This window comes from Afipia sp. GW821-FHT04G03, assembly GCF_059419985.1.
Map to the genome: position 1 here is coordinate 655,467 of NZ_JBWKSV010000003.1, position 112,346 is coordinate 767,812.

The following is a 112,346-nucleotide window of genomic DNA, read 5'->3' on the forward strand; positions in this document are numbered from 1 at the left end:
GCTGGGCTGTGCTGCGGCGGGCTTGATCGAGCCGGTGGTTTCCGGCGCCGGAGTTGCCGCCGCCACCGGTGCGGGTGCGCGCAGCTTTTCTACAGCGTCGCTCAGCTTCGCCAGTTTCGCGGCAGGCTCGGCCTGAGCCTTTTCGACACGATCGATGCGTTCCGCGAGTTTCGCGGATTGCGCGGCGTTGCCCGTCTTGAGCGCGGCGATATCGGCGTTGATCTTCGCGATGGCGCTGTCGACCGTCCGCGCGTGTTCGGCGGCGGCGGTGGAAGCCGAGGCCGCGACAGCCGCCGTCTGATCATTCTTCAAGTAGTGTCCCGCGCCAACCGTCGCGAGCGAGCCGCCAATCGCGCCGACCGCAGCGGCGATGGCGACGATGGCCGCCATCGACAGGCGGCGGCTTGCGACAGGTTCGGACGCGGCGGCGTTGGCTGCCTGCTCATGCGTGGCTTCATCGCGGAAGGCATAGTCTTCCCACGAGGTGTGCGGCGTCAGGCGCTGCAGGGTGATTTCCTTGGACGGCTGCTTCGCGACCGCGGTGCGAGCGCCGTCTTCAGGTGCTTTCACTTCATGAACCACGTTGCCGGATTCAGGCACCACCGACGCTTCATCGTGATGGCCCGAAGCCTTGTCACCGGTGTCTTTGATCTCGCCGTCGGCGTTGTGGTCGGTCATGAGCGCGAACTCCGAATGGGTTTACTATTTGGTAACCACGAATTGGTTGAAAATTCGTTACCAGGACGGAGCGCCAATCCAACTGAGAGATCGCATCGATTGAACTCACGTCGGCTCGCGCAGCCGTCCGTGAGTTTTGTATCGACTACAAAATGAACCCAGTATTTATGAAGTTCGACTTGTGGTCGCGCACGATGTCGTCGAGCAGCCGCTTGGAGTCTTCGGTCTGCTTCGCCGCGATCATCGAGCGGATCGAGAACGAGCGCAGCGCATCGGTGACCGACAGCGTGCCCTCCGCCGAATCCTTCCGGCCGGTGAAAGGGAAAACGTCCGGCCCGCGCTGGCACTGGCAATTGATGTTCACCCGGCAGACCTGATTGACCAACGGGTCGACCAGCCGTCCGATGGTTTCCGGATCCTGACTGAAGATCGAGACCTGCTGGCCATGTTCTGACGTGATGACGTAGTCGAGCGCGGTGTCGACATCGTCGAACGCCATCACCGGCACGATCGGCCCGAACTGCTCTTCCCGATACAGCAACATGCCTTCCTTCACCGGGTAAACCACGGCCGGATAGAACAGCGTGCCCTCGCTGACGCCGCCGCCTTCGTTGATGACCTTGGCGCCCTTGTCTTTTGCATCCGCGACCAGCCGCGTCATGTGCTCGACCTTGCCGAGTTCGGGCAACGGCGTCAGCGTAACGCCCTTCTCCCATGGCATCCCCGCTTTCAGCTTGCCAAACTCCTCGGTGAACCGCGCCAGAAATTTATCAACGATCGAGCGATGCACGATCAGCATCTTGAGCGCCGTGCAGCGCTGGCCGTTGAAGGACAATGAGCCGAGCAGGCATTCCTTCACCGCGAGTTCGACGTCGGCGTCCGGCAGCACGATGGCGGCATTCTTGGCGTCGAGCCCGAGAATGGCGCGCAGCCGGTTGACCTTCGGATGCATCTTCTTGAGATGGTCGGCAACCCGGCTGGAGCCGATCAGCGTCAGCACATTAACCTTGCCGGATTCCAGCAGCATCGGCACCACCTCGGAGCCCTTGCCGTAGACCGTGTTGATGACGCCCTTCGGAAACGCGCTGCGGAACGCTTCGAGCAGCGGCTGAAACAGCAGCACGCCGAACTTCGGCGGCTTGAACACCATGGTGTTGCCCATGATGAGCGCCGGGATCAGCGTCGCGAAGGTTTCATTGAGCGGGTAGTTGTACGGCCCCATGCACAGCACCACGCCGAGCGGCGTGCGGCGGATTTGCCCGATGGTGCCTTCCACGACCGTGAAGCGGGAGTTGTCGTTGTCGAGGCGCTTCAGCGCTTCGATGGTCGCCTTGATGTATTCGACGGTGCGGTCGAATTCCTTCTGCGAGTCCGGCAGCGTCTTGCCGATCTCCCACATGATGAGATTTACGATCTGCTCGCGTCGCGCCACCATCTGCCGGGTGAAATCCTGCATGCAGTCGATGCGTTGCGCGACCGTCATGGTCGGCCATTCGCCGCGCCCGTTGTCGTAGGCCGCGACCGCGGCATCGAGCGCGATCTTCGCGTCCGGTATGCCGCCGACGGGATGGCTGCCAAGCTCCACCTGCTGCAGCGAGCCATCGGACTTGCGCACGCAGATCGCCGAACGCACCGTCTCCACCGGCCCGGTCCACTTCTCCAGCACGCCGTTCACCAGCGTGTCGCGCTGATGAATCGGCGGCGGCAAACCGCATTCCTTGAGCTGGCTCTCTTCTGGGAAAAGACTTTTCAACTGCTGCGACGTGAGCATCATGTCCTCATCGATTGCGCGTGTCCGCAGGGTCGTGCCCGGGGAAAATTGCGGACATGGACAGGGCGGAGGGACCGGCGGGAGTAACGGGCCAGTCCTTGTGGGGCCAGTCTAGTTTGACTGCCGATTGAGTCGAAATGATATTGTGCAGTCATATTTTTTATGACGTGCCGCGCAAATGGGCGTCATCGTGAGGAGCGCAAGCGATGCTCACGGAATTTTTCCCGCGCGCGGCAATTTGATCGCCGCGCGCGGGAACCGTCAGCTTCTCATCAAGCTCGGTAGATCCGCTTGAACTGCCGTTCCGCTCCGGCCATCGCGCCCTTGATGTCCTCACGGCCGGTGCAGTAGTTCGCGAACATATCGACCACGACGAAATCCGAGATGGCGGCCGCGGCGCTCTCGTTCAACGTGCCGATGCCCGCGGGCGTCGACGCCAGCTTGGCGACATCGCGATACGGCGTGTTCTTCGGATCGGCGGTCCAGATCGGATTCTTGTCGTAAGCCAGCAGGAAGTGCGACAGGTATCCGCCCGCTGCCTCGATCCACGGGTTGAATTGCGGTCCTTCCATCAGGAAGGCCGTGAACGCCTTGCAGGCCTGCGGATATTTGGTGAACTTGAAAATCAGGATCGGGAAGCCGAGATGCTGCTCCCGGAGCTGGCCGCTGATCCCGACCGGCAGATGCGCGTGATCCATGTCCGCTGCGATGGCGGGATTTTCCTTTTTCGCGGCGACATAAATCGAGATGCCATTGGTCGTGAGATGAAGCTGGTTGGCCAGAAACGCCTTGTTGTTGGAACTGTCGTTCCATGATGCCGTGCCGGGAATGAAATTCACGTACAGCGACTTGACGTATTCCAGCGCCTTCGCCGTCTCCGGCGAGTTGATGATGACCTTGTTGTTCTTGTCGACGGTGTAGGCGTTGTGCGCCCACAGCGACCATGCGAGCCATCCGTTGGCATCGCCCGTCGCGTGCCCGAGCGCCATGCCCGCAGGCGTGCCGTTCTTGTTCAGGCCCGCGATGAGATCGCGGAAGCCGCCAAGGTCCTTCGGGAATTCCTTGTGGCCGGCTTTCTGCATGGCGCCGATACGATAGTTCACAAGGCCGCCGCTCGCGGCCACCGGAATGCCGAGCCACTTGTTGCCGCGCTTGCCGTAAGCCTCGCCCGAAGCCGCCCAGCCGCCGTATTTCTTGCCGAGATATTCGGCGACGTCGGTGACGTCGGTGCACTTCTCGGGGAACAGATGCGGCAGCGAATACAGACCCCACACCATGTCGAGGCCCTGCCCGGTATTGGCGGCGACCGATGCTTTCGGCTGAATGTCGTCGAACGATTCATTGGAGATGTTGACCTTAACGCCGGTGGCCTTCTGGAAGGCGTCGACGATCTTCATGAAGGCGACGTCCTCGGCCTCCACAAAGCGTTTCCATCGCAGCATGTTGATGGTGGCGCCGGGCTCCGGCTTCCATTGGGCGGTCTGCGCCCAGGCCTTGGCGTAGCCGAGCATCTGGTCGGCCGACATGGTCGCAGCCGCAGCCAGCGTGGCGGCGCTTCCTTTGAGCAGAGATCGGCGATCCGGTGTGAAATCGGTCATAAGCGTCTCCTCCCTATGGATCGGCCGTTGATCGGCCAATCATTTTCAGATGATCGTTTGCGTGATTGAGCTTCCTTCTTGAATGGGCCTGACATGCCGTGCCCCAGCGCGGCGATGTAATCATCTGGCTGCGAGGCGATCAATGCACGCTGCGTGAGAGTGCAGAGCAATAATCGGGTTGATATTGTGAAGAGACACAAAAGCGCCCGTGTAACGATCTTTGGGCGTTATGATGCTCGACCGATAACTTTCTTCATTCTTAAATCCTGGAAAATTGCTGAGGCTGTTTGCGATGCGTTTGCTCCGTTGCCCACAAAGAGCTTGCCGCCGGCGCTAACCTGCCCCGATCCAACCCAAAGATTGCGAGCAGTAGTAACCTCGATCAGCCGCGCATTGAACGTCGTCTGCCGGCTATGCCTGATGATCGGTGTGGCCGTGCCCGTCATCGTCCCGGACGAATTTCCCGAGAGCGACGCGTTCGCAATGTTTCCACTTCGTGTAATCGTGCCGCTTGCGTCAGACGTCCCAGAGTACTGGCCCTGAAAAAAAGTACCGGCATATTCTTTCAACACGCCAGTGTCCCCGACGTTAACAATCAGAACAGCGTCGATTCCGCTCTCGTTGAGAATTTTTCGGATGTCCGCGTCGTTGTAAGTGCGGGTCGGCGGCAACAGCGAATAAGCGTCCTCGGATGAAACACCGTTTTTGCCGGCTTCCTCCGCGATACTGGTTTGCAGACTTGGTGCCAACGCGATGGGCGCAACCACATAAGTAACGATGCGCTGTACGGGTCGAGCGGGTAAATCGCGATCCGCATATCCCTGCATCGATGTGGTGATACAGCCAGACAAAATAAGCCCAGCCAGGCCGAGTAACGCAAGCCCACTCTTATTCATTACCGCCCCCAAGCAACGGGATTGTAGGTCGCGGAACCGTGGCGTCAAACGTTAAACGACGGTTTCGGGCGGTGGATGAGCTAGCTTACTTCAGAAAGAATCTCAGAAAAAGCTGCCTCAGCGAGAGCAATAAAAACCGCTATTCGGCCCGAGCTAAATCCGCCGGCTTGATAAGCATTGAGAACCAGCTTCAGCCGACGCTGCACCAATACATTTGCGCCGTCGGCTGCGAACGACGCAGTGCCCTCGCAGTAAGCGCGATGACGGCCGATCGTGGCATTTCGACCAACCAATCTAAAGTGGTGGAGTTTGGAGAAAGCCTGATTGGTGAAGCCGAGCGCTTCGAGCTTGTCGAGTAATTCGATCGTCTCGCTCGGGTCCATTTTTGTGCCAGATCAGTTCGCGAGAGCTGAAAAATAGCTGTTGGAGAATAGTGTAAAGACGCGATAGCGCTTCAATTCAGAATAGCATGCAAGTCTTTGAAATCACTGGCGCTCCCTAGGGGAATCGAACCCCTGTTTCAGCCTTGAGAGGGCCGCGTCCTAACCGCTAGACGAAGGGAGCAAGCGCGGGGAAGGGAATAACCTCGAAACGGCGCACCTGCAAGGCTTGAGAGCCTGCGAAATCCAACTATGCGCTCGCTTCGCGGCGCGATCCGCCACCGACGCGCGAGCGAATGGAACGCCGGCCAGCGCGCGCGTCGCGAACGCTTAAGGCTCGTTGGCGAATTTGAGCCGCCCCACCGGCTTCAGGGTCTTGGCGTCAAAGGTGCGGATTTCGGTCGCGCCGCCGATCTCGACGGTCACCGCGAGCCGGTCGCCCAAGGCCGCCGTGGAGACAATCCGCGCGCCTTTCGGCAGGGTGGCCGTCACATCGGTCACCTGAACGCTTCCCTCTGCGCGGAAAAGGCGGTAGCCGATGGCCACCAGCAAGGCTCCCACGCCAATCGCCGTGGTCAGGCCTGCGATCAACATCATCCTGCGCACCCGCGCGATCAGCGCGGCCTGCTCGGGTGTCGGATCGGGCACAACAGTTTCAGGCGTAACAGTTTCAGACATGCAAGACTCTTCCGATCAGGACGAAAACGAACGCGACGAGACTTCCGGTCTCCACACCGTCACGGTCGAGGGCGATGAAGGATCGCAACGGCTGGACCGCGTGCTGGCCGTGCGCAGTCCCGGCCTGTCGCGTTCGCGCCTGAAGGCGTTGATCCTCGCGGGCCAGGTCAGCATTGGCCAAGACAACCCTCGCCCGGTTCACGACCCCGCTTATCATGTCAAAGCGGGCGATACGATCACAATCGACGTGCCGCCGGCCATCGCGGCCGAGCCCGAAGGCGAGGACATTCCGCTCAATATCGTGTTCGAGGACGACGACATCATCGTCATCGACAAGCCGAAGAACCTCGTGGTGCATCCGGCGGCGGGGCATGAGACCGGCACGCTGGTCAACGCGCTGATCGCTCACTGCGGCGCAAGCCTTTCCGGCATCGGCGGCGTGCGCCGCCCCGGCATCGTTCACCGGCTCGACAAGGACACCACCGGCCTGATGGTGGTCGCCAAGAACGACCGCGCCCATCAGTCGCTTTCGGCGCAGTTCGCCGACCACGGCCGCACCGGCGAAATGCGCCGCGGCTATATGGCGTTCGCGTGGGGCGCGCCGAACCGCAAAAGCGGCACCATCAACGAGCCGATCGACCGCCACCCCCACGCCCGCGAGAAAATGGCGGTCCGGCAAGGCGGCCGCGAAGCCATCACCCACTGGGAAACGGTCGAGACGTTTCTCGGCCGCGATACCAAGCCGGTGGCCTCCCTGCTGGCCTGCCAGCTCGAGACGGGACGCACCCATCAGATCCGCGTCCATCTCGCTCATCTCGGCCATCCCCTGATGGGCGACGATGTTTACGGCGCCGGTTTCAAGACCAAGGCCCGTCAGCTCGGCCCGAAAAGCCAGGCCGCCCTGACTGCCCTTGGCAGACAGGCCCTCCATGCATATTTGCTGGTGTTAGAGCACCCTTCGAGCGGAGAAATTCTCCACTGGGAATCGGCCCTGCCGGAGGATTTAGTTCTGCTTGAGGCGGCCTTGCGTAGCACAGACTAAAGATGGTGCGCTAAAAAGACGCATGGTTACAGACATTTAACCCGGGTCACGCCTTCGTGACCACGTTTTGTTCTTCCCTCCCCCTCGGGTTTTGGAGTATGTTGCACCTGCGCTGGGATCGTCCCCGCGCGGAACATTGCAGCGCTGCCGGCTTTGACACAGCGGCTTGCCTGCCTCGCCCGCCGCTATCGGGGGCGTGAAAACTGGAGGGCGCAACATGGCCCGTGCAGCTACACTTCCGGTTCTCAACGGAGAATCCGGCCTTTCTCACTACCTGACCGAAATCCGCAAGTTCCCCATGCTGGAGCCGCAGCAGGAGTACATGCTGGCCAAGCGCTGGCGCGAGCATGACGACCGCGACGCGGCGCATCAGCTGGTGACAAGCCATCTGCGGCTCGTGGCCAAGATCGCCATGGGTTATCGCGGCTACGGCCTGCCGATTTCGGAAGTCGTCTCTGAAGGCAACGTCGGCCTGATGCAGGCGGTGAAACGTTTCGAGCCCGAAAAGGGCTTCCGCCTGGCCACCTACGCGATGTGGTGGATCAAGGCGTCGATCCAGGAATACATCCTGCGTTCGTGGTCGCTCGTGAAAATGGGCACCACCGCGAACCAGAAGAAGCTGTTCTTCAACCTGCGCAAGGCGAAGAGCAAGATCTCCGCACTTGAAGAGGGCGATCTTCGCCCCGAACAGGTGAAGCAGATCGCGACGAGCCTCGGCGTCACCGAGCAGGACGTTGTCGACATGAACCGCCGTCTCGGCGGCGATGCGTCGCTCAACGCACCGATCCGTGACGACGGCGAACCCGGCGAATGGCAGGACTGGCTGGTCGATACCTCGCCCAACCAGGAAGCCATCATGGCGGAGCACGAGGAGTTCGATCACCGCCGCAGCGCGCTGAACGGCGCGATGGGCGTGCTCAACGACCGCGAGCGCCGCATTTTCGAGGCACGGCGTCTGGCCGAAGAGCCGATGACGCTGGAAGACCTCGCCGCCGAATTCGGCGTGTCGCGCGAGCGCGTGCGGCAGATCGAGGTCCGCGCGTTCGAGAAGGTGCAGGCGGCGGTGAAGACCACCATCGCCCGCGCCGAACACGCGGCGATGGAAGCGGCGTACTAACGCATGATCCCCAAAAGTGGGAACCGGTTTTCGGATCGGATCATGCGTCGGTAAAGACGTCCCGCGCATCACGAATTAAAAAGCCGACCTTCGGGCCGGCTTTTTTGTTGCCGAAAGCGACCCGCATTTGTCCCCTCTGCGGAATAATTCTTGCAATGCCCCCGGCAGGCCGGTGCAGAATGCACGGCGCAAAGATGCAACGAGGGCAACCCATGCGAACGACCCTGCAACGGCTGACGATTTTCGCGTGCCTGCTCATATCCGCATCAGCCGCCGCACAGACATGGCCGTCGAAACTGATCAAGGCCACCATCCCCTTCGGCGCAGGGAGCGCGACGGACGTGGTGCCGCGCATGTTGTTCGATCGTCTCACCACCGAACTGGGGCAGCCGATCGTCGTTGAAAACCGCGCCGGCGCCGGAGGCACGGTCGGAACCGCCTCTGTCGTCCGCTCGGATCCGGACGGCTATGCGATCCTGGCGCATTCCTCCGCGATCACCATCGCCCCGGCGATTTTCACGGATCTCACCTACGACGCCACCAGGGACCTGTCGTCGGTGCTGATGATCGGCTACAGCGCGAACGTCATGATCACGTCGCCGTCGAAGCCGTGGAAGACGGCGCAGGAATTCATCGAGGCCGCGAAGAAGGCAGACGCGTCCATCAATTTCGGTTCGGTCGGCATCGGCAGCGCAACTCACATCAGCGCCGAAAAATTCCGCCTCGCCGCCGGACTCAATGCGACCCACATTCCCTACCGCGGCGGCGCGGAGGCGATCACCGACATTCTCGGCGGCCGCATCGATTTCTATTTCTGCCCGCTGGCGACGGCGCTGCCGCTGATCCAGAGCGGCCAGGTGCGCGCGCTGCTTGTTTCGACACCGAAGCGCGTCGCCGATCTGCCCGACGTGCCTTCGCCGCCGGACATCGGCCTCAAGGACGCCGACAGCGCGATCTGGTTCGGCGTGTTCGTGCCGTCGAAAACGCCGAAGGAGGTCGTCGACAAGCTCCATGCAACGGGCACCAGGGTGCTGGCGACGCCTGACATGCAGGCCGGCCTCAAGAAACTCGGCGTCGAACCATGGCCGATGACGCCCGCCGAGATGGACGCGCTGGTCGCGCGCGAAACCATTGCGAGCGCAGCGCTCGTCAAGGCGGCGGGGATCAAGTGATCCGGCGAAGAACCTGCGGGCTTTTCGCACGCGACGCTCAGTTAGGACGTCCGCGAATGACGACGCATCCCCCACAATGTCGTCCGCGAAAGCGGGGACCGGTCTTCAAGACTGCGGCTTCATGGCTTGAGCAAAGAATGGATCCCCGCTTTCGCGGGATGACCGGAGAATGACGCAATATTTGCGTTAAGCGCGTCCGTCATTGCGAGGAGCGTAGCGACGAAGCAATCCAGTTCTTGCTTTTCAAGCTGGATTGCTTCGCTGCGCTCGCAATGACGTCGAGCGCCTCAGGTTCTCGATGTGAAGCGGCTCGGCCTCGAAACCTAATCCACCCTCGCCCCGGCGAACTTCACCACCTTCTCCCACTTGTCGGTTTCGGAGACGATGATCTTGCCGAAGTCTTCCGGCGTGCCGACCAGCGTGACGCCGCCCATTTCCGCGATCTTCTTCTTCATCTCGGGCTCCGCAAGGACCGCGTTGATCTCCTTGTTGAGCTTGGCGATGATGTCCTTCGGCGTCTTGGCGGGCGCTCCCATACCGAACCACGCGCTGGCCTCGTAGCCCTTCACGGTGTCGCCCACGGTGGGAACGTCGGGCAATTCAGCCGAACGCGAGGTCGTCGTCACCGCAAGCGCGCGCAGCGTTCCCGCCCTGATGTGCGAGATCGCCGAAGGCATGTTGTCGAACATCACCTGCACGCGGCCCGAGAGCATGTCCGTGATCGCGGGCGCGGAGCCGCGATAGGGAATGTGCTGCATCTCGACGCCGGTCATGGCCTTGAACAATTCGCCGGACAGATGAATCGATGTGCCGTTGCCGCTTGAGGCCATGTTGACCTTGCCGGGATTGGCCTTCGCATAGGCAATGAATTCGGCCACCGTCTTCGCAGGGAAATCCGGCGGTACGATCATGACGTTCGGCACCCGCGCAAGGCCCGCGACCGGCGCGATGTCGCGGATGAAATTGAAACTCAGTTTCGCATAGAGCGACGCGTTGATCCCGTTGGCGGGATTGACGAGCAGGACCGTGTAGCCATCCGGATCGGCGTTCACCACCGCTTCGGTGCCGACATTGTTGCCCGCACCCGGCTTGTTCTCGATGACGAACTGCTGTCCCAGACGTTCGGACAGCCGTTGGCCAACCAGGCGAGCGAGAATATCCGTCGCGCCGCCGGGCGGATAACCAACCACCCAGCGCACAGGGCGCGTGGGGTAATCCTGCGCCGCAGCGCCGACAATCGATAAACATGCAGCAAAGCTCATCGCGATCAAACCGATCGCGGCGCGTCGTGACGTCATCTCGTTACCTCCCGGCTGCCGCGACTTGGCGCGCGGTCAGCATGTGTTGATGGACAACACCGGAAACGTAACAAACAAAATCCTGAGGTCACAAGTGCACAATCGGCGCAGCCATTGTGTGGCGACGCACAAGAATGCGCAGCCATAGCGTTTTCAAGCGAAGTGGGCACCGGTTCGCGTGAAGAAAACGCGTCAAAGCATAACGCCGGAAGGCTCTAGAGATAATCCCTGAAATAGTCGGACATGGTGTCGTCGTTGTCGAGCACGCCGAAATAAGCGGGCTCGTCCATCAGCAGCGCGCTGGCTTGCGTCTTGTAATCCGGCGAGACGTCGGCGACGCCGGGGATCGGCTGGCGAAGAATCTCGAGATAGGATTTGTAGTTGTCGCGCGTGCCGCTGAAAATACAATTGCACACGCCCGGATCGGCGTAGACGTAACGCGGCACGCCGCCCGCTTTGGTGTGAATCACGAAGCGATGCGGCGGCAGCGCCTTCAGCGCGCGCTGGCTCGCGGGATCGTTGGCCAGGCGAATGCTGAATCCCGCCGAACGCAGATCAAATCCGTTCTTCTCAAGGAACGGCTTGCTCGGCACGACATATTCCGCGGCCAGCGGCCCCAAGACTGCTGTAAAAGCCAGTATGGCAAAAGCCAGCAGCGCAAAGGCCGTTCGGGAGAAGGTTTTCGGGAACATCGCCGGTCACTTTCCACATGAAAAATCTGTCATGAAATCCTGACGCAACGGGCTGTCGTAAAATTTGCGTGCGTTTGCGTTTACTCTTATGTCGACGGTGTGAAATCATGCCTCTCGGCGCGCGGATTGTCCATCGATGGACACAAGATGTGGTGCGATTCTCGCTCGCTCCGATCAAATTGCGCCGCGGCAGCGCTGCATTCTTGAAAGAAATGTGACTGGAGCTTTTCCAATTTCACATCGCCGTATGCAGGGTGCAATTCGTCCCGCTGACTCACATCTGCCCCATTGCGGCGGCATGTTCCGCCCGCTCACCAAGCGCGCAATCGCGGCGACATCCCACGCTTCGCAATCGCGCGATGAAATACCGAAAGAGGAAAAGTACATGGTCATCCATCCGCAGAAAAACCTCCAAGGAAACGCCCGGGAAAATCTCGCAGAAAAATTCGATCCGGATTACGTCGCCACGCTCAGGCGCATTCTCGACATCGCGGTGGAAAACATCGCGGTGGAAAATCGCACGCCGGCGACGAAAGCGAAGATGGCGCAGACCATCGTGCGCGAGGCTGCCGGCGGTGTGACCGACGCGACCGATCTGGTGTCGCGCGCCGTGCGGGTCGGCGAGACGCGGGCGGCGTGATCCTTGGCTACGATTGCAAGGATGTTTATTGAATCCGCAATGCCAACAAATGTCATCACCGGGCTTGCCCCCCGGTGATCCACGACTTCCTTGAAAAGAGCATTTTGCGAAGACGATGGATTGCCGGGTCAAGCCCGGCAATGACGCCTGAGAGAAACTGCCAGTTCGGCAGTCGTCGATACAAAAGATCCAGATAATATCTACGACGCTGCGCTCTTCGCCGCGGCGTGCGGCTTTTCCACATCAAGCCGTTTTTCAACATCAAGCCTTGGCGCGTTGGTGGCGAACTGCTCATCCTGCGGCATCGACGGCAGGTTGCCGCTGGTCTTGGCCTGATCGATCACCTGCGCGAGCAGCCGCAAGCCGAGCGGCGCCAGCGCCCGCTCCCATAATTCCCGCGCGGTCTCGTTCTTCTTCACGAACACCCAGTCCTGCGCAGCGATGGCGCCCGCGTCGAGCCGTTCGGAGAGATGATAGATCGTGCCGCCCGCGATCGGGTCGCCTTCCTTGATGGTCCATTCGATCGCGGCGATGCCGCGATGACGCGGCAGCAGCGAGGGATGATACCCGATGCCGCCGTGCTTCGAGGCCTTCAGCGCCTCCTGGCTGACAAGCGCGTGGCTATGCGCGGTCACGATCAGATCGGTGTCGGGCGCGATTTCAGATGCGACGATCAGTTTCGGCTTCGCCTGCACCACGACCTCGATGCCCGCCGCGCGGGCCGCGGCTGCGAGCCGGTCCTCTCCGTCCGCCACCACGACGCGGATCACCTCGATGCCATGACCGCGCATCATGTTCAGCGTCTCCACACCGAAATGGCGCGAGCCGGCGAGTGTTATCTTCATGAAGTTACTGCCCCCAGGCCGTGAACGCTTCGTTGAACGCGCGTTCGCCCGGCGCGCCCTTCTCGATGGCGATGATGGAGCGGCGCTGATTGGCATAGACCAGCGGAATATCGAACCATGACCGCTCTTTCAAAAGCTGCAGGTTGCGCGACTTGTCGGCGTCGACATTCGACAGCCCAACCAAAAAGAACCCGTCTGTGACCTTGACCGCCAGACCCGCCAGCGGCGTGCCGCGCGCCTGCTCGTTGGACTTCATCAGCACGCCGGGCACGTTGGCGACGGTGGTGCCGTAGTCCGGCGGCAGCACGAATGTCAGTTCGGCGGTATGGCTCGCGGGCAGCGAAGCGTCGGTGTTGCGCCGGATCGAGAGCGACATCTTGAACTTCCGCTCGGGGATGTCGATGTCGGCGCGCACGCCGATGTCGGGCGGCTGGCCGGCGGGCACCTTGACCGCTTCGGTGCGCCAGATCACCGAGCCGACATACTGCTTGCCCTGCGGCGCAGACGGATCTTCGTCATAGAGCACGACGCGCTGCGCCACCGGCGCGATCTGCGTTGCGCCCGGCTGTCCCACCCGGTCGGTGATCTTCGGCCGTGTGCCGGAGGCATCCTTCGGCGCCGTGTCCGTGACCTGCGGCGCGGGCTTGGTCAGCGACCGGAACAGCGACAGGGCTTTCGGTCCGCCCCAGACAGCGCCGCCGATGGCGATAACGGCAATGCAGACCGCGATGGCGGTCTTGAGCGGAAAGCCGCCTCTTTTTTTCTCGGGCTCATCGCGCGTGTTGATGCGCGCGCGCGGACGGTCGGTCGGCTGATACCGCCCCGCCTCGTCGGCATCGTCGATGTAGGCCGAAGGTCCACGGCCGTCGGCTTCATGCTGGGCATAGCTCCGCCGCGCCGAACGGGTGGCGCTGCCAAGATCGTTGGCATCCGCGACCACGTCGCGCAGTCCCGATCCCTGAGGTGGGCGGCGTCCCGCACGCGCGTCCCGCGTGAAGTCATCCAGCATCCGGGTGTCGTCGGAGCGCTGATCGCGCGCCCGCACGTCGCGCATCGATGACGGCAGACCCGGCGGAACCGGAGGCTGCGCCCGTGTCAGTGGCGGCGGCTGATCGCCGCGCAGATTACGTGGCGGGCGGGGCTCAGGCCCTGCGGATGCACCGGCCGGACCGCCGTTGAGCCCGGGCGGCCGGTCGCGGCCGGGGGCCGGCGAAGTGTTGGCGGTTCGCGCGTTGCGCGCGCTTTCGCGCAGCGCATCGCCGGGACGCGGACCATCCCGGCGGCCAGCCGGGACAGGCGCTCTGGATTGAGACGATGATGGTGGACCGGCTGGCGACCGGTCCGCTGCGGCCTGGTCGCGCTGCGCATCCTGCGATGCGGCCTGATGGGCGGCGGCGCGCCGGGCGGCATCGGCCTCCACCCTGCGAACCGCATCCTCAAGCGCAAGACGCTCGCGCGTGATCTCGGCTTCGCTCAGCGCGGGCTGCACGCTGCGCAACTGGGAGATCAGCGCCGTCCGTGCACGCTCATAGAGCGCACGGCGCTGCTCGCCGGGAGCACTGGGGTCCAGTCCGGATATGGCGCGGGCTATGAGCGGGTAGTAATCAGCCATCCTGGTCCAGTTTGCAGGATTCTCAGCGAACCCTGTAATTAAAAAACGTCAATTAACAGAACACAGTCCACACATGACAGGCCATGTTTTGTTCAAGCCTCGAATGGGTTTTGCACGAGGATAGTATCCTCGCGTTCAGGGCTGGTGGAAAGCAGCGCGATTGGGCAGCCGACAAGTTCCTCGACCCGCCGAACGTACTTGATCGCCTGCGCCGGCAAATCCGCCCACGAGCGGGCATTGGCGGTCGGCTCTTTCCAGCCCTCAATGGTCTCGTAGATCGGCACGACGCGCGCCTGCGCGCCCTCGCCGGCGGGAAGGTGATCGATCTCCTTGCCGTCGAGCGTGTAGCCGACACAGACCTGGATCTCGTCGAAGCCGTCGAGGATGTCGAGCTTGGTGAGCGCGAGACCATGGATGCCACAGGTCCGGGCGGTCTGCCGCACCAGCACGGCATCGAACCAGCCGCAGCGGCGCTTGCGCCCGGTGTTGACGCCGAACTCCTTGCCGCGCTGGCCGATCAGTTCGCCGATCTCGTTGGTGAGTTCGGTGGGGAACGGCCCTTGCCCGACACGCGTCGTATAGGCCTTGCAGATGCCGAGCACATAACCGACCGAGCTGGGTCCCATGCCGGTGCCGGTCGCGGCCTGCGCCGCCACGGTGTTGGATGAGGTCACGTAGGGATAGGTGCCGTGATCGACATCAAGCAGCGCGCCCTGCGCACCCTCGAACAGGATGCGCTTGCCTTCACGGCGCTTGTGGTCGAGCAGATTCCAGACCGAATCCGCGAACGGCAGCACCTGCGGCGCAATCGCCATCAGGTCTTTCAGGACTTCCGCGCCATCGATCTCCGGCAGCGAGAGGCCGCGGCGCAGCGCGTTGTGATGCGCGAGCAGACGATCGATCTTGTGCGGCAATGTCTGCGGATCGGCGAGGTCCATCAGCCGGATCGCGCGGCGGCCGACCTTGTCCTCATAAGCAGGGCCGATGCCGCGCTGGGTGGTGCCGATGGCAGTCGCCTTGCTGGCGTTCTCGCGCACCGAATCCAGTTCGCGATGCAGCGGCAAAATCAGCGTGACGTTCTCGGCGACGCGCAGATTGTCGCGCGTGATCGAGACGTCCTGCGCACGCAGCTTGTCGAGTTCGGCGAGAAAGGCCTGCGGGTCGAACACCACGCCATTGCCGATCACCGACAGCTTCGACGGCCGCAGCACGCCCGAGGGCAGCAGCGCGAGCTTGTAGGTCTTGCCGTTGATGACGAGCGTATGGCCGGCATTGTGGCCGCCCTGAAAGCGAACGACGATGTCCGCCTGCTCCGACAACCAGTCGACGATCTTGCCCTTCCCTTCGTCGCCCCACTGGGCGCCGACGACGACAACATTGGCCATTTCCAGACAATCTCCCGCAACCCGCAAATCCGCCGGAATTCCAGCGCCTTGCAGCAGGGTGCGCGCTTGCGAGGCATGTCACCGGATAACGGATGCGCGCATGGGACGCAAGCGCCAACGGGCGTTGACGGGGGCGCTGAATGGGGTGCAAATCATTGATATCCCCAAATAATTCCGGCCCGCCCCCGCCTTCCTTGCAAAGCCCATAATCCGCCATCGACATGAACGCTCCCGCCCCGCCATCCGCCACATCATGGCTCATGAACAGGCCATACCTGCTGCTGACCCTGACGCCGCTGTTCTGGGCGAGCAACGCCGTGCTCGGCCGCGCCGTCGCGGGCCAATTTCTGCCGGTCACATTGTCCATCCTGCGCTGGACGCTCGCCTTCCTGATCGTGCTGCCGTTCGCATGGCCGCATCTCGTCCGCGACTGGCCCACGATTCGCGAACGCCTCGGCACGATGGTGCTGCTCGCGGTGAGCGGCATCAGCATCTTCACCGTCATGCAATACTGGGCGCTGGAATATACCGAGGCGCTGAATGCCCTGCTGATGCAATCGTCAGGGCCGCTGTTCGTGGCGATCTGGTCGCTGCTGCTGCTCGGCGTCCGGCTGACCGCGGCGCAGGCAATCGGCATCGTGATCTCGCTGTGCGGCGTGCTGGTGATCCTGCTGCGGGGCGATCTCGAAGCGTTGTCGCGGATCAGCCTGAACAAGGGCGACCTGATCTATCTCGTGGCGCTGGCGATCTTCGGATTCTACTCCGCGCTGTCGGTGAAGCGGCCCCCGATCCACAACCTGTCGTTTCTCATATTCACTTTTGGCTGCGGCACGCTGGGCCTGATTCCGATGTTCATATGGGAACTGGCGACCCGGCCGATGGTGCAGTTCACGCCGCACAATCTCGCGGTGCTGGCCTATGTCGCGATCTTCCCCTCGATCGTCGCGTATCTCTGCTTCAACCGCGGCGTCGAATTGATCGGCGCCAACCGCGCAGCACCGTTCTTTCATCTGATTCCGGTGTTCGGATCGGCCATGGCCATCGCCTTCCTCGGCGAACGTCTGCAGCTGTTTCATCTTGCGGGTTACGCACTGGTGCTGGTGGGCGTCTTCATCGCCGCGCGGCGGGCTTCAGCGCAGCCGGCCGCGCCTACGCCCGCTGACATGCGATAGCTGCGGGCGCTGCCGCAGTTCGGACGTCACTGACGGAACGCAGCAAAAAGCGTCCAGCAACTCATAAAGATGAGAATCAGCGAGCCGATGGTCCAAAGCGTTGCGCGCGTGTCGTGAGTTCTTGCCGTGAAGTAGGCAGCAAAATGCAGCAGCCGCGAAACGACGTAGCCGTACAGCAGCCATTGGGCGAGCGTTATCGATGGCTCGGTCAGGATGAAGAGAAATCCGGCAACCAGGAAGAACGGCAGATTTTCGAGATCGTTCAACTGGATTCGGCGGATGCGATCCACGTATTCATTGGGCGCCAGTTGTTCGGCGCTTGGATTGGGATTGAGAGTCGTCTTCCTGATGTCCTCCGGCGAGCGAAACCCGCCGCTGACCTGCATCATCCGAACCACCGTCAGCCACGACATCATGACGGCTTTCAGGATCATGATGCAGGCCGCGATCGCATAGGCATTGAAAAGCGGATTGTGGAAGCTGAGCTTGTCCATGGCGCTTGCCTTTGCGTTCAGGCGATCCCGATTATTCAAACACACGAAAGTGCACGTCGGCTAGGGCTGAACGGCCGAACTGGTTGCCAGCGACAGTCCGCATGTCCGCGCCGGACGCGATCTGATCCCTCTTTCGCCCGCAGAAAGCGATGAAAACACCGCGCGATGCCCGCGCAGCGCAAGGTAGCAATCCGGGATTGGCGGTTGTGAAGGCCGTGGATATCGGCACAACTTGGCATGTCCTCTTTCCCAAAGACCCATGACCATTGCCGATCCGCCCTTGCGCAAGCCGTCGCTCGTTTCCTGGCTGGTCAATCAGCCCTATCTGATGCTCAGTCTGATGGCGCTGTTCTGGGCAGCGAACATCGTGCTTGGGCGATACGTGGCGGGTCACGTCCCGCCGTTTGCGCTGACGTTCCTGCGCTGGGCCGGAACATTCCTGGTTGTCGCGCCTTTCGCCTGGCCTCACATGCAACGCGACTGGCCGACCATGCGCCGGCACCTTCCGCTGCTGCTGATGCTGGCTCTCACCGGCTTCGCCTTCAACAATGCGCTGTCCTATTGGGGCCTCCAGCACACGCAGGCGCTGAACGCGCTGCTGATCCAGTCGTCGGGCCCGCTGTTTGTGGCGCTGTGGTCGCTGATGCTGTTCGGCGTGCGGCTGTCATGGATGCAGGCTGGCGGCATCCTCGTCTCGTTGCTCGGCGTGCTCGTCATCATCCTGCGCGGGGATCTCGCCGCGCTGGCGGCGATCCAGGTCAATTCAGGTGACATCAGTTTCGCCGGCGCGCTGTTCGTTTTCGGGCTGTATTCCGCCCTGATGCCGAAACGTCCGAAGATCAATCCGCTGTCGCTGATCGCTTTCACCACCGGCACCGGCGCCGTGATGCTCATTCCTCTGGTGGGGTGGGAGATTTCCAGCGGCGACCTCTTGAAATTCGACACTCTCACCGTGTCCACACTGGTCTTCGTCGTGATCTTTCCCTCGACGCTGGCCTATATTTTCTTCAATCGCGGCATCGAACTGATCGGCCCCAACCGCGCCGCGCCCTTCTTCCATCTGGTGCCGGTGTTCGGCTCGGCGATGGCGATCCTCCTGCTAGGCGAAAAGCTGGAGCTGTTCCATCTGGCCGGTTACGCGCTGGTGCTGGTGGGTATTTTCACCGCGTCCCGCAAAGGCTCGGCACGGACGCCGGTTTCCAGACCCTGATTTGATGCGCCGCAACGTGGCGCGCACCCCTCGCATTTCCTCCCGACTTCGCGCAGTCTGACGCGGCGGCGCCGCAGGCCGTTTGCCTGACGGTCCACGCGTCAAAAAAAACGAACAGGGCGGAGACGACGGAATGGCCACATCGAAAAGGACGGCGGTATCGATCGCCGCCGCGCTTGCACTCGCGGGCACACTGACAGGCGGCGCCTCGCTGGCGCAGAACGCCGGTTACCCGAACAAGAACATCACGCTGGTGCTGCCGTTCGCGGCCGGCAGCGGCACCGACAGCATGACGCGCATCATTTCCAAGGAGATCGGCACCGCACTCGGCGTCGGCATCGTGATCGACAACAAGCCCGGCGCCAACGGATCGATCGCAGCGAGCTACGTCGCACGCTCCGCGCCGGACGGCTACACGCTGTTCGTGACGACCAACACGTCGCACTCGGCCAATCCGTATCTCTTGAAGAACATGACTTACGATCCGATCAAGGATTTCACGCCGATCGCGCGCACCGGCGATCTGCCGTTCATGCTCGTCATCAATCCGGACATTCCGGCCAACTCCGTCGCCGAACTGATCGCGCTGGCGAAGAAGGATCCCGGCAAATACTCCTATGCCAGCGGCAGCTCATCGGCGATCGTTTCAGGCGCTACGTTTGCGACCCTGGTCGGGATCGACCTTCTTCACGTTCCCTACAAGAGTTCACCGCCGGCGCTGACCGACGTGATCGCGGGCCGCGTCTCCATGATGTTCGTCGATGTTCCGACCGGCCTGCCGCATGTCAACGGCAAGGTGCTGAAGGCGCTGGCGGTCACGACCGTGAAGCGTTCCGCGCTGCTGCCCGATCTGCCGACGATGGATCAAACGGTGAAGGGCTTCGACATCACGTCGTGGCAGGGCTATCTCGGCCCAGCCGGCATGCCGAAGGACATCGTCACGAAGCTGAACGCGGAAATCCGCAAGGTCGTGGAGCGGCCCGACATCAAGAAGGAACTCGCCGAGCGCGGCATGGAAGCCTTCTCGGGCACGCCGGAAAGCTTCGATGCGTTCCTGAAAGAACAGCTCGTGGTGTGGGAGAAGCTGATCAGGGAAGCCAAGATCGAGAAGCAGTGAGCTGAACATCCACAGTGTCGTCCCCGCGAAAGCGGGGACCCATTGCTCAAAAGAAAGTTCGGGCGATTGAATGAGTGTGACGTATCACGTTTACATTCTTGCGAGCCGGCCGAACGGCACACTCTATATCGGCATCACGAACAATCTTGCTCTGCGGCTTTCTCAACATAAGAGCGGCCGCGGATCAGAATTCGCGCAACGCTACGCCGTTGACCGTCTTGTGTACGTTGAAGGCTACGACACGCCTTCGGATGCAATCCGCCGGGAGAAACAGCTCAAGAAATAGAAGAGGACCTGGAAAATCGAGCTAATCGAAAAGGACAATCCGGAATGGCTCGATCTGTCTGACCTTGCCATCTCCGGAATTTCTTAGGAAGCGTGGGTCCCCGCTTTCGCGGCGACGACACCTTGATGTAGCGATATACACGCTGAGTCTTAAGCCGCCCGCACCTTGCCCAGGAACTCATCCACTGCCGAGCGCAGCATGCCCGACTGCTGGTCGAGATCGCGCGCGCTGGACAGCACATCCGACGCCGCCGTGCCGGTCGCGGCCGCAGCCGCGCTGACGCCGCCGATGTGATCGCTGATCTCGTTCGATCCCGCCGCTACCGACTGGATGTTGCGCGCGATCTCGCGCGTCGCCGCGCCCTGCTCCTCGACCGCGCTGGAGATGTTCATGGTGATCTCGCTCATCCGCGCGATCGTCTCGGTGATGCCGCCGATGGACACCACCGCGTCATTCGTCGTGGCCTGCATGGCCGCGACCTGAGCGGAGATTTCCTCGGTGGCCTTGGCGGTCTGGTTGGCCAGCGCCTTGACCTCGGAGGCGACCACTGCAAAGCCGCGTCCCGCCTCGCCCGCGCGCGCGGCCTCGATGGTCGCGTTTAGCGCAAGCAGGTTGGTCTGCGCTGCGATGGAGTGAATGAGTTGCACCACTTCGCCGATCTTCTCGGCGCCGCTGGACAGAACCCGGACCGTCGCGTTGGTGCGCTCGGCGTCACCGACGGCCTTGCTGGCGATCTCGTTGGACTGGTTGACCTGACGCGCAATTTCCGCGACCGAACTTGACAGTTCTTCCGCAGCAGCCGCAACAGTACCGACGTTGTCCGACGCCCGCTCCGACGCCGAGCCGACCGTGGCCGCGCGGGCGCTTGCGTCGCTGGCGGATGCCGTCATGGATTCCGCGGTGACCTGCATGCCCGCCGCCGACGCCGCCACCGACCGCACGATGCCGTTGACGCTATTCTCGAAATCGCTGGCGATGCTGTTCATGGCCGCCCGCCGCTCCGCAGCGGTGCGCTTTCCGGCTTCGGCTTCCATCTGCTCGAGGCCGCGAATCCGCAGCGCATTGTCCTTGAAGACTTGCACGGTCGACGCCATCGCGCCGATTTCGTCGCGGCGGCCGCTGCCCGGAATCTCGTCATCGAGTTGGCCATCGGCCAGTGTCTGCATCCGGGCGCCAAGCAGGCCGAGCGGACGGGTGATGCTGCGGCCGATGATCCAGGCCACGGCTCCGGAAAACACACCGATCCCCAGAATGGCTGCACCGAGCGCCATGATGATGGGCATCAGTTTGGCGTCAAGATCGTCGAGATAAACGCCGGTGCCGACGAACATGTTCCAGCCCGGAATCGCCACCGCATAGGAGAGCTTGCGGATCGGCTTTTCCTCGCCGGGCTTGTAATATTCATAGCGGAGGGTGACGTCGCCCTTGGCCGCGACGCCGTCGCGCAATTCGCGCGCCAGCTTGCGGCCGTTGGTTTCGATGTCGAGGCGAATGGTGCCGATCTGCTTGGGATCCGGCGTCGCGATGGTCATGCCGTCCATGCCGTAGACGAACATGTAGCCGTCGCCCTTGTCGTAGGTCATGGTGCGGGCAAAGCGGGCAAACTCCGCGATGGCCGCGTCCTTGGTCATTTTTCCGGCTTCGACCTGCTTCTGTAGCCCGATCGCAGCGTTGCGCGCGGTTTCCACCAGCGCGTGGGTCTGCGCCTCACGCGCGCTCATCATTTCCCGTTGCATCATGTAGGCGGAATACAGACCGGCGGCACTGAGGCCAAGCAGGGTCACACCGACAAGAATTGCGAGCTTGGCGGTGATCGGCAAATTGTTCAGCAGCTTCACGATGGGCTCCGGGGCAAGCCGCGCTTCTGCGCGGATTCGTCCCATCAATTATCGAAACTTCCTTTCGGGTTGGTTACCCATGCACTCTCGCGGTCGTTCGCCGAAAAACAAAGCGGGCCGGAGATGCTCCGGCCCGCTTGATGCGAAGATCGATCTTTGAGTCGTCCCGGCGAACGCCGGGACGACGATGGATGCGTCTGAAACGTCGCCCTTAGAACTTCAAAGCTTTAGAACTTCAGTGCCTTGGCCTGCTTGACCTGCGGCAACGCCGACACCTTGGCGAGGACATCGGCCGGCACCGCGCCATCGACCTCGACCAGCGCGATGGCGTCGCCGCCCTGTTCGTTGCGGCCGAGATGGAACGTCGCGATGTTGATCTTGGCATCGCCGAGCAGCGAGGCGAACTTGCCGATGAAGCCCGGCTTGTCCTCGTTGGTGATGTAGATCATCGACTTGCCGAACTCGGCATCGACGCGGATACCCTTGATGTCGACCAGACGCGGCTTGCCGTCGTGATAGACCGTGCCGGACACCGACCGCTCCTGCCGTTCGGTCGCGACGGTGACCGTGATCAGGCTTTCATAGTCGCTCCGCGCGGCACGGGTCACCTCGTCCACGACCATGCCGCGCTCCTTTGCCACCACCGGCGCGGATACCACGTTGACGTCGCCCAGCATCGGACGCAACAGCCCGGTCAGCGCCGCTGAGGTCAACGCCTTGATCTTCATGTCCGCGACCACGCCTTCATAGGTGATCGTAACCTTGGCGATGCCGCTCTCGGTCAGTTGGCCCGCGAACGAGCCGAGCTTTTCCGCCAGTTCAATGAACGGCTTCAGCTTCGGCGCTTCTTCCGCCGTGATCGATGGGAAGTTGACGGCGTTGGAGATCGCGCCGGTCAGCAGGTAATCGGACATCTGTTCGGCGACCTGCAGCGCGACGTTTTCCTGCGCTTCCGTGGTGGAGGCGCCGAGATGCGGCGTACAGATGACATTGGGATGACCGAACAGCACGTTGGACTTGGCCGGCTCCTCGACGAACACGTCGAAGGCTGCGCCAGCGACCTGTTTGGAATTCAGCGCATCGACCAGCGCCGCCTCGTCCACCAGACCACCGCGCGCGCAGTTGATGATGCGTACGCCCTTCTTCATCTTGGCGAGCGAGACCGCATCAATGATGTTTTTGGTCTTGTCGGTCAGCGGCGTGTGCAGCGTGATGAAGTCGGCGCGCTTGAACAGATCCTCAAGCTCGACCTTCTCGACGCCGATGTCCTTGGCGCGCTCCGGCGACAGGAACGGATCGAACGCGATGACCTTCATGCGCAGGCCGAGCGCGCGGTCGGCGACGATCGAACCGATGTTGCCGGCGCCGATGACGCCCAGCGTCTTGCCGGTGATCTCGACGCCCATGAAGCGGTTCTTCTCCCACTTGCCGGCCTGGGTCGAGGCGTCGGCGGCCGGGATTTCGCGGGCCAGCGCCAGCATGAGCGTAATCGCGTGCTCGGCGGTGGTGATCGAATTTCCGAACGGCGTGTTCATCACGATGATGCCCTTGGCTGTGGCCGCGGGAATCTCGACATTGTCGACGCCGATGCCGGCGCGGCCGATCACCTTCAGGCGGGTCGCCTTCTCGAGAATCTTCGCGGTCGCCTTGGTGGCGGAGCGGATGGCGAGGCCGTCATAGTTGCCGATGATTTCGGCGAGCTTGTCCTTGTCCTTGCCGAGATCCGGCTGGAAATCGACGTCGATGCCGCGATCCTTGAAGATCTGCACGGCGGCGGGAGACAGCGCGTCGGAAATGAGAACTTTGGGTTTGGACATTGATGTGATCCTGAATGGAGCAGAACGCTCTGAATGAGAATTTGTGGCTGACGCTGCTCCCTCTCCCCGCCTGCGGGGAGAGGGTCGGGGTGAGGGGCATTTCAAACTGATGAAGAAGCCCCTCACCCGACCGCTTTGCGGTCGACCTCTCCCCGTAAACGGGGAGAGGTGAAAGAGAGCTACGCCGCCTTTGCGAGCGAGGCTTTGGTCTCGGCGAAGGCCCAGTCGATCCACTGGGTGAGGATCTCGACATCCTTTGCCTCGACCGTTGCGCCGCACCAGATGCGAAGACCCGCGGGGGCATCGCGATAATGCGCGAAATCGTAACCCGCGCCTTCCTTCTCGACGGCTGCGACCAGCTTCTTCGCGAAGTCGGCCTGCGCGTCGGCGGAGAGCGACGTGATCGCCGGGTCGATCACCTTCATGCACACTGAGGTGTTGGAGCGGATCGCCGCATCCCTGGCGAGAAAATCCACCCACGGCGTCTTCGCCTTCCAGTCGGCGAGCACCTTGGTGTTGGCGTCGGCGCGCGCGATCAGGCCCTTGAGGCCGCCGGCGGACTTCGCCCAGTTCAACGCGTCGAGATAATCCTCGACGCACAGCATCGACGGCGTGTTGATGGTTTCGCCCTCGAAGATGCCGGCGTTGAGCTTGCCGCCCTTAGTCATGCGGAAGATCTTCGGCAGCGGCCACGGCGGCGTGTAGTTCTCGAGGCGCGCGACGGCGCGCGGCGAGAGAATGAGCATGCCGTGCGCGGCCTCGCCGCCGAGCGCCTTCTGCCAGGAGAAGGTCACGACATCGAGCTTCGGCCAATCGAGCGGCTGCGCGAATGCGGCGGAGGTCGCGTCGCAGATGGTCAGGCCTTCGCGATCGGCCGCGATCCAGTCGGCGTTCGGAACCCGCACGCCGGAGGTGGTGCCGTTCCAGGTGAACACGATGTCCGAGTTCTTGTCGGCCTTCGACAGGTCCGGGATCTCGCCATAGCCCGCATGGAGCTTGACGACGTCCTTGAGCTTCAATTCCTTGACGATGTCGCTGACCCAGCCTTCGCCGAAGGATTCCCACGCGATGGTGGTGACCGGGCGCGGCCCGAGCAGCGACCACAGCGCCATCTCGACGGCGCCGGTGTCGGACGCTGGCACAATGCCGATCTTGTAGTCGGCGGGCACCTCAAGCACTTCGCGCGTCAGATCGATCGCGAGCTTGAGCTTGGCCTTGCCGACCTTCGCGCGATGCGAACGGCCGAGGGCTGCGTCCTTGAGATTTTGGGGGTTCCAGCCGGGGCGCTTGGCGCAGGGGCCAGAGGAGAAATGCGGCACGTTCGGCTTTGAGCCGGGCTTCGCTACAGTCATTCTCTATCCTTCCAGATAGCTAGCCTCCCGTTGGGGGGAGGTGTCCCGCCGCCGTCAATATGGAAGGTTGGGGTTTTCGTCAAGGAACTTCGCCGGGCGAAAATCACAAAGCTGGGATGCGGACGGGGACCGCCGCGACTAGGCGGCTCCCTCTCCCGGGTTTTACGGGGAGAAGGAACGGCTTAGAGCCCCAGCGCCTTTTCGGACTCCACGATCCAGCGCTTGACCGCATCATAGCCGTCGAGATGAAAGCCACCCTCGTGGGCGATGCGGGTGTAGGCCAGCAGCGACACGTCCGCGAGCGACAGCGCCTCGCCGACAAAGAAACGCCGCTGCTTCAGCTCATGCTCCATCAGCGCCAATGCGCTGTATCCCCGCTTGACCTTTTCCGGATCGAGATCACCCAGCGACTTGCCGAGATAGACCATCTGGAAACGACACACGGCGATGTACGGCTCATGGTTGTACTGTTCCCAGAACAGCCACTCGTCCATTTTCGCGGCCAGAAAGGCCTCCGCCGGGATGAGATCGGTTCCCCGCGCCAGATAGCGGATGATGGCGTTGGATTGCGCGAGCGTGCGCCCGTCGTCGAGTTCGAGCACCGGCACCTGTCCCGCGCCGTTGAGTTTCAGGAACTCCGGCGTGCGGCTCTCGCTCTTCATGGTGTCGATCTCAACCCAGGTGTAGCGCCGCGAGAGCTTGTCGCAGACCCACTTCACCTTCAGGCAATTGCCGGATTTCAGGTCGCCATAGATTTTCATGTGCGCCGCCTTTCCCTGCGCCGCCAGCCCAACAGGCAAAACGGCCCGTGTCAACGACAAGAGCCGCAAGAATGAATTTCAGATGACGGCCGGATCAGAACCGGTAGCCGACGCCGCCGCGCACGGTGTTGATGCTGACGTCGCCCCCGGCGTTGACGAAACGAATATACTCCCACTCCGCTCGCGCAAATAGACCGCCGAACAGCATCGCTTCGGTACCAAGACCCGCTGTATAGCCGTAAAGCATCTTGCCGCTGATTCCATCGGCTGCCGTATAAGTTATAAGAGGACCGCTTGAAGCGGTGAGAAACGTCGCGCCCGACCTGTCAGTCACCACCACATTGTTTGTGATGTTTGCGTTTCCTAGCGCGAGGCCACCGAAAACATACGGAAGGAAATTACCGATCGCGTAACCGGCACGACCCCGAATGGTGCCCATGTCCGTAATGGAAATGGATCGCGATGAATTCAGCCCGATGGTATGATAAAGGCCATCAGAGAATGGCGTGACATAAGTCAGCGGAACAGGCGCAACCGTTGACGCTCCTGTGAACTTGCCATGCATGTAGTTGGCTTCGACACCGAGAACGACATCATCCCACTGACCGTTGTAGCCGACAAAGCCGCCGACCGCCGTTTGATGCAGGTTGACCTTGCTCTGCGCTTCCGAGACCGACAACACGGTATCCAGAAGGATGTTATTCGGACCGAGCGCTTTACCAATCAGCGCGTTGTTGGACCCCGCAAAATTCATGTCGGCTGAGCCATACCCAACCTGCCCACCGACATAGAAGCCCTGCCATCGCGTGGTGCGCGGACTATCGCGCAGCATGCCGCGCAGGATCGGAAGATCGGGAAAGTCGGCAGCCTGCGCGCCTTGCACGCTTGCGGCAATCATCATCGCCAACACAATCCGACGCATCACAGAAACTCCGTCATAAACGCTTAACTGTGTTCGATCATGCCGCGTTAACCTTAATCATTCGTTGTCGCCGCGCTTTCCGCGAAAAAGAAAACGGCGCGGAAAAATCCGCGCCGTGAAATTCGTCTGGAGAGACGTCGAGGTCGTCTGGAGTCGGATCAGCCCTTGCGGATCAGCGGCGGCAGCATCGGAGGTAGATAAGCCGGCGCCGGATCGATCGCCCAGCGCACGCCGAGTTTCAGATCGTGCGACGTGATGTGCTTGAACGTCATCGGATTGTAGATGTTGTTGGTGCCGTCATACGCCCGGATGTCTCCGGTGATGCCGTCGCCCATATCGAGGTAACGGTAAGCCAGTTCCATCGTCATGCTCGGCGTGATCTGGTAGGCGAGACCGGCGTGGACGGCCCAGGCGAAATTCCAGCGCGATGCTGTATCTGCATAAGCCGAACTCGGTCCGGGTGTCGTTCCACCAACCGTCAAACCCTGATCGGTGAAATTCGCGATCTGCACGCGTGCGGTACCGATACCGACACCGACGAACGGCGTGATGCACCACCATGTGCCGAGATCGGCGTAGGCGTTGCCCATGAACAGCCACTCGGACTTGATGGCGCGATAGTTATCGGCGCCATTGGCGAGAAGTCCCCCGTCGGAGAAGGTGTTCAGGTCGAGACCCGAGAAGGTCGCACCGGCGCGATACTCACCCGTGACGTCCATGCGGAACCAGTTGTTGAAGCGATAACCGGCGCCGAGGCCGAAGATGCCGGCGCTGTCGAACCCGAGACGCTGGGTCTGGCTGAGCAGTGTCGCATCGAGCGCATTGTTGAGGCGCTTGACCTTCTGATTGCTGATGCCGATGTCGCCGCGCAGATACCAGCCGCCGAAATCCTCGACCGGTGGCGGAACATACATCGGCGGAGGCGGCGGGAGATCTGCAGCGAGAGCTGCCGTCGACATCAAAGTCGCCGCGCCAACGGCGATCAGATTCTTCAGGGTACGCATTGGTCCAGTCCTCGTGTCCAATGAGGCGAACGGCCTCACTTACAAAACTCGTAGCGGACGATGGCACCAAATGTTTAAGCCGCACTTAACCCTAATTTTTAACCGTGAAATTTAATCGGCGTTAAGCGAGGCAGTAAACGTTTTCCTAACGCGCGCGGCGCCGCGCGCCGCAAACCCGCCGCAAATCCTAACGATGCATTGATGGAAATCAGGTCAGGAATCCTGACGCAAGCGGCCACGGCGCGGACGGCCGTTCGTCATTGCAAGGAGAGTTTGCAACGAAGCAATCCATTCCTTGATGTGGGAAACTGGATGCTTCGCTTCGCTCGCAATGACGAAAAACGTCAGAGCTTGCTGCGCTTGATCTGCGGCAGGAAGATCGCGAGCAACCCGATCGCCGGGAGGAATGCGCAGATCTGATAGACGAAGTCGATGCCCTTCCAGTCCGCGATCTGGCCCAGCACCGCGGCGCCGACGCCGCCGAACCCGAACGCCATGCCGTAGAACAACCCGGAGATCATGCCGAGACGATGCGGCATCAGTTCCTGGGCATAGACGATGATCGCGGGCGTCGCCGACGAGATGATGAATCCGATCAGGATGCTCAGCACCGCGCTGGAGAACAGGCCGACATAGGGCAGCGCGAGCGTGAACGGCAGCGCCCCGATGATCGAGAACCAGATGACGTATTTGCGGCCGAAGCGATCGCCCAGCGGGCCGCCGAAGAACACGCCGACCGCGCTCGCGCCGAGGAACAGGAACAGATAGATCTGCGACGCCTGCGTGGTGATGCCGAATTTCTGGATCAGGAAAAACGTGTAATAGCTGCCGATGCTCGCGGTGTAGAACGCCTTGGAGAACAGCAGCACCATCAACACCGTCAGCGCGACAAGGGTGCGCGCCGACGAGCGTTCCTCTCCCGCGACTGCATACGCGCTCTTGCGCTGCGCGACGCGCGGCTTGTACCAGCGGCCGATCTGCCAGAGAATGACGATGGCGAGCGCGGCCACCAGCGAGAACCATGCGATGCTACCCTGCCCGAACGGCACGACGATCAGCGCCGCCAGCACCGGACCGATGGCGCTGCCAAAATTGCCGCCGACCTGAAACACCGATTGCGCCATTCCGACCCGGCCGCCCGACGCCATCCGCGCGATGCGCGAGGATTCCGGATGGAACACCGCCGAGCCGGTGCCGACCAATGCGGCCGCGAGCAGGATAACCCAGTAGTGATGCGCGACGCTGAGCAGGATCAGACCCGCGAAGGTGAAGCCCATGCCGAGCGCCAGCGAGAACGGCTTCGGATGCTTGTCGGTGTACGCGCCGATCACCGGCTGAAGCAGCGACGACGTGAACATGAAAGCCAGCGTAATGAACCCGATCTGGCTGAAGTCGAGCGCGTAGTTGTCCTTGAGGATCGGATAGACCGACGGGATCAGCGACTGCATCAGATCGTTCAGCAGATGCGAGACGCTGATGGCACCGATGACGGCGAAAGCGGGCGCAGCCGCGACAGCTTTCGGCGGCTCGTCCACAACGATCGGCGCGGCAAGGGTGTCTTCAGACAGGATAACGGGCTTGTTCACGGCAGTTTCCCGGCAAACTTCAAAACGAATGCGCCTGAAATACAAATTCGGCGGCGAGGTCGCCAGACACGATTACCCATGGCTGATGTGCCGGATTGGCCAGACTGCGAGTTTCTTGGCCGTCCGGCGCAGGCCGAGACGACCGGAAATCCGACGTCGCTGCGGATGCACTCCCTCTCCCCGTGAACGGGGAGAGGTGAAAAAGGGATCAGGCCGCAGCCGACGCCGTTCCGAGCGCCGACACGATCATGTCCACCGCTTCCTCGACGAGATCGCGGTTGTCGCCCTCACCCATCACGCGAATGACCGGCTCGGTGCCGCTGGGCCGGATCAGCAGGCGGCCGCTTCCGTTCAGGCGCTTCTCGGCATCGACGATCGCGGATTTGACCTGCGGATTGTCGAGCGGCTTGCCAGTGCGGTAGCGCACGTTCTTGAGAATTTGCGGCATCGGCTCGAAGCGATGGCAGACCTCCGACACCGGCCGGCCGAGCTTTTTCACAACAGCGAGAACCTGCAACGCTGCGACAAAGCCGTCGCCGGTGGTGGCGAAGTCCGACATGATGATATGGCCCGACGGCTCGCCGCCGAGATTGTAGCCGCCCTTCAACATCTGCTCGAGCACGTAGCGATCGCCGACCGGCGTGCGCAGCAGCTCGATGCCGATATCCTTGAGGTAACGCTCGAGCCCGAGATTAGACATGACCGTGGCGACGATGCCCGGCTTTGCGAGACGCCCGTCGTCCTTCCAGCTTTGCGCGATGACGGCCAGCAACTGGTCGCCATCTACCACATGACCGCGCTCGTCGATGATGATGACGCGGTCGGCGTCACCGTCGAGCGCAATGCCGATGTCGGCGCGCATCTCGCGCACCTTGCGCGACAGCGCTTCCGGCGAGGTCGAACCGCAATCCTTGTTGATGTTGAAGCCATCCGGCTCGACGCCGATGGAAATGACGTCCGCGCCCAATTCCCACAGCGCTTCCGGCACCACCTTGTAGGCCGCGCCATTGGCGCAATCGACCACGACGCGCAGCCCGTCGAGGCTGAGATCACGCGGCAGCGTGCGCTTGGCGAATTCGATGTAACGGTCGTGGACGCCGTCGATGCGGCGCGCGCGTCCGAGACTGGCGCTCTCCGCAAGCCGCTTGTCGAGATTGTCGTCCATCAGCAGTTCGATCTGCGCCTCGACGTCGTCAGACAGCTTGAATCCGGCGGGCCCAAACAGCTTGATGCCGTTGTCGTCGAACAGGTTGTGCGAGGCGGAAATCATCACGCCGAGATCGGCGCGCATGGACTTGGTCAGCATCGCGACGGCCGGCGTCGGCATCGGGCCGAGCAGCAGCACGTCCATGCCGACCGAGGTGAAACCTGCCACCATCGCGTTCTCGATCATGTAGCCGGACAACCGCGTGTCCTTGCCGATCACCACGCGATGACGATGCTCGCCGCGCTGGAAAACCAGCCCTGCCGCCTGACCGACCTTGAGGGCCAGTTCGGGCGTAATGAGACTGTTGGCGCGGCCGCGGATGCCGTCGGTGCCGAAGTACTTGCGAGCCATGAATTCCCCTGCTTCGCCGAGTCTCCGGGCAGGCGCCGATAAGGACCTGCGTGGCTCTGGCGAGCGCCCCAATGTAGCGCGAAGCTGATTATAAAGCCTCTGCGGCCTGCAATCCTTCAAAAAATATGATGAATCATTACCGCAGCCCGGAACGGGCGACGGCATCTATCTTGTTGAACAAGAAGGTATTTTTCAGAAATCCACGCGAAACACTGCGTGTTTCAGCTTTTCCGCTTGATGTCTTCATCGTGCTTGGACGGCGGGGGCTGGGTCACACTCACCGGGTCCGACCCGGGAAACGATTCTTCGAGGCCCTTATTCAGGGCATCGTCGAGTTTGTCCTTGTGGGCCTTGGAGCCCTTCTCGTCCTTACCCTGATCCCCGATTTTATGGTCCCGCGCCTTGGTGCCTGTATCGGCCATTTGTCTCTCCTGTCTGGTTCACAGGGACAACGTCCGGAAAGAGCCCATGTTCCGGGGCGCGAGGGCCTTCAATCCCCAGACTCCTTGGGATCGGGCTCGACGTGCGGATCGGGCTGGGTCAGCTTGACCGGGTCGGAGGCAGGAAAGGTGTCGCGCAGGGCTTCGTCCAATTCATCATCCAGCTTGCGCTTCTCGGCTTCCGCCTCCTTGGCTGCTTTAGCTGATTTGGGACTGGAGGTTTTATTGCTCATGAGCCTCTCCACGGTGCAGCGGCTATTTGCACGCGCCTCAACCATGATAGATGATCGCTGAAATCAAGAATGCAATGACCCGAGGACGCGTCCAATGAAGAACATTACCTGCATCGAAGACCTGCGGCAGATCCACAAGCGTCGCGTGCCGAGGGCTTTCTTCGACTACGTGGACCGCGGCTCCTATTCGGAAGACACGCTGCGCGCCAATGTCAGCGACCTGGAGAAGATCAAGTTTCGCCAGCGCATTCTGGTGGACGTCTCCAAGCGTGAGTTGAACACCACCATTCTCGGCGAACCTGCCGCGATGCCCCTGATTCTCGCGCCTGTCGGCTCGACCGGCATGCAGTATGGCGACGGCGAGATTTACGCCTGCCGCGCAGCGCAGGCGCTCGGCATTCCCTACACGCTTTCGACCATGTCGATCTGCTCAATTGAAGATGTCGCGGCGAATGTCGACAAGCCGTTCTGGTTTCAGTTGTACGTCATGAAGGACCGCGGCTTCGCGAAGTCACTCATCGAACGCGCCATCGCCGCGAAGTGCAGCGCGCTGGTGCTGACCGTCGATCTTCAGGTGCTGGGGCAGCGCCACGCGGACATCAAGAACGGCCTGTCGGTGCCGCCGCGGTTGCTGACGTTGAAGAACATCGTCGACTTCGCCACCAAGCCGGGCTGGGTGTCCGGCATCCTGAAAGGCAAGAGCCGGAATTTCGGCAACATCGCCGGCCACGTCTCGGGGACGCACGATCTCGGCTCGGTGTCGGAATGGGTCGCCTCGCAGTTCGACACCACGCTGAACTGGAAAGACGTCGAGTGGATCCGCAGCATCTGGCCAGGCAAGCTCATCATCAAGGGCATCCTCGATGTCGCCGACGCGCGCCTCGCCGCGAAGACCGGCGCGGAAGCGATCGTGGTCTCCAACCACGGCGGCCGGCAGCTCGACGGTGCGCCGTCGTCGATCTCGGTGCTGCCGGAGATCGTGCAGGATGTCGGCTCGCAGACCGAGATCATGTTCGACGGCGGAATTCGTTCGGGACAGGATGTGATGCGCGCGCTCGCGCTCGGCGCGAAGTCCTGCATGATCGGCCGCGCCTATATCTACGGCCTCGGCGCCGGAGGACAGGCCGGCGTCGCCACGGCGCTTGACGTGATCGGCAAGGAGCTGAGCACGACGATGGGGCTGTGCGGCATCAACCGCATCGACGAGATCGACCGCCGCGTGCTGACGGACTACATGCAAACCAACGCGGTGAGCAGCCCGAAGAACTAACGTCGTTGCCAGCGCCGCGAAGCAATCCAGAAAACAAGAACTGGATTGCTTCGCCGCCGTGCTCCTCGCAATGACGGCTTATGTCCCGATCACATCGGCGGCGAAACGCCGTCGCGGCCGACGCTGAGGCGCGCGACATCGAGCGTGCCGTCCGGCTTTTTGGTCGCGATCGCGAACACCGGCGTACCCACCTTGATGTCGGAACGCGCGGCGGGAACATAGGTCACGACCTGCGTCTCCGGCGTCACCAGAACCTTGCGCTCGCCGCCCTTGTATTTCACCGTCAGCGTGTGGCCGTCATTTCCGGCGACGGTGCGCTCATCGACCGCGCCGTTGGTCATGCTGCTGTTCGGCTTCAAATCCCACGGCCGCGTGCCGTCGCCGGTGCCCCGCATGGCTTTCGGGAACACATGGACCTCGACGGCCTTCTGGCTGCCGTCGGAATCCGGCACCGACGTGACACCGATGTAAGAGCCGACCTTGACGTCGGCGAGCGACATTTTCGCAACGCCCGCCACGCCGGCGCTCATCGGCAAGTGAAGCGTCACATCCGCGCCTTCGCGCGATTTGACATGCAGTGTTTCGCCTTCAAGGCTTTCAACGGTTCCGCGCACGCGCGTCGTGGAACTGGTCGGGGATTGTTGCGCGAAAGCATAGGACGACGACAGAAGCAGCGCGGATATGGCAGCGACGCGCAGCGAAGCAAGGCGATTGACGGTCATGTTGGTCTCTCCGGAGGGCCCCAACATGATCTACGCTCGCGCAGCCGGAATATTTCGTCCGTCACGCAGGTGTTACTGACAACTCCACGATGTGGTGACCTTGTCCTCGGCCATGGTCGCGGTGCAATTCTTCTGCTGAATTTCGTCCGAGCCCGGCGCTTTCAGTTTCACGGAGCCCGCAAGTTCCCGCGGGCCCCGCCGAAGCATGGTAATCTCCGTCACGGTGATATTCTTCGCGGCGAAGTCGGCCTGCATCCGTTTCTTCACATCATCGATCGAGGCCGGATTGAAGCCCTGCGCGCCTTGATAGACGGTGTAGGCGCTGAAGATCACCAGCGCGAGCGCCGCAAGCACGATGAATTTTCCGGTTCTGTTCACGACTGTTTCATCCTCACTTCGTCAAATCCGCCTCGACCAACGCTCGCAGTTCCGGCGTCACGGCAGGACGTTTGCCGAACCACAGTTCAAAGCCGCGCACGGCCTGATGCAGCAGCATCCCGAGGCCGTCGGCGGTTTTAAGGCCACGCGCTTTTGCAGCTTTCAGCAAATCCGTTTCAAGCGGCACATAAACCAGATCGGCGACGGTGGCAGAAGACGGAAGCAGCGTCACGTCGACGGCGAGCGGCGGCTGGCCCTTCATGCCGAGCGAGGTGGTGTTCACCAGCAATCCCGCGCGCGGCAACACGGTGTCGATCGCGTCCCATGCCAGCGGCTGCACTTGCGCACCGAACTGATCGGCCAGCAACTGCGTGCGCGACGCCGTCCTGTTCGCGAGATGCACGCGCTTGATGCCGCGCTCGATCAATCCGAAGATCACCGCGCGAGACGATCCACCTGCACCCAGGACCAGCACGTCTTCCGCGCTGTCCCAGCCCGGCGCACTGGCATCCAGATTGTTGATGAAGCCTTCGACATCGGTATTGGTCGAACGTAATTCCTCGCCGTGAAAATAGAGCGTGTTGGCAGCACCAACCGCGCGCGCCCGCGCATCGGGCGACGACAGGGCCAGCGCCTGCTCCTTGTGCGGGATCGTGACATTGGCACCGCGATAACCGCGCGCCTTGAGACCGCCGATGAAGTCCGCGAATGCCGCAGGCTCCACTGCCTCGATGCGATAATCGCCGTCGATCTCGAAGACTTTCAGCCAGAATTTGTGAATCAGCGGCGAACGCGAATGCGCCGCAGGCCAGCCGATCAGACACGCGGCGGGAGAATTGCTCATGAAGGCTCCGGTTCGACCTGATCGGCATACACCAAACGGTGTAAGCTGTCGGGTCAAATCACGCGACGCCCGGCGCTGTCAATCGCTTGATCCAGCCGCTTGATCTCCGCGACGGCGCTCGCGATGTCGGACCGGTATTTTGCCTGCGGCGGCCGCGCGCCATAGGACAGCAGCGTTCGCCGCACGTCCGGCGACGCGCCGGTGATGAACACTCGCACACCCTGACGCCGCGCCTTGAGCGCAATCTGGGCGATGGCGTTGGCGGCGGTGGAATCCAGCAGCGGCACGTCCTTGAAGTCGATCACCAGCGCCTTGTAGCCGGAAATGCGATCGAGCACCGACGCCACGGCTGCAACCGCGCCGAAGAAGAACGCGCCGGTAATGCGATAGACCATGATGTCGGGATCGGACGCGAGCGCCGGATCGTAGCGTTTGCGGTCGCCGTTTGCCGTATCCGCCTTGTCGTCCACGGCGAGCGGCGCATAGCTGTCGATGCCGGTGACCAGCGACATGCGATGAATGAACAACAGCGCGCCCAGCGCGAAGCCGACCACGATTCCCTCGGTAAGATCGCGGAACACCGTGAGCAGGAATGTCGCGAGCAGCACCACCGCGTCGCCCCATGATGTCCGGAGCAGCGTGGCGAACTCGTGCTTCTCCGCCATGTTCCACGCCACAACGGCGAGCACCCCGGCGAGTGTCGCCAGCGGAATGTAACTCGCCAGGGGTGCCGCCAGCAGCATGAACGCCAGCAGGAACAGCGAATGCAGCATTCCCGCGATCGGGCCCCGCGCGCCGGCGCGAACATTAGTCGCGGTGCGCGCAATGGTGCCGGTCACGCAGATGCCGCCGAACAGCGCCGAACTCATATTGGCGAAGCCCTGCGCCACCAGTTCGCTGTTGGAGCGATGACGGCGGCCCGTCATGCCGTCGGCGACGACGGCGGACAACAGCGACTCGATGGCGCCGAGCAGCGCGAAAGCCATCGCATCGGGCAGCACGGCCTGGACTTTCGCCAGCGTGACGGCGGGAAACGACGGCATCGGAAACGATTGCGGAATGCCGCCGAACCGCGTGCCGATGGTTTCCACCGGCAGCGACAGCAGCGCCGCGACCACGCCGGTGACGATGACGGCGATCAGCATCCCCGGCCATGTCGGCCGCAGTTTCCGCAAGCCCGCGATGATGGCGATGGTCACGACCGAAACCGCAACCGCCGCAGCATTCGTGGTGCCGATGGCGCCTGCCAGTGCCGCAAGCTTCGGAATCAGTTCGCCCGGCTCCTTGCCCGCGAGCGTGACGCCAAGCAGATCGTGGATCTGACTTGCGAAGATGATGACCGCGATGCCGGCGGTGAATCCCACCGTCACGGGATAGGGAATGAACTTGATGTAGGTGCCGAGCCGCAGGAAACCGGCGACGACGAGAATCAATCCTGCGATCATTGTCGCCAGCAGCACACCGTCGATGCCGTGGCGCGCGACCGACGCCGCAACGAGCACGATGAATGCGCCGGCGGGGCCGCCTATCTGGAAGCGGCTGCCGCCCAGCAGCGAAACGATAAAGCCGCCGAAGATGGCGGCATAGAGCCCCCGGTCAGGTGTTGTGCCGGAGGCGATCGCGATCGCCATCGACAGCGGCAGCGCGACGATGGCAACGGTCAGGCCCGCGACCACGTCGGCGCGGAAAGCATCGAGCCCATAACCCTCGCGCCAGACCGTGACGAACTTCGGCGTGAACAGTTCGGCGAATGTCGGCTGCGGCTTCGACTGCGCGCTCGATGCGTCCAAATGCTTGGCGTCCAAGTGCCTGGCGTCCATGTGTCCTGCGCCTGCGTCTCACGCGGCATCGCCGCGTTGTGTTCGCCGGCGCATCGCCGGCCTCTAATCCCGTTCCACGCGCCCCGGAGGCGGCTCTCTCAGACGCACGCCGCGTCCGCCGCCCTCGCTTCGCGCGCCGTCACCGATCAGGTCGACGCCCGCACGATTCAGCGCATCGACCACCTTGGTCAGCGAGTCCACGATGCCCCGCACATTGCCGCCGCTGGCTTCCATCCGCTGGATGGTCGGAAGCGACACACCGGCCATGTCGGCAAGCGTCTTTTGGTCGAGACCCAGAAGTGCGCGAGCCGCCCGCATCTGTGATGATGTGATCAATGCCAAAATTCCATCTTGAACGACCAGAATGCAAGTAAAAAACGGTCTCAGTGATGTATAATACATCACCAGAGACCGCTTTGCACTCACATTAGAAGCGAATCTTCGAGGTCAGCCTATGCCGCCGCGCGGTGCGCGGCGATGATCTGGTCGGCGGCCCGGCCAGTCACTTCGGACATATGGTCGAACTGCCGGGTGAAGCCCCCGGCGCCGGCCGTCGCCGAGCGCACCTCGACGATCAGATCGCCGATTTCGGCCTCCGGCATCATCGCGCGCACCAGATCCCAACCGCTCCAGCCGACGCGCGTGTCGAAGCCGAGAATCTGTCCACGCCGCCCGGACAGGATCGAGTTGATCTTCGCGGTCGCATCGGTCGGACAGACGATTTCCACCACATGGATCGGCTCGAGCAGCACGGGAGCACATTGCGGCAGCGCCTCGGTGACGCCGATGCGCGCAGCCGTGCGGAACGCCTGATCCGACGAATCGACGCTGTGGTAGGAGCCATCGGTCAGCGTCACCTCGACATCGATCACCGGGAAGCCGAGCGGCCCGCGCGCGAGGCCGTCGCCCGCGCCCTCTTCAACCGCGCCGATGTAATTCTTCGGCACCGCGCCGCCGACGATCTTCTCGGTGAAAACGTAACCGCTGCCGCGCGGCAACGGCTTGATGACGAGCACCACATCGCCGAACTGGCCGTGGCCGCCGGATTGCTTCTTGTGACGCCCGCGCTGCGTAATCGTCTTGCGGATGGTTTCCTGATAGCCGACCGGCGGCGCATGCTGTTTGACGCTGACGCCGAAGCGGTCCTTCAGGCCCTCCACCGCGACCCGCAGATGCATCTCGCCCTGCCCCCACAACACCATTTCATGGGTGAGCGGGTTGTGCACGACGCTGAGCGACGGATCTTCCTCGACGAGGCGTGCCAGCGCCTGACCGAGCTTGACGTCGTCCTTGCGATCCGTCGCCGCGAGCGCGGTCGCCAGCACCGGCGCAGCCGTCGCAACCTCCACCAGCGCGGCGGGCGCGGTCTTGCCGTTACCCAGTGTCTCGCCGGTCCTGACCGAATCCAGCTTGCCGAGCGAAACCGTATCGCCCGCCGTTGCCGACGCGCGCTTGGCATCGCTCCCGCCATTCGGCGCGACGATCCCGGAGACCCGTCCCGTTCCGCCGCCGGACGACAGCATCGTGTCGCCGTCGGCGATCTGTCCGAGCAGCACACGCGCGAGCGAGAGCTTGCCGCCGTGCTGGAGATGCGTGGTCTTCATTACGTAAGCCAGCGCGCTCTTTTCGTCGGACACACCAAGACGTTTTGCCGTCGCGGTCACATTGGGCGCTTCATGGCGCAGCGCCTTCATCAGCCGCAGCACGCCGTTCTCGCGCGTGGCGCAGCCGAGCAGTACGGGACAAATCTGGCCCTGGCGCAACTCGCTGGCGAGATCGTCGAACACCGCATCGCGCGGCGGCGGAATGTCTTCGAGCAACTGTTCGAGCAGGCGGTCGTCGTGATCGGCCAGCTTCTCCAGCATGGAGAGCCGTGCTTCCTTCTCGCGGTCGAGATCGCCGGGCTCGAGATCGATCACCTCGGACGGCATGTGCTCGCGATAAACAAACGCGCGCTCCAGCGCGAGATCGACGAAGCCTGCGATGAGATCGCCCTTCCAGATCGGAATCTGGCGAAGCACCAGCGGCGTGCGCGACGCCGGCTGCAGGGTCGCGAGCGTTTCGCGGATGCGCTTGTTGGCCTTGTCGATCTTGTTGAGAAACAGGAAGCGCGGAATGCCCAGATCTTCCAGTTCTCGCATGATGAGTTGCAACTGCGGCAGCTTGCGCTCGTCAGCCTCGCACACGATGACCGCGGCATCGACCGCCGGCAGCGCCGCGCGCATGTCATGCGCGAATTCGACGGAGCCGGGACAATCAATAAACGTATAGGTGTCACCCATGAACGTCGTGGTCGCGGCCGTCAGACCCACGCTCATGCGATGGTGGCGCGCCGGCGGAGACTGGTCCCCGACGGTGTTGCACGCCTCGATGGTGCCTGCTTTGGGAATGGCCCCGGTCCGGGCCAGGATCGCTTCGAGTAATGTGGTCTTGCCACTCTGAAAAGGGCCCACCAGCGCAATGCACCGGGGACCGCGGGGACTTCTCAGGTTGTCTTGCCCTGTCGCGTCTTGTCCCATTGCCGTCTCCTCATGGAGCACGGCCCGCTTCAAGCTGTCCCGGCGAAGTGCAAATCCGGTCGCCGCCGGAACGCTCTCACTTCAATGCTGCGCGCAGTCCGCTCGCTCCGTTTCACTTCTGCGGAATGCGCTCATGCGGGTCGGCGCCATGATCGTCTCAAGGAGCGGCGCGGTTGGCAAGCGGGAACCATGCCGCTGCGCAGCATCGTGAACACCTATAAAAAAGCCCGCCGTTTCCAGCGGGCTTCGATGCACTTGAGTTTATTTGCGATCAGAACCGGCCCGGCCGAAGCTCCAGGCTCTGCACGCCGCCGGCGACGCTCAGTCCGGTCTGGCCCTGAACGCTCAGCGGCTGCAAGGCGAAGGAATTCTGCGAACCGCCGATCAGGGCGTTGCCGCCGACACCGGCAACAACCGCGGCGCTGGCGCCGACGCCGCCATAATTGCCCGACAGATCGCCGGGACCGAACTGCACGGTCGGCGCGAACACCGCCCAGGACAGCGCGGTCTCGGTGGTGATGCCGAGATCAACGCCGACCTTGGTGATCCGCGCGGTGTAGAGATCGTCCGGACGGCCCTGCGAACGGAAGACGCAGCCGAGATTGGTGACCGATCCGACGATCATGCCGATGTTCGGCCCGCCACGGCATTCCAGCACACCGACCTGGGTGCTTCCCGACTGCGCGTGGGCGAGAATGGATGCTGCAACGAGTCCGGCTGCGGCAACGGACAGCAAAGTCGAAAGGCGGCGCATAGGGGTCTCTCCGGCTGAATGTCGCGAAATGAACCGACGATTTGAAATAAGGCACGAAAGATCAGCGCATCTAGTCATACCAGTGTAGTGGTTCGCAAGTCCGCAGCGTTTCAGCGGCACATTCTTTTTCAAAGGCTTAACGCAAAGAAAAAGGCCCGCCGGGGCGGGCCTTTCCATCTCATTCGCCAGCTTAGCGATGGCGGCGATGATGACGCTTCTTCTTGTACTGGCGCTGATAGCCGACCGGTTCAAGATCGAGGCCGACGACGCCGCCGGTCACGTTGACGCCGGTCTGGCCCTGCAGGCTGAGCGGCTGAAGCGCGAAGGAGTTCTGCGAGCCGCCCCACAGGAGGTTGCCGCCGCCGCCGAGGCCGAACGAGACGTTGCCGCCGACGCCGCCGTAGCTGCCGGCGAGATCGCCGCGGCCGATCCGCTGGGTCGGGGCATGCACCGCCCACGCGAGGCTGGTGTTCTCGGTGACGCCGAGGTCGACGCCAAAGCGCGAGACATGGGCCAGATAGGGCTCCGGCCGGCGGCCTTCGCCGCGGTAAACGCACTGCAACGTGGTGTTGGACGCAACGACCATGCCGACGTTCTGACCGCCGCGGCATTCAAGCACGCCGACGCGCACGCCCTGCTGCTGGGCGTTGGCCGTGGCGAAAGAAGCGACGAGGGCCGCGAAAGCGACACCGAGAAGTGATGGAAGACGCATGGATTTGAACTCCGGCTATTGGCTTGTGATTTGGCCGCCGGACAAAAGGGAAGCGCCGTGGCGAAAACAAGGCGCTTCCCTTATTTGCTTTCAAAATGCCGTCATCATGGATGACGTTTTGTTAGCTTGTTAGCGCAGGTTTCCACAGAAACGCTGGATGCGCTTGCAGGCTTCCTCGAGATCCGAGGTTTTCGTGGCGTAGGAAATGCGGAATGCCGGGCCGAGCCCGAACGCCGATCCCTGCACCACCGCGACGCCTTCCGTTTCCAGAAGCTCGGTCACGAAATCTTCATCGGTCGCGAGCTTTTTGCCCGACGGCGCGGTCTTGCCGATGGTCCCGGCACAGGACGGATAAACATAGAACGCGCCTTCCGGCCGCGGGCACGAAATGCCCGTCGCCTGATTCAGCATCGCCACCACAAGGTCGCGGCGCTCCTTGAACACGGCGTTGTTCGCGGGGATGAAATCCTGCGTCCCGTTCAGCGCCTCGACAGCGGCCCACTGCGCGATCGACGACGGGTTCGACGTCGATTGCGACTGGATGGTCGCCATCGCGGAGATCAGCTGCTGCGGGCCGCCCGCATAGCCGATGCGCCAGCCGGTCATGCAGTAAGCTTTCGAGACGCCGTTCACCGTCAGCGTGCGGTCGAACAGTTTCGGCTCGACCTGCGCCGGGGTGGTGAACTCGAAGTCGTCGTAGACAAGGTGCTCGTACATGTCGTCGGTCATCACCCAGACATGCGGATGCTTCATCAGCACGTCGGTGATCGCCTTCAGTTCGGCGCGCTTGTAGGCAGCCCCCGTCGGGTTCGACGGCGAGCACAGGATGATCCACTTGGTCTTCGGCGTGATCGCGGCTTCGAGCGCTGCCGGCTGCAGCTTGAAACCGAACTCCGCGGTGCAGACCACAGGCACCGAGGTGCCGCCGGCCAGCGCCACCATCTCCGGGTAGCTCACCCAGTACGGCGCAGGAATGATGACCTCGTCGCCCGGGTTGAGCGTCGCCATCAGCGCGTTGTACAGCACCTGCTTGCCGCCGGTGCCGACCGTGATCTGGTTCGGCTTGTAGGTCAGGCCGTTCTCGCGCTGAAACTTGGCGATGATCGCCTCTTTCAGTTCGGGAATGCCGTCCACCGCGGTGTACTTGGTCTTGCCGGCCTCGATGGCGTGGATCGCCGCCAGCTTGATGTTGGCGGGCGTGTCGAAATCCGGCTCGCCTGCGCCAAGGCCGATGACGTTGCGGCCCGCGGCTTTGAGCTGACGTGCTTTATCCGTGACCGCGATGGTCGCGGACGGCTTCACACGGTCAAGCGCAGCGGACAGAAACGGCATCATGTTCTCCTGTGGGATTCTGATGGGTCGCGAAGGCCCGGATTCGCGATTTGAGCGGGCCGCGCACCCTAAAACGGGCTGCGCTGCATCGCAAGAAACTTTGCCGAAAACCGGCGAAATAGGCCACATCGGCACAGAAAGTTGACCGCGCGCACCGTCCGGCCAGCGCGCGACGAGTCCGCTGCAACATTCGTAAATCCTGCCCCGCAATTGAATCATTTTTGGCAACGCTGGCGGCCGGCGTCCGAAGCGCAGCGCCCTCACAATCTTGACGCAAGTGCGAACAAATTGGGCGATCACGACCGCACGCGTTTGCGCGCCTTTCCCTCACGCCGACGTGCATCGAATTGACGCGCCGGGGCGTGCTCCACAGAATAAAATCGCCTGCAACCGCCCGATCCTGATGGATTTGACTTTTTCTAACCCCGAGGCCTTGCAGCACGTAGCGCAGGACCTCATTGTTACATCGCCTTGGGGTCGGGTCCGGCTTCGAATTTTGCTTCGCGCCGGTCATCGCCGGATGGCTTCACGAAAGTCGGCCCGGAGGCGTCACGAAAGTCCGCATGTACAAACTCTACTCGATGCAGCGCTCCGGAAACAGCTACAAGGTCCGCCTTGCGCTGGCGCTGTTGAACGCGCCGTACAAAGCCATCGAGGTCGACATTCTGCGCGGCGAAAGCCGCACGCCGGAATTTCTCGCGCGCAATCCAAGCGGTCAGGTGCCGCTGCTGGAAGTCGCGGAGGACCGCTATCTCGCCGAATCCAATGCGATCCTCTGGTACGTCGCGGTCGGCACCTCGCTCGCGCCGGAAGACCGCATCGCGCGCGCGCAGGCGTTGCAATGGATGTTCTTCGAGCAGCATGCGCTGGAGCCCAGCGTCGGCGCCGCTTATTTCTGGCTGGTGCTGGTGCGCGGCGGGCGCGACCTGCAAACCCATTCGCTGGAAGACTGGATGGAGCGGGGCTACGCCGCGCTGCGCGTGATGGAAAATCACCTCAAGACCAACGACTATTTCGCTGCGGGACATCTCACGGTCGCGGACATCGCGATGTACGGCTATACCCACGTCGCCAACCAGTGCGATTTCGACCTTTCGGGGTATCCGTCGGTGAGGGCCTGGCTCAAGCGAGTGGAACAGGAGCCGCGATTCGTCACGATGGCCTGGAAGCCAGCCGAGGTCGCAGCGCCCGAAACCGCCCCCGGCACCGAGACCGGCCTCACCGCCGAAGCCTAGTTTCCCGGACCTGAAAGCCGGCGCAGGCTGCGCGGGCCCGATCATGCTCAAACCCGTGTGGGATTACGGGGATAGCGGGCATAACCGTTTTATTTTGTTGATGTTACCCCGGTTTTGCCACGTTTGGCGCTTCCGCGCCGCAAATTTGACAGCGATTCCTGTGATTTTCCCGACAGCGGTGATTCGCCGCCTTATGAGGACTCACGACCATGATTCGGTCGACCGTTTCAGGAATTGGTTTTGAACTGAAGTCTGTGCGCGTTGCGTCGTCCAGATTGACGAATGCCGTTGTCGCCTCGCTGGCCATGGCGGCGCTGTCGCTGTGCGTGATCGTCACCCTCACGGCATTGTCGATCAGGGCCGTGGCCGCCACGCCGATCGTCGGCTAAGGCCCGACCCGTTTCCCCTGCGCGCCTGTGATGTCCCGCGACCGCACGATGATGCGCGCGGGTGGAGATGCACGGATGAAAACGCCGGTTGTTGTGGTTTCAGCGTCGCTTACGCTCGCGATCATCCTCGTTGCAGGATTTCTGATCGCGACGCAGGCGCGCGGCCATGATTCCGGCGATCACGACCACTTGTGGAAGATGAAAAACGCGCCGGCGGCGATGAAGGCAAAACCGATCGCGTGATTCCAGCCGAGCGGCTCCCTCAGATACAGCACCGAAAATCCGGCGAACACGACCAGCGTGATGACTTCCTGCATCGTCTTGAGCTGCGCCGCCGAATAGACCGCGCTGCCCCAGCGATTGGCCGGCACCGCAAGCCAGTACTCAAAGAACGCGATACCCCAGCTCACCATGATGACCAGCGGCAGCGAGGATTCCTTGAACTTCAGGTGACCGTACCAGGCGAAGGTCATGAAGACGTTGGAAGCCAACAGCATCAGGATCGGCAGCAGATAGGGCGACATCGTCGTGGGCATGGATAACCTTTCGGGCTGAACGATTTCACAGACTCTGAACCGGAGCGTTGCACGCAACAAGCCCACGATGCCGGCCCCGCAAAGACGGGCATTCAAAGGATCAAATATAACGCCCTGTGGACAACCTGCCCTGTCACAGCCCTGTAACCATGCCTGCCTAGCCTCCGGATGCGCTCGATCCGTCCCCCGTCACAGATCGCGCGTTCAGGCGGTCCCCGGTCGCGTAAATCCCCTCTGCGCTGTATCCGGCCGGGGCCGCATCTTTTTTGTAAAACAGAATAGAGACGGGTCTGTCGTGGTCATGCGGCGAGATAGCGGCAAGCAAACCATCCCGTTAGCGCGATGGATGTCACCCATATGCCGACAATCACACAGGCTGCGGCACGGCTGACCGGACGATCCAAAGCCAATGCCGCCGCATCGCGATGCTCCGCCATGATCTCCTGCGGATCAACTTGAGAACAAGCATGATGCCGAGCGGGACAATGATGAGGTCATCCAGATAACCCAGCACCGGAATAAAATCGGGAATGAGGTCGATGGGCGAAAAGGCATACCCCGCGACCGCCACGGCCAGCGCCTTCGCGTGCCACGGAACGCGCGGGTCGCGGCTCGCGAGGTAAATGGCATCCACGTCCCGCTTGATGGCACGCGCCCAGCTTTTCAATCGCTCGATCATCCGGGAACTCTACCGCTTTTGCGGACCGCTCATCACCCGTTATAATCTGACATCTTCCGCGTATGAACCGAGCCACGCCTTTGCAAGACCCGTCCTCATGATCCGCGCCCTTCCCGTCATCCTCATTCTTGTTGGTGTCGCCTTGCTGCTGCTGCCGTTTCAGCTGGCCGGCATCCTGCTCAACAACCGGCTGCAACGCATCGTGCCGAACCTGTTTCATCGCGCAGCCTGCGCGATCATCGGCATCCGGATCACGCAGGTCGGCGCACGCACGCAGGAAAACCCGGTGCTGATCCTGTCGAACCATGCGTCATGGCTCGACATCATCGTGCTGAGTGCGATCGCGCCGGTAGTGTTCGTCGCAAAGTCGGAAGTCGCGAACTGGCCGCTGTTCGGCTGGCTGGCGAAATTGCAGCGCACGATTTTCGTGGAACGCGAGCGGCGTCACAAGACCGGCGACGCGGCGCGCGCGATGGGCGACCGCCTGCAAGGCGGCGATGCCGTCGTGCTGTTTCCCGAAGGCACGTCCAGCGACGGCATCCGCATCCTGCCGTTCCGCTCGGCGCTGATCGGCGCCGTCCATCACACCATCGGCGACTCCACGCATCACGATCGCGTCACGGTGCAGCCGGTGTCGATCGCCTACGTGCGCTACGGCGGCGTGCCGGTCGGGCGCGCGCTGCGCGACAAGGTGGCATGGTATGGCGAAGCCGAACTGGTGCCGCACCTGCTCGGCGTGCTGTCGTCGGGCGCGGTCGACGTCACGGTAAGTTGGGGCGATGCCGTGGGCTACGGCATGACCGCGGACCGCAAGCAGATCGCACGCGACGCGGAAGCCGCGGTGCGGCGGATGACGGCGCGCGCTTTACGCTCGCCAGCGGCGCAGCCGTCAGGTACGGAAGAAGCGGCGGCGACCGCCGTTCCGGCGCTCGAACAAACCTGACGGGAAAGATCATGGACATCAGAAATCTCGGCGGCTCCGGCCTGCGCGTGTCCGCTGTCGGCCTCGGCTGCAACAACTTCGGCCAGCGCACCGACCTCGAAACCTCTCGCAAGGTGATCCACAAGGCGATCGATCTCGGCATTACGCTGTTCGATACCGCCGACATCTATGCCGGGCGTGGTGGCTCGGAAACCGTACTCGGGCAAGTGCTGGGCGACCGCCGCAAGGACATCGTACTGGCGACAAAATTTTCCAAGGCGATGAGCGACGACGGCACCAAGCAGGGCGCGTCGCGGCGCTACATCATGAACGCGGTGGAAGACAGCCTGCGCCGGCTGAAGACCGATTACATCGATCTCTACCAGCAGCACGACTTCGATCCTCTGACGCCGATCGAGGAAACGCTGCGCGCGCTGGACGACCTGATCCGTCAGGGCAAGGTGCGCTACATCGGCTGCTCGAATTTTCCGGCATGGCGCATCGCCGAGGCGCAACTCACTGCGCGTGGCATCAACACCCATGCCTTCGTGTCGTGCCAGGACGAATACAGCCTGATCGTCCGCGACAATGAGAAGGATCTGTTTCCGGCCGCGGAGGCCTACAATCTCGGCGTGCTGCCGTTCTTCCCGCTGGCGAGCGGTCTGCTGACCGGAAAATACAAGCGCGGCGAGGCTGCTCCCGCCGATACGCGCTTCGCCAAGGCGCCCGCTTTGCTCAATCGCTACATGTCCGAAAAAAATCTCGACATCGTGCAGAAGCTGCAGGAGTTCGCGACCGCGCACGGCAGGACCATGCTCGAACTGGCGTTCTCATGGCTGGCAGCGCGGCCACAGGTGTCGAGCGTGATCGCCGGCGCCACCCGCGTCGAACAGATCGAGCAGAACGTCAAGGCGATCGACTGGAAGCTGACGGCGGAAGAGATGGCGCAGATCGACGGGATTACCAAGGGCTGATCAAACCACCAGCCCCTGCATCGCCTTCACCGCACCGCTATCGGGAAACACAGCTTCGGCCAGCACCCGCTCGCCGAGGCCGAGGTGATCGCGCAGCACGCCCTTGATGACACCGCGCAGATCGGTGGTCGGCTTCAGGTCGCGATTCTCGTAAAGATTCGCAAGCTTCAATCCCGGCCAGTCGGAAATCACCCGGCCGCCGTTGACCGCGCCGCCCGCAAGCAACGCGATAGTGCCCGTGCCATGATCGGTGCCGTCGGTGCCGTTGATACGCGCGGTGCGGCCGAACTCGGTGGCGACCACAATCACGGTATCGCGCCAGCGCTCGCCGAGTCCGCTCTCGAATTCCGCCAGCGCGCCGTCGAGACCCGACAGCAACTGCGCCAGCCGCCCGACCGGCCCGCCTTCGTTGGCGTGGGTATCCCAGCCGTCGAACGCCAACGCCGCAATGCGCGGGCCATCGTCCGCCGCCATCAGGCGCGCGGCACCCTTGGCCGCGAGCTTCATCGCACCAACGCCGTTCATGCCGGGCTTCGGCTTCATGCCGTCATCGTTGGCGGCGATCTTGTCGATCTGCAAACCTTGCGACAGCGCCGCAGCCAGCGCCGGATCGCGATGGTTGTAGAGATTCACAAGGCGCATCGCAGTGTCATCGGCGGCCTGTGGAATGTAGGGCGGCACCCACCCCACCGTCGGCGCGGCGCCGCGCAACACCAGCGGCGTGGTCGGGCCCACTGCAAGACCGCTCATGACCCGCTCCCCGCGCGGCAGCGCTTCCAGCGCGCGGTTGAGCCAGCCGCTCTGCACGCGGCCGGGGCCGGCCAGTCCGCTTTCCAGCACGTCCTGCCCGTCGAAATGCGAACGCTCGCGATAGGAGGTCGCCACCGCATGAACCACGGCGGCTTTCTTCTCCTTGTACATCCGCGCAAAAGCCGGCATCGCGGGATGCAGCGCAAAGAATGAGTCCAGCTCGGTCGCGGCGTGCGGGCCGTCGCGCGTCAGCGCAATCGAGCCATGCAGACCGGCGTAATCGGGATCGCCGACCGGCGCCACGGTGGCAAGGCCGTCCAGCGCGCCGCGCAGGATGATGGTGACGAAGCGCGGATCGCGGCCGTCTTTCGCCCGCGCGAATTTCGGCAAATAAGCCCATGCGGCGAACGTCGCGCCGCCCATCAGCAGCGCGCGCCGGGTCAGTCCGCGCGGGGTGTGGCTTTCGCAGCAATCCATCAGGACGTTCGACATGCTCATCTCCTCTGGAATTCCGGCGACATCAGCAACAGCGCGAACGCCTGCTGCTTCGATTCCGCGCGCTCGATGGTCTGCCGTGTTTCGGTCGAGGCCGCCTCGCCCGCCACGACATCGAGCAACGCCCGCGGATCGACAGTATCAGCGATGCGCGACGAAATCTGCGACGCGATGTCGAGTCTCAGCTTGAGCCCTTCCGGCGCGGCCCATGCCGCATTGGTATCGGCAAATCCGTTCGGACCGGCGGGCGTCCACAGCGGCTGGCCCAGCACGTTCAGCCCGCCGAGATAGCGCTGCGGGTCTTCAGGAATGCGCCCCATCATCCGACCGGCAGCGACCAGATACTCATACGGCATCCGGATCTTGGTCATCGGCGCCTGCCACGCCTCGTCGGCATCGACCAGCGCCAGTGTCATCGCGCGCAGGTCGCCATCGGTCTTACGGAACGTGCGTTCGAGTATCGCCACCAGCGCGGGCTTCGGGTCGTCATCAACAAAATGCCGCGCAAATTTCGTCGCGATGAATTTCGCGGTCGCCGGATGCCGCGCGATGTCGGCCAGCGCGGCCTCGCCCTGCCCGACGCCGGTGTCGTCATAGACCTTGCCGAGCAGCTTTTGCGGCCCCGGCTCATGTGCGTTGGCGTTGAAGATGAATGTGCCGGGCGCTCCGATCTTTCCCTCCCTGCCCGCGAAGGTCCAGCCGGTGATGATCCGCGCCAGCGAGGTGACGTCGGCCTGGGTATAGCCGCCGTTCACGCCGAGCGTATGCAGCTCCATGATCTCGCGCGCAAGATTTTCGTTCAGGCCCTTCTTGCGATTTTTCCCTGCGCGCGAGTCCGGTCCGATCGACTGCTGGTTGTCGAGAAAGAAGATCATCGCCGGATGCTGCTCGACAGCGCGCAGCATATCGCCGAACCGTCCCAGCACGTGCGGGCGGATCGCTTCGCGCTCGAACGCGCCGGCCCATATCCGCGCCAGTTCGCCCTTGTTCGCGGAAATGCAGAAATGGTTCGACCAGAACGCCACGAGGCGCTCGACGAATCCGCTCTCGGTCATGGTGGCCCGCTGAATCCGTGCCAGCGCCTCGGCGCGGAAGGTTTTCTGAATGATGTTGAGCGGCTTCGGCGGCTCCTTGGGCTTTGCTGCATTCGGCTGCATCGCATCGGGCGACATCATCGTGCTGGCCGCCGGATCTGTTTTCGCCGTGGCCTGCGCCTCCATCGCGCCGTCGCCCGGCATTTTCGCCTGCGCCGTTTTCGCCGCGGCCTCGCGCTGCTGCTTCACGTCTTTCTGATAGTCAAACACCGCCTGCGCCAGCTCCGGGGTCCCTTGCAAACCCGGGGAATCGAGCAGCGCCGCGTTGGGCCGGCCCAACTCCGCCTTCACGAAGCCGCGAGGATCGGATGCCGCGCTGGTGAAATCACTGGCCGCGCCCCCGCGCGCGCCAAGGCCAAACCGGTTCAGTGCGATGAGAGCGCCTTGCGGGTCGCGCGCCATGCGGAAATCTCGCGGTTGTACTCGCCGACGCAAAGGCCAATACTGCGCCGGTGGTCAAGACTATGATCGCTTCCGGCCTGAACGTCACATGAAGGATTCGACAAAATCGTGAATGGCATCGTGACAAAGCCGACAGGAAAGGCTGCAGCGCAGCGGGCGTTGAATTGCCCGCGCTGCGGAACCGCGTTCACCTGCGACCTCTCCGGGCATTGCTGGTGCATGGACGAAACCGCCAAGCTGCCGATGCCTGCCGAAGGCGAAGACTGCCTGTGCCGGACCTGCCTGCGCGCGGCGGCGGAAATACAGGAATCTCTACCCGTCATTCCGGGGCACGAGTGAAACGAGCGAACCCGGAATCTATCTTTTATGTCGTTCTGAATTCCGGATCAGCCCGCTTCGCGGACCGTCCGGAATGACATTTAATTTTACACCGTATAACCCGGCGAATTCCGCGCCATGCCGCCGAACGCGTCGAGCAGCCGTTCGCGCCATGCATAGATCGGATCGTCTTCCTTCAGGAGCTTGAACGCGCTGGTCGCGCGCGCCCATTGAAACGGGCCGAACACGATGTAATCGGCGTAGTTCGGCGCGTCACCGCCGAGATAGGCCTGCGTCTTCAGCGTGAGGCGCATCGGCATGAGGCTTTTGCGGAATTCCTCGACGGCCATATCCCGGGCGGCCGCCGCCTGCTCCAGCGTCTTGCCGAGACGCGCTTCGCGGGTCTTGCGGAAATAGACCTGATCGGCCGGCCGCAGATGGTCATGAATGTCGGCAGCGATCATCGGGAAAATGCCGCCGACCACGGCAATATCGCCCCACCAGTTCAGCATCTGGCCCATGGCGCGGCCACCCGCGCCGCCAAACAGCGATGGCCGGTCGGGATAGGTGTCTTCGAGATAGTTCGCGATGGCCCAGGAATCCGCGACGGATGTATCGCCGTCGAGAAACACCGGCACCTTGTCCGACCGGTGCGGCGCGATCGCATCCTTCTCGGTGAAGCGCCACGGAATCGTTTCCGCGTTCAGATCCTTGTGCGCCAGCGCCATGCGGATGCGCCAGCAATAGGGACTGAACACCCGCTCCGGATCGGTGCCGCACAGTTCGAAAAGCTTTCGCGCCGCGGTCATCGTCTCAACCTTTCACGACGGAAGCGGTCTGTCCGAACAGCACCTTCTTCTGTTCGTCGGTAAACGTCTTGCCGATGCTGGGGTTGACCTTCGGTCCCTGTTCATAGGCGCGCACCGTCGCGGGCCGGGCGCGAATGGCCTCGAACCAGCGCTTGAGATGCGGAAAGTCCTCCAGCTTCTGGCCCTGCCGCTCATACGGCACGATCCACGGATAGGCCGCCATGTCGGCGATGGAATACTCGCCCGCGACATAGTCACGATCCGCGAGGCGCTTGTTGAGCACGCCGTAGAGCCGGTTGGTCTCGTTGACATAGCGATCGATCGCGTAGGGAATTTTCTCCGGCGCATAGTTGCTGAAATGATGGTTCTGTCCGGCCATCGGGCCGAGGCCGCCCATCTGCCACATCAGCCACTGGATCACGTCAAAACGCTTGCGCAGGTCCGCGGGAAGAAACTGGCCGGTCTTCTCCGCGAGATAGATCAGAATCGCACCAGATTCGAAGATCGCCACAGGTTTGCCGCCGTCCGCAGGGGCCGGATCGATCATCGCCGGCATGCGGTTGTTCGGCGAAAACGCCAGAAACTCCGGCTTGAACTGATCGCCCGTGCCGATGTTGACCGGGTGAATCGTGTAGGGAACGCCGGTTTCTTCGAGGAACATCGTGATCTTGTGACCGTTCGGCGTTGGCCAGTAATAGAGATCGATCATCTCGTTATCCTTGGATTGGAAACATCGGGCAGGTGCCGCAAAGTCAATGCGATTGCATGAAACTTGCGCTTCGCGCCTGCGAAGTCAATGCCGCCCGGCACATATCAAATATATTTCATTCGTTCTAAGCTTGTGATCGTGGAAGATTTTCGTCGCTCCGATCAAAACTAAGAACAGTCCCTCTCGCGTCCCGCAGATAGAGTTCCGGCAAATCCGAACTTTAGTCAGAAAATTTTGGGGTCAGGAAAGGTCGACAATGACACAACAATTCGCACGGCGTGATTTTCTAAAGCTTTCGACGGCGATGGGGCTGGCCGCGACCGGCGGTTTCTCCTGCATGGGAGTCGCCAATGCTGCGCCGATCCAGGTGCCGACCATCGACAAGCTGTCGATCCGCGTGCTGGTCGATCAGCAGCACGACCAGTTCCTGAAAGGCAGCACCGTGAACGGTGTCGTTCACGAAGGACCGGGCGGCGGGCGCAGCGCCGACGCGCGCAACGTCCTTCACAACGAATGGGGCCTGTCGCTGTTTCTGGAATCGCAGCGTGAACAAGATATCCGCAACATCCTGCTAGACTTCGGCTACACCTCGCCCGCCATCATCAACAATATCGGCCTGCTCAAGGTCGATCCGGCGAAGATCAACGCGCTGATCGTCAGCCACGGCCATATCGATCACTACGGCGGCCTGATCGGCTTTCTCGAAAAATATCGCAGCGTGCTTCCGCCCGACGTGAAGCTTTATGCCGGCGGCGAGGATAATTTCTGCCATCGCGTCAGCCGCGCTTCCACTGGCCAGTTCGGCGAAGGCGGCGTGCTCGATCGCAAGCAGATCACGGCGCAGAAGGTGCAGACAATCCTGTGCGAGACGCCCACGGTGATCGAAGGCCACGCCTTCACCACTGGCAAGATCAAGCGCAACAGCGTCGAAAAAATCCTGCCGAACACGTTCGTCGACTACAAGCCGGAAAGCGCGGGCTGCGACTACGGCCACTACACCGCCGCCGAACTGCAAGGCAATTTCGTTCCGGACGAGCATGTCCACGAGCACGCGACATGCTTCAACATCCGTGGCAAGGGCCTTGTGGTGATTTCCTCCTGCGGCCATGTCGGCATCGTAAATTCGGTGCGGCAGGCGCAGGAAATCTCTGGCGTCCAGAAGGTTCACGCCGTGGTCGGCGGATTCCATCTCGGACCGGCGCCAGCTGACTATCTCAAGCAGATCGTCGGCGAGATCAAGGCGCTCCAGCCCGATGTCGTCATTCCGATGCATTGCAGCGGACTGAACTTCCTGCTCGAAGCGCGCGCACAGATGCCGGACAACGTGATCAACGTCTCGACCGGCAGCCGCCTGCTCTTCAGCGCGTGAGCACGAGTGGTCTCCTTGCGAGGTTAATCGCGAAACGCGGCGCGGCGGTGATCGCCGCGCTGCTGTTCGGCTTCTGGATTGCCGCGCCCGCGTCGGCGCAAAGTTCATCCCGCTCCGCAGCCGAACTGATGGACGCGGTGATGTGGAATCGCGAGCCAGTCGGCGGCGCGTTTGCGCTCAAGGATCAAACCGGAAAGGTCCGCACCGACGCCGACTTCCGGGGCCAGCTCATGCTGGTCTACTTCGGCTTCACCTATTGTCCCGACATCTGCCCGACAGATCTGCAAGCCATCGCGCTCGCCATGGATCAGCTCGGCGCGGACGCCGCAAGCGTCCAGCCGCTGTTCGTCACGCTCGACCCCGAGCGCGACACCGTCGAACATCTCGCGCAATACGTGACGCTGTTTCATCCGCGGCTGATCGGACTGACCGGCAGCATCAAGGACGTGTCACAGGCCGCCGACGCCTACCGGGTCTATTACAAGCGCGTCTCAACGGGACCGAAGCCGGACGACTACACCGTCGACCATTCGGCGTTCATCTATCTGATCGACCGTGACGGAAAATATCTCGGCTTCTTTCCGCCGGGCACCGACGCCGCGAAAATGGCCGGGATGATCCGCCCGCATCTGGCCGGAAAGCCCGAACGATAGCGCGGTTCCGGGAAGCCCATCTCTCCCTTCAAACAGGAACAACTGGCTTTCTCGAAGGTTCAATGCCGGGGACACATACCAACCGGAGGAACCATCATGAGGAAATTTGTTGTTTTGTTTGGTGCTGTAGCGATGCTGGCCAGCGCAACCTACGCGCAGGCGGCGGAATTCTATGTCGTTCAGGACACGTCCACAAAGAAGTGCACCATTGTGGACAAGAAGCCGACAACGACAACGACGGTCGTCGTTGGCGATAGCAAGGTGTTCACGACCCGCACCGAGGCAGAGGCGGGCATGAAGACCATCAAGGTCTGCACGAACTGATCTTTTTCCGGAAGGGGACATGTGTCCCCTTCCTTTTTTTCCTCGAGCGAACGCGCGCCAGGACCGCAGGTGGCGCCGCTGAGGCGTGACGTCCTATTCCACCGCCGCCTTTTTCGGCTCCACGATCTCAAACCCCGGCGAGAATTCATCGAGCATCCCGAACAGTTCGCGCAGCTTCAGCGGATTGCCGCCGACCGACACATCGCCGGTCAGCACGCTACCGAGAAACGTCCGTTGCTTGAGCGTGATGGCGTCGAGCGCGGCGCGGGTCAGCGTGACGCTGGCGTCGGCCTTGTCCGAGAGCTTGCCGGACGTGTGCGTCAGCGCGGAGTTCTCAAGGTTCATCACATAGGTTTCGTTGAGGTCGGTGAAGATCCAATTGATGACGATGGTCTTGCCTTCGGCTTTCGCGGCGTTGAGCCGCACGCCGAGGACATCGAAGGCGAGATCGATCGACACGCCCTTCAGCAGATCGGCATTGGCCGTTGACGGCGCCTGCTGGCCGACGCCGTTGCGCAGTTCCAGCGCGCCGAACAGATAGGCGTTGCGCCAGGTCGCCGCCTCGCTCTGGTAGCCGAGTTGCTCGAGCGCATCGGCGCCGAGATCGCGCGCCTCCTTGTTGGCAGGATCGGCGAACACCACCTTGCTCATCACGCTGGCGACCCAGCGATATTGTCCCGCCTTGAAGTCGTCGCGCGCACGCTTGATCGTGGCCTCCGCGCCGCCCATGTACTCGACCTGCTTCTTCGCCTCCTCCGCGCGGGGCAGCGGATTGAGATCGGCGGGATTGGCATTGTACCAGCCGAGATAGAATTGATAGACCGCCTTGGCGTTGTGGCTCAGCGTGCCGTAATAGCCACGCGACGCCCAGTCGTTCGCCAGCGACGGCGGCAGCTTCAGCCGCTCCGCGATCTCCGTCGATGTCAGACCGTGATTGAGCAGCCGCACGGTCTGATCGTGGATGAATTTGTAGAGATCGCGCTGTTTCTTCAGGAACGCCACGATGCGCTCGTTGCCCCACATCGGCCAGTGGTGCTGCGCAATCACGATGTCAGTCTTGTCGCCGTAGCGTTCGATTGCCTCGCTGATGTAGCGCGACCACAACCGGCCATCGCGAATCTCCGCGCCGCGGATGGTGTAGAGATTGTGCATGTTGTGGGTGGCGTCTTCCGCCATGTTCAACAGCTTGAACTGCGGGAAATACATGATCATCTCGGACGGCGCTTCGGAGCCCGGCACCAGATGAAATTCGATCTCGACGCCGTCGATCGTGCGCGTCTCATAGGATTGCCTGATGAGGTCGTTCGGTGGAATCAGCGAAATGGTGCCCCTGGCAAGCGCTTTGCCCAGACCGGTATCAATCTGCGCCTTGTCGCCAACCGGCAGCGCGCTGCCGAACTGATACTGCGCGCGACGCGCCATCGCGTTGCCGGCGATGACATTCTCCGCGACTGCATGCTCCATGAACTTGTCCGGCGCGATCACCTTGACCTTGCCGGACTTCGCATCGTCCTCGCTGATGACGCCTTTCGCCCCACCGAAATGATCGGCGTGGCTGTGGGTGTAGATCACGGCAGCGACGGGCCTGGCCGGGCGGTTCTTCAGGTAGAGATCGAGCGCGGCCTTCGCGGTCTCATTAGACAGCAGCGGGTCGATCAGGATCAGGCCGCTGTCGCCCTCGATGATGGTGAGATTGGCGATGTCGAGACCGCGCACCTGATAGACGCGCTCGGTGACCTTGAAGAGGCCGTTGATGGCATTGAGCTGGGCCAGCCGCCACAGGCTGGGATTGACCGTCGGCGGGACCTGATCGTTCTTCAGGAAATCGTATTGCTTGGTGTTGAAGGCCGGCCTGTCGCCGGGGCCGGGAATGATGCCGTCCGGCAGCGTCGCGATGAAGCCGCGCTTGGCATCCTCGAAATCGGCGCGGTCGCTGAAGGGCAGCGCCTTGAGGAAAGTGTCGTTGACCGCGCGGCTGGCGGGCTCGGCGTCTTTGGACTGGGCGAAAGCGGATGAAAGGGGCGCGATGGCCAACAGGGTGGCGGCCAGCAGGCTGGCGATGCGCGACGATGGCATAAGAAGCTCCCGGACTGTCGCGTGGTCCTCGGCACGTGCCACGCGCTAGTTCCAGCCTATCAGGGCAACCGCGTCAATTTCATCGCAAACTTCATCGAGGCCGACGAAGGAATTGCCCTTTTCTGGTCCCGCTTCGCATCCCATATTCCGCCCATGGCGAAGAAACCCGATTCCCCGAAGAAGTCCTCCAAAACCCCAAAATCGAAAGCACATCGTCCCGATGTGCAGCCGATCGGGCCTGCGCTGGCGGAATTGCTGAACCCGGCGATCAATCGCGGCGAGAGCGGAATGGGATCGGGTACCGGCTTGCAGCCGCCGCCGGACAATTCCAAGGATCGGCGCTCCGGCGGCGAAGCCGCGATCCACCGCGCCCGCGCCTCGACGCCAAAGACCGTCGGCGACGACACCGGTCCAAGGCAGGGGTTTGAGGAAGCGCCACAGGCCAATTACGGCACCAGCGCGCCGATCCCGACGCTCGATCCCGAACTGGCGAAGCAACTCGGTTACACCACCGAGGAAGAAGACGCAGCCGCGATGGCCCGTCCGCCGCGCAACAAGATGGAAGCGCTGGGCGTGCAGGCCACCGCCGATGCGCTGGAAGCTTTGGTGCGCGACGGCCGCCCGGAATTCCGCGGCGAGAATGGCGAAGTCAAAATCTGGGCGCCGCATCGCCCGCCCCGTCCGGAGAAGTCCGAAGGCGGCGTGCGTTTCGAGATCAAATCCGAGTATGAGCCGAAGGGCGACCAGCCGACCGCGATCAAGGAACTGGTCGAGGGCATCAAGCGCAACGACCGCACGCAGGTGCTGCTCGGCGTCACCGGCTCCGGCAAGACCTACACCATGGCGCAGGTGATCGAGGCCACGCAACGGCCCGCGATTATTCTCGCGCCGAACAAGACGCTCGCCGCGCAGCTTTACGGCGAGTTCAAGAACTTCTTCCCCGACAACGCGGTGGAGTATTTCGTTTCGTATTACGATTACTACCAGCCCGAAGCGTATGTGCCGCGCACCGACACCTACATCGAGAAGGATTCCTCGATCAACGAGCAGATCGACCGGATGCGCCATTCCGCGACGCGCGCGCTGCTGGAGCGCGACGACGTCATCATCGTGGCGTCTGTGTCGTGCATCTACGGTATCGGCTCGGTGGAAACCTACACCGCGATGACCTTCGCGATGAAAAATGGCGAGCGCATCGACCAGCGCCAGCTCATCGCCGATCTGGTGGCGCTGCAATACAAGCGCACCCAGGCTGACTTCACGCGCGGCACCTTCCGCGTGCGCGGCGACACCATCGACATCTTCCCGGCGCACTATGAAGACCGCGCTTGGCGCGTGAACATGTTCGGCGACACCATCGAGACCATCGAGGAGTTCGATCCGCTCACCGGCCACAAGCAGGACGAACTGGAATTCATCAAGGTCTACGCCAACTCCCATTATGTGACGCCCCGCCCGACGCTGATTCAGGCCATGAAGAGCATCAAGGCCGAGTTGAAATGGCGGCTGGAGCAGTTGCACGATCAAGGCCGTCTGCTCGAAGCGCAGCGGCTCGAGCAGCGCACCACCTTCGATCTCGAAATGATGGAAGCGACCGGAAGCTGCGCAGGCATCGAGAACTATTCGCGCTATCTCACCGGCCGCAAGCCGGGCGAGCCGCCGCCGACGCTGTTCGAATATGTGCCCGACAACGCGCTGGTGTTCGCGGACGAGAGCCACGTCACGGTGCCGCAGATCGGCGGCATGTTCAAAGGCGACTTCCGCCGCAAGGCGACGCTGGCCGAATACGGCTTCCGCCTGCCCTCCTGCATGGACAACCGCCCGCTGCGGTTTGAAGAGTGGGACATGATGCGCCCGCAATCAGTCGCGGTGTCGGCGACGCCGGGAAGCTGGGAATTGAACGAAAGCGGTGGCGTGTTTGTCGAGCAGGTCATTCGTCCGACCGGCCTGATCGATCCGCCGGTGAACATCCGCCCCGCCCGCACGCAGGTCGACGACCTCGTCGGCGAAGTGCGCGCCACGGCGCAGGCGGGCTATCGCTCGCTCATCACCGTGCTCACCAAGCGCATGGCGGAAGATCTCACCGAATACCTGCACGAACAGGGCATTCGCGTGCGCTATATGCACAGCGATATCGACACTATCGAGCGCATCGAAATTATCCGCGACTTGCGGCTTGGCGCGTTCGACGCGCTGGTCGGCATCAACCTGTTGCGCGAAGGCCTCGACATTCCGGAATGCGCGCTGGTCGCCATTCTCGACGCCGACAAGGAAGGCTTTCTGCGCAGCGAGACATCATTGATCCAGACCATCGGCCGCGCCGCGCGCAACGTTGACGGCAAGGTCATTCTCTACGCCGACCAGATTACCGGATCGATGGAGCGCGCCATCGCCGAAACCGATCGCCGCCGCGAGAAGCAGGTCGAATACAACACACTGCACGGCATCACGCCTGAAAGCATCAAACGCGACATCGGCGACATTCTCGGCAGCGTCTATGAGCGCGACCATGTGCTGGTGGACATCGGCGGCGGCGGTATCGCGGACGACGTCATGAGCATCGGCCACAATTTCGAGGCGGTGCTTGCCGATCTCGAAACGCGGATGCGGGAAGCGGCCGCCGATCTGAACTTCGAGGAAGCCGCACGGCTACGCGATGAAGTGAAGCGACTGCGCGCGACAGAACTCGCCGTGGTGGACGACCCCACCATCAAGCAGCGTGGTGTCGCGGCAAAGGCCGGCGCCTATGCCGGCAAGAAAAAGTACGGCGACGCGGCGAACTTGCCGGCGCAACTGGACAAGGCGGCGCGCAACAAATCCCGCGTCCACAAGCCGGACCTTGACGAGATGGGCATCGCCTCATGGCATGAAGTGAAGCCGGACCGGAAAAGTGTTGCGCGGCCCCGCAAGCCGACACTGGACGAGATGGGACCCGGCACCGAGAGCAAGGTTTTCCAGCCAACCAACTCGCGTCAGTCCGGGCCGGAGTTTTCAGGCCGCTCTAGCGGCCCCTCTCCGCGCTCCACGGGCGGCACGCCGGGCAAGCGCGGCGGATGGAAGAAGCGGTAGGCACGTGTTTGCAAAGCCCCCTATGCGCCTGCTAGGTCATTCCCAGATGTCTGTATGTCACCTGGGGATTGATTAAATGGCCGACGCCGATCTCGATGCGCTCATCCGTCAGCTTGCAAAGCAACAGAACAAGGCCCTGACGGCTGCCGTGAAAAAACGGCGAGACCGCACTATCGCCCTTGCAGCCAAGGCCAAGGACGCTGGGAGCAAGCTACATTACCGGCAGCTTGCGAAAGACATTCTTGAAATCGGCACGGCCACCGTGAAGCGGCTTCAGATGTCCGCCGACAACGCTGCTTACAGCTATGCGCGGTCCATCCGGCAGGCGGTTGAAACCGCCGCCGCGAAGAAGGCGGATGCAACCGCCAGGCAGGCAAAAAAGAGCGCGAAGAAAGCCTCCAGGAAGACCGCTAAAAAAGCGACCGGCAAAGCCAAGGCCTGATCGCGCGCGCTTGTGATACAGCGGATCTCTCAGACGATCTGTCGCTGAAGGCGCGCCGAGCGGACATCACAAATCACGCCGCCGACGTTTTCGTCGCCACGTTGTTGGCTTACGCCTTCAAATTTGCGCCGCGTCATCGCGGGCTTCTCCGAGAAACCTCGGTGCGCCGGACTGGACGGATTAAAGTGATCATGCTGTCGCTGCGTTAAGGACAGCAGTCCATCGTCCCGTCGGGAGCAAAAATATATTAGCACCGGAAGCAATTCTGTCTATCCCGAACGTTGATGAGTTTGCGGACACCTTGCCCACGTGGATTCTCTCATCTAGACAACAATATATTGTAGCGAAGCCATGATGTTCCTTCCGCTACGCTGAAGATGTAGACGCATCACACCCGGCAGTTCGAACGCGACCGATGAATGTGACCTCCGCTCCCATCACCTACGACGACTTCGCCAAGGTCGAACTTCGCGTCGGACGCGTTCTTGACGTGCAGCCGTTTCCCAAGGCGCGCAATCCGTCGTGGAAAGTGCGCGTCGATCTTGGAGAGCTTGGCGAGAAGTGGTCGAGCGCGCAGATCACCAACTACACCGCCGGGCAACTGGTCGGCACGCTCGTGGTCTGCGTCTGCAATTTTCCGCCGCGCAACATCGCAGGCTTCATGTCCGAGGTGCTGATCCTCGGCGCGCCCGCCGCCGACGGCAAGATCATCCTGCTGTCGCCGCGCAAGGATGATAAAGGCAGCGACATCGTCGCGCCCGGCGCAAAGATTTTCTGAGACGACCGGGCTCCTCAGATCGCAAAAATTACCCGGACCGTCGGTTGGATGTGTTCTGCTTGACGTTGGCGTGATCGCCTTGCTCGTCGATATTCCTCTTTTCGTCGTCGCGATGCCCTTTGGTGGTATCGACCGGAGCCTGCGCGGCGCTGCTCGGCCCCTTGTCGCTGCGATTGTCTTCCGGAACGCGCGGAACGGTCTTGTTCATGTCGGCTCTCCTGCTGGATCAATATGACAACGCGATCCGGGATCGGCCGTTCCTTGTTTATGCTGCGGCGAATAAGCCGATTGTCCGGCTGGTCAGGCGAATCCTTCTGCCGCCTTGGCGTATGCCGTGATTTCTTTTATGACTACGGCACCAAGGATCCAGGACGGAACCAAGAAAATGCATTTGCGTATGGCAAGTCTCGGTACGCTGCTGGTTCTGCTCGTCGCCTTCTGCGCATCCGATGTCTTGATTGCAGAAAAAGCCTTGGCCAGAGAAAAAGCCTTGGCCAGAAAAGCCGAGAAGCCCGCCAAACCATCCGAGCCGCTGGCGCAGGATACGCCGCTCAACACTCTGAAGGATGCGCCGAAAGCTCCATCCCTCGCCTGCGAAGGCGCGTTCGCCAAGGACACCACCCACGCGAAGCTCGTAACGGAGTTCGGCGCGAAGCACGTCGCTTTCAAGGACGTCGAACTTTCAAGCAACGTCCTGACCAAGGCCAGTGTGATTTTCGACGAGGATCCGACCAAACGTGTGGTCGTCTTCTGGAAAGACGACAAGACCCGCAGCAAACCGGCGTCCATTTCCATCGAGGCCCCGTCGACTTGGACGGGCCCGGGCGGAGTACGCAACGGGCTTACGCTGAAGGATCTGGAAAAAGCCAACGGCACCGGCTTCAGCGTGACGGGATTTGGCGGGATCAATGGCGGCGTCGCGTCGGGGCTCAAGGGCCCATTCGTGGATCTGCCCGGGGATTGCACGCTGAAAATCAAATTCGAGCCGGGCATCGCCAATCCGTTGCCGCCGCGCTTCGCGTCGGTGACAGGGGACCAGTCGATCGCCTCGAAAAATCTCGTACTGCGCCGGGTACGCCCGCAGGTCTCCCAATGGAGCGTGAATTACCAGTGATTGCCCCACGCATCGCGCCCTGAAAAATCGCAAATAGATTGGAGAGACTTCGTTAAACCTTGCGGCAAAGGCAGCTTGCTCCCCGCGCGGTTCCCACTTACGGAACCGCCAGCTTGGGGAGACACTGCAATGAATAACGACCGGTCCGAACACTGTGTGCGGACTTTTATCGAATCTTTTTACGCCGGTGACGCCGCACGCATGGCAGAATGCTGCGGCGACGCATTTACCTCGCTCACCTACGCACCTGTCGAAATCTTTCCGCATCTTGGCCTCAAGAAGGGCAAGGAATGGATCGCCGAGTCGATCTGGATTCAGCAGGAGCACTACTCCGACAGACGCCATACGATTGATTTTATCGTCGCGGATGAAACGAAGGCCGCAGCCTTCGTGCAGGCGACGCTGAAAAAACGCGGCGATCAGCGCGTCATCAGGCTGAATACCGGGGATTTCTTTACGCTGCGGGACGGACGCATCGTGGAGCACCACTCACTGTTCGATTCCTTCGATCTGGTACAGCAGTTGCTCGGCCACGACCTGACCGATGAATTCGCCGCACGCGTGAGATACGCAATGCGATAGCTGGGCAGAAGCCCTGCCGGATCTCAGCGCGCCGCCGAAACGCCGAGTTCCTGCACCAGCCCGAACCATAGCGCGAACATCTCACGCGCCGCCGGATCCTTGTTCGGTTTCAGCCGCACGGCGGTATGCACCATCACCAGCTTTGAGGCGGGATCGACGAAGATCGCCTGACCGTTCGCGCCGAGCGCCGCAAAGATCCGCCGTTTCCCCGGCACGATCCATGTTTGATAGCCGTAACCAAGGTTCGGCGTCGCCACACGTGGCGCGCGAAATGAATCCGCAGGCGCGGTGGTCGCTTCCATCACCCACGCTTGCGGGATGATTCCGCCGCCGTCCCTGGCGAGCAAGAGACCGAAGCGGGCATAGTCGCGCAGCCGCGCGGCCAGACAGCACCAGGCCTGCTCCTGATTGTGACCATCGACGGTCCAGCTGGCTTCGTCTTCTGCGCCCATCGGCTTCCAGATTTTCTCCGATAGATAGTCTGCGAGGCGCTTTCCGGTTGCGGCCATTAGCACAAGACCCAGAACCTCTGTCTCGGTGCTGGCATAGGCGAACCGGGTCAGCGGCTGCGCCGTGCGGTTGTTGTAGCGCGCGAGGATCGTCCCGGCGTTCGGCAGATCGGAGCGACGCAGGTCGCGGCTGAACTTTCCAAAATCGTCGTGGCCATCATAGGCTTCGGAAAACGCCACGCCCGAACTCATGGTCAGCAGCGCGCGGAGCGACGTCTGGCCATAGGCACTTCCCTTCAGTTCGGATACATAGTCCTGCGCCATGTCATCGATGGAGCGAATCTTGCCGTCGTTCACGGCAATCCCGACCAGCATCGCCACCATGGTTTTCGCCATCGATTGCGAAACGAGACGATCGGTGTCGCGGCGGCCGTATTGATAGCGCTCGAACAGGATCGTCGAATCCTTCACGACCACAAGTCCCGTCGCCGGATGCCGCGCCAGATAGCGATCGACCGTGCTGCGCTCGCCGTTGAAGTCGTAGTGCCAGACCATCCGGTCGCAGTTGCGCGCCAGCGGCAACGGCGTGTCCGGCTGCAAGACGACATGGGCCGGCAACAGCTTGTCGAAATTGCTGAAGGTCGCGACCATGCGGTCCTGACGGGTGCGATCCGCGATGGTGCCGAGCGGATAGTTCTGACCAGCGCCGTAGGCTTCTGCGTCCGGCCCCGACATCGAGAACGACGGCCCGCAGTCCGTGTCTTTCGCACCGGATGCGGCAGCACCGGAAGCCAGCAGCAGCAATAGGATGCACGGGAGTACCGCGCGCAGCCGGCTCAAAAAGGGAAATGTCATGAACGCGTCCTGAAAATTTCTTAGTGATCTTATAAAGCGCGAAGATGACGCGGGACGGCGCAGCGTTCAAGCCGCCCTGACCCGCCGGCCCGATTTGCCTCCCCTTCGAGAATGAACCTGCTTGCCGACGCCGGCGACAACATCTGGCCGGGGGCTCGATCCCGGCCACGGGGGGTTTCATGAAGTCAGTCATTCTCGCCGCTTTCGGGACCATCGCAGGTCTCATTCTCGGCGCGGCGGTAGGCGTTCTCGCCGGAATCGCATGGGTCAACATCGTCCCGACCAGCGACTTTGAAGGACAAAGCGCGATGCTGGTCTTCTTTACGTTCGCTCCCGCTGGCAGCGTCCTCGGAGGACTCGGCGGGGCCATCTGCGCTGGCATCCTCGCTTCAAAGTCGCGCATCCGCATGGACCGCGACACCTGAGGGCCAAATCCCTTCAAAACGCTGCAATCGTTTGTGCTGACCGGCCTAATGCGAGCATTTTAGGCGACAAAGCCGCATTTTCCACATTTGTGCATTGCAATATCTGAACTTGTCCTTCGCAAGAAATCCTATACTCCAGCCCCAACAGTGGGAATTCCAGCACACCGGCACGGCGTCATTGAAGACGCCCTCTGGACCGTTTGCTGTTCAGTAATGACATTTCAGGACCAAATAAAATGACAGAGCACAGCCTCTGGCGTTTTTCACGCGCGTTTCATCGCGCACTGAACGAACGCCAGTTCGACCAACTTGATTCCGTTCTCGACGATAACGTCGACTGGGCGATCTACGGCCCTATCGACATGTTTGCCTTCTTCGGCGCCCGGCGCGGCAAGAGAGCCGTGATCGATGTCGTGCGCCAGATGTCAGATCTCGTGCAGCTTCATCGCTTCGACCGCGAGTCGATCATGCTCGGCGACGACACCGCCGCGTCCCTGATGCGATACTCGCTGACGCCCACGAGGTCGGGCAATCCGATCAGCGTCAGGGTGGCACATTTCGCGCAGTTCAGGGGCGGCCGCCTCACCAGCTTGCGCGCGCTGGTCGACACGTTCGACCTGGTCGAGCAGACGCTGGGCCGTCAGATTCATCTGCCCCAGATTGCCTGACGTCGCGTCGCTGCCGCGAAGCTTCAATCGTTTCAAATGCCCCACTCCCCCGTGGGGCATTTTTGTTTGCGTCACAATCAATCGCGCGATCACGGCGGATTGAACCCGCGCAGACACAATTGCGACAAACGTCATTGAGACATGGTCTGATCTCGCCGGCGTGCACGAACGCGCGCGGGCCATGCCGAAAGGTGATATTAACCTGCGTCGTTCCAGATCAGCCAGGATCGATTGACGAACGCCGCGGACGACATGCAATGCCCCCGAGACACCCGCAATCCGCCTCATCACGCGCCTGGACATGGATCGCACTCGCGATCGCGGGCAACCTGTGCGTTGCGACGGCCGTTTTCGCGCAGACCGTGGACGACATTTTTTCGCAGACAACAAACGAGACGCCTGTGGAGGCTGCCGAAACGGCCGCGCCGGATGACATCGATCCGGCGACTGTCGACTGGAGCGTACTCAATACCGATCCCACGTCGCCCTATGAGACGCCCGCGGCGATCGGACAGAAAGCGGCCGCGGTGCCCGGCGGCGACGCATGGTCATGGAGCCGCTCCGACAAACCGGACGGATCGTCCGCCGTGGCGATCAAACAACCGCTCACGCCGTTCTGGGATACGCGCGTCGGCGCAGATCTCAACGTCACGACCCGGACACCGATGACCTCGTCGGAAGTTCTGGCGCAAAAGCTCGCGCACGACAATCAACTGTCACAGTCGACCGGCAGCGCGTGGGCGGCGATGACCGCGCCCGGCGTCGGCTCGATCTGGGACAAGACCGCCATCGAGGCGCGTACCGATCCGGCAGCCGACCAAAGCAAATTTGGAACGTCGCTGAGCAAGAAGATCCCGTTCGGCGGCGATCAGTATTCGCTCACGCTGCAAAACGGATACAATGTCACGCAACAAACCTTGGTGCCTGTGTTCGGCCTCGGCGCGTCATCGCGTATTTTTGAAACCGGACAATCCGCAAAGCTCGGAATCGCCGAAACCGGCACGAGTTTCATCGCTGGTCAAACCCACTCCACGACCGACAACAAGTGGCTGCGCACGTTCGGCGCGGAGCAAAAACTGTTCGGTGGTGTCACCGTGACCGGCTCCATCAGCGAGACCCCGGACGGTGCCGCCAACGGCAGCCTGACGGCCGGCTTCAAGCGCCAATGGTAAGTTCCGCTTAACCGGACAGCTACCATCCCGGGCATTCTCGTTTTGTCCACGGTATGAATTGACCTTCGCCCCATATTTGCCGCGTTGTGGTCACGATCGGCTGGACTGATGTACCGCTAACTCGTCGTGCGGGGGACATCCGCGCTCGCTCCAACCAGCGAAACAAGGAACAGCCGATGAATGCGCAAGCAGAGAAAACCGAACTGATGGATGAAGACAAGAACCTCGCAGCCGTTTCCGAAGTCGAGGCAGGAATTCGCGACTTCGTCCGCAAGGACGTCGCCTATCTTCGCAGGACGCCGGCCGCGCCGGGCGCTGATGCACCTGCGGATGCCTCCGCCGATGCGGCCGTCAGCAACGTCAACACGCTGATCCATCGCGTCGCCGGTGCATCGCTCAGCGAGATCGAGACGCTGATCGCGGAGCTCGAAGGTCTTCGCACACTGATGCACAATGAAGGTCAGCGCATCCAGCGCGAGCTTGCTGGCTACGCTCAGCTCGGCCAGACCGCGATGAAATCGACGCGGATGATCGCGGACAATCTGGCGCAGTGGAAACGCTCGGCTCCCGAACCGCGCCAGGACTGAACGAATTTATTCTCTGGGGCGTGATCGCCCTTGGGCAACCTCCCTGGACTAACGCCGCCTCTCCCTCGGGAGTGGCGGCGTTTTTTTGAGTCACGCTTTAGCCTGCCTTGACCGGCCGCCGCAGAATGAAGCCCTGCGCAATAAACGAGAACGCAAGTTCGCCGCGCTGATTGGTGCCGGTGTTCATGAAACTGGCGAGCCCCCACTCAGGCCGCGAGTCCAGCGTCCGCTTGGCAATGACTTCCGACGCATAGGTCACCGTATCGCCCGCGAGAACCGGCCTGAGCCATTTCAACTCGCGGAAACCCGGCGACGGTCCGGACACGACCGGCTTCTCGCCGCGCGCTATGGCTTCCTCGGCCTCGCGCTTGAAGTTCGCCACCAGCAGTTTCATGTTGGCCGCGGCGACATGCCAGCCCGACGCAGCGAGACCGCCGAACACCGACTTGCGCCCCGCTTCCTCGTCGAGGTGAAAAGGTTGCGGATCGAACTTCGCGGCGAACGCCTTGATATTCTCCGCAGTGAACGTGAACGATCCCGTTTCGCGGTGATCGCCGATGGTGATGTCTTCGAAATAGGGCATGTCGGTCCTTAGCTCGCGCCGGCCGCGGCGCGCCGCATCACCATCAGGGGAAGCGTTGCAAGCATCAGCGTCTGTCCCGACGCGTTGCGCATATCGTTCTTGATATGAACGAAGCCGACGTCCGGACGGCTTCTGGATTCGCGGGTGCTGACCACATCGACCAGCACCGTGAGATCGTCGCCGGGCCGCAGCGGCGAAACCCACCGCACTTCATCGACCCCCGGCGCACCGGCGGATGCGATGTTGTGAATGAAGCCGTCCCAGCAGATTCGCATCAGGAGCGCGCACATATGCCAGCCCGATCCCGATAAGCCCTTGAGCATGGATCGATTCGCAGCCTCCTCGTCGAGGTGCATGGGCTGGGGATCGAACTCGGAGGCGAATGAAATAATATCGTCCCGGGAGACGTGGTGCGGTCCGAATGTGCCGAAATGGCCGGGCTTGAAGTCTTCGAATGTGAGTTTCATCATCTCGATCGCGTTGTGGGCCGAGCGTTTTCCAGCGAAGTGGATACCGGTTCGCGTGAAGAAAACGCGTCAGAATTAGACGCAGTTTGGCCGTTATTTCGAGACACCTCAAGCCATCCGTTTCGCGTCGTCTTTCGCCTTTTCAGGCGATATGCGACAACCGGCGGCATCCGGGCGATTCAGCCCATCGCTGATTCGTCATTGTCCCGGCGGCGCGCCGGTCGCTCATGCGATCGTTCGCTTGCCGCCCTCCACCTCGCGGCTCATCTGGAGAAAAGCCCATGTTTCAATTCCAGGATCTCTTCCAGTGGGACAGGTTCATATCGCCCACCATCATCAAGGCATTCTACTGGCTGGTGATCGCGCTGATTATCCTGTTCGGCATTGCAGGCGTCTTCTCCGCGCTGACGCTGATGGCGGTCAGCCCGTTCGGCGGCTTCATCCAGCTCCTGTCGGCATTGGCGGGAATCGTCGTGGGAATTATTTTCTCGCGCATCAGCGCGGAACTGATCCTGATCATCTTCCGGATCAACGAGCATCTCGGCGCGATCCGCGATCAAGGCCGCGAGCGCGAACGACAGCTTTGAACGAAAGTAGAGAGACGGGCGCGTGAGCCGCCCTCTATGGGATCGTCATGCGCGGGCTTGACCCGCGCATCCATCTAAAAATAGGTCTCGGAAAGATGGATTGCCGGGCCTAAGCCCGGCAATGACACACGTTAATAACTGCGAGAGAATACGCTTACGTATTGAACCGGAAGTGCATCACGTCGCCATCGGCGACGACATATTCCTTGCCTTCCAGCCGCAGCTTGCCGGTGTCACGCGCGCCGGACTCACCGCCGTTCGCGATGTAATCCGCATAGGCGATGGTTTCGGCGCGGATAAAGCCCTTCTCGAAGTCGGTATGGATCACGCCCGCTGCCGCAGGCGCCTTGGTGCCCTTGGTAATGGTCCAGGCGCGGGCTTCCTTGGGGCCGACCGTGAAATACGTAATGAGATGCAGCAGCTCGTAACCGGCGCGGATCAGCCGATCGAGGCCGGCCTCTTCCAGTCCCAGAGTGTCAAGGAAGTCGACGCGCTCCTCGCGTGACAGCGTCGCGATCTCGGATTCGATCTTGGCGGAAATCGCAACCGCGACGGCGCCTTCCTTTTTCGCGTGCTCGAACACAGCCTGCGAGAACGCATTGCCGGTGGCGGCTGCGCCTTCCTCGACGTTGCAGACGTAGAGAACAGGCTTCGAGGTCAGCAGCCCGAGCATCCGGAACGCGCGCTCCTCCTCGGGCTTGCGCTCGAGAAACCGCGCCGGCTTGCCGTCGCGCAGCAGCTTCAGCGAGCGCTCGACCAGTTCGAGCTGCTCCTTGGCGTCCTTGTCGTTGCCCTTGGCCTTCTTGGAAAGGTTGTCGACGCGCTTCTCGAGGCTGTCGAGATCAGCCAGCATCAGTTCGGTTTCGATGGTCTCGATGTCGGCCAGCGGCGCGATCTTGCCCTCGACATGCGTAATGTCGGAATCCTCGAAGCAGCGCACCACATGCGCCACCGCATCGACCTCGCGGATGGTCGCGAGAAACTGGTTGCCGAGGCCCTCGCCTTTCGACGCGCCGCGCACCAGACCCGCGATGTCCACGAAGGTCAGTTGCGTCGGAATGATCTGCTGCGATTTCGCGATCGCCGACAGCTGATCGAGCCGCGGGTCCGGCACCGCGACAGCGCCGACATTCGGCTCAATGGTACAGAACGGATAGTTCGCCGCCTGCGCCGCCGCCGTTTCCGTCAGCGCGTTGAACAGTGTGGACTTGCCGACATTGGGCAGTCCGACGATGCCGCATTTGAAACCCATAACCTGCCCTGAATTTTCCGGACGATGCGCGAATTACTTTGCGCTGCCGTCGTCCTTCGATGTGAAACCTTTTGCATCCATCGCAAGATGCACCTTGTTTGCAAACGACGCGTCCTGCCCGGTGACGATAAACGCCGCGTTGTCGGCGACCGCTTCGCACAGCGCGCTGACCCAAGGCATTTCGCTTTTGGCGAAATCGGACAAAACGTGCTGATGCACCAAATCCTTGACGCCGGGATGCCCGACGCCGAGCCGCACGCGACGATAATCGTTGCCGACATGCGCTGAGATCGAGCGCAACCCGTTATGCCCCGCAATACCGCCGCCGATCTTGACCCGCAGCTTCGCGGGCGGCAGTTCGATCTCGTCGTGAAACACCGTGATGTCGCCGACGCCCATCTTGAAGAACTTCGTTGCTTCGCCGACCGCGTTGCCCGACTCGTTCATGTAAGTCGTGGGCTTCAGCAGAATGACGCGCCCGGAGCCGAGATGGCCTTCGGAGGTCTCGCCCTGAAAGCGACGGCGCCACGGACCAAATCCGTGACGCCGCGCGATCTCGTCGACGACCATGAACCCGATATTGTGCCGGTTGCCCTGATACTTCGCGCCGGGATTTCCCAGTCCGACGAACAGGCGCATGGCGCGGGTTCTCTTGGCCGCTTACTTCTTCTTGTCGGCAGCAGGCTTTGCCGCAGCAGCGGCAGGAGCCTTGCCACCAGCCGCAGGCGCTTTCGCACCGGCAGCAGCAGGAGCCGCAGCACCAGCTGCAGGCGCAGCGCCGGCCGCAGGCGCAGCACCACCGGCAGCAGCAGCCGCAGCCGCCTTCTGCTCTTCGGCGTAGCCCGACGGCGGAACGATGGTGACCAGCGTCGCGTCGTCGCGCGTGAGCAGCTTGACGTTCGCAGGCAGCTTGATGTCGGTGATGTGCAGCGAGCCCGAGATGTCGAGCTTGCCGACGTCGGCTTCGAGGTACTGCGGGATGTTATCCGCAGGCACTTCGAGATCGATGGTGTGGGTCACGATGTTGACCGTGCCACCGCGCTTCACGCCAGGTGCGGTTTCCGCGTTGAGAACGTGCAGCGGAACGCTGACGCGGATTTTCGCACCTTCGCCGAGGCGCAGGAAATCCACGTGAAGCGGGAAGTCGCGAACCGGATCGAGGCTGAAGTCGCGCGGAATCACGCGGTGCTTCTTGCCGTCGAGTTCGATGTCGTGAATCGTGGTGAGGAAACGTCCCGCATTGATGCGCAGACGCAGTTCTGCGTCGTCGAGCGAGATGGTCAGCGGGGGCTGGTTGTTGCCATAGATCACTGCCGGGATACGGCCAGCGCGACGTTCAGCCCGAGCGGCCCCCTTGCCGGCCTTCGGACGAGCGGTCGCCTTCAATTCCTTGACGGTCGCCATTGTTCAGTTCCTTGAGTCTTGAAAAGTGAAGGGCCGCAAAGCGGCCCGGTTTCACGCCGCGACAAGCCTCCAGGGGTGCGGGGGCCGCGGACGTGGCGGGTTCTTAGCCCCAAAGGACCGGAAATACAAGGAAATGAGGGGATATTATTGGCTGTTTTGACCCAGGCGCCGGCGGGTCGCAGGCCGAAAAACCAAGGCGCGAGACGGCCTACTCTGCCGCCTGCTGCCGGTTCGACGCAGGAAAAACCGCACCATTCGCCCGCGAAGCGTCGGCCGGTTGGCCCGTCAGCCAGTCTTCCTGATCGGCCAAAGCGCGCAACGCCTCGCATTTCCGAAGCAATGACGCGCGCTCGTTTTCGTCGCTTGTGGCAGCTGCCCCGTCCTCGCACCGGGCGGCCCATTCGCGAAGTTCTGCGGAGGTGTTGTTGACCATCGAAATATCCATTCTGAAAAGACCCAACCCCCGAATGGACGATACACCAGAATAACTCCAACACAACTCATAACTTATTGAAAATAAAAGAGTTTTTTACTAATTTGGCGACTTCCGCGGAAGATGGGGAACTTGGGGCCCATGAGTGAATTGAGTAGTTTACTCACCCGAACCTGACTTGCCGAAACTGACTTGCCCGGGAGCGCTCCGGACCACCTGACAGGAGGAAAAAATGAACGATTTGCGCGGGGAGCGCCTGCAAATCATGCTGTCACCTGAAGAATTGTCCGCGATCGATGATTTTCGGTTCAAGCACCGGATGCCGACGCGGGCCGCCGCCGTGCGCGAACTTCTCAAGTTCGGGCTGGCCTCGGCTGAGGTCGTGACGGGCAATGGCACAAAATCCAGCGATTACGGTGTGCTGGGCCGCGGCCCGATGGGGCATCGCGAGGGCGAAGGCAACGACGGCGCGAAATAACGTCCATCCCGGACGTCAACGACCTGCTGAAGTTCAATCTTTCCTGTAACGGATCAGCGAGAAATGTCCCATCGGGGCCATCGGCCGCCGCTCCACCAGCGTCACGCCGCCATGTTGGGTGGCCCAGTTCACCAGCCGCTGCCACGGAAACTCCGGACGCCAGCCGAGCCGCCGCGCCAGCGGCGCGAAGGCCAGTTCAAAAATCTTGCGCGGTCCGCTTTCGGCGCCGATGTGATTGACCAGAATGAGTTCGCCGCCGGGCTTCAGCACACGCATGAAATCGTCGAGCGTGGCCTCCGGGTCCGGCACCGCCGTGATGACGTATTGCGCCACCACCGCATCGAACGCGCCGTCCGGAAATGCGAGATTTTTCGCGTCCATCACCGATAGCGTTTCGACATTGGTGAGGTTTTGTGCGCGCACGCGCTCCTGCGCCTTGCGCAGCATCGGTTCGGAAATGTCCACGCCGTGCAGCTTCGTGGTGCGCGAATAATCCGACAGCGACAGTCCGGTGCCGACGCCGACATCGAGCACGCGGCCGCCGATGGCGTCGGCCACCGCAATCGTCGACTTGCGGCCTTCGTCGAACACCTTGCCGAACACCATGTCGTAGACCGGCGCCCACGCGGCGTAGGCCTTCGCCACTCCGGCCCGATCGATGTCGTTGGTCATGTCCCCGCCCTGTTACGCAATACTTGTTCTTGTTCCAGCACGATCCGCGCCGGAAAGCCTTCTTATTCTTGGAGGATCAGAGGTTATCCGGCAAGAGCTTCGCGCAGGCCCGGCGCGGGCCGAATCATGCGCGGAGCGGCGCTGATGAACCCGCCGCCAAGAACACGCGCCTGTCCCGCAGGGGCATCGTAGAACACGCAGGCCTGTCCCGGCGACACGCCCTCCTCGCCATCGACGAGTTCGACTTCATAAGCATCACCGACGCGGCGCAGCCACGCCGGCTGCGGCGCGCGGGTGGAGCGCACCTTGACGAACATCTCGAGGCCATCGCCGACCGCGCGATCCAGTTCACCGTCGCCGATCCAGTTGATGTCGCGCAGCAGTATCCGGCGGACGTTGAGTGCCTCGCGTGGACCGACCACCACGCGGCGCGTTGCCGCATCGAGGTGAACGACATACAGCGGCGCGCTCGCCGCGATGCCGAGGCCGCGGCGCTGGCCGATGGTGAAACCGACAATGCCCTGATGGCGGCCGAGCACCTGGCCATCGAGATCGACGATGTCGCCGGGCTCCATCGCGTTCGGCTTCAGCCGCTCGATCACGTCAGTGTAGCGCCCGGTCGGCACAAAACAGATGTCCTGGCTGTCGTGCTTGTCGGCCACCGACAGACCGAACCGGCGCGCCAGTTCGCGCGTCTGCGCCTTGGTCATGTCGCCGAGCGGAAACCGCACGTCGGCCAGTTGGTCCTGCGTGGTGGCGAACAGAAAATAGCTTTGATCGCGGTCGGCATCGGCGGCGCAGACCAGCGAACGCGATCCATCGGCAAGACGCCGCGAGGCGACATAATGTCCGGTGGCCAGCGCCTTCGCGCCGAGGTCGCGCGCCGTGGTCAGCAGATCGCGGAACTTGATCGAGCGGTTGCATTCGATGCAGGGCACGGGAGTCTCGCCGTGGACGTAGCTTTCGGCAAAGCTCTCGATCACCGACTCGCGGAAGCGGCTCTCATAATCCAGCACATAATGCGGAATGCCGAGGCGCGCGGCGACATCGCGTGCGTCGTGAATGTCCTGACCGGCGCAGCAGGCACCCTTGCGGTGGGTCGCCGCGCCATGATCGTAAAGCTGCAGGGTAATGCCGACCACGTCGTAGCCTTCGGCCTTCAGCAGCGCAGCCGTCGCCGAGGAATCGACGCCGCCGGACATGGCGACGACGACCCGGGTGTCTTCCGGGCGACCTTCGAGGTCGAGGCTGTTGAGCATGGTGCGGCCGATCTTTTGTTCCGGGGGCGCGGCCCCCGCATCCGGTCATCGCCCGGATCGCACTTTACTTATAGTCCGACCCACCACGAGGCAATCGCAGCCCGCGTTGATCTATTCCAATGAAACCCACGGCGCGGCATGGGGAAAATCTTGCCGCCGGGCAGAAAGCCCCCGGTCCTGCGCCCCGATCTGGCGACACGAATACCAAATAACTATTTGAAAAATATATATATTTTCTTTCGCTCCCGGTGGCCCGGTCCTTGCTCAATCAGATGAGCAGCAATTTGAAAGGCCGCCCGTGTTCAGCGTCACCCCGGAACCAGCCGTCTCCAACTCCACCTACGGTTCGCAGGCGAAGCAGCCGCGCGCCGAGCAGCCGCCTTCGGACGGCTTTTCCGCTCTGGTCGACAGCAACGCTGCGGCAGCCTCCGACACCAACCGCGCGGCTCGTCCGGCCACCGATGCGCCGCGCCGCGATGTGCGCGGGAGCGATACGCCTGCGCCGGGCAATGACCGGCCGCAGGCCGATGCCTCCACCACACCCTCGAATAACGAGTCCAGCGCCTCCAAGCAGGACGCCGATTCCTCCACGCCAACCGACGCGACCGCCGCCGGCAACAAGCCCGGCAAGACCAAGTCCGCGTCCGGCGATGCCAAGACCGACGACAAGCCACAGGATGGCGACACAACCGCAGCCGCTAGCGCTGCCACTGTAGCTGTTACGGCGGTAATCCCTGCCATCGTGACCGACCCGGTCGCGGTCGTGATCGCTGCGACCGCTCCAGCCGTTGACGATACGGCGTCCGCAACAACCATTGCAGCAACCGCTGCCATCGCCAGCGCCTCTGCCGTCACTGCTGCGCCAGCCGACGCATCGGCGGCACAGGCAGTTGAGGCTGCAGAGACCGCAACCACCGGCGCCGCCGTCAAGACCGAGACAACTCCCGCAATCGAGACCGCCGCGCCGGAAACCTCCGCTGCGACGATCTCTGCTGCTGCTCAGGTTATCAAGTCGGACAGCGGCAAGACCGAAATCCTGGCGAAGGATGGCGAGCCCGCGCCTGCCAAGGACAGCAAGCAGGCGGCCGATGTATCGGCCAAACCCGTGTCGGATCACGCCATCACGTCGGAAAACGGCACGGCGACCGCTGACGACAAACCGGCGGAGCACGACAAGGCCGCCACGGACACCGGCACCGCTGAAAAAAGCGAATCATCGGAACGCACCGCGAAGCACACGCCGCAAAGCGAGCAGCGCGCCTCCTCCGCGCCCGCACCGTTGCAGGTCGCGCAGCCCGATCCCGGCTTGCAGTCACCTGTCGCCGTTCAATCGGTGGCGCAGGTCCACGCCGCCAATCTCACGGCAATCCCCATGCCGGCAGCGCCGCTTGCAGCCGGAATGCCAGTCCCGCTGAACGGACTTGCGGTCGATATCGCGCTGCGCGCGGCCGGCGGCAGCAGCCGCTTCGAGATTCGTCTGGATCCCGCCGAACTCGGCCGGATCGACGTTCGGCTCGACGTGGACAAGCACGGTAACGTCACGTCGCACCTGACAGTGGAGCGGCCTGCGACACTGGACATGCTGCGCCGGGATGCGCCGCAGTTGCAGCAGGCGCTGGAAGACGCAGGCCTGAAAACCGGCGACAGCGGATTGCAGTTCAGCCTGCGCGATCAGTCGTCGTCGGGTCAGAACAACGACAACGGATCGGGCCGCAATTCCCAGCGCGTCATGATCGCCGAAGAAGACACAGTGCCTGCGCAGGTCGCAGGACGGACTTACGGCCGCATGCTCGGATCGAGCAGCGGCGTCGACATCAGGATTTGAGGAGACGATCATGGCGGTTGATGCAGCGACCATTGGGACAATGCCGACATCGGCGCCCGCGGCGAGCTCTTCCAGCAGCAGCTCGAGTTCGAGCAGCTCCAGCAGCAGCACGACCGGCATCGCGGATAATTTTCAGTCCTTTCTGATGCTGCTGACCACGCAGTTGCAGAACCAGAACCCGCTCGACCCGCTGGATACCAATCAGTTCACCCAGCAGCTTGTGCAGTTCGCGCAGGTCGAGCAGCAACTGAAGTCCAACAGCCAGCTCGAGTCGCTGGTCAATATCGAAAAGACCGCGCAATCGACCCAGGCACTGGTATTCGTCGGGCAGACCGTTGCCGTTGACGGCAGCACCGCGCGCTTCGACGGCAATGCGACCTGGAATTTCAGCGCGCCGTCGAACTCGAGCGCCACCATCACCATCACGAATTCAGCGGGCCAGACCGCCTACTCCGGCAGCTTCGCCATCGGCTCCGGAAACTCCAGCTTCGTTTGGGACGGCAAGGGCAATGACGGCGCCTCGTGGCCGGTAGGTGATTACAAGATGACGGTCACCGCGAAGGACACCAACGGCAAGGATGTCGCGATCTCCACCGAAATCCAGGGCAAGGTCGACTCCGTCGATCTGACCGCGAGCCCGGCGCTGCTGTCGATCGGCGGAAAGAATTACACGCTCGATCAGATCAAGCGGGTCGTGGCTGCCGGCGCCGCCACGTAGATAATGTGACAGCCGCGCCAGCGCGGCATGCTTTCAAGCACAATTTTGTCGTCCGGCAAGCCGGTCCCTCTTGGGGGCCGGCTTGCCCCGTTTTGGGCAAATCCAAGGAGAATCGTATTGGAGGCTTGGGCTTAGGCAAATTTTAAGCCGACGGGGGTACCTTGTTCCCACGAGTTCAGTTGTTTCGAGTTTGTGAGTACACCATGACAGAACCCCACCGCCCGAGGGTAAAGTACGTCATCGGGCCAGATGGCAGTCCGCTGACGATCGCGGATCTCCCGGCGCCCGGTACCAAACGGTGGGTTATCCGCCGTAAGGCCGAGGTTGTGGCAGCCGTTCGCGGCGGCCTCTTGTCCCTCGAGGAAGCCTGCAGCCGTTATACCCTGACTGTCGACGAATTCCTGTCCTGGCAGTTCTCCATCGACCAGCACGGCCTGGCCGGATTGCGCACCACCCGCATCCAGCAGTACCGCCAATAAGCCTTTCGGCGCTCTCGCCGTCCATTTCATCGCAATTTTCTGAAAACCGGCTTCATAAAAGAAGCCGGTTTTCGGCATTTTCACTTTTTCTCCCCAGCCGTTAACCGGCGTTAACCATATGGAAACCATACCTAGGCAAATTCTGCCCAGTCGGTGCGCGGTACCGAATCTGTGGGGCTGGGTCGTTGCAGGGTCTGTTTTCCTTCCTGAAAGGTCTGGGTGCGGCACGAATGGCGGCTATGGCCGCCGTCACGCTCGCCCTCGTCGGATTCTTCGGCTTCGTCATCATGCGGGTCACCACCCCGCCGATGACGACGCTCTTTACCGACCTCAGCTACGAAGACTCCTCGGCGATCATCAAGGATCTGGACCGCCAGGGCATTGCCTACGACCTGAAGAACGAAGGCGCCGTCATCATGGTGCCGAAGGACAAGGTCACCCGGCTGCGCATGAAGCTCGCCGAAGGCGGCCTGCCCAAGGGCGGCGGCATCGGTTACGAGATTTTCGATAAATCCGACGCACTCGGCTCCACCAGCTTCGTCCAGAACATCAATCATCTGCGCGCGCTGGAAGGCGAACTGGCGCGCACCATCAAGGCCATCGACCGCATCCAGGCGGCGCGGGTCCATCTGGTGCTACCGGAACGGCCGCTGTTTTCGCGCGAAACGCCTGAGCCTTCAGCTTCCATCGTGCTGCGCGTCCGCGGCGCGCTGGAGCCGCAGCAGGTCCGCGCTATCCGCCATATCGTGGCCTCTGCCGTCAACGGCATGAAGGCGCAGCGAGTCTCCATCGTCGACGAAGCCGGGCAATTGCTGGCCAACGGCGCATCCGGCGACACCACCGGCGACGGCAGCGGCGACGAACGCCGTGCGTCGTTCGAGAAGCGCATGCGCGATCAGGTCGAAACCATCGTCTCGTCGGTGGTGGGCTCAGGTCGCGCCCGGGTCCAGCTTTCGGCGGACTTCGACTACAACAAGATCACCCAGACCTCGGACAAGTTCGATCCCGAAGGCCGCGTGCTGCGCTCCAGCCAGTCGCGCGAAGAGTCGGCCGCCACCGCGAACGCCAATGACGGTCAGGTCACCGTCAACAATGAACTGCCCGGCGGCCAGGGACAGGGCGGCGGCGCCGCCACCGCGAAAGACCAGAGCAAGAAGAGCGAGGAAATCAACAATTACGAGATTTCCCGCGTCACCAAGACCGAAGTGACCGAAGCCGGCCGCGTCAACCGCATCTCGGTCGCCGTGCTGGTCGATGGCAGCTACAGCAAGAACGAGAAGGGCGAAGTCGTCTACGCGGCACGCCCGAAGGAAGACCTCGAAATGATCGGCACGCTGGTGCGCTCCGCCATCGGCTTCGACGAGAAGCGCGGCGATCAGGTCCAGGTCGTCAACCTGAAATTCGCGGAATCGCCGTCGGTAATCCCGACCGAAGCCCCCAAGGGCTTTCTCGGCATGTTCCAGTTCACCAAGGACGACATCATGTACTTCGTCGAGCTGGGCGTGATGCTGATCCTCGGCGTCATCGTCGTGTTCATGGTGGTGCGCCCGCTGCTCAAGCGCGTGCTCGCCGCCGATGCGGCCGCTGCCCTTGCCGCCCCGCTCCCGGCCCTGCCGGAAGCTCCGCCGGCCCCGTCGCAGCAGCAGATCGCCAACGCCGCGACCGCACAGATGATCGATGTCGCCCAGGTCCAGGGTCAGGTCCACGCCCAGTCCGTCCACCGCGTCGGCGAACTGGCCGACCGCAACCCGACCGAAACCGCCTCCATTATTCGTCAGTGGCTTTCCGAACCGGCTTGATCAGATATGGCAACGACACCCGCGCTCACGACCAACGTTCAAAACGCCAACACCAGCGACATCGCAGGTGTTGTCGCGACGCTGGCGACCCGTCAGAACGGCCGTGCGAAAACCGCGCCGATGTCCGGACCGAAGCGCGCCGCCATCATGATGCTCGCGCTCGGCGAACAGTACGGCGGGAAAATCTGGTCCATGCTGGACGACGACGAAGTGCGCGAGCTCTCGATGGTGATGTCGTCGCTTGGCACAGTCGAAGCCGATGTCGTCGAAGACCTGATGCTCGAATTCGTCTCGCGCATGTCGGCCTCCGGCGCGCTGATGGGCAATTTCGACGCCACCGAACGGCTGCTGCAGCAGTATCTGCCGTCGGACCGGGTCCACGGCATCATGGATGAGATCCGCGGGCCGGCCGGCCGCAACATGTGGGAAAAGCTTTCCAACGTCCAGGAAGAGGTTCTCGCCAACTACCTCAAGAACGAGTATCCGCAGACCATCGCCGTCGTGCTGTCGAAGCTGAAGCCGGAACATGCCGCGCGCGTGCTGGCGATCCTGCCCGAGGAGATGGCGCTCGACGTCGTCAACCGCATGTTGCGGATGGAAGCGGTGCAGAAGGAAGTCATCGAGCGCGTCGAGCAGACGCTGCGCATCGAATTCATGTCGAACCTGTCGCAGACCCGCCGCCGCGACGCCCATGAGGTGATGGCGGAAATCTTCAACAATTTCGACCGCCAGACCGAAACCCGTTTCATTACCTCGCTCGAGGAAGACAATCGCGAAGCCGCCGAGCGCATCAAGGCGCTGATGTTCACCTTCGACGACCTCGTAAAGCTGGATTCCGGCTCGGCGCAGACGCTGATGCGCCATGTCGACAAGGACAAGCTCGGTATCGCGCTGAAGGGCGCCAACGAAAGCGTGCGCGACTTCTTCATGGGCAACATGTCGAGCCGCGCCGGCAAGATGCTGCTGGACGACATGGCCGCGGCGGGTCCCGTGCGGCTGCGCGATGTCGATGAGGCGCAGGCGCTGCTGGTCAATCTCGCCAAGGATCTCGCGGCCAAGGGCGAAATCATGCTGCAGAAAAACCGCGCCGACGACGAGTTGGTGTACTGATGGGCGCACCCGCAAAATTCCTGTTCGATCTCGACTTCGCCGCACCCGAGCCGGTGAAGGAAACCGCGCAGGAGCGCGCCGCATCCGCGGTCGAAGCAGCCCAGCGGCTCGCGGACGCCGAAGCGCGCGGCTATCGCGCGGGGTTTGAGGCGGCGCGGCACGAGGCCAAGGCGGAGAGCGACCGCCGCATGGCGCTGGCGCTGGAGGAAATCGGCATCGCAACCAAGGCCATTGCCGGCCGCTTCTCGACCATCGAAGAGCGGATGGAAACCGAGGCGGTGGACGTCGCACTCGCGGTGGCCCGCAAACTCTGCACCGAATTGATGGCGGCCGAACCGCTCACCGAGATCATGGCGCTGGTCAGCGACTGTTTCCGGCACCTGACCTCGACCCCACACATCGTGGTGCGGATCAACGATGCGCTTTACGACGCCGCACGCGAAAAGATCGAGCAACTCGCCAAGCGGAGCGGCTTCGAAGGACGGCTTGTCATTCTCGCCGAGCCCGACATCGCTTCCGCCGACTGCAAGATCGAATGGGCCGACGGCGGCGTGACGCTCGACCGCGCAGCGATCGAAACGAAAATCAACGAACTCGTGGGCCGCTATTTGGCGTCCCGCAATCAGGCCGGCATCTCCGGCCATGAGGATCGACCATGAGCGACACAGATAACAACAACGTCCCGCTTCCCGAACTGAATGCCGCGGATGCGCCGCCCGTCCTCGACGATCAGAGTTTTTACGACGACGACGATCACGCCGGACGCATCGCCGCCGACCTCGAAGCGGTGTTCGATGTTCCGGTTCAGGTGTCTGCCGTGCTCGGCCGCTCCAAGATGGATGTCGCCAACCTGTTGAAGCTCGGGCCGGGCACTGTGCTCGAGCTGGATCGTCGCGTCGGCGAGGCCATCGACATCTACGTCAACAACCGGCTGGTGGCGCGCGGCGAAGTCGTTCTCGTCGAGGACAAGCTTGGCGTCACCATGACCGAAATCATCAAGGCGGAACGCGCCTAACCAATCTGACAACCCGCGCCGGGAATGACGCGGGCACGATAACAGGAGAACACCATGCGGCTTCTCATCGTTGGCACACTCAAAGGCCAGCTCACCACCGCCACCAAGATCGCCATGGACAATGGCGCGACGGTGACCCACGCCGAGGATAGCGACCAGGCGATGCGCGTGGTGCGCGGCGGCAAGGGCGCCGACCTGATGCTGGTCGATGTCGCCCTCGACATCCGCGACCTGGTGATCCGGTTGGAGGCCGAACACATCCACGTTCCCATCGTCGCCTGCGGCATCACCACTGATGCACGGGCCGCGGTCGCGGCCATCCACGCCGGCGCGAAGGAATACATCCCGCTGCCGCCCGATCCCGAACTGATCGCCGCGGTGCTTGCGGCCGTCGCCAACGACTCGCGCGACCTGATTTACCGCGACGACGCGATGGCCAAGGTGGTCAAGCTCGCTCAGCAGATCGCGGGCTCCGATGCGTCGGTAATGATCACCGGCGAATCCGGCACCGGCAAGGAAGTGCTGGCGCGTTATGTCCACACCCGCTCGAGCCGCGCGCGCAAGCCGTTCATCTCGATCAACTGCGCCGCGATCCCGGAGCATCTCCTGGAGTCTGAACTGTTCGGCCACGAGAAGGGCTCGTTCACCGGCGCGATCGCACGCCGCATCGGCAAATTCGAGGAAGCCACCGGCGGCACGCTGTTGCTGGACGAAGTCTCCGAGATGGATGTGCGGCTGCAATCCAAGCTGCTGCGCGCGATTCAGGAGCGCGTCATCGACCGCGTCGGCGGCACCCGCCCGGTGCCGGTCGATATCCGCATCATCGCGACATCGAACCGCAACCTCGCCGACGCCGTGCGCGAAGGAAAATTCCGCGAAGATCTGCTGTTTCGTTTGAACGTCGTGAACCTGAAAATTCCGGCGCTGCGCGACCGCCCCGCCGACATTCTCGAACTGGCGCAGCATTTCGCCAAAAAATATGCGGACGCCAATGGCGTTGCATTGCGCCCGATCTCGGCGGACGCGCGCCGCGTGCTGACCACCAACCGCTGGCAGGGTAACGTCCGCGAGTTGGAAAACACCATGCACCGTGCGGTGCTGATGGCGAGCGGCGACGAGATCGGCGCGGACGCCATTCTCTCGCCCGATGGCGACCGGCTCGATATCACCAAGACGCCGCCCGCTGTGGCCCATGCAACCTTCGCCGCCGAGCAGGTGACGCGCGCGCTGGTCGGACGCACCGTAGCGGACGTCGAACGCGACCTGATCCTCGAGACACTGAAGCATTGCCTCGGCAACCGCACCCATGCGGCGAACATTCTCGGCATCTCGATCCGCACGCTGCGCAACAAGCTCAACGAGTATGCCGACGACGGCCAGCCGATCCCGCCGCCAGGTTCGGGCGAAATGCGGGGCGTGGCCGCGGCCTGATCTTCGCCTACTGGTCTTGATGAACGCCAGCGCGACGCGCTGGCGTTTTCTTTTAGATGGACGCCTTGCGCTCGACGTTCGCGCTGCGGCTGGGTACGCCGAACTCGCGGCGACACACCTCGGCCAGTGCGGCGACGCCGTCGCGAATGTCCTGCACCGACGGACTGGCGAAACACAGCCGCAACCGGCTTTGGCTGTGCGCGGCGTTAACGGACCACTCGGTGCCGGGATTGATCGCGATGCCGGCGGCCTGTGCAGCCTGATACAGCTTCATCGTATCGACGTTATCCGGCAGCTTGACCCACAGAAATATCCCGCCGCGCGGATCGTCGAACTCGGCCGCGGTGCCGAACTGTTCGGCCAGCGCCTCCATCATCGCCTCCAGCTTGAGGCGCAAACCGCGCGTCAGCTTCGGCACGTGATCGTCGAAATGCGCCGCGCAGAATTCCGCCAGCACCATCTGCTCCAGCGCGCCGGACCCCGCGTCGGTCTTGATGCTCAAAATGCGCGACAGCACGGCCCAAGGCGCGACGATGTAACCAACGCGCAGCGCGGGCGCGACGGATTTCGAGAACGAGCCGATATGAATGACATTGCTGGTCTGGCTCATGGCGTAGAGCGCGGGCGGGCGCTGACCGTTCCAGATCAGGTCCGCGTAGCAATCGTCCTCGAAGATCGGAACGCCGTACTCGTCCGACAGCTTCAGCAGCTCGGCGCGACGCTGCTCGCTCATGATGGTGCCGGTGGGATTTTGCACCGTCGGAATGATGTAGATATATTTCGGGCGGATGCCTTTGGCCTTGAGCTCAGCGAGCGCTGTCGCGACAGCGTCGGTCCGCATCCCGTCGTGATCGAGCGGAATGCCGACGATGTTGACGCCGCGCCGCGTCAGCCGTGTGATCGATCCCTGATAACATTCCTGCTCGATCAGCACCGTATCGCCGGGCGACGTGAGAATGCCGTTGACGAGATCGAGCCCCTGCAATGATCCGGACGTAATGAGAATTTCATCCGCGGTGCAGTCAATGCCGGCGTCGCGCTTGAGCTTGCCCACCAGAAACTCGCGCAGCGGACGATAGCCGAGCGGGCCGCTGTTCAGGCCGTAGGTCGCAAGCGTCGCGCCCTCGCGCGTCAGCACCGCGGCCGATGCTGCCAGCAGCCGATCGACCGGCACCTGATCGGCATCGTTGTTGCCGCCGACGAAGTTGTATTTGGGGAAACCGGTCCATTTCGCCGCGGCGGGCGGCAAACCTGCGGCCAGCAGCGGCGTATAATCGAATGATGCACTCATGACGGCGTCTCCCCGTTTTTATTGTTTCATGAGGGACACCCTCATCGCCGGGTTCTCCCCGGACGTCTTGGCTGCAATTTATAAAGACACCGTCCGCCCGCGCAACGGCTTCGCAGCGCATCAGGCGCGCGATGGCCTGTTGGAACGTTCATAGATCACCGGCGGCCTGGCGTCGGGGTCGTCCCCGGATGTGTACTGGCGGTAAAAATTGAACGCGAACAGTCCGAACACCACGAGGATGAACAGCAGGACGACGGAAATGACGAGACGCTTGAGAAGGGTCACGATGCGCGGTCCACTTCGATCTCAGTGCGGATGCAGCGCCGCGCGCCTCGCGACATGCCGTTGCAGCAGCCACAGCAGCGGCGCGTAGACCAGTTCCATGAACAGGCCGAACAGCGTGCCGATGCTCGGAATGCCATGAAGCGAAACGGAATAGAGATGGGCAAAACCACCCACCACAATCGCAAAGGTCAGAATCGCGAACCGCTCGCGATAGCGTTCCACATGAGGGACCGAGATCAAAAACACGACGCCGATGGCGGCGATCACGCCGGAGAGAAAACGGAAGTAGTTGTCGACCGTGATCGTGCCGGCCCCGTGCAGGAACTGCACGCCGAGCATCACGCCCGAAGCGCCGATCCCGAGCAGCACCAGCGCACTGACCGCCGTGGCGATCTGAAGAAAGAGCCGTTCCATATGCGAAAGACCTGCAAAACCTGAGGCGTTGGATAATGCCGCCCGAACCATATATGAGAAGCGGCGGCGATTGCGACGGATGTTTCGTCACGGCTGACCGCATTATTTGCCATCGTGACAACCGCGAGTCAGCTATGCACATCTGGCGCCCGGCGATGCTGCGCACGCTTTCTCGCCTCACTTTCTCTCGATTAAAGATCATTCGACCGCCTTCATGACCACCTTCACGCCGCATCAGGATCAGGCGCTCCGCGCCGTCGCCGACTGGCTCAAGGCCAAGCCGGGAAAAGGCAGCACGCCGCCGGTGTTCCGGCTGTTCGGCTATGCCGGCACCGGGAAGACCACGCTGGCGCGGCATATCGCCGACGGCGTCGACGGCGCGGTGAAGTTCGCGGCGTTCACCGGCAAGGCCGCGCTGGTGATGCGCAACAAGGGCTGCGACAACGCCTCGACGATTCATTCGCTGATCTACCGGACCCGCGAATCCGGAGAGGAGCAGCCGAGCTTCGAGTTGTGGGACGACGCGCCGGCGTCCAAGGCCAAGCTGATCGTCATCGACGAATGCTCGATGGTCGATGCTGAATTGGGCCGCGATCTGATGTCGTTCGATTGTCCGCTGCTTGTGCTGGGCGATCCGGCGCAGCTGCCGCCGATCCAGGGCGGCGGCTTCTTTACCGATGCCGAACCCGACGCGATGCTGACCGAGGTCCATCGTCAGGCGCAGGACGATCCCATCGTGCGGATGTCGATGGCGGTGCGCGAGGGCCGCTCGCTCGATCTCGGCACCTTCGGCGACAGCGAAGTGGTGCGGCGCGACGCGCTCGACCCCGATCGGGTGATGAGCGCCGATCAGGTTCTGGTCGGCCGCAACAACACACGCCGCGCCTACAACATGCGTGTGCGGCAAAAGCAGAACATCGAAGATCCGTTGCCGGTGGCCGGCGACAAGCTGGTGTGCCTGCGCAACAATCGCAAGAAGGTGCTGTTCAACGGCGGGCTGTGGCGGGTGAAATCGCGCGCGGCGTCGAAATCGAAAATCATCACGATGAGACTTTCGCCCGATGAGGACCTCAGCGGCGCAAAGGTCACCAAGGTTTCGGTGCGCGCGGACTGCTTCGGGGGAGGTATCGAGGATATCCCGTGGGAGCAGCGGCGCCCCTACGACGAATTCGACTATGGCTACGTGCTGACCGTGCACAAGTCGCAGGGCTCGCAATGGAATGACGTCGTGCTGTTCGACGAAAGCTTCGCCTTTCAGGACAGCCGCGCCCGTTGGCTCTACACCGGCATTACCCGCGCCGCGAAACGGTTAACGGTGGTCGTTTAATACCTTTTGCTGACGCCCGTTATCGCACCGCAAAATGCAATTTTCTTGAGCAAGTGCCTTTTTCACACCTATGGTCATTCCAAGCCGGCGGCAGACGCCGGCTTCGCCGTGGGGGCATGGCGCATGTATTCCGCAAAAGCGGGCTGAGGAACGCCGGGGGATGGCCGATTTCGTCACAGGGGGGCTGGATGTTTCCGGCCGCGACGTCGCTGGCGCCAGCGAACGGCTGAAGCGATCGGTCCGCTGGCTCAGCGAGCGGAGTGTCTTCGACCTCGCCTCATGGACCGCGCTGGCCACGCTTCTCATTCTCGCTGTCTGGACGTTTCAGAACTACGCGATTTCCAACGACGAGGGTTTGCAGCACCAGTATGGCGAGCTGATCGTCGCGTATTACAAGAGCGGCTTCACCGACCAGTCGCTGTTCAAGCTCGACAATCTTTATCTTTACGGCGGCCTGTTCGATATCGCAGCGCTGGGACTGGGCCAGATCCTGCCGGTCGACCAGTATGAGCTGCGTCATCTGCTGTGCGCGCTGATCGGAATCGGCGGCATCGGTGCTGCAGCGGCGACCGCGCGGCTGATCGCCGGGCCCCGCGCGGCTTTCTTCACTATCGTCGCGCTGGCGCTGTGCGGCTCGTGGTACGGCGGGATGTACAATCACACCAAGGGAATTCCGATGGCCTCCTTCATGGCCGGTGCGATGTATTTCCTGATCCGCGCCACGCGCGATCTGCCAACGCCCCGTATCCGCGACATCATCGGCTTCGGTGTGATGACCGGCGCCGCGCTGGGCATCAGGTCGCTCAGCCTGCTGCTGGTTGGGTATGCCGGCTTCGCCGTCCTGATCAATCTGCCACGTCCCGTGATCGGTCACTGGCAGGCGCGCGCGCAATTCGCGATGACATCGGCGCTGTGGTTACTGCCTGCCTTCGTGATCGCCTATGTCATCATGATCGCGGCATGGCCGTGGGCGGCGCTGTCGCCGCTCAATCCGGTCCGCGGGCTCCTGTCATTCAGCGAGTTTCACTATCACATCCGCACGATCCTGTTCGGCAAGGTCTACGAGATGGCGGACGTTCCGCGCTATTACGTGCCGACCTATATCGCGATCCGGCTGCCGCTGCTGACACTTGGCGGGGCTCTTCTGGCGCTGGCGCTGATCGTGCTGCCGGCACGCGCCGGCGGCCTTCGCGGCATGCGCCGCCGCGAACTGGGGCTGATTGCGTTCGCCGCGATTTTTCCGGTGGCGTGTCAAGTCATCACGGAAGGACCCGCGCTCGACGGCTGCCGCCATTTCCTGTTTGTGTTTCCGCCGATCGCGATTCTGGCCGGCGTCGGCATCAGCACCTCGATCGGCGCGCTAGCGCGGCTGCATCGCAGCACCATGATCGTCTGGCTCGCGGTCGTCGCCACGGGATACACATGGACGGCGGGCAAGCTGTATCACCTGCACCCCTACGAATATCTCTACTACAACCAGTTTGTCGGCGGACTGGAAGGCGCGTCGCGACGGTTCGTGACCGACTACTGGGTCAACATCATGCCCGAGGCCGTCGAGGAACTGCACGACTTCCTCGACCGCACCGAGCCTGCGACCGCGAAGACCAACGTCTATCGCGTCGCCGTTTGCGGCGAGCGCGTTTCCTATGAAGAGTACGCGCGGCCGAACCTGCAATGGCTGAGGATGTATGACTGGCGTCTCGCGGATTTCTACATCGCACCGACGCACATGAACTGCGACCGCACGCTCGCGGGCAAAGTCATCGCCAGGATCGAGCGCATGGGCGTCACTATCGGCGTCGTGAAGGATCGCCGCGCTGTTCGCGAGCGCGAAGAATAGCCTGCGGCATTATCGACCGCACAATATCGTCATATTTGATACGGATTATTAATCGGCATTTCATGTCAGCTATGGCATTGTCTTAGCGTTTCGCAGCGCGAATGCTAGTTCCATCCGCCTGCAGCCATTTTCCAGAAACTGAAAAAAGGAATACACATGCGAACAGCAAAACTTCTCGCCGCAGCGCTGCTTGCCGGTGCCACAACGTTCGCTCTCTCGGCGCCCGCATCTGCCGCGCCGCTGATGACCAACATGGTCCTGTCCGGCGTAGCCGCCTCGAGCAATGTCGAGAATGTGCAGTACTACCGCCGCGGCTATGGCCATCGCGGATATTACGGCCATCGTCATCGCGGTTACGGTGGGACCGCCGCGGGCGTCGGCATCGGCCTTGCGGCGGGTGCGATCATCGGCGGCGCGATCGCGGCATCGTCGGCGCAGGCCCAGCAGAACGCGGCCTACTGTTCGCAGCGCTACCGCTCCTACGATCCGCGCTCGGGCACGTACCTGAACAACGACGGCAACCGCTATCCCTGCCCGTAATTCTCCGCCTTTTGATTGCAAAGCCGCCGGCGTCGCCCGGCGGCTTTTTTCATGCCAGCTTCATGCCCTCGCAAAACAACGCGGCGTGATTGTTTTCTCACAATCGGCGCTGGCCTGCCGAAAGGTGCTCGGATAGGCTTTCCACAACTTCGCTGAAACGAAGGCGCAAAAACCGTAGTGAGGAAATTCATGACCCATCGCATCACGCGCACAATCGCCTGCACAGCGTTCACCTGCATCGGAATGACCATGCTGTCGAACTTCACCGCAGATGCGCAGACAACCCAGCCGCTTCCAACCGCAGCGCAGACCGATCCGAAGACGCTCGGCATGATGCAGGGCTTTCCGCCCCCGCCGGACAAGACCATCCGCTTTATCGATGGCTCGTCGTCACGTTTCCCGAACACGCGCTGGTCGTTCAGCCACTTCCGCGAACTCGTGCCGACCGCCGCCGTCTCTCGCGGCGAAGGACCTGTGGTGCCGCTGCCGCGCGCCGAGCGCGATCTCGGCGCCGTCGCCATCACAACGATGGACGGTAAGCCGATCACCCTCAACGACGCGCTGCAACTGACCTACACCGACGGCATTCTCGTGCTCCACAAGGGCAAGGTCGTTTATGAAAAGTATTTCGGTGAAGGCAGCCCGCAACTGCCACACATCGCGTTCTCGGTGACGAAGTCGTTCGTCGGCACGCTGGCGGCGGTGCTCGCGGCCAACGGCAAGCTCGATCCCGCAGCCCCCGTCACGAAGTATGTGCCCGAACTGAAGGACACGGCCTATGGCGACGCCACCGTGCGCCAAGTGATGGACATGACCATCGGCGTGAAGTTCTCGGAAAACTATTCCGATCCGAACGCCGAGGTGTTCGACTACGCCCGCGCCGGCGGCATGATGCCGATCGCGCCCGGTTATCAGGGGCCGCGCAGTTTCTACGACTTCCTCGTCAAGCTGAACAAGGAAGGCGAGCACGGACAGGCCTTCGCTTACAAGACGGCGAACGCCGAAGTGCTGGCCTGGATCGTCAAGCGCGCCTCAGGCCAGTCTCTGGCGGCGCTGTTGTCGTCGGAAATCTGGTCGAAGCTCGGCGCCGAGCAGGACGGCTACTTCATGGTCGACAGCGTCGGCACCGAATCCGGCGGCGGCGGATACAACACCGCGCTGCGCGACCTCGCGCGTTTCGGCGAAATGATGCGCAATAAAGGCAAGTTCAACGGACAGCAGGTCATTCCTGAAGCCGCCGTCGCCGACGTGACACAGGGCGGCAAGAAGGAGGACTTCGCCAAGGCCGGTTATACGCTGCTGAAGGGTTGGTCCTATCGCGACATGTGGTGGATCACCCACAACGAGCACAACGCCTACACGGCGCGCGGCATCTACGGCCAGAGCATCTATGTCGATCCGACCGCCGAAATGGTGATCGTGCGCTATGCCTCGCATCCGATGGCCGCCAACGCCGCCAACGATCCGGTCTCGCTGCCGATGTACATGGCCGTGGCGAAGGAATTGATGAAGTAGACGTGTGGCGCGCGAGATAGCACACAACGACTCAACATACGCGGTCGTCATCACCGGGCTTGACCGGTGATCCATGTCTTGCTTGCAAGGTCAAAGGAAACACGTGGATGGCCGGGCCAAGCCCGGCCATGACGGGCGGGGAGATTCTACGCAACATTCCGCTGCGGTATGGAATCTTCCGGGGACTCCCCCACCGCCCGCCTCAACTCTTCCTCCAGAAACTCGTTGGCGATGAGAAGCGCCTTGAGCGCGCCGCGGATGTCGCCGCCGCAAGTTGCGATCACGCTGTCCACCGCGCGGTCGTAGTCATCGATCTGGGTTTGCGTTGCCGGTCTGAACATGGCTGCTCTCCGTGGTGATGCCCGCTTCAGAAGCGAGTCGGCAGATCAGAATACGTTCCCTATTTGTTCTTATCGTTCGCAATCTGTCAATCGCCTCGCGAGCGCCATGCGGGCTTATCCCGTTTATCCACGCCAGTTTATTCAGACCGAAAAATGGATGCCGCAAGCAGACCGTGCATGGCGAAGGACGAGGCGCGCCTCAGCGCTGCACGCGGATGCCGAGCATCACCACAGTCGCAGCGGAGTTCGCCCCGGAGATCGAACTCTCCAGCCAATCGTGACGCACCTGCCCCTTGATGTGGAACGTGCGCGACAGTTTGTAAACGAGATCGCCTTCCACAAAGTAGCGCTTGTCGAAGCGCGTGCCGTCATAGTCCGACGTTCCGGTGCCGGCTTTCGCTGTGCCGATCAGCCAGCGGCGAAACGCATGATCGACCTGGAGCGAGTAATCGCGGGAGATCACGCCCGACACACCGGGCAACGTGGTCTCGTCAATCGATGATGTGGCGGCGAGCGTCACCGTGGTGAGTCCCGTCGCGGTCCAGATCAGCGACGCGCTGGTCAGCAGGCCTTTCATGTCGGTGAGACGCGGATCCTGATAGGTCCGCAGCGAATAGCCGACGGCGGCCTCGCCGGTCAGCAGCCGGGAGAACTCGAACGTCGAACCGGCCTTGACGTAGCCGCCGTTCGAATCGCGCAGATAACCCGAACGATCCGCCGCCACGTCATGCTTGCGCGTGTCGATGGAGACTTCTCCAAACGGCTTCACCCCCGGCATCAGGTCGTAGCTGACGCGCGAGAGCAAGCCGAACTGGTTGAAATTGCGGTCGTCGTTGCTGGAGGTCGTGTTGTCGGTGAGCTTTGATTGCTGGTAGGTCGTGCGATCCGCGAGGCCCGCGACGGAAACCTGAAGACGATTGAAATCATGTTCGACGCCGGCGGTGCCGCCGATGGTCGTCGCCAGCGGATATTGCGAAAGGCCCGCCTGAATGTTCGGCGATCCGGGGTTGTCAGTGAAGACGCGCATCCGCAGTTCGGTGTTGATGCGGGTGTCGCGTGTGGCATCGACGCGACCGCGGATCTTGCCGTCGAAGGCCGGCGTGTCGATGCTGGTCGGCACCGGCGACGGTCCGGTCGCGAGCGGAGGAAACGTGGTGCCGTAGCCGGTGAACGAGCCGCGCAGATCGGCGATCAGCGAATGCCGTTCCCAGTCCGACGCGATGAGGAGTTCGGGCGCAACCGTATAGAACGCCGAGCCCTTGGGCTCGTTCATGCGGCCGGGATTGGTGTTGTATCCGCCCCAGACCTCGACCGCGGCCTTGGTCAGAAACGAGCCGGTGTGGAAGCCGACATTGGCGAACGGATCGTCATCGGGCTTCAGGCGGCGGCGCGGCGGCTGGCCGGGAAATGTGCCGGCGACCGACGGCGACACCGGCGCCGCGACCCTCGCTCTGGATACGGACGGTGCTGGATTGCCGGGACCGACGAATTTCGGCTTCGGCGCACCGGGATAGGGTTTCGGCTTCCTGCGAATACGATTGAGTGAATCGAATCCGCTGTCGGATGCGCCAGACGCTGCCGGAATCCCGTAAGTCGGAATCGCGCCGATACGCGACGACGCTTTGGGACTTGCGTTGGGGTCTTGATCGCCGGCGTTCTGCGCCGTCCGGCGCAGCGCCGACTGGTCGCGCGGCGCGAATCCATCCTGCGTCGGGTTCATCATGTCGCGGGTCAGCGTCTGGGCGACGGCCGCTGCCGGGTGCCACAGGATCAGCAGGCCGCACACCGGCAGCGCGCGCCATTGCGGCGCGCGCCAGCGATGGTCCCACAACCGGACTGGTTGCTGCCGACCTGGCACTTTTCACTCACCTTTCGCTCCCGAAACCGTCGGGACCGCATCGAAAAATCAAACAAATTCAGTTAATTACGACGGACACGCCGCCACCCGGCGCGAGCCAGCGCCGTTAACAGAGTTAAAACAATTATGGTTAACGGGGGGTTAGGCAGCGCAACGGCGCGTCGCGTCGGCGGTTTCGATGTGCTAGGTAGAGCCCCGGATCGAAGCGCGCGCATCGCGCCCGCTCCCGCTCCCGCTCAATTGGAACCCCACATGGCCTCTTCAAAATCGCGGACAGCGACCCCTTCCGCGACCCGCGCCACATCCGCCGCCATCGACTCCGCCCTGCGCACCCTCGACGCCGAGGCCAGCGGCATCACCGCGCTCGTGAACGCGCTGCAATCCGATCTCGGTCCGGCCTTCGAAGCTGCCGTCAAGCGCATTCGCGACGCCAAGGGCCGCCTGATCGTGACGGGTCTCGGCAAGTCCGGCCACATCGGCAAGAAAATGGCTGCCTCGTTCGCCTCCACCGGCACCCCTGCCTTCTTCGTGCACGCGGCGGAAGCGAGTCACGGCGATCTCGGCATGATCACGCCCGACGACGTCATCATGGCGCTGTCGTGGTCCGGCGAGACCGCCGAACTCAAGAACCTCACCAACTACTCGCGCCGTTTTCGCATCGGCCTGATCGCGGTAACCTCCGAGGCGGACTCCACGCTCGGTGCCGCCGCCGACATCGTGCTGACGCTGCCGAAGGCGCGCGAAGCCTGCCCGCACAATCTCGCGCCGACCACCTCGTCGCTGATGCAGCTCGCGCTCGGCGATGCGCTGATGGTTGCGCTGCTGGAAAGCCGCGGCTTCACCGCACTGGACTTCAGCGCGCTGCATCCTTCCGGCAAATTGGGGGCAATGCTGAAATTCGTGCGCGACCTGATGCACAAGGACGCCGCCGTACCGGTGCAGCCGCTCGGCACCAAGATGTCCGACGCGCTGGTGGAGATGACATCAAAGGGCTTCGGCTGCGTCGGTATTGTGGATTCACGCGGCGAGATCGCCGGCATCGTCACCGACGGCGACCTGCGCCGTCACATGCGGCCGGACCTTATGACCGCAACCGTCGACGACGTGATGACGAAGAACCCGAAAACCATTAGCCCGGATCTGCTTGCCAGCGAGGCGCTGGAAATTCTCAACTCGTCGAAGATCACTGCGCTGATCGTGACCGAGGGCAAGAAGCCGGTCGGCATCGTGCATCTGCACGACATCCTGCGCGCGGGCGTGGCCTAGCGACACTTATTCCGCCGCCACCGTCAAGCTCGCGCCATCCGCGCTCACAATCCTGACGCGGCTGCCGGACGGCACGTCCGGTCCCGAGACACGCCATACCGTATCATCGATCCTGACCGTCCCGACGCCATCGACAATCGGCTTTTCCAGCGTGAAGACGCGGCCGATCAGACCCGCCGCACGCTTGTTCAGGAACGGCTTGTCGGTCGGCTTCGCGTTGCGGCCGGAGTAATAGCGCCACAGCGGCACCATCGCGATCGACAGCGCCGCGAACACGATGACCTGCATTTGCCATGACCACGCGATGCTGAACGACAGCACTCCGACGATCAGGGCCGCGAGTCCGAGCCACAGCATGAAAACGCCGGGCGCGAATGTCTCGACCCCCATCAGCACGAGGCCGATGATGAGCCAATTCCATGTCCCGAGTTTCGACAGAAGGTCCGCCATCGGTTGCCAGCCTTCCTGTTCAGGACTTGGTGTTCGGAACGGTCGGCGGGCGGCGCGGCGCGGACGCCGATCCACCTTCGCCGAACGTCGCCTTGGCAATCTCGGCAATGCCGCCGAGCGACGCCAGCATTCCCGTCGCTTCCAGCGGCAGCATGATGATCTTCTGGTTCGGCGATTCGGCCAGTTGCCCGAACGCCTTGATGTACTTGTCGGCGATGAAGTAGTTCAGCGCGGCGACGTCGCCGCTGGCAATGGAATTGCTGACCATTTGCGTCGCTTTCGCTTCGGCTTCTGCAGAGCGCTCACGCGCCTCGGCATCGCGAAACGCTGCTTCCTTGCGGCCTTCGGCCTGAAGAATCTGCGATTGCTTGGCGCCTTCCGCGCGCAGGATTTCGGACTGCCGCTGGCCTTCAGCCTGCAGAATGTCAGCGCGCTTGACGCGCTCGGCTTTCATTTGACGGCCCATTGCCTCGACGAGATCGGCCGGCGGCACGATATCCTTGATCTCGATGCGGTTGACCTTGAGGCCCCACGGCGAGACGGCGGCATCGACCACGCGCAGCAGCCGCTCGTTGATCTCGTCGCGATGCGACAGCACCTGATCGAGATCCATCGCGCCCATCACCGAACGGATGTTGGTCATGGTCAGCGTCACGATCGCCTGGTTGAGATTGGACACTTCGTAGCTCGCCTTGGCAGCGTCGAACACCTGATAGAACGCGACGCCGTCCACCGACACGGTGGCGTTGTCCCGGGTGATGACCTCCTGCTCCGGAATATCGATCACCTGTTCCATCATGTTCACCTTGCGGCCGACGCGGTCGAAATAAGGGATGATGATGTTGAGGCCGGGCTCCAGGGTGCGGGTGTATTTGCCGAACCGTTCGATGGTCCAGTCATAGCCTTGCGACACCGTCTTCACGCCGGCGAACAGCGTGAAGATCACAAGCAGAACAAGCGCAATCGCAAAAATATCGAAACCGGACATTGAAAGCTCCCTGATGAACCCGAAACGCGGCGTGTTGGGGCAGCCTAGCATGGACGTGCGACAGCCGCCCTGCTCTTGGTCGGCCAAAACAGGAGAATGGTTCGAGGGACAAGATCGCGATGGCCCGCATGGAGGCCAGAACCGGCGGCTTGGCCAGCCTCTTTATATCCAGCCTTGCAACTCGCGCAGCACGACCTGCCGGATCACGTCCATGCCCTCGTCGCTGTCGTTGAGGCAGGGAACGGCCGAGAAGTCCTGACCGCCGGCCTTGTGGAAAATCTCAGCGTTTTCCTGGGCAATTTCTTCAAGCGTCTCGAGGCAATCCGCCGAGAAGCCGGGCGTCACGACGGCAATCCGCCGCACCCCATCCTTGGCCAACCGTTCGATAGTCTTGTCGGTGTAGGGCTGCAACCACGCGGCATATCCGAAGCGCGACTGGAAGGTCAGCATCAGTTTCTTGTCGTCTAGTCCCATGCGCGCGCGCAGGGCATCCACCGTCGCGACGCACTGCGCCTGATACGGATCGCCCTTGTCGATGTAAGACTGCGGCATTCCGTGAAACGACGCCATGATCACATCCGGTGTGTAGGGCAACGTCGCCAGATGACGCTCGATCGAGACGGCGAGCGCATCGATATAGCACGGCTCGTCGTAGTACGGCGGCGTGAAGCGCACGGTCGGCTGCGCGCGCATGTCCTTCAGGGCGAGCGCCACCTTGTCCACCACCGTCGCCGAGGTCGACGCGGAATATTGCGGATAGAGCGGCATCACCAGAATTCGATCGCAGCCCTGCGCAGTCAGCGCATCGATACGCGACTTGATCGAGGGATTGCCGTAGCGCATCCCCCAGTCGACCACGACATGCTTCTGGTCCGAGATCGATGCGGCAAGCTTGTCGGATTGCGCGCGCGTGATGGTCTTCAGCGGCGACTCGTTCTTTTCGGTATTCCAGATTTTCAGATAGTCCTTCGCCTTTTTGGCGGGACGAACTTGCAACACGATGCCGTTGAGGATCACCTGCCAGATCAGCCCCTGATTTTCGATCACGCGCGGATCGGATAGGAACTCGCGCAGATACACGCGGACGCCCTTGGCGTCGGCGGTGTCGGGGGTGCCGAGGTTGACCAGCAGCACACCGACACGCGCGGGCGCTGCCTGTGGGGCCGGCCGATGCGCATCGAGTGGAACAACTGTCATGATGGTTTTGGCATCGCGCTTTGCCTCGTTGTTGTCAAGGCAGCGCACATCAGAAGCAGGTGACGCGTTCCGCGGCGATATATCCCAGCAGCAGGCCCACGCCGAAGATCAGCACCAGCGCCGCCGCGCCGAACTCGATGCCACGCAGCAATACTGCGCCGCCACCATCGCGGCCCGAAGCGATCCGCCCCGCGAGACCCTTGGCCGATACAGCGATGATCGCAATGGTTGAGACGGTGATCGCCGTGCCGAGCCCCATCAGCAAGGTCGCTGCGACACCGGCCCAGAACAATCCCTGCGCCAGCGCGAACACCAGCACCAGGATGGCGCCGGAACATGGCCGGATGCCTACCGTCAGCACCGCGCTGAGGCCACGCGCCCAGCCGCCGGGACCGGCGAGCTCGGCAGGCGTCGGGCCGTGCGAGTGGCCGCAGTGTTCGTCATGCACATGATCCGGATGACCATGATCATGGTGACCGTGATCGTGGTCGTGATGATGTGCGTGATCGTGGGCAACGCGCGCATGAGCAGCGTCGTGCGAATGCGCGGGCTGGTGATCGTGCGCATGATCATGGCCATGCGCATGCGCCATCGCAGGAACGAGTTGCGGCGTGGGCGCTCGCAACGACCGCAGCGCGCGGACAAATCCGCCGCCCTTGGTCCAGACCAGCCGCGCGCCGAAGGCGGCGATCAGGCCATAGCTCGCGATCTCGATGATGCGCTCGGCGCTGCACATCTGACCGGCGGTGACGTTCAAAACAGCCGCGCCGATACCGACGATCGCGATCGCCACCAGCGCCTGCATCAGGGCCGAGGCAAACGACAGCACGATTCCTCGTTTGGCGGTTTCCTCGTTGGCGACGAGATAGGACGAGATCACCGCCTTGCCGTGGCCAGGACCGGCGGCATGAAAGACGCCGTAGGCGAAGGAAATGCCGAGCAGCGCCCACACCGCGCTGCCATCGGTCTTGGCGGCGCGGATGGTCGCCGACATCTGGCGATAGAATTCGGATTGCTTGGCGAGCAGCCAGCCGACGATGCCGCCAACCTGAGAGTCGGGAACAGCACCCTTCGGCGCGCCGAACGGGTTCTGTGCCGCTGCCGCATGAAGAAGACCATCGAGGTAGAACGCGCCGACAAGCATCAACGAGACGACAGCGATTTTACACCAAGCGTCATTCCGGGATACGCCTCTTGGCGCAGGCCCGGAATCCATTCTTCCCATTGTGATTCTGGATTCCGGGTTCGCTCGCGTTGCTCGCGCCCCGGAATGACAAAACTCTGCCATCATTGCGGGCAATCCACGCTGATCTTGTTGGCGAACATTGCACCGTAGTTCGAATTGTCGCCGTTGAGGAACGTGTCCTCATTCATCTTCTGCGCCTGCGCGCTGCCGTCGCTCGGGCGCTGAACCGCCAGCTTGCAGTTGGCCGGCGCGCCGACCAGCGTGACCGGATCTTTCTCGTTCAACTGAAAATCGATGAAGTAAGCCGGATCGAACACTTCGAGCGCCAGCGCGGACGTCTTGAACGGCGTCTTGAACGGCAGCGTGAAGTGAAGCGTCAGCGCCGAGTCCTTGTATTCAAGATAGTAGTCGACCGGGTCGTTGAATTTCTCTTTCTTCTGGCTGCCAGTGGCGCCCGCCTTGGCGAACGTGAAGAACGCATATTCTTTCAACGATTCCACGTTGGTCTGCGCCAGCGCCGCCAGTTCCTCGCGGGTGTAGACGCCCTTGGTCTTCTGCTCCAGACCTTGCAGCGCATAGGTCGAGAACATGTCGTCGAAGGTCCAGGCGTGGCGCACGCCGGTGATCGACCCGTCGGGCGCGTAGACCAACTGGCTCTTGGCGACGATCCAGACATGCGGATGCGCCTGCGCGGCACCCGTGCCGAGTGCAAGCATCGCTACAAGACTCAGGCACTGAATGAGGCGACGCATGGTGGCGGTCATGAGCAATCTTTGATCTCTTGTTTGGGCATGATCTTTTCCGAAAACCGGTTCCCACTTTTCGGGATCATGCCCTATGCAGCTTCAGGTTCGTTGAGCAGGCCACGACGGCGCAGCAGCGCGTCCGGCTCCGGCTTGCGGCCACGGAAGGCGACATAGGCATCTTCCGGATCGCGCGATCCGCCCGACGAATAAATGTCGTCGTGCAGGCGTTTCGCCACCGCCGGGTCGAAGATGTCGTGGGCTTCCTCGAACGCGCCGAACGCATCCGCGTCCATCACCTCGGACCACATGTAGCTGTAGTAGCCCGACGCATAGTGATCGCCGGAGAAAATGTGGCCGAACTGCTGCGGCCGGTGACGCAGCGAAATCTCGGCGGGCATACCGATTTTATCGAGCTCCTGCTTCTCGAACGCACGCACGTCGGTGATCGAGGCCGCCGGCTGGGTGTGGAATTCGAGGTCCATCAGCGCGGAAGAAACGAATTCCACCGTGGCGAACCCCTGATTGAACTTGCGCGCGGCGATGAAGCGCTTGAGCAGATCTCCCGGCAGCGGTTCGCCGGTCTGGTAATGCCGCGCGAATTTCTGCAGCACCTCCGGCCGTTCCTGCCAGTGCTCGTAAAGCTGCGACGGCAGTTCGACGAAATCGGTGAACACGCTGGTGCCGGACAGCGACGGATACATCACGTTCGACAACATGCCGTGCAGGCCGTGGCCGAACTCGTGGAACAGCGTGCGGGCGTCATCGGGCGACAGCAGCGAGGGCTGGCCGTCGGTGCCTTTCGAGAAATTGCAGACGTTGATGATCAGGGGCGCGACATCGCCGTCGAGCTTCTGCTGGTCGCGCAGCGAGGTCATCCACGCGCCCGAGCGCTTCGAGGGCCGCGCGAAGTAGTCGCCGTAGAACAGCGCCTTGTGATTCCCCTTGGCGTCCTTCACCTCCCACACCCGCACGTCCGGATGCCAGACAGGCACATCCTTGCGCTCGGTGAAGGTCAGGCCGAACAGCCGCGTCGCGCAGTCGAACGCGGCGTCGATCATGTGGTCGAGCGCCAGATACGGCTTGATCGCGGCGTCGTCGAAATTGGCGCGGCGCTGGCGCAGCTTCTCGGCGTAGTAGCGCCAGTCCCAGGCGGCGAGCTTGAAGTTGCCGCCCTCCTCCGCGATCAGCCCCTGCAAGGCGTCGCGGTCGGCCATCGCACGGGCCCGCGCCGGCTTCCAGACCCGCTCAAGGAGGCCGCGGACGGCCTCCGGGGTCTTGGCCATGGAGTCTTCAAGACGGTAGGCGGCGAAGCTCGGATAACCGAGCAGCTTCGCCCGCTCCTCGCGCAACCTCAAAACCTCGAGGATGATCGCGCTGTTGTCGTTGTCGTTCCGGTTGTCGCCACGGGCGGTGAAGGCCTTGAAGACCTTCTCGCGCAGGTCGCGGCGGCTGGAATCCTTCAGAAACGGCTCGACGAAGGACCGCGACAGCGTCACCACCATCTTGCCGGGCTGGCCGCGCTCTTCCGCAGCAGCCTTGGCGGCGGCGACGAAGCTGGCAGGCAGACCGGCGAGATCGTCTGCGCCAAGCTCCATGGTCCAGTCCTGCTCGTCGCCGAGCAGATGGTGGCTAAACGAGGTCGCCAGATGCGCCAGCCGCTCGTTGATTTCCGCCGTCCGCGCCTTGGCGGCCTCGGAGAGGCCAGCGCCGGCGCGGTGGAAGCCGGTCCAGGTCCGCTCCAGCAGCCGCGCCTGCTCCGGCGTCAGCTTGAGCGAGGCGGCCTTGTCGTGGAGCTTCGAGACGCGGGCGAACAGCTTGGCGTCCATGGTGATCGGATTCCAGTGCCGCGCCATTCTGAGCGCCACCTCGGTCTCGATCTTGAGAAGCTCCGGATTGGAGTGCGCCGAGACCAGATCGTAGAACACGCCCGCCACCCTGGAGAGCAGCTTGCCCGCGCGCTCCTGCGCCGTGATGGTGTTCTCGAACGTGGGCTCCGCAGGATCGGCCTTGATGGCCTCGATCTCCGCCGAATGGTCGGCGAAGGCCTTGTCGAAGGCAGGCAGGAAATGCTCGGGCCGGATGTCGGTAAAAGGCGGCGTCTCGAACGGGGTCCGCCAGGCCGCCAGCAGTGGGTTGGCGTGAGATGAGGACGCGGCGTCGGCAGGCTTGGCGACAGGGGAAGACTTGGCGGCTTCTGACATGTGAACCTTTATGCAGGCCTTCTTGGAGCCTTAATTGCAGCGATTTTCCGGACTTCTGTATATCATCCGGTGAGGCTTTTTTACGCCTTTACGGCTTGATTGAGACGACGATTTCGCAGAGATTGCCGCCCGAACGGGATCACAAAGTCATGAATGCCAAGAAGCTCGAAGCCAATGCCCGCGAAATCGCGTGGCCCAGTGTCGTCACCGTCATCAGCGCCGCCATCCTGATCGGCGCCGAGGTGTTCGGCGCGGCTTTTGCCGGCGGCTGGGCGCTCGCGATCCTGTTCGGCCTCAGCGACACCGGCGCTCACATCGTCCAGATCGTGCTCTTCCTGATCGGAGTCGCCATCATGATTGCGTTCGTGCGCGGCGCTCAGCGCGTCGAGCCGTTTACCCGCAAGATCTGAGACTGCACGCGCGTTGAAAACTTAACGCGCGTTCATCTTTCCTCGCCGTTCGTTAATGCCCGCGCGACATTTCGATCACGCGCTGGGGAAACTTGCCTCGCGGGCAAAAAAATACTTGCACCACCGAGTCAAAACTCATATTTCACCCTTGCCCAATTTCGCACGTGCCTGTGGTCGTGTGTCAGTCGGTAGGTATCCGGACAAGAGGCCGGACAGCCGCCAAGGGACGAAGAAGCCGAGGGTCGCTTAGGTCAGTCTGGACTTAAGAGGCCAGCATCTCTCTCCAGGGATGCCGTTGAAGGCGACTTTGCTCCTTGCAACCGTGACTGGCAGCCGGAGGCGAACCGGCGCACCCCGCTCTCAACGGGGGACGCGACTTAAAGCAACGACGGATCGGGCTTTTTTGGTCTCTGTTGGCTTTCCACCAGCCAGCGCGAATACCGAAGAGGCTTGTCCTTCATTGCCAGGTGTGCGGGCGGGAGCTTTCCCAACCAATCCACGGCAGCACAGTTTGGTCTGAGTGTTATGGCTTCGGTCGCGCCTCCATCGCGTGACAGCCAAAGCGCTCATATCCGACATCATTTTTTGGACGGTTCATCGCCAGATCGTTTGGCAGGGCCGTTTGGGAGAGTGCTATGACCGATCGTATCCAGGAATTCCTGCGCAACCGCCGCAGCGAGGGCCTCGACACCGAGCCATGTCTCGTCGTCGACCTCGAAGTCGTGCGCGACAACTACCAGACCTTCGCGAAGGCGCTCCCTGACTCACGCGTGTTCTACGCGGTGAAGGCGAACCCGTCGCCGGAGGTGCTGTCGCTGCTGGCCTCGATGGGCTCGTGCTTCGACACCGCGACCGTCGCCGAAATCGAGATGGCGCTGGCTGCCGGTGCGACGCCCGATCGCATCTCCTATGGCAACACGATCAAGAAAGAGCGGGACATCGCGCGCGCCTTCGCGCTCGGCATTCGCCTGTTCGCAGTCGACTGCTCGGCCGAAGTCGAGAAGATCGCCCGTGCCGCGCCCGGCGCGAAGGTGTTCTGCCGCATTCTTTATGACTGCGCAGGCGCCGAGTGGCCGCTGTCGCGCAAGTTCGGTTGCGACCCGGAAATGGCAGTCGACGTTCTCGACCTCGCCAAGCGTCTTGGCCTGGAGCCGGTGGGCATTTCGTTCCACGTCGGTTCGCAGCAGCGCAAGGTGAAGGCGTGGGATCGCGCGCTGGCGATGGCCTCGACGGTGTTCCGTGACTGCGCCGAGCGTGGGATCAACCTGTCCATGGTCAACATGGGCGGCGGATTCCCGACGAAGTACCTCAAGGACGTTCCTCCTGTCGTGCAGTACGGCCGGTCGATCTTCCGTGCGCTTCGCAAGCACTTCGGCAACCAGATCCCGGAGACCATCATCGAGCCGGGCCGGGGCATGGTCGGCAACGCGGGCATCATCGAGACGGAAGTCGTTCTGATCTCCAAGAAGAGTGACGACGACGAGAACCGTTGGGTCTATCTCGACATCGGCAAGTTCGGCGGCCTCGCCGAGACGATGGACGAGTCGATCCGCTACGCGATCAAGACGCCGCACGACGGCGCGGATATGGCTCCGTGCATTCTCGCCGGCCCGACCTGCGACTCGGCCGACGTGCTGTACGAGAAGGTGCCGTACCCGCTGCCCGTCACGCTCGAGATCGGCGACAAGCTGCTGATCGAAGGCACGGGTGCGTATACGTCGACCTACTCGTCGGTGGCTTTCAACGGTATCCCGCCGCTGAAGACCTACCACATCTGATCGCTGCGCCAGATGCGCTAGCAAAAGTGGGAACCGGTTTTGCGCCCGAGCGCATCCGGTTCTTTCGAGAGAACGGAAGCCGGTCCGCCGGCTTCCATCCCGTCACATCGCGATTTTGCTGACAACACTCCGCGGACGCTTGTCCGTTTGGAGTGGGGACTGACGTGCCATGACTGCTGTTTGGAAAAAGACCACCGCCCTCACCACCGACGCTGCTCCGTTCGCGATCCGTGCGGAGCGGGCCTCGGACGTCGTTGCGCGTGAAGCGCTGCTGGATGCGTGCTTCGGCGAAGGCCGTCATGCGCGCACCTGTCAGCGACTGCGCGACGGACGTGCGCCCGCCGAAGGCCTCGCCTTCTCCGCGGTGCATGAAGGGCGCGTGGTCGGTACCGTGCGGTTGTGGCACGTCAGCGCCGGTGGCATTCCGGCGCTGGTGCTCGGCCCGCTGGCCGTTGAAGCCTCCTGCCGCAAGCTCGGCGTCGGCGCGGCGCTGATGACGCACGCGCTGGCGGCCGCGAAGGCGCGCGGCCACGGCGCCGTCATCCTGCGCGGCGATGCGGCCTATTACGCCCGCTTCGGCTTCTCAGCCGAGACAACCGGCGAACTGTCACTGCCCGGCCCGTTCGAGCGCGACCGGCTGCTGGCGGTCGAACTGCGTGAGGGCGCGCTGGACGAAGCTTGGGGCATGATCGTGGCCACCGGCATGAAGGCGCGGACGCCCCGCGCCAAGACGGGCGGGAAAACCCGCCGGCTTGCGCTCCGCGCAGCGTGATCGGTCACGCCATGAACAAACCGTCGCGAGTGAGGGCCATGATGATGCTCCTTTTTGCTTTTCAGCTTTCAACCGATCTGTTCCGGCGCTGGTGGCGTTCGCCGACGCGGCGTCCGGTTCTCAGCGCGATCCGCATCTCGACGAGAACGCCACGGCGCAACTAAACCGCAGCCTGGCGGGTTTTAACGGGCCCGATTTGGACCCTCTATAGCCGCTTGATTTGAGCGCCAAGACGCGGCATTGCGTGGGCTTCAAACTCGCGCGCAATGCCGCTTTTATGAGGTTCACGACATGACCCGCCGCCTGATTTCATCCGGATCGCCGTTCGAGAAAATCGCGGGCTACAGCCGCGCCGTCGTCGATGGCGACTTCTGCTTCGTCGCCGGCACCACGGGCTATGATCCCGTTACGAAAGTCCTGCCCGAAGACGTCGCCGAACAGACGCGCAATTGCTTCAAAGTCATCGGCACTGCGCTGAAGGAAGGCGGCTTCGAGATGGCCGACCTCGTCCGCGCGACCTATTACGTGACCGACGCCAAGGACTTCGACGCGGTGTTCGCCGTGTGCGGAGAAACGCTCGGCGATATCCGTCCGGCGGCAACGATCGTTGCGGTCTCCGCCCTCTACAAGCCGGAGATGAAGGTCGAGATCGAAGTCACGGCGAAGCGCCGCTCGGCCTGACGCAGGGCAGCACCTTACGCGCTGGAACGCCTGACGTCATATCGGATGAAATTCACCAGGATGTTGGCTCGTATGCGAGCCAACATGTCGCAGTTGGTCCGTTGACTTTCCTGCCGGCCACCCTAGCTTAAGATCATCATGTCGAACATTTGCAATAACCGCTTGCTGCTTCACGCAGGTCGCCTTCAAACCCGAAGGTGACCCGGGCGGACGCGCGTCCGCGCCGTCCCGGGTTATTGCTGTTCCCCTCTCCCAACTGAAGATTGAAGACGCTCGGCATCCACGATGCCGCGGCGTCGCGTTGCGAGGCGCATCATGATGTCGAATTCCATTCCGCCGGTCAGCATCGCCTCCGGCGATCTTCGCCCGCTCAAGCAGGTAGCGGTACAGGCCGTCAACAGCCGCCATCCGATCGGACAATTCCTGTTGTCCGAACTGGATCGCGCGACCGTTTACGATCCATCTGCCGTGCCGTCGCGATCCGTTCGTCTGAACGAATGGGTGACGTTTCGCGCGGATGACGGAGAACCTCTTGAAAGCCGCGTTCTCGTTCTGCCCGGCGACTTCCGGAACAATCAGATGCATCTCTCCGTCTTGTCGCCGCTTGGCGCAGCGCTTGTCGGGCTCCATGCCGGTGCCCGTATCCGCTACGCCGGAATTGATGGCGTGAAGCACACCGCCACGGTGGAAAATCTCGATCCGCCGGCCGGGGTGGTTTCGCTTTTGCAGCGCCGGGACATGAAGAATTTCGCCCGCGCCAACGAAGAAAACCCCGACCCTTCCGGTCCCACAGCAGCTTGACGGTGAATATGATGATCAGCCACCTGCAACCACAACTTCCGCCAATTTCCTTGCGCCTGTCCGACATCGATCGGCTGCGAAATCTCGCGGAAGCGGCGGCCATGAAATATCCGCAGACGACCGATTTTCTCGCGCGCGAGATCGAGCGCGCCGAGGTGCTGCCTGACGCCCGCGTTCTGCCCGGACTTGTGACGATGAATTCCGACGTCACGTTCCGCGACGACATCAGCACGCAGGAGCGAACCGTGACTCTGGTGTATCCAGAGGCTGCGGATGTCGAGACCGGGAAGATTTCCATTCTGACCCCGATCGGCGCGGCGCTGATCGGTCTGTCCGCGGGACAGACCATCGAGTTCCAGACGCCGGGCGGCCGTTGGCGCTCCCTGACCGTGCTCAAGGCCTATCCGTCGCACGACTGATGGCCGCTGAAGCGCGGTTTCAAGACCGTTTTATGAAAAGCTGACGCCAAAGCGGCGTTGCCGTCCCCCCCAAGTTGCCGTAGGTCTTCGCGGCAGCATGTCCCTGTCTGATCTGGAGTTACTATCTTGAGCACAAGCCCTGTTCACGCGCGCATCAGCGGCCCGATCGTCATGGTCGGCTTCGGCTCTATCGGCAAAGGTACGCTGCCGCTGATCGAGCGGCACCTCGACTACGACAGGTCGCGCATCACGGTGATCGATCCCAAGGATGAAGGCCGCAAGGCGCATTGCGAGAAGCACAATGTGCGCTTCATCCAGCAGGGCCTAACCAAGGACAATTACCGCGAACTGCTGACTCCGCTGCTTACCGAAGGCGGTGGCCAGGGTTTCTGCGTCAACCTTTCAGTCGACACCGGTTCTACCGACATCATGGAGCTCTGCAACGAGCTCGGCGCGCTCTATATCGACACGGTCAATGAACCCTGGCTCGGCTTCTATTTCGATGCGTCGAAGGGGCCGGAAGCGCGTTCCAACTACGCCCTGCGCGAGAATACGCTGGCCGCAAAGAAGGCCCGTCCCGCAGGCTCGACGACGGCCGTGTCGTGCTGTGGCGCCAACCCTGGCATGGTCTCGTTCTTCGTCAAGCAGGCCCTGCTGAATGTGGCCTCTGACCTCAAGCTCAACGCCCCTAAACCGAAGACAAAGGGCGAATGGGCGGACCTGATGCGCCAGGCCGGCATCAAAGGCATCCACATCGCCGAACGCGATACCCAGCGCTCGAAGAAACCGAAAGAGCCGGACGTATTCGTCAACACGTGGTCGGTGGAAGGCTTCCTGTCGGAAGGCGTGCAGCCGTCCGAACTCGGCTGGGGCACCCACGAAAAGTGGATGCCTGAAAACGCACACACGCACGAAGCCGGCTGCGGCGCGGCGATTTATCTGATGCAGCCCGGCGCCAACACGCGCGTGCGCACCTGGTGTCCGACCCGCGGCGCGCAATACGGTTTCCTCGTCACCCACAACGAGTCAATCTCGATCTCCGACTATTTCACGGTGCGCGACGCGTCAGACAAGGTCATCTATCGGCCGACTTGCCACTATGCCTATCACCCAGCAGATGATGCGGTACTCTCGCTGCACGAAATGTTCGGTCGCGCCGCTAAGGCGCAGGAGAAGCATCACATCCTTGATGAAAACGAGATTGTCGATGGCATCGATGAGCTTGGCGTGCTGCTCTACGGCCACGACAACAACGCTTACTGGTACGGCTCGCAGCTCTCCATCGAGGAAACGCGGAAACTCGCTCCCTATCAGAACGCCACTGGCCTGCAGGTGACCTCGGCCGTACTCGGCGGCATGGTGTGGGCGTTGGAGAATCCGACCGCCGGCATCGTCGAAGCCGACGAGATGGATTTCGACCGCCTGCTTGAAATCCAGAGACCGTATCTCGGACCGGTGAAGGGCCACTATACCGACTGGACCCCGCTGACAGATCGTCCGGGACTGTTTCCGGAAGACATCGACACCAGCGATCCATGGCAGTTCCGGAATGTTCTGGTGCGGTGGTAACAGCGCCAGTCCACGGACACGCATAGGAAAAGGCCGGACACATGTCCGGCCTTTTTGTTTTGAACGCGTAACTTTTACTTCTTGATCGGCTCACCCATCTTCTCGGCCGGTGCTGGCGGAAGCGCTGCCTTTGAGCCAGCCTTCTGGGCATCGGCATCGGGACGCGCCGGCTCCGGTGCGGGAGTTGTGGGCCGCGTCCCGCCCGGCGTGGATTCAGCCGGCCCATCGGTCTTGCCGGCCGGCACGGAGGGTTGCGAGTCCGACGGTTGCGTCGCCTGCGCCAGATGGATTTCGCCGCGCGATGCCAATTGCATCAGGGAAATTCCCGACAGCGTCAATCCGGCGGTGACCAGCAACGCGGACAGAAGAAAGTCGGTTCGTCTGGCTTTTCGTTTTTCGTCTGGAGTCATCTCTGCACCCGTTCGTCGCCCAATGGAAAGGCAACGGACCGTCAGAGCGAAGGTTCCTGTTTTCACACGCGTGCGTGATGTCGCACTCAATGAATTGTGAATGACGACACGGAACCGGCGCATCAACGACGACGAATAGATGTCGCTTTCGCGCTATTGCGCCGTTTCAATCCTTCGTACTCGTGCTGACGTCCCATGTCGCATGACGCACGCCCGGACGCCGCGCCAGATCGGTTGCGACGGCATCGAGTTCCTTGGCTTCGACGGCAGTGCTGACCAGCGTGGCGACGATCTCCACGACGCCCTCCGCGCGATCGATGACGTTGACATCGCTCACCGGATACTTTGCCGCTTCAAGTTTTTCGACCAGAAGCTCGCGCAAATCGCTCAGCGCTGCCGCATCTACCGTGAGCATGAACTCGTAGGTCGCCTCCGATGCGCGCGCGTCCAGCGGGCTGCGGTTGATAGCATTCACCAGTGGGCGCAGCAGCGTGTTGCCCGCAAGGACGAACACCGTGAGCGCGGCTGCCTGCGCGATCATGTCGGCACCTGCACAGGAACCGACGGCTGCCGAACCCCACAGCGTCGCAGCCGTATTCAGGCCGCGCACGTTCATGCCTTCCTTCATGATGACGCCGGCGCCCAGAAAGCCGATGCCGGATACGACGTAGGCGATGACGCGTACCGCGCCGTCCTGACCGGTCAGATGCATCGCAAGATCGACAAAGGCCGCGGCGCTGACAGCGACCAGCACATTGGTTCTGAGACCGGCCGTGCGCAGGCGATATTGCCGCTCGGCCCCGATCAAGGTGCCCAGCACAAATGCCGCCGTCAGACTGGCAAGGGTGTCCAAAAAATCTAAAGTCTGAAAGGTCGTCAGGAAGCGCATGACGCCTGAATACTCACTACAGGTTGAGCAGTCCAGCATCGCCGTCCTCGGCCGCGAAAGCGAGCAGCGATCCCTTTGCATTCCATGCCAGCGCCGCCACCGGCTCGCCGGCGTTTTTACGCACAAGGATCTCCGCACCGTCCTCAATGCGGACCATCAGGATGGTGCCATCGCTGTAGCCGACCGCGAAGATGTCGTCCTTCGGATGGCAGGCCACCACCGTCGCCTTCGCTTGCAACGGGGCAAGCATCAACGGCTCCTTGCCCATCGGGCCGTCCTTGCTCGCGAATGGCCACAGGATCACGCTGTCCGAACCGGAGGTGGCGAGAAATTTTCCGCCGACGCTCCATGACATCGAGCGCACCCGCGCCGGGTATCCGGTCATCCGCATGTGCCGCGAGTCGGCCAGCCGCCAGCCATGCAGCGCGGATTCGTGCATCGAAGTGACGAGAAACCTGTTGTCGGCGCTGAAGATGACGCCGAGATGCGATCCCTTCCATTCCAGGAATTCCGGCTTGGCGCCCATGTTGGGAAACCACAGCGTCACGCCGTTGTAATGCGCGACCGCGAGCCGGACGCCTTTCGGCGCGAACGCCAGCCCGCCGACGGTCGACGGCACATCGAGCGTTTTCTCCTCGCCTTTCGGCGCGCGGACGAAAGTCGTCTTCCCGGCGGACCACGCCACCGCGCCGTCGGCATGGAGCGCCACGTTGTCGATCCAGCGGCGCTTGGCATCAGTCGCCAGCGTCTCGACGTTTGATTTGGCGTCGATGGAGACCAGTTTGCCGTCGTCGCCGCCCATGATGATGCGTTTGCCGTCCGATGCCGAACACAGAATGCCGCCGCCATGAACAGCGACAGATTTCGCGTCGTCTTCGCCGTTCGTAAACGTAACGGTTTCTTCCGCGCCGACGAACGCTGCGACCTCGCCGAGGAAATGCACGGCCGTCGCGGGCGCCGCGAGCGCTACCTTGGTGACGCGATCGGTGACGGAAACGATGGAGGCCGTCTCAGGGGCCGGATTGAACTCTTTCATCACGCGATGGTTTTCTCGAACCCGTCACGAATGGCCTGCTCGGGCAACTCGCGACCGATGAAAACGAGACGGCTTTCACGCGCCTCGTCTTTCTTCCATTTCCGCTGATGGTCGCCCTCCAGCATCATATGCACGCCCTGAAATACATAGCGATCGTCATCGCCCTTGAACGACAGGATGCCCTTGGAGCGCAGGATCTTCTCGCCATCCTTGGCGACCAGTTCCTGCAGCCATGGCATGAATTTGGTGGGATCGATCGGCTTGTCGGTGCGCAGCGATAGCGACTGCATATCCTCGTCATGATAGTGCTTCAGACCACCGTGCGCGTGGCCGTGATCATGATGATCGTGGCCATGATGGTCGTGGTGGTGATGATCGTGGTCATGGTCATGACCGCCGTCCTCGAGAAACTCCGGTTCAATTTCCAGAATGCGGTCGAGATCGAACGCGCCGCGCTCCAGCACGTCCGACAGTTTCACCTGCGCACGCTCGGTCCGGTGCAGGGTCGCGTATGGATTGATCGCGCGAATGCGGGCCTCGACCTCGGCCAGCTCAGCCTTGCTCACGAGATCGGTTTTGTTCAGCACGATGACGTCGGCGAACGCGATCTGGTTCTTGGCCTCCGGGGCATCCTTGAGCCGGTCGCTCAGCCACTTTGCATCAGCCACGGTCACCACCGCGTCGAGCATGGTCTTCTCGCGGACCTCTTCATCGACGAAGAAGGTCTGCGCCACCGGCGCGGGATCGGCGAGGCCCGTCGTCTCGAGAATGATGGCGTCGAACTTGCCTTTTCGTTTCATCAACCCGTCGATGATGCGAACGAGGTCGCCGCGGACCGTGCAACAGACGCAGCCGTTGTTCATCTCGAACACTTCTTCATCCGCGCCGATGATGAGGTCGTTGTCGATCCCGATCTCGCCGAATTCGTTGACGATCACGGCGTATTTCTTGCCGTGGTTTTCGGACAGGATGCGATTCAGCAGCGTGGTCTTCCCGGCGCCGAGATAGCCGGTCAGAACGGTCACAGGGATTTTGGTGGCAGCGGCTTCAGACATGGAATCTCCAGGCAATCAATCGCGCGCCCGGCGGCGGGGTGGCCCCTGCCCTAGCTCGAAAGCGCGCTGGTCAGGGCCTTTATATTGTGCCGGACCATATCAATGTAAGTGGGGGCTGACCCCTTTTCGTCAGTCAAACTGTCCGAATAGAGCGTTCCGCCGATATTCGCCCCGGTCTCGGAGGCAATCCGGCGCATCAGCCGCGGATCGCTGACATTTTCCAGAAAAACAGCCGGAATTTTCTGCTTTTTGATCTGAGTGATAATGGCCGCGATGTCCCGGGCGCTGGGTTCGGATTCGGTCGAGACGCCCTGCGGCGCGATGAATTTGATGCCGTAGGCCACCGCAAAATAGCCGAAGGCATCGTGGGTCGAGATCACGCTGCGGCGTTCCGGCGGGATTTTCGCTATCGCCTCGCGGACGTCCCGATCAAGCGCATCGAGTTTTGACAGGTAAGCCGCGGCATTGGCCTTGTAGGCATCAGCACCGGCAGGATCAGCCGTCATCAACGCATCGCGGATATTGCCGACATAGACCTTCGCGTTGGCCACCGATTGCCAGGCGTGTGGGTCCGCGTCTTCGCCAGCGTGGCCATGATCGTGGCCGCCGCCTTCGATCTTGCGTGTCGCGATTCCCTTCGTGGCAACGACCGTCGCGGCCTTGCTGCCGGACGATTTGACCAGACGCGGCAACCAGCCTTCCAGTCCCAGCCCGTTGACAATCACGAGTTTCGCATCGGTGATCTTTTTCGCGTCGGACGGCGTCGGCGTATAGACGTGGGTGTCGCTGTTGGGACCAACCAGCGTCGTCACGCTGACGCGGTCGCCGCCGACATTTTTCGCAAAATCTCCGAGGATCGAGAACGTCGCAACCACATTGAGCCGCTCCTGGGCCTGCACCGGGCTCAAGGCCGAGAACATGGTAACGGCAAGGATCAGAAACAAACGCATGGTTTTTCCGATCACGCTTCGAGATGGCGGCCGGGAAACAATTGACGCACGAGGCCGCTGACGCTCCCGAACAGCACCGAGATCACGTACAGCGCCGCCGCGACCAGAATGATCGCCGGGCCAGACGGCACCTTGGTGTGGAACGATAGCAACAGCCCCGCATAGCCCGACAACGTGGCGCTTGCGACCGCGATGCCGATCATGCCGGTAATGTCGCGCGACCAGAACCGCGCGATGCCGGCGGGCAGCACCATCAGCCCTACCGCAAGCAATGTGCCGAGCGCGTGAAAGCCGTTGACCAGGTTGATCACCACAAGCGCGAGAAACGCCAGATGCGCGGGCGCGCCGGCGCGACTCACCGTGCGCAGGAATACCGGATCGACGCACTCGATCACCAGCGGCCGGTAGATGATCGCAAGAATGAGAAGCGTGATGGTGGCATTGAACGCAATCACCAGCAGGGTCTGGTCGTCCATTGCCAGGATGTTGCCGAACAGCACATGCAACAGATCGATGTTGGTGCCCTTGATGGACACGATGGTCACGCCGAGCGCCAGCGACACCAGATAGAATGTCGCCAGTGAGGCGTCTTCCTTGAGTTCTGTGGTGCGCGCGACCACGCCCGCAAGAAACGCAACCGCGAATCCCGCCACCAGTCCACCGAATGTCATCGCGAACAGATTGAGGCCGGACAACAGGAAACCGATGGCTGCTCCCGGCAAAATCGCGTGCGCCATGGCATCGCCGACAAGGCTCATCCGCCGCAGCATCAGGAACACGCCAATCGGCGCGCCGCCCAGCGCCAGCGCGATCACGCCGGCCAGTGCGCGGCGCATGAATTCGAATTCGGTGAAGGGCGCGATCAGCGCGTCATAGACCATGAGACTCACGCCGCCTGCGATGGAGTATCGGCGCAGGGCGCGGCGCCGTCGTCAAAGGCTTCGCACATATGCCGTGCGGCCAGCAGATTTTCCGGCGTCAGCACTTCCAGGGTCTTGCCCCATGCCACCTTCGAGCGCGCCAGCAGCAGCGTTTCCGGAAAATTCGCACGCACGAGGTCCATGTCATGCAGCGCCGCCAGCACGGTGCGCTGCTCCGAATGCCAGCGCCGCACCAGCGCAATCAGATCGGACGACGTCTTGGCGTCGATGGCGTTGAACGGCTCATCCAGCACGATCATGCGCGCGTCCTGCAACAGCACGCGGGCAAACAGCATGCGCTGCATCTGGCCGCCCGAAAGCGTGCCGATCGGACGGTTCTCGAAGCCGCTGAGGCCGACGGCGGCGAGCGCGTCCCGGATTCGCCGCTGCTCGTCCTTGCCGAGCCCGCCGAAGATTCCCTTGCGCCGCCAGAGGCCCGTGCCGGTGAAATCGTAGACCGAGATCGGAAAGCTGCGATCGATGTCGGCAGTTTGCGGCAGATAGGCGATGTCGCGCGGATCGAGACCACCGAGCCCGATCACACCCGCGAGCGGCTTGAGAATACCGACGATGCCGCGAAACAGCGTCGACTTGCCCGCGCCGTTCGGACCGACCACCGCCACCAGCGAACCAGCCGCGACCTCGCCGCTGAGATGATGCACGGCCGGATGACGGTCGTAGCCCAGGGTCACGTCGCGAAGCTTGATCTGCGCCGCCATGCTCACCTCATCGCCACCAGAACGACCGTCCACAGGGCGGCGCTGATGACCATGGCGGCCGCCAGGCGTGCGCCCAGCGTCATGCGCAGAATCGACCACGCCACCGGCTGTGCGGGGTGCGGCGACGCAGGGCCATGACTGTGCGTGTGGCTGTGCGGATGATCGTGCCCGTGGGCGTCGTCATGAGTGTGGGTGTGCCCGTGGGAATGGGCCATGGTGGAGCTTTCCAGATCGGTGGACCGGGGCTCGGAACCCCTCAATTCACTCGGAATGTTATATTATAACATAACCCAAGTCCACGGTTCCGCGATGACAGCCGGGACTTACCGCTTACCGATCATCATGCAGATAGTCCGCCGCCAGAAGCCAAAACAGGTCGATACAGCGGTCCGGAACCGGACGAATCGGCCGACATAAAGAGATTTCCCGCAAAATGAGCCACTGGGCCGCAAACAGGCCCTCGCCACGGCATAGGCGACCACCTGCGGCGCGACACCGCCACTCTTGAACGCAACAGCCTCAATTGAAAGGCCCGCCACCGGCCCGCCAAGGGTCACCGGGGGTCGCTACGCCGACAAGAGGCCGCTCAGGCCAAGTGCCGAAACAGCGCGAGACCGGCTACCAGCCCCGCGATCGACAGAACCACCGACCCCACCGCGTAAAACGCAGCAAGGCCGAGTTCGCCCCGCTCATAAAGCAGCACCGCATCCAGCGAGAACGCTGAGAACGTGGTGTAGCCGCCGAGGATGCCGGTCATGATGAACAGCCGCCAAGGCTGCGACGCCTCGCCCTTGAAGGCGAGGTATCCGGCGATGAGGCCCATCACCAGCGATCCGGTGATGTTGATCACGAAAGTACCGTAAGGAAAGTTGGTGCCGCACGCACGGGCGCAACCGACGTTGATCGCATGTCTGAGCGAAGCGCCCAGTCCGCCGCCGAAGAAAACCAGAATGTAGCTCATGAGAAATTCATCGGAGTTGCTTCAAAAAAAGGGGCCGCGAATCGCGGCCCCTTGATTTCAATCCGGGTGTCTTACACTGCTTTTACAAACAGGGACTCGACGTATTCCCAGTTCACGAGGTGATCGACGAACGCCTTGAGATAATCAGGGCGGCGATTGCGATAGTCGATGTAGTAGGAATGCTCCCACACATCGACGC

115 protein-coding genes, 1 tRNA gene and 2 pseudogenes (2 of these 118 cut by a window edge) are annotated in these 112,346 nt (G+C 62.3%); 48 read left to right on the forward strand and 70 right to left on the reverse strand.

All coding sequences use genetic code 11. From position 1 onward, the window contains the following. The 7 genes from AC07UB_RS17480 to AC07UB_RS17510 all read right to left on the reverse strand — a co-directional run. A protein-coding gene (locus AC07UB_RS17480; protein WP_492790724.1) for a hypothetical protein crosses the window boundary here: on the reverse strand, positions 1-678 show its 5' portion. Its footprint begins 192 nt before the window's first position; 678 of the gene's 870 nt are visible here — the first part of the coding sequence; it begins with the start codon at positions 676-678; the stop codon falls past the left edge of the window. Between the two features lie 145 nt (positions 679-823). Then, positions 824-2,452, reverse strand: a complete 1,629-nt coding sequence (locus tag AC07UB_RS17485) for an NADP-dependent glyceraldehyde-3-phosphate dehydrogenase (RefSeq protein WP_492790725.1) — start codon at positions 2,450-2,452, stop codon at positions 824-826. A gap of 269 nt (positions 2,453-2,721) precedes the next feature. Further along, positions 2,722-4,047, reverse strand: coding sequence for an ABC transporter substrate-binding protein (locus AC07UB_RS17490; protein WP_492790726.1), 1,326 nt, complete (start codon positions 4,045-4,047; stop codon positions 2,722-2,724). A 227-nt stretch (positions 4,048-4,274) separates the two neighbouring features. Beyond that, a complete protein-coding gene (locus AC07UB_RS17495; RefSeq protein ID WP_492790727.1) occupies positions 4,275-4,943 on the reverse strand; it encodes a hypothetical protein in 669 nt (222 codons plus the stop codon). Between the two features lie 80 nt (positions 4,944-5,023). Then, positions 5,024-5,326 carry a hypothetical protein gene (locus AC07UB_RS17500; protein WP_492790728.1) on the reverse strand — a complete coding sequence of 101 codons (303 nt, stop codon included), beginning with the start codon at positions 5,324-5,326 and terminating at the stop codon, positions 5,024-5,026. Positions 5,327-5,432: 106 nt separating this feature from the next. Continuing rightward, a tRNA-Glu gene (locus AC07UB_RS17505) sits at positions 5,433-5,507 on the reverse strand. 146 nt (positions 5,508-5,653) lie between these two features. Further along, positions 5,654-6,001, reverse strand: a complete 348-nt coding sequence (locus AC07UB_RS17510; protein WP_492790729.1) for a hypothetical protein — start codon at positions 5,999-6,001, stop codon at positions 5,654-5,656. Between AC07UB_RS17510 and AC07UB_RS17515 the strand changes: the two genes are divergently transcribed. The 3 genes from AC07UB_RS17515 (at position 5,895) to AC07UB_RS17525 (ending at position 9,332) form a co-directional block, all read left to right on the forward strand. Then, positions 5,895-7,043 (forward strand): RluA family pseudouridine synthase, encoded by a 1,149-nt coding sequence (locus tag AC07UB_RS17515; RefSeq protein WP_492790730.1) that lies wholly within the window; start codon positions 5,895-5,897, stop codon positions 7,041-7,043. The two genes, AC07UB_RS17510 and AC07UB_RS17515, sit on opposite strands and share 107 nt — an antisense overlap. 217 nt (positions 7,044-7,260) lie before the next feature. Next, entirely contained in the window at positions 7,261-8,160 is a 900-nt protein-coding gene (rpoH, locus tag AC07UB_RS17520) for an RNA polymerase sigma factor RpoH (RefSeq protein WP_492790731.1), read from the forward strand. Between the two features lie 212 nt (positions 8,161-8,372). After that, the gene (locus tag AC07UB_RS17525) at positions 8,373-9,332 is read left to right on the forward strand and encodes a Bug family tripartite tricarboxylate transporter substrate binding protein (RefSeq protein ID WP_492790732.1); all 960 of its coding nucleotides are present in this window, start codon (positions 8,373-8,375) and stop codon (positions 9,330-9,332) included. Between the two features lie 323 nt (positions 9,333-9,655). Here the strand turns inward: AC07UB_RS17525 and AC07UB_RS17530 are convergent, their stop codons facing one another. Together AC07UB_RS17530 and AC07UB_RS17535 are read right to left on the reverse strand one after the other, a co-directional pair. Continuing rightward, positions 9,656-10,630 carry a Bug family tripartite tricarboxylate transporter substrate binding protein gene (locus tag AC07UB_RS17530; protein ID WP_492790733.1) on the reverse strand — a complete coding sequence of 325 codons (975 nt, stop codon included), beginning with the start codon at positions 10,628-10,630 and terminating at the stop codon, positions 9,656-9,658. A 215-nt stretch (positions 10,631-10,845) separates the two neighbouring features. Beyond that, positions 10,846-11,322, reverse strand: coding sequence for a hypothetical protein (locus tag AC07UB_RS17535; RefSeq protein ID WP_492790734.1), 477 nt, complete (start codon positions 11,320-11,322; stop codon positions 10,846-10,848). Between the two features lie 385 nt (positions 11,323-11,707). Here AC07UB_RS17535 and AC07UB_RS17540 point away from each other — a divergent pair, with 385 nt between their 5' ends. Continuing rightward, positions 11,708-11,962: a hypothetical protein gene (locus AC07UB_RS17540; RefSeq protein ID WP_492792687.1), complete on the forward strand. Its 255-nt coding sequence runs from the start codon at positions 11,708-11,710 to the stop codon at positions 11,960-11,962. 200 nt (positions 11,963-12,162) lie between these two features. Here AC07UB_RS17540 and AC07UB_RS17545 read toward each other — a convergent pair whose 3' ends face one another. The 3 genes from AC07UB_RS17545 to AC07UB_RS17555 all read right to left on the reverse strand — a co-directional run bounded on the left by AC07UB_RS17545 (position 12,163) and on the right by AC07UB_RS17555 (position 15,804). After that, positions 12,163-12,807: a formyltransferase family protein gene (locus AC07UB_RS17545; protein WP_492790735.1), complete on the reverse strand. Its 645-nt coding sequence runs from the start codon at positions 12,805-12,807 to the stop codon at positions 12,163-12,165. Positions 12,808-12,811: 4 nt separating this feature from the next. Then, positions 12,812-14,419: a hypothetical protein gene (locus AC07UB_RS17550; RefSeq protein WP_492790736.1), complete on the reverse strand. Its 1,608-nt coding sequence runs from the start codon at positions 14,417-14,419 to the stop codon at positions 12,812-12,814. Positions 14,420-14,511: 92 nt separating this feature from the next. Beyond that, entirely contained in the window at positions 14,512-15,804 is a 1,293-nt protein-coding gene (locus tag AC07UB_RS17555; protein WP_492790737.1) for an adenylosuccinate synthase, read from the reverse strand. Positions 15,805-16,025: 221 nt separating this feature from the next. Here AC07UB_RS17555 and AC07UB_RS17560 point away from each other — a divergent pair, with 221 nt between their 5' ends. Beyond that, complete coding sequence (locus AC07UB_RS17560; RefSeq protein ID WP_494655280.1) at positions 16,026-16,976, forward strand: DMT family transporter; 951 nt, start codon at positions 16,026-16,028, stop codon at positions 16,974-16,976. A gap of 26 nt (positions 16,977-17,002) precedes the next feature. Here AC07UB_RS17560 and AC07UB_RS17565 read toward each other — a convergent pair whose 3' ends face one another. Next, positions 17,003-17,470 carry an MAPEG family protein gene (locus AC07UB_RS17565; RefSeq protein WP_494654306.1) on the reverse strand — a complete coding sequence of 156 codons (468 nt, stop codon included), beginning with the start codon at positions 17,468-17,470 and terminating at the stop codon, positions 17,003-17,005. A gap of 259 nt (positions 17,471-17,729) precedes the next feature. Here AC07UB_RS17565 and AC07UB_RS17570 point away from each other — a divergent pair, with 259 nt between their 5' ends. From AC07UB_RS17570 to AC07UB_RS17580, 3 genes and pseudogenes are all read left to right on the forward strand, one after another. Next, positions 17,730-18,680, forward strand: coding sequence for a DMT family transporter (locus AC07UB_RS17570; RefSeq protein ID WP_494654304.1), 951 nt, complete (start codon positions 17,730-17,732; stop codon positions 18,678-18,680). Between the two features lie 133 nt (positions 18,681-18,813). After that, the gene (locus AC07UB_RS17575) at positions 18,814-19,797 is read left to right on the forward strand and encodes a Bug family tripartite tricarboxylate transporter substrate binding protein (RefSeq protein ID WP_494654302.1); all 984 of its coding nucleotides are present in this window, start codon (positions 18,814-18,816) and stop codon (positions 19,795-19,797) included. A gap of 70 nt (positions 19,798-19,867) precedes the next feature. Then, positions 19,868-20,170: pseudogene (locus AC07UB_RS17580) on the forward strand (GIY-YIG nuclease family protein). Between the two features lie 62 nt (positions 20,171-20,232). Here AC07UB_RS17580 and AC07UB_RS17585 read toward each other — a convergent pair. The 10 genes from AC07UB_RS17585 to AC07UB_RS17630 all read right to left on the reverse strand — a co-directional run bounded on the left by AC07UB_RS17585 (position 20,233) and on the right by AC07UB_RS17630 (position 31,594). Beyond that, positions 20,233-21,921, reverse strand: coding sequence for a methyl-accepting chemotaxis protein (locus AC07UB_RS17585; RefSeq protein ID WP_492792688.1), 1,689 nt, complete (start codon positions 21,919-21,921; stop codon positions 20,233-20,235). 227 nt (positions 21,922-22,148) lie between these two features. Next, positions 22,149-23,738 carry a phosphoglycerate dehydrogenase gene (gene serA, locus AC07UB_RS17590; protein ID WP_492790742.1) on the reverse strand — a complete coding sequence of 530 codons (1,590 nt, stop codon included), beginning with the start codon at positions 23,736-23,738 and terminating at the stop codon, positions 22,149-22,151. Between the two features lie 179 nt (positions 23,739-23,917). Further along, positions 23,918-25,090 (reverse strand): phosphoserine transaminase, encoded by a 1,173-nt coding sequence (locus AC07UB_RS17595; protein WP_494654300.1) that lies wholly within the window; start codon positions 25,088-25,090, stop codon positions 23,918-23,920. A gap of 182 nt (positions 25,091-25,272) precedes the next feature. Then, on the reverse strand, positions 25,273-25,851 hold the full coding sequence (locus AC07UB_RS17600; RefSeq protein ID WP_494654298.1) for a glutathione S-transferase family protein: 579 nt from the start codon (positions 25,849-25,851) through the stop codon (positions 25,273-25,275). Positions 25,852-25,945: 94 nt separating this feature from the next. Then, the gene (locus AC07UB_RS17605; RefSeq protein ID WP_492790745.1) at positions 25,946-26,773 is read right to left on the reverse strand and encodes an outer membrane protein; all 828 of its coding nucleotides are present in this window, start codon (positions 26,771-26,773) and stop codon (positions 25,946-25,948) included. Between the two features lie 158 nt (positions 26,774-26,931). Then, a complete protein-coding gene (locus tag AC07UB_RS17610) occupies positions 26,932-27,777 on the reverse strand; it encodes an outer membrane protein (protein WP_492790746.1) in 846 nt (281 codons plus the stop codon). A gap of 344 nt (positions 27,778-28,121) precedes the next feature. Next, positions 28,122-29,363 carry an MFS transporter gene (locus AC07UB_RS17615; protein WP_492790747.1) on the reverse strand — a complete coding sequence of 414 codons (1,242 nt, stop codon included), beginning with the start codon at positions 29,361-29,363 and terminating at the stop codon, positions 28,122-28,124. 208 nt (positions 29,364-29,571) lie between these two features. Beyond that, positions 29,572-30,921 (reverse strand): phosphoglucosamine mutase, encoded by a 1,350-nt coding sequence (gene glmM, locus AC07UB_RS17620; protein ID WP_492790748.1) that lies wholly within the window; start codon positions 30,919-30,921, stop codon positions 29,572-29,574. Positions 30,922-31,142: 221 nt separating this feature from the next. Continuing rightward, positions 31,143-31,343 (reverse strand): hypothetical protein, encoded by a 201-nt coding sequence (locus AC07UB_RS17625; RefSeq protein WP_492790749.1) that lies wholly within the window; start codon positions 31,341-31,343, stop codon positions 31,143-31,145. A 68-nt stretch (positions 31,344-31,411) separates the two neighbouring features. After that, on the reverse strand, positions 31,412-31,594 hold the full coding sequence (locus AC07UB_RS17630; protein WP_494654294.1) for a hypothetical protein: 183 nt from the start codon (positions 31,592-31,594) through the stop codon (positions 31,412-31,414). Between the two features lie 94 nt (positions 31,595-31,688). On the opposite strand from AC07UB_RS17630, the gene AC07UB_RS17635 reads away from it, so the two are divergent. Next, complete coding sequence (locus tag AC07UB_RS17635; protein ID WP_494654293.1) at positions 31,689-32,864, forward strand: alpha-hydroxy acid oxidase; 1,176 nt, start codon at positions 31,689-31,691, stop codon at positions 32,862-32,864. A gap of 89 nt (positions 32,865-32,953) precedes the next feature. Here the strand turns inward: AC07UB_RS17635 and AC07UB_RS17640 are convergent, their stop codons facing one another. The 9 genes from AC07UB_RS17640 to AC07UB_RS17680 form a co-directional block, all read right to left on the reverse strand. Further along, on the reverse strand, positions 32,954-33,586 hold the full coding sequence (locus AC07UB_RS17640; protein WP_494654292.1) for a single stranded DNA-binding domain-containing protein: 633 nt from the start codon (positions 33,584-33,586) through the stop codon (positions 32,954-32,956). Positions 33,587-33,658: 72 nt separating this feature from the next. Continuing rightward, positions 33,659-33,964 (reverse strand): hypothetical protein, encoded by a 306-nt coding sequence (locus AC07UB_RS17645; protein WP_492790753.1) that lies wholly within the window; start codon positions 33,962-33,964, stop codon positions 33,659-33,661. Between the two features lie 13 nt (positions 33,965-33,977). Continuing rightward, positions 33,978-34,808, reverse strand: coding sequence for a shikimate dehydrogenase (locus AC07UB_RS17650; protein ID WP_492790754.1), 831 nt, complete (start codon positions 34,806-34,808; stop codon positions 33,978-33,980). A gap of 53 nt (positions 34,809-34,861) precedes the next feature. Beyond that, complete coding sequence (locus AC07UB_RS17655; protein ID WP_494654289.1) at positions 34,862-36,628, reverse strand: SulP family inorganic anion transporter; 1,767 nt, start codon at positions 36,626-36,628, stop codon at positions 34,862-34,864. Between the two features lie 63 nt (positions 36,629-36,691). Further along, complete coding sequence (locus tag AC07UB_RS17660) at positions 36,692-36,964, reverse strand: helix-turn-helix domain-containing protein (protein ID WP_494654287.1); 273 nt, start codon at positions 36,962-36,964, stop codon at positions 36,692-36,694. 116 nt (positions 36,965-37,080) lie between these two features. Further along, complete coding sequence (locus AC07UB_RS17665) at positions 37,081-39,147, reverse strand: elongation factor G (RefSeq protein ID WP_492790757.1); 2,067 nt, start codon at positions 39,145-39,147, stop codon at positions 37,081-37,083. Positions 39,148-39,418: 271 nt separating this feature from the next. Further along, complete coding sequence (locus AC07UB_RS17670; protein WP_492790758.1) at positions 39,419-39,901, reverse strand: DUF992 domain-containing protein; 483 nt, start codon at positions 39,899-39,901, stop codon at positions 39,419-39,421. 190 nt (positions 39,902-40,091) lie between these two features. Next, on the reverse strand, positions 40,092-40,613 hold the full coding sequence (locus AC07UB_RS17675; protein ID WP_492790759.1) for a DUF992 domain-containing protein: 522 nt from the start codon (positions 40,611-40,613) through the stop codon (positions 40,092-40,094). Between the two features lie 129 nt (positions 40,614-40,742). Beyond that, complete coding sequence (locus AC07UB_RS17680) at positions 40,743-41,945, reverse strand: pyridoxal phosphate-dependent aminotransferase (protein ID WP_492792689.1); 1,203 nt, start codon at positions 41,943-41,945, stop codon at positions 40,743-40,745. 563 nt (positions 41,946-42,508) lie between these two features. Here AC07UB_RS17680 and AC07UB_RS17685 point away from each other — a divergent pair. Next, positions 42,509-43,180, forward strand: a complete 672-nt coding sequence (locus AC07UB_RS17685; protein ID WP_492790760.1) for a glutathione S-transferase family protein — start codon at positions 42,509-42,511, stop codon at positions 43,178-43,180. A gap of 209 nt (positions 43,181-43,389) precedes the next feature. Next, complete coding sequence (locus tag AC07UB_RS17690) at positions 43,390-43,569, forward strand: hypothetical protein (RefSeq protein WP_492790761.1); 180 nt, start codon at positions 43,390-43,392, stop codon at positions 43,567-43,569. A gap of 179 nt (positions 43,570-43,748) precedes the next feature. On the opposite strand, the gene AC07UB_RS17695 is transcribed toward AC07UB_RS17690, so the two are convergent. Continuing rightward, a complete protein-coding gene (locus AC07UB_RS17695) occupies positions 43,749-44,105 on the reverse strand; it encodes a DMT family protein (protein ID WP_492790762.1) in 357 nt (118 codons plus the stop codon). Between the two features lie 299 nt (positions 44,106-44,404). Further along, a pseudogene (locus AC07UB_RS17700) lies at positions 44,405-44,784 on the reverse strand (YkvA family protein). Positions 44,785-44,881: 97 nt separating this feature from the next. On the opposite strand from AC07UB_RS17700, the gene olsA reads away from it, so the two are divergent. Beyond that, positions 44,882-45,727 carry a lyso-ornithine lipid O-acyltransferase gene (gene olsA, locus AC07UB_RS17705; protein ID WP_494654283.1) on the forward strand — a complete coding sequence of 282 codons (846 nt, stop codon included), beginning with the start codon at positions 44,882-44,884 and terminating at the stop codon, positions 45,725-45,727. Between the two features lie 11 nt (positions 45,728-45,738). Then, positions 45,739-46,680 carry an aldo/keto reductase gene (locus tag AC07UB_RS17710; protein ID WP_492790764.1) on the forward strand — a complete coding sequence of 314 codons (942 nt, stop codon included), beginning with the start codon at positions 45,739-45,741 and terminating at the stop codon, positions 46,678-46,680. On the opposite strand, the gene AC07UB_RS17715 is transcribed toward AC07UB_RS17710, so the two are convergent. Then, positions 46,681-47,922, reverse strand: coding sequence for a DUF1501 domain-containing protein (locus AC07UB_RS17715; protein WP_492790765.1), 1,242 nt, complete (start codon positions 47,920-47,922; stop codon positions 46,681-46,683). A 2-nt stretch (positions 47,923-47,924) separates the two neighbouring features. Continuing rightward, positions 47,925-49,421, reverse strand: a complete 1,497-nt coding sequence (locus AC07UB_RS17720; RefSeq protein WP_492790766.1) for a DUF1800 domain-containing protein — start codon at positions 49,419-49,421, stop codon at positions 47,925-47,927. A gap of 108 nt (positions 49,422-49,529) precedes the next feature. On the opposite strand from AC07UB_RS17720, the gene AC07UB_RS17725 reads away from it, so the two are divergent. Beyond that, positions 49,530-49,760, forward strand: a complete 231-nt coding sequence (locus AC07UB_RS17725; protein ID WP_492790767.1) for a cysteine-rich CWC family protein — start codon at positions 49,530-49,532, stop codon at positions 49,758-49,760. Positions 49,761-49,846: 86 nt separating this feature from the next. Here the strand turns inward: AC07UB_RS17725 and AC07UB_RS17730 are convergent, their stop codons facing one another. Next, positions 49,847-50,548 (reverse strand): glutathione S-transferase family protein, encoded by a 702-nt coding sequence (locus AC07UB_RS17730; protein ID WP_494654280.1) that lies wholly within the window; start codon positions 50,546-50,548, stop codon positions 49,847-49,849. Positions 50,549-50,552: 4 nt separating this feature from the next. After that, positions 50,553-51,257 carry a glutathione binding-like protein gene (locus AC07UB_RS17735; RefSeq protein ID WP_492790769.1) on the reverse strand — a complete coding sequence of 235 codons (705 nt, stop codon included), beginning with the start codon at positions 51,255-51,257 and terminating at the stop codon, positions 50,553-50,555. A 256-nt stretch (positions 51,258-51,513) separates the two neighbouring features. Here AC07UB_RS17735 and AC07UB_RS17740 point away from each other — a divergent pair, with 256 nt between their 5' ends. From AC07UB_RS17740 to AC07UB_RS17750, 3 genes are all read left to right on the forward strand, one after another. After that, entirely contained in the window at positions 51,514-52,626 is a 1,113-nt protein-coding gene (locus AC07UB_RS17740; protein WP_492790770.1) for an MBL fold metallo-hydrolase, read from the forward strand. A 50-nt stretch (positions 52,627-52,676) separates the two neighbouring features. Then, the gene (locus AC07UB_RS17745) at positions 52,677-53,279 is read left to right on the forward strand and encodes an SCO family protein (protein WP_492792690.1); all 603 of its coding nucleotides are present in this window, start codon (positions 52,677-52,679) and stop codon (positions 53,277-53,279) included. A gap of 96 nt (positions 53,280-53,375) precedes the next feature. Beyond that, positions 53,376-53,603: a hypothetical protein gene (locus AC07UB_RS17750; protein WP_492790771.1), complete on the forward strand. Its 228-nt coding sequence runs from the start codon at positions 53,376-53,378 to the stop codon at positions 53,601-53,603. Positions 53,604-53,696: 93 nt separating this feature from the next. On the opposite strand, the gene AC07UB_RS17755 is transcribed toward AC07UB_RS17750, so the two are convergent. Further along, a complete protein-coding gene (locus AC07UB_RS17755) occupies positions 53,697-55,679 on the reverse strand; it encodes an alkyl/aryl-sulfatase (RefSeq protein WP_492790772.1) in 1,983 nt (660 codons plus the stop codon). 153 nt (positions 55,680-55,832) lie between these two features. Here AC07UB_RS17755 and uvrB point away from each other — a divergent pair, with 153 nt between their 5' ends. The 3 genes from uvrB (at position 55,833) to AC07UB_RS17770 (ending at position 59,968) form a co-directional block, all read left to right on the forward strand. After that, the gene (gene uvrB, locus AC07UB_RS17760) at positions 55,833-58,748 is read left to right on the forward strand and encodes an excinuclease ABC subunit UvrB (RefSeq protein WP_494654761.1); all 2,916 of its coding nucleotides are present in this window, start codon (positions 55,833-55,835) and stop codon (positions 58,746-58,748) included. A 76-nt stretch (positions 58,749-58,824) separates the two neighbouring features. Continuing rightward, entirely contained in the window at positions 58,825-59,190 is a 366-nt protein-coding gene (locus AC07UB_RS17765; RefSeq protein ID WP_492790773.1) for a hypothetical protein, read from the forward strand. A 415-nt stretch (positions 59,191-59,605) separates the two neighbouring features. Next, entirely contained in the window at positions 59,606-59,968 is a 363-nt protein-coding gene (locus AC07UB_RS17770; RefSeq protein ID WP_492790774.1) for a tRNA-binding protein, read from the forward strand. A 28-nt stretch (positions 59,969-59,996) separates the two neighbouring features. Here the strand turns inward: AC07UB_RS17770 and AC07UB_RS17775 are convergent, their stop codons facing one another. Next, positions 59,997-60,176: a hypothetical protein gene (locus AC07UB_RS17775; RefSeq protein ID WP_492790775.1), complete on the reverse strand. Its 180-nt coding sequence runs from the start codon at positions 60,174-60,176 to the stop codon at positions 59,997-59,999. Positions 60,177-60,290: 114 nt separating this feature from the next. On the opposite strand from AC07UB_RS17775, the gene AC07UB_RS17780 reads away from it, so the two are divergent. Further along, positions 60,291-61,082, forward strand: coding sequence for a hypothetical protein (locus AC07UB_RS17780; protein WP_492790776.1), 792 nt, complete (start codon positions 60,291-60,293; stop codon positions 61,080-61,082). Between the two features lie 129 nt (positions 61,083-61,211). Next, positions 61,212-61,664, forward strand: a complete 453-nt coding sequence (locus AC07UB_RS17785; RefSeq protein ID WP_492790777.1) for a nuclear transport factor 2 family protein — start codon at positions 61,212-61,214, stop codon at positions 61,662-61,664. A 23-nt stretch (positions 61,665-61,687) separates the two neighbouring features. Here the strand turns inward: AC07UB_RS17785 and AC07UB_RS17790 are convergent, their stop codons facing one another. Further along, positions 61,688-62,968 carry a serine hydrolase domain-containing protein gene (locus AC07UB_RS17790; protein WP_494654276.1) on the reverse strand — a complete coding sequence of 427 codons (1,281 nt, stop codon included), beginning with the start codon at positions 62,966-62,968 and terminating at the stop codon, positions 61,688-61,690. Between the two features lie 179 nt (positions 62,969-63,147). Between AC07UB_RS17790 and AC07UB_RS17795 the strand changes: the two genes are divergently transcribed. The 4 genes from AC07UB_RS17795 (at position 63,148) to AC07UB_RS17810 (ending at position 65,820) form a co-directional block, all read left to right on the forward strand. Then, positions 63,148-63,393 carry a hypothetical protein gene (locus AC07UB_RS17795; protein WP_492790779.1) on the forward strand — a complete coding sequence of 82 codons (246 nt, stop codon included), beginning with the start codon at positions 63,148-63,150 and terminating at the stop codon, positions 63,391-63,393. A 236-nt stretch (positions 63,394-63,629) separates the two neighbouring features. After that, complete coding sequence (locus AC07UB_RS17800; RefSeq protein WP_492790780.1) at positions 63,630-64,061, forward strand: nuclear transport factor 2 family protein; 432 nt, start codon at positions 63,630-63,632, stop codon at positions 64,059-64,061. Positions 64,062-64,318: 257 nt separating this feature from the next. Continuing rightward, positions 64,319-65,233: a hypothetical protein gene (locus tag AC07UB_RS17805; protein ID WP_494654273.1), complete on the forward strand. Its 915-nt coding sequence runs from the start codon at positions 64,319-64,321 to the stop codon at positions 65,231-65,233. Between the two features lie 176 nt (positions 65,234-65,409). Then, on the forward strand, positions 65,410-65,820 hold the full coding sequence (locus AC07UB_RS17810; protein WP_492790782.1) for a hypothetical protein: 411 nt from the start codon (positions 65,410-65,412) through the stop codon (positions 65,818-65,820). Between the two features lie 97 nt (positions 65,821-65,917). Here the strand turns inward: AC07UB_RS17810 and AC07UB_RS17815 are convergent, their stop codons facing one another. After that, positions 65,918-66,403 (reverse strand): MaoC family dehydratase, encoded by a 486-nt coding sequence (locus tag AC07UB_RS17815; protein ID WP_494654271.1) that lies wholly within the window; start codon positions 66,401-66,403, stop codon positions 65,918-65,920. A gap of 8 nt (positions 66,404-66,411) precedes the next feature. Continuing rightward, positions 66,412-66,870, reverse strand: coding sequence for a MaoC family dehydratase (locus AC07UB_RS17820; RefSeq protein ID WP_494654759.1), 459 nt, complete (start codon positions 66,868-66,870; stop codon positions 66,412-66,414). Positions 66,871-67,151: 281 nt separating this feature from the next. Here AC07UB_RS17820 and AC07UB_RS17825 point away from each other — a divergent pair, with 281 nt between their 5' ends. Further along, entirely contained in the window at positions 67,152-67,457 is a 306-nt protein-coding gene (locus AC07UB_RS17825) for a DUF4282 domain-containing protein (protein ID WP_492790785.1), read from the forward strand. A 154-nt stretch (positions 67,458-67,611) separates the two neighbouring features. Here the strand turns inward: AC07UB_RS17825 and ychF are convergent, their stop codons facing one another. From ychF to AC07UB_RS17845, 4 genes are all read right to left on the reverse strand, one after another. Next, positions 67,612-68,709: a redox-regulated ATPase YchF gene (ychF, locus tag AC07UB_RS17830; protein WP_492790786.1), complete on the reverse strand. Its 1,098-nt coding sequence runs from the start codon at positions 68,707-68,709 to the stop codon at positions 67,612-67,614. A 33-nt stretch (positions 68,710-68,742) separates the two neighbouring features. Then, on the reverse strand, positions 68,743-69,348 hold the full coding sequence (gene pth / locus AC07UB_RS17835; RefSeq protein WP_492790787.1) for an aminoacyl-tRNA hydrolase: 606 nt from the start codon (positions 69,346-69,348) through the stop codon (positions 68,743-68,745). Between the two features lie 21 nt (positions 69,349-69,369). Beyond that, positions 69,370-70,113, reverse strand: a complete 744-nt coding sequence (locus AC07UB_RS17840) for a 50S ribosomal protein L25/general stress protein Ctc (RefSeq protein ID WP_492790788.1) — start codon at positions 70,111-70,113, stop codon at positions 69,370-69,372. 208 nt (positions 70,114-70,321) lie between these two features. Then, positions 70,322-70,546: a hypothetical protein gene (locus tag AC07UB_RS17845; protein WP_494654267.1), complete on the reverse strand. Its 225-nt coding sequence runs from the start codon at positions 70,544-70,546 to the stop codon at positions 70,322-70,324. Positions 70,547-70,778: 232 nt separating this feature from the next. On the opposite strand from AC07UB_RS17845, the gene AC07UB_RS17850 reads away from it, so the two are divergent. Further along, on the forward strand, positions 70,779-71,024 hold the full coding sequence (locus AC07UB_RS17850) for a hypothetical protein (RefSeq protein ID WP_492790791.1): 246 nt from the start codon (positions 70,779-70,781) through the stop codon (positions 71,022-71,024). Positions 71,025-71,057: 33 nt separating this feature from the next. Here the strand turns inward: AC07UB_RS17850 and AC07UB_RS17855 are convergent, their stop codons facing one another. Next, positions 71,058-71,696 (reverse strand): class I SAM-dependent methyltransferase, encoded by a 639-nt coding sequence (locus AC07UB_RS17855; protein WP_492790792.1) that lies wholly within the window; start codon positions 71,694-71,696, stop codon positions 71,058-71,060. An 83-nt stretch (positions 71,697-71,779) separates the two neighbouring features. Next, on the reverse strand, positions 71,780-72,955 hold the full coding sequence (gene mnmA, locus AC07UB_RS17860) for a tRNA 2-thiouridine(34) synthase MnmA (RefSeq protein WP_492790793.1): 1,176 nt from the start codon (positions 72,953-72,955) through the stop codon (positions 71,780-71,782). 298 nt (positions 72,956-73,253) lie between these two features. On the opposite strand from mnmA, the gene AC07UB_RS17865 reads away from it, so the two are divergent. The 8 genes from AC07UB_RS17865 to flbD all read left to right on the forward strand — a co-directional run bounded on the left by AC07UB_RS17865 (position 73,254) and on the right by flbD (position 81,332). Further along, positions 73,254-74,780 (forward strand): flagellar hook-length control protein FliK, encoded by a 1,527-nt coding sequence (locus tag AC07UB_RS17865; protein WP_492790794.1) that lies wholly within the window; start codon positions 73,254-73,256, stop codon positions 74,778-74,780. A 10-nt stretch (positions 74,781-74,790) separates the two neighbouring features. Further along, on the forward strand, positions 74,791-75,498 hold the full coding sequence (locus AC07UB_RS17870; protein ID WP_492790795.1) for a flagellar hook assembly protein FlgD: 708 nt from the start codon (positions 74,791-74,793) through the stop codon (positions 75,496-75,498). A 203-nt stretch (positions 75,499-75,701) separates the two neighbouring features. Further along, positions 75,702-75,977, forward strand: coding sequence for a CtrA inhibitor SciP (sciP, locus tag AC07UB_RS17875; RefSeq protein ID WP_002714638.1), 276 nt, complete (start codon positions 75,702-75,704; stop codon positions 75,975-75,977). 185 nt (positions 75,978-76,162) lie between these two features. After that, complete coding sequence (gene fliF, locus AC07UB_RS17880) at positions 76,163-77,776, forward strand: flagellar basal-body MS-ring/collar protein FliF (protein ID WP_492790796.1); 1,614 nt, start codon at positions 76,163-76,165, stop codon at positions 77,774-77,776. 6 nt (positions 77,777-77,782) lie between these two features. Next, positions 77,783-78,886 (forward strand): flagellar motor switch protein FliG, encoded by a 1,104-nt coding sequence (gene fliG, locus AC07UB_RS17885; RefSeq protein WP_492790797.1) that lies wholly within the window; start codon positions 77,783-77,785, stop codon positions 78,884-78,886. Beyond that, complete coding sequence (locus AC07UB_RS17890) at positions 78,886-79,545, forward strand: FliH/SctL family protein (RefSeq protein ID WP_492790798.1); 660 nt, start codon at positions 78,886-78,888, stop codon at positions 79,543-79,545. The genes fliG and AC07UB_RS17890 overlap by 1 nt, the downstream gene beginning before the upstream one ends. After that, entirely contained in the window at positions 79,542-79,901 is a 360-nt protein-coding gene (fliN, locus tag AC07UB_RS17895) for a flagellar motor switch protein FliN (protein WP_492790799.1), read from the forward strand. Before AC07UB_RS17890 ends, fliN begins: the two co-directional genes overlap by 4 nt. Before the next feature lie 54 nt (positions 79,902-79,955). Continuing rightward, on the forward strand, positions 79,956-81,332 hold the full coding sequence (gene flbD / locus AC07UB_RS17900; protein WP_492790800.1) for a sigma-54-dependent transcriptional regulator FlbD: 1,377 nt from the start codon (positions 79,956-79,958) through the stop codon (positions 81,330-81,332). A gap of 52 nt (positions 81,333-81,384) precedes the next feature. Here flbD and AC07UB_RS17905 read toward each other — a convergent pair whose 3' ends face one another. From AC07UB_RS17905 to AC07UB_RS17915, 3 genes are all read right to left on the reverse strand, one after another. Further along, positions 81,385-82,623, reverse strand: a complete 1,239-nt coding sequence (locus AC07UB_RS17905) for an aminotransferase-like domain-containing protein (protein WP_492790801.1) — start codon at positions 82,621-82,623, stop codon at positions 81,385-81,387. A 120-nt stretch (positions 82,624-82,743) separates the two neighbouring features. After that, positions 82,744-82,908: a hypothetical protein gene (locus AC07UB_RS17910; protein ID WP_492790802.1), complete on the reverse strand. Its 165-nt coding sequence runs from the start codon at positions 82,906-82,908 to the stop codon at positions 82,744-82,746. Positions 82,909-82,929: 21 nt separating this feature from the next. After that, a complete protein-coding gene (locus tag AC07UB_RS17915; protein ID WP_492790803.1) occupies positions 82,930-83,322 on the reverse strand; it encodes a DUF4345 domain-containing protein in 393 nt (130 codons plus the stop codon). A 214-nt stretch (positions 83,323-83,536) separates the two neighbouring features. On the opposite strand from AC07UB_RS17915, the gene AC07UB_RS17920 reads away from it, so the two are divergent. From AC07UB_RS17920 to AC07UB_RS17935, 4 genes are all read left to right on the forward strand, one after another. Continuing rightward, positions 83,537-84,649, forward strand: coding sequence for an ATP-dependent DNA helicase (locus AC07UB_RS17920; RefSeq protein ID WP_492790804.1), 1,113 nt, complete (start codon positions 83,537-83,539; stop codon positions 84,647-84,649). Positions 84,650-84,809: 160 nt separating this feature from the next. After that, positions 84,810-86,489 carry a glycosyltransferase family 39 protein gene (locus AC07UB_RS17925; protein ID WP_492790805.1) on the forward strand — a complete coding sequence of 560 codons (1,680 nt, stop codon included), beginning with the start codon at positions 84,810-84,812 and terminating at the stop codon, positions 86,487-86,489. A 156-nt stretch (positions 86,490-86,645) separates the two neighbouring features. Then, positions 86,646-87,029 carry a BA14K family protein gene (locus tag AC07UB_RS17930; protein WP_492790806.1) on the forward strand — a complete coding sequence of 128 codons (384 nt, stop codon included), beginning with the start codon at positions 86,646-86,648 and terminating at the stop codon, positions 87,027-87,029. Positions 87,030-87,272: 243 nt separating this feature from the next. Further along, the gene (locus tag AC07UB_RS17935) at positions 87,273-88,544 is read left to right on the forward strand and encodes a serine hydrolase domain-containing protein (RefSeq protein ID WP_492792693.1); all 1,272 of its coding nucleotides are present in this window, start codon (positions 87,273-87,275) and stop codon (positions 88,542-88,544) included. Between the two features lie 146 nt (positions 88,545-88,690). On the opposite strand, the gene AC07UB_RS17940 is transcribed toward AC07UB_RS17935, so the two are convergent. Continuing rightward, entirely contained in the window at positions 88,691-88,885 is a 195-nt protein-coding gene (locus AC07UB_RS17940; protein WP_492790807.1) for a hypothetical protein, read from the reverse strand. A gap of 199 nt (positions 88,886-89,084) precedes the next feature. Beyond that, positions 89,085-90,743 (reverse strand): outer membrane beta-barrel protein, encoded by a 1,659-nt coding sequence (locus tag AC07UB_RS17945; RefSeq protein WP_494654248.1) that lies wholly within the window; start codon positions 90,741-90,743, stop codon positions 89,085-89,087. Positions 90,744-90,995: 252 nt separating this feature from the next. Between AC07UB_RS17945 and AC07UB_RS17950 the strand changes: the two genes are divergently transcribed. Further along, entirely contained in the window at positions 90,996-92,009 is a 1,014-nt protein-coding gene (locus tag AC07UB_RS17950) for a KpsF/GutQ family sugar-phosphate isomerase (RefSeq protein ID WP_494654246.1), read from the forward strand. Positions 92,010-92,015: 6 nt separating this feature from the next. Here AC07UB_RS17950 and AC07UB_RS17955 read toward each other — a convergent pair whose 3' ends face one another. From AC07UB_RS17955 to AC07UB_RS17980, 6 genes are all read right to left on the reverse strand, one after another. Next, on the reverse strand, positions 92,016-92,459 hold the full coding sequence (locus AC07UB_RS17955) for an NfeD family protein (RefSeq protein ID WP_494654244.1): 444 nt from the start codon (positions 92,457-92,459) through the stop codon (positions 92,016-92,018). A gap of 19 nt (positions 92,460-92,478) precedes the next feature. Further along, positions 92,479-93,447, reverse strand: a complete 969-nt coding sequence (locus AC07UB_RS17960; RefSeq protein WP_492790811.1) for an SPFH domain-containing protein — start codon at positions 93,445-93,447, stop codon at positions 92,479-92,481. Between the two features lie 162 nt (positions 93,448-93,609). After that, a complete protein-coding gene (gene hemH / locus AC07UB_RS17965) occupies positions 93,610-94,644 on the reverse strand; it encodes a ferrochelatase (protein WP_492790812.1) in 1,035 nt (344 codons plus the stop codon). Between the two features lie 49 nt (positions 94,645-94,693). Continuing rightward, positions 94,694-95,788: a nickel/cobalt transporter gene (locus AC07UB_RS17970; RefSeq protein ID WP_494654242.1), complete on the reverse strand. Its 1,095-nt coding sequence runs from the start codon at positions 95,786-95,788 to the stop codon at positions 94,694-94,696. Positions 95,789-95,931: 143 nt separating this feature from the next. Beyond that, complete coding sequence (locus AC07UB_RS17975) at positions 95,932-96,582, reverse strand: DUF1007 family protein (protein ID WP_492792694.1); 651 nt, start codon at positions 96,580-96,582, stop codon at positions 95,932-95,934. An 83-nt stretch (positions 96,583-96,665) separates the two neighbouring features. Beyond that, the gene (locus tag AC07UB_RS17980; protein WP_494654240.1) at positions 96,666-98,777 is read right to left on the reverse strand and encodes a M3 family metallopeptidase; all 2,112 of its coding nucleotides are present in this window, start codon (positions 98,775-98,777) and stop codon (positions 96,666-96,668) included. A gap of 149 nt (positions 98,778-98,926) precedes the next feature. Between AC07UB_RS17980 and AC07UB_RS17985 the strand changes: the two genes are divergently transcribed. The 7 genes from AC07UB_RS17985 to AC07UB_RS18015 all read left to right on the forward strand — a co-directional run bounded on the left by AC07UB_RS17985 (position 98,927) and on the right by AC07UB_RS18015 (position 105,207). Continuing rightward, positions 98,927-99,187: a hypothetical protein gene (locus AC07UB_RS17985; protein ID WP_492790816.1), complete on the forward strand. Its 261-nt coding sequence runs from the start codon at positions 98,927-98,929 to the stop codon at positions 99,185-99,187. Between the two features lie 635 nt (positions 99,188-99,822). Beyond that, a complete protein-coding gene (locus AC07UB_RS17990) occupies positions 99,823-100,965 on the forward strand; it encodes a type III PLP-dependent enzyme (protein WP_492790817.1) in 1,143 nt (380 codons plus the stop codon). Between the two features lie 169 nt (positions 100,966-101,134). Further along, on the forward strand, positions 101,135-101,737 hold the full coding sequence (locus AC07UB_RS17995) for a GNAT family N-acetyltransferase (RefSeq protein WP_492790818.1): 603 nt from the start codon (positions 101,135-101,137) through the stop codon (positions 101,735-101,737). A gap of 291 nt (positions 101,738-102,028) precedes the next feature. Beyond that, positions 102,029-102,418, forward strand: a complete 390-nt coding sequence (locus AC07UB_RS18000; protein WP_492790819.1) for a RidA family protein — start codon at positions 102,029-102,031, stop codon at positions 102,416-102,418. A gap of 315 nt (positions 102,419-102,733) precedes the next feature. Beyond that, positions 102,734-103,219, forward strand: coding sequence for a GreA/GreB family elongation factor (locus tag AC07UB_RS18005; RefSeq protein ID WP_492790820.1), 486 nt, complete (start codon positions 102,734-102,736; stop codon positions 103,217-103,219). Between the two features lie 11 nt (positions 103,220-103,230). After that, complete coding sequence (gene rnk, locus AC07UB_RS18010) at positions 103,231-103,638, forward strand: nucleoside diphosphate kinase regulator (RefSeq protein WP_492792695.1); 408 nt, start codon at positions 103,231-103,233, stop codon at positions 103,636-103,638. A gap of 171 nt (positions 103,639-103,809) precedes the next feature. Next, a complete protein-coding gene (locus AC07UB_RS18015) occupies positions 103,810-105,207 on the forward strand; it encodes a homospermidine synthase (protein ID WP_494654757.1) in 1,398 nt (465 codons plus the stop codon). Positions 105,208-105,281: 74 nt separating this feature from the next. Here the strand turns inward: AC07UB_RS18015 and AC07UB_RS18020 are convergent, their stop codons facing one another. The 10 genes from AC07UB_RS18020 to AC07UB_RS18065 all read right to left on the reverse strand — a co-directional run. Further along, positions 105,282-105,617: a hypothetical protein gene (locus AC07UB_RS18020; protein WP_492790821.1), complete on the reverse strand. Its 336-nt coding sequence runs from the start codon at positions 105,615-105,617 to the stop codon at positions 105,282-105,284. Positions 105,618-105,783: 166 nt separating this feature from the next. Further along, the gene (locus AC07UB_RS18025; RefSeq protein ID WP_492792697.1) at positions 105,784-106,506 is read right to left on the reverse strand and encodes an MgtC/SapB family protein; all 723 of its coding nucleotides are present in this window, start codon (positions 106,504-106,506) and stop codon (positions 105,784-105,786) included. A 16-nt stretch (positions 106,507-106,522) separates the two neighbouring features. Further along, positions 106,523-107,542, reverse strand: coding sequence for a WD40 repeat domain-containing protein (locus AC07UB_RS18030; protein WP_492792698.1), 1,020 nt, complete (start codon positions 107,540-107,542; stop codon positions 106,523-106,525). Further along, positions 107,542-108,597, reverse strand: coding sequence for a CobW family GTP-binding protein (locus AC07UB_RS18035; RefSeq protein WP_492790822.1), 1,056 nt, complete (start codon positions 108,595-108,597; stop codon positions 107,542-107,544). Before AC07UB_RS18035 ends, AC07UB_RS18030 begins: the two co-directional genes overlap by 1 nt. Before the next feature lie 50 nt (positions 108,598-108,647). Then, positions 108,648-109,547, reverse strand: coding sequence for a metal ABC transporter substrate-binding protein (locus AC07UB_RS18040; RefSeq protein ID WP_494654236.1), 900 nt, complete (start codon positions 109,545-109,547; stop codon positions 108,648-108,650). 11 nt (positions 109,548-109,558) lie between these two features. Next, on the reverse strand, positions 109,559-110,428 hold the full coding sequence (locus AC07UB_RS18045) for a metal ABC transporter permease (RefSeq protein ID WP_494654754.1): 870 nt from the start codon (positions 110,426-110,428) through the stop codon (positions 109,559-109,561). 5 nt (positions 110,429-110,433) lie between these two features. Beyond that, positions 110,434-111,186: a metal ABC transporter ATP-binding protein gene (locus tag AC07UB_RS18050; protein ID WP_492790824.1), complete on the reverse strand. Its 753-nt coding sequence runs from the start codon at positions 111,184-111,186 to the stop codon at positions 110,434-110,436. 2 nt (positions 111,187-111,188) lie between these two features. After that, positions 111,189-111,401: a hypothetical protein gene (locus tag AC07UB_RS18055; RefSeq protein WP_494654752.1), complete on the reverse strand. Its 213-nt coding sequence runs from the start codon at positions 111,399-111,401 to the stop codon at positions 111,189-111,191. Between the two features lie 371 nt (positions 111,402-111,772). Next, a complete protein-coding gene (gene crcB, locus AC07UB_RS18060; RefSeq protein WP_494654234.1) occupies positions 111,773-112,147 on the reverse strand; it encodes a fluoride efflux transporter CrcB in 375 nt (124 codons plus the stop codon). A gap of 71 nt (positions 112,148-112,218) precedes the next feature. After that, on the reverse strand, positions 112,219-112,346 hold the final stretch of the coding sequence (locus AC07UB_RS18065) for a superoxide dismutase (protein WP_494654233.1). It continues 472 nt past the right edge of the window; 128 of the gene's 600 nt are visible here — the last part of the coding sequence; the start codon falls outside the window, past its right edge; the stop codon is at positions 112,219-112,221.

Bases quoted from the DNA above. Each gene is read 5' to 3' on its own strand.
- AC07UB_RS17485 (WP_492790725.1), bottom strand. From the start codon at position 2,452: ATGATGCTCACGTCGCAGCAGTTGAAAAGTCTTTTCCCAGAAGAGAGC.
- AC07UB_RS17490 (WP_492790726.1), bottom strand. From the start codon at position 4,047: ATGACCGATTTCACACCGGATCGCCGATCTCTGCTCAAAGGAAGCGCC.
- AC07UB_RS17495 (WP_492790727.1), bottom strand. From the start codon at position 4,943: ATGAATAAGAGTGGGCTTGCGTTACTCGGCCTGGCTGGGCTTATTTTG.
- AC07UB_RS17500 (WP_492790728.1), bottom strand. From the start codon at position 5,326: ATGGACCCGAGCGAGACGATCGAATTACTCGACAAGCTCGAAGCGCTC.
- AC07UB_RS17510 (WP_492790729.1), bottom strand. From the start codon at position 6,001: ATGTCTGAAACTGTTACGCCTGAAACTGTTGTGCCCGATCCGACACCC.
- rpoH (WP_492790731.1), top strand. From the start codon at position 7,261: ATGGCCCGTGCAGCTACACTTCCGGTTCTCAACGGAGAATCCGGCCTT.
- AC07UB_RS17525 (WP_492790732.1), top strand. From the start codon at position 8,373: ATGCGAACGACCCTGCAACGGCTGACGATTTTCGCGTGCCTGCTCATA.
- AC07UB_RS17530 (WP_492790733.1), bottom strand. From the start codon at position 10,630: ATGACGTCACGACGCGCCGCGATCGGTTTGATCGCGATGAGCTTTGCT.
- AC07UB_RS17535 (WP_492790734.1), bottom strand. From the start codon at position 11,322: ATGTTCCCGAAAACCTTCTCCCGAACGGCCTTTGCGCTGCTGGCTTTT.
- AC07UB_RS17540 (WP_492792687.1), top strand. From the start codon at position 11,708: ATGGTCATCCATCCGCAGAAAAACCTCCAAGGAAACGCCCGGGAAAAT.
- AC07UB_RS17545 (WP_492790735.1), bottom strand. From the start codon at position 12,807: ATGAAGATAACACTCGCCGGCTCGCGCCATTTCGGTGTGGAGACGCTG.
- AC07UB_RS17550 (WP_492790736.1), bottom strand. From the start codon at position 14,419: ATGGCTGATTACTACCCGCTCATAGCCCGCGCCATATCCGGACTGGAC.
- AC07UB_RS17555 (WP_492790737.1), bottom strand. From the start codon at position 15,804: ATGGCCAATGTTGTCGTCGTCGGCGCCCAGTGGGGCGACGAAGGGAAG.
- AC07UB_RS17560 (WP_494655280.1), top strand. From the start codon at position 16,026: ATGAACGCTCCCGCCCCGCCATCCGCCACATCATGGCTCATGAACAGG.
- AC07UB_RS17565 (WP_494654306.1), bottom strand. From the start codon at position 17,470: ATGGACAAGCTCAGCTTCCACAATCCGCTTTTCAATGCCTATGCGATC.
- AC07UB_RS17570 (WP_494654304.1), top strand. From the start codon at position 17,730: ATGACCATTGCCGATCCGCCCTTGCGCAAGCCGTCGCTCGTTTCCTGG.
- AC07UB_RS17575 (WP_494654302.1), top strand. From the start codon at position 18,814: ATGGCCACATCGAAAAGGACGGCGGTATCGATCGCCGCCGCGCTTGCA.
- serA (WP_492790742.1), bottom strand. From the start codon at position 23,738: ATGTCCAAACCCAAAGTTCTCATTTCCGACGCGCTGTCTCCCGCCGCC.
- AC07UB_RS17595 (WP_494654300.1), bottom strand. From the start codon at position 25,090: ATGACTGTAGCGAAGCCCGGCTCAAAGCCGAACGTGCCGCATTTCTCC.
- AC07UB_RS17600 (WP_494654298.1), bottom strand. From the start codon at position 25,851: ATGAAAATCTATGGCGACCTGAAATCCGGCAATTGCCTGAAGGTGAAG.
- AC07UB_RS17605 (WP_492790745.1), bottom strand. From the start codon at position 26,773: ATGCGTCGGATTGTGTTGGCGATGATGATTGCCGCAAGCGTGCAAGGC.
- AC07UB_RS17610 (WP_492790746.1), bottom strand. From the start codon at position 27,777: ATGCGTACCCTGAAGAATCTGATCGCCGTTGGCGCGGCGACTTTGATG.
- glmM (WP_492790748.1), bottom strand. From the start codon at position 30,921: ATGGCTCGCAAGTACTTCGGCACCGACGGCATCCGCGGCCGCGCCAAC.
- AC07UB_RS17625 (WP_492790749.1), bottom strand. From the start codon at position 31,343: ATGGCCGATACAGGCACCAAGGCGCGGGACCATAAAATCGGGGATCAG.
- AC07UB_RS17630 (WP_494654294.1), bottom strand. From the start codon at position 31,594: ATGAGCAATAAAACCTCCAGTCCCAAATCAGCTAAAGCAGCCAAGGAG.
- AC07UB_RS17635 (WP_494654293.1), top strand. From the start codon at position 31,689: ATGAAGAACATTACCTGCATCGAAGACCTGCGGCAGATCCACAAGCGT.
- AC07UB_RS17640 (WP_494654292.1), bottom strand. From the start codon at position 33,586: ATGACCGTCAATCGCCTTGCTTCGCTGCGCGTCGCTGCCATATCCGCG.
- AC07UB_RS17650 (WP_492790754.1), bottom strand. From the start codon at position 34,808: ATGAGCAATTCTCCCGCCGCGTGTCTGATCGGCTGGCCTGCGGCGCAT.
- AC07UB_RS17655 (WP_494654289.1), bottom strand. From the start codon at position 36,628: ATGGACGCCAGGCACTTGGACGCCAAGCATTTGGACGCATCGAGCGCG.
- AC07UB_RS17665 (WP_492790757.1), bottom strand. From the start codon at position 39,147: ATGGGACAAGACGCGACAGGGCAAGACAACCTGAGAAGTCCCCGCGGT.
- AC07UB_RS17670 (WP_492790758.1), bottom strand. From the start codon at position 39,901: ATGCGCCGCCTTTCGACTTTGCTGTCCGTTGCCGCAGCCGGACTCGTT.
- AC07UB_RS17675 (WP_492790759.1), bottom strand. From the start codon at position 40,613: ATGCGTCTTCCATCACTTCTCGGTGTCGCTTTCGCGGCCCTCGTCGCT.
- AC07UB_RS17680 (WP_492792689.1), bottom strand. From the start codon at position 41,945: ATGCCGTTTCTGTCCGCTGCGCTTGACCGTGTGAAGCCGTCCGCGACC.
- AC07UB_RS17685 (WP_492790760.1), top strand. From the start codon at position 42,509: ATGTACAAACTCTACTCGATGCAGCGCTCCGGAAACAGCTACAAGGTC.
- AC07UB_RS17690 (WP_492790761.1), top strand. From the start codon at position 43,390: ATGATTCGGTCGACCGTTTCAGGAATTGGTTTTGAACTGAAGTCTGTG.
- AC07UB_RS17695 (WP_492790762.1), bottom strand. From the start codon at position 44,105: ATGCCCACGACGATGTCGCCCTATCTGCTGCCGATCCTGATGCTGTTG.
- olsA (WP_494654283.1), top strand. From the start codon at position 44,882: ATGATCCGCGCCCTTCCCGTCATCCTCATTCTTGTTGGTGTCGCCTTG.
- AC07UB_RS17710 (WP_492790764.1), top strand. From the start codon at position 45,739: ATGGACATCAGAAATCTCGGCGGCTCCGGCCTGCGCGTGTCCGCTGTC.
- AC07UB_RS17715 (WP_492790765.1), bottom strand. From the start codon at position 47,922: ATGTCGAACGTCCTGATGGATTGCTGCGAAAGCCACACCCCGCGCGGA.
- AC07UB_RS17720 (WP_492790766.1), bottom strand. From the start codon at position 49,421: ATGGCGCGCGACCCGCAAGGCGCTCTCATCGCACTGAACCGGTTTGGC.
- AC07UB_RS17730 (WP_494654280.1), bottom strand. From the start codon at position 50,548: ATGACCGCGGCGCGAAAGCTTTTCGAACTGTGCGGCACCGATCCGGAG.
- AC07UB_RS17735 (WP_492790769.1), bottom strand. From the start codon at position 51,257: ATGATCGATCTCTATTACTGGCCAACGCCGAACGGTCACAAGATCACG.
- AC07UB_RS17740 (WP_492790770.1), top strand. From the start codon at position 51,514: ATGACACAACAATTCGCACGGCGTGATTTTCTAAAGCTTTCGACGGCG.
- AC07UB_RS17750 (WP_492790771.1), top strand. From the start codon at position 53,376: ATGAGGAAATTTGTTGTTTTGTTTGGTGCTGTAGCGATGCTGGCCAGC.
- AC07UB_RS17755 (WP_492790772.1), bottom strand. From the start codon at position 55,679: ATGCCATCGTCGCGCATCGCCAGCCTGCTGGCCGCCACCCTGTTGGCC.
- uvrB (WP_494654761.1), top strand. From the start codon at position 55,833: ATGGCGAAGAAACCCGATTCCCCGAAGAAGTCCTCCAAAACCCCAAAA.
- AC07UB_RS17765 (WP_492790773.1), top strand. From the start codon at position 58,825: ATGGCCGACGCCGATCTCGATGCGCTCATCCGTCAGCTTGCAAAGCAA.
- AC07UB_RS17770 (WP_492790774.1), top strand. From the start codon at position 59,606: ATGAATGTGACCTCCGCTCCCATCACCTACGACGACTTCGCCAAGGTC.
- AC07UB_RS17775 (WP_492790775.1), bottom strand. From the start codon at position 60,176: ATGAACAAGACCGTTCCGCGCGTTCCGGAAGACAATCGCAGCGACAAG.
- AC07UB_RS17785 (WP_492790777.1), top strand. From the start codon at position 61,212: ATGAATAACGACCGGTCCGAACACTGTGTGCGGACTTTTATCGAATCT.
- AC07UB_RS17790 (WP_494654276.1), bottom strand. From the start codon at position 62,968: ATGACATTTCCCTTTTTGAGCCGGCTGCGCGCGGTACTCCCGTGCATC.
- AC07UB_RS17795 (WP_492790779.1), top strand. From the start codon at position 63,148: ATGAAGTCAGTCATTCTCGCCGCTTTCGGGACCATCGCAGGTCTCATT.
- AC07UB_RS17800 (WP_492790780.1), top strand. From the start codon at position 63,630: ATGACAGAGCACAGCCTCTGGCGTTTTTCACGCGCGTTTCATCGCGCA.
- AC07UB_RS17805 (WP_494654273.1), top strand. From the start codon at position 64,319: ATGCCCCCGAGACACCCGCAATCCGCCTCATCACGCGCCTGGACATGG.
- AC07UB_RS17810 (WP_492790782.1), top strand. From the start codon at position 65,410: ATGAATGCGCAAGCAGAGAAAACCGAACTGATGGATGAAGACAAGAAC.
- AC07UB_RS17815 (WP_494654271.1), bottom strand. From the start codon at position 66,403: ATGCCCTATTTCGAAGACATCACCATCGGCGATCACCGCGAAACGGGA.
- AC07UB_RS17820 (WP_494654759.1), bottom strand. From the start codon at position 66,870: ATGAAACTCACATTCGAAGACTTCAAGCCCGGCCATTTCGGCACATTC.
- AC07UB_RS17825 (WP_492790785.1), top strand. From the start codon at position 67,152: ATGTTTCAATTCCAGGATCTCTTCCAGTGGGACAGGTTCATATCGCCC.
- ychF (WP_492790786.1), bottom strand. From the start codon at position 68,709: ATGGGTTTCAAATGCGGCATCGTCGGACTGCCCAATGTCGGCAAGTCC.
- pth (WP_492790787.1), bottom strand. From the start codon at position 69,348: ATGCGCCTGTTCGTCGGACTGGGAAATCCCGGCGCGAAGTATCAGGGC.
- AC07UB_RS17840 (WP_492790788.1), bottom strand. From the start codon at position 70,113: ATGGCGACCGTCAAGGAATTGAAGGCGACCGCTCGTCCGAAGGCCGGC.
- AC07UB_RS17845 (WP_494654267.1), bottom strand. From the start codon at position 70,546: ATGGTCAACAACACCTCCGCAGAACTTCGCGAATGGGCCGCCCGGTGC.
- AC07UB_RS17850 (WP_492790791.1), top strand. From the start codon at position 70,779: ATGAACGATTTGCGCGGGGAGCGCCTGCAAATCATGCTGTCACCTGAA.
- AC07UB_RS17855 (WP_492790792.1), bottom strand. From the start codon at position 71,696: ATGACCAACGACATCGATCGGGCCGGAGTGGCGAAGGCCTACGCCGCG.
- mnmA (WP_492790793.1), bottom strand. From the start codon at position 72,955: ATGCTCAACAGCCTCGACCTCGAAGGTCGCCCGGAAGACACCCGGGTC.
- AC07UB_RS17870 (WP_492790795.1), top strand. From the start codon at position 74,791: ATGGCGGTTGATGCAGCGACCATTGGGACAATGCCGACATCGGCGCCC.
- sciP (WP_002714638.1), top strand. From the start codon at position 75,702: ATGACAGAACCCCACCGCCCGAGGGTAAAGTACGTCATCGGGCCAGAT.
- fliG (WP_492790797.1), top strand. From the start codon at position 77,783: ATGGCAACGACACCCGCGCTCACGACCAACGTTCAAAACGCCAACACC.
- AC07UB_RS17890 (WP_492790798.1), top strand. From the start codon at position 78,886: ATGGGCGCACCCGCAAAATTCCTGTTCGATCTCGACTTCGCCGCACCC.
- fliN (WP_492790799.1), top strand. From the start codon at position 79,542: ATGAGCGACACAGATAACAACAACGTCCCGCTTCCCGAACTGAATGCC.
- flbD (WP_492790800.1), top strand. From the start codon at position 79,956: ATGCGGCTTCTCATCGTTGGCACACTCAAAGGCCAGCTCACCACCGCC.
- AC07UB_RS17905 (WP_492790801.1), bottom strand. From the start codon at position 82,623: ATGAGTGCATCATTCGATTATACGCCGCTGCTGGCCGCAGGTTTGCCG.
- AC07UB_RS17915 (WP_492790803.1), bottom strand. From the start codon at position 83,322: ATGGAACGGCTCTTTCTTCAGATCGCCACGGCGGTCAGTGCGCTGGTG.
- AC07UB_RS17920 (WP_492790804.1), top strand. From the start codon at position 83,537: ATGACCACCTTCACGCCGCATCAGGATCAGGCGCTCCGCGCCGTCGCC.
- AC07UB_RS17925 (WP_492790805.1), top strand. From the start codon at position 84,810: ATGGCCGATTTCGTCACAGGGGGGCTGGATGTTTCCGGCCGCGACGTC.
- AC07UB_RS17930 (WP_492790806.1), top strand. From the start codon at position 86,646: ATGCGAACAGCAAAACTTCTCGCCGCAGCGCTGCTTGCCGGTGCCACA.
- AC07UB_RS17935 (WP_492792693.1), top strand. From the start codon at position 87,273: ATGACCATGCTGTCGAACTTCACCGCAGATGCGCAGACAACCCAGCCG.
- AC07UB_RS17940 (WP_492790807.1), bottom strand. From the start codon at position 88,885: ATGTTCAGACCGGCAACGCAAACCCAGATCGATGACTACGACCGCGCG.
- AC07UB_RS17950 (WP_494654246.1), top strand. From the start codon at position 90,996: ATGGCCTCTTCAAAATCGCGGACAGCGACCCCTTCCGCGACCCGCGCC.
- AC07UB_RS17955 (WP_494654244.1), bottom strand. From the start codon at position 92,459: ATGGCGGACCTTCTGTCGAAACTCGGGACATGGAATTGGCTCATCATC.
- AC07UB_RS17960 (WP_492790811.1), bottom strand. From the start codon at position 93,447: ATGTCCGGTTTCGATATTTTTGCGATTGCGCTTGTTCTGCTTGTGATC.
- hemH (WP_492790812.1), bottom strand. From the start codon at position 94,644: ATGACAGTTGTTCCACTCGATGCGCATCGGCCGGCCCCACAGGCAGCG.
- AC07UB_RS17970 (WP_494654242.1), bottom strand. From the start codon at position 95,788: ATGCTTGTCGGCGCGTTCTACCTCGATGGTCTTCTTCATGCGGCAGCG.
- AC07UB_RS17975 (WP_492792694.1), bottom strand. From the start codon at position 96,582: ATGCGTCGCCTCATTCAGTGCCTGAGTCTTGTAGCGATGCTTGCACTC.
- AC07UB_RS17980 (WP_494654240.1), bottom strand. From the start codon at position 98,777: ATGTCAGAAGCCGCCAAGTCTTCCCCTGTCGCCAAGCCTGCCGACGCC.
- AC07UB_RS17985 (WP_492790816.1), top strand. From the start codon at position 98,927: ATGAATGCCAAGAAGCTCGAAGCCAATGCCCGCGAAATCGCGTGGCCC.
- AC07UB_RS17990 (WP_492790817.1), top strand. From the start codon at position 99,823: ATGACCGATCGTATCCAGGAATTCCTGCGCAACCGCCGCAGCGAGGGC.
- AC07UB_RS17995 (WP_492790818.1), top strand. From the start codon at position 101,135: ATGACTGCTGTTTGGAAAAAGACCACCGCCCTCACCACCGACGCTGCT.
- AC07UB_RS18000 (WP_492790819.1), top strand. From the start codon at position 102,029: ATGACCCGCCGCCTGATTTCATCCGGATCGCCGTTCGAGAAAATCGCG.
- AC07UB_RS18005 (WP_492790820.1), top strand. From the start codon at position 102,734: ATGATGTCGAATTCCATTCCGCCGGTCAGCATCGCCTCCGGCGATCTT.
- rnk (WP_492792695.1), top strand. From the start codon at position 103,231: ATGATCAGCCACCTGCAACCACAACTTCCGCCAATTTCCTTGCGCCTG.
- AC07UB_RS18015 (WP_494654757.1), top strand. From the start codon at position 103,810: ATGGTCGGCTTCGGCTCTATCGGCAAAGGTACGCTGCCGCTGATCGAG.
- AC07UB_RS18020 (WP_492790821.1), bottom strand. From the start codon at position 105,617: ATGACTCCAGACGAAAAACGAAAAGCCAGACGAACCGACTTTCTTCTG.
- AC07UB_RS18025 (WP_492792697.1), bottom strand. From the start codon at position 106,506: ATGCGCTTCCTGACGACCTTTCAGACTTTAGATTTTTTGGACACCCTT.
- AC07UB_RS18030 (WP_492792698.1), bottom strand. From the start codon at position 107,542: ATGAAAGAGTTCAATCCGGCCCCTGAGACGGCCTCCATCGTTTCCGTC.
- AC07UB_RS18035 (WP_492790822.1), bottom strand. From the start codon at position 108,597: ATGTCTGAAGCCGCTGCCACCAAAATCCCTGTGACCGTTCTGACCGGC.
- AC07UB_RS18040 (WP_494654236.1), bottom strand. From the start codon at position 109,547: ATGCGTTTGTTTCTGATCCTTGCCGTTACCATGTTCTCGGCCTTGAGC.
- AC07UB_RS18045 (WP_494654754.1), bottom strand. From the start codon at position 110,428: ATGGTCTATGACGCGCTGATCGCGCCCTTCACCGAATTCGAATTCATG.
- AC07UB_RS18050 (WP_492790824.1), bottom strand. From the start codon at position 111,186: ATGGCGGCGCAGATCAAGCTTCGCGACGTGACCCTGGGCTACGACCGT.
- AC07UB_RS18055 (WP_494654752.1), bottom strand. From the start codon at position 111,401: ATGGCCCATTCCCACGGGCACACCCACACTCATGACGACGCCCACGGG.
- crcB (WP_494654234.1), bottom strand. From the start codon at position 112,147: ATGAGCTACATTCTGGTTTTCTTCGGCGGCGGACTGGGCGCTTCGCTC.